Origin of the sequence: Curtobacterium sp. PhB25 (assembly GCF_004365375.1) — a bacterium.
Classification (GTDB): domain Bacteria; phylum Actinomycetota; class Actinomycetes; order Actinomycetales; family Microbacteriaceae; genus Curtobacterium.
Genome location: NZ_SODR01000007.1, coordinates 1 through 114,412 on the forward strand (window position 1 = coordinate 1; position 114,412 = coordinate 114,412).

The window sequence follows — 114,412 nt, forward strand, 5'->3', positions numbered from 1 at the left end:
GGCGAGCAGGGCAGCCGGGATGACGGCGAGGGTGGCGACACGGGCGATGGTGCGGTTCGGGCGACGCATGAGAGGAGATCCGTTCAGGTTGAGGCTTGACTCGAATTTCGAGCTATGTGAACCATACGCCTACAGATTCGTTCAAGTCAATTTTTGTCCCAAACGGATCTCGTCTAAGATGGGAGCATGAGCGCGAACCCTCCTTCGATGAGTGACGCCGACCAGGATCGTCTGCTGGACGAGGCGGTCGCCGCGTTCTACAGCGCTCAGGTCGAGCACGCGCACCTGATGCAGCACCTCGCCGTCACGCACGACCTGAACCCGGTCGACCTCCGCGCGCTGAAGTTCCTCGGCGCAGTCGACGACGACCGCACGCCGAAGGAACTCGGCGGGTACCTGGAGATGGGGACGGGAGCCGTCACCGCGTTGCTCGACCGTCTGACCAAGCGAGGCCTGCTCGATCGTGTCCGCAACCCGGACGACCGCCGGAGCGTGCGGATCGAGCTGAGCGCCGACGGGTTCGCGGTGGTCGGGACGCTCCGGGCCGCCTACCGCCGGGCACTCCGGCAGTCCTTGCCGCCGGAGAGCACGGATGTGTTCATCCACTTCACCGAACGCGTGTCGCACGCCTTCCGCGAAGCCAGCGTCGACTGAGGACGACCGACTCCGTCACGGGTCCTCCGCGTGACTCACGGAAGTGGAGCCCCACCGGCCCGGCGGCGCGACGTGACGATGTCGATCTCCTCCCGCCGGAGCTCCGCCTCGACGCGGTGTTCCTCCGTGACGGTGTGGGTCGTCAGGGTGACGCGCTCGACCGGGACGACTGCTGTCGAGACCGTGATCTGTTCCTCGCGGAGGACCACGACGATCGGTTCGTGGACGGTGCCCGTGGTGCCGGTCGACACCGGTACCGCGTCCCCGATCGGCTCACGGACGAGTCGGATCTCCTCGTGACTGACGTCCACTGTGATGGTCCGCTGCTCGGTGACGATGACCCGCTCGAGCCGGACACGTTCGATGGCGTGGCGTTCGGTGCCGATGACGAGTCGCTCGTCGCGTCGGACCACGTCGAACTGGTCCGTCCGTTCGTCACCACCCGGAGCGTCGCGCGGTGCGTGGCGAGAGGTCATGGTCTTCTCCGATGCTGGGGGCACGGTCCCGAGCGAACACGGGAGCGCGGGGATGGCCCTCGGCCCCGCCCATGGTGAGCGGGGCCGACACACAGGGCTCGCTCAGTTCGAGCGATGGGAACTGGTCGTCGGCGAGGCAGCTCGCTTGGCCTTCCCGGCAGCCTCTTCTGCCTGCTCGACGACGGACGGCGCACGCTGGGCGTGCTGCTGGATCTTCGGGGCTTCTGCCTCGGCCTTCTCGAGGATCGCCTCCCAGCGGTGCTGCATCGGCTTGATGAGTCCGCCGCCGGCTCCGACGATGACGACGCCGGCGATGATCGCCAGGACCGCGATCAGGATCGGGGTGGTGACCGAGGTGGCCACGTCGATCTGGTTCAACGCCGCGGTCGCTCCGATGAAGACGATGAAGACCGCGACGATGTTGCCCAGCAGCTTGCCGTAGGAGAGACCACCGAGCGTGTTCTGGATCAGGCCCTTCGCTCCTGCCGCGATCGCCGCGGCGACCACGATGATGATGATCGCGACGATGATCTTCGGCAGGAACCCGATGATGCCGGCGAGGAGATCACTCACCGGGTTGGACCCGAAGACGCCGAACGCGAACTGGAGCACGAACAGCACCAGCGTGTAGTAGATGATCTTCGACACGATGTCGGAGGCGTCGAGTTTCGAGTTCGCGAGGGCCTTCTTGATGCCCCCACGTTCGACGGCACGGTCGAAGCCGACCTTGGTGAGGAGACGCGAGAGCCCCTTCTCGATGAGCTTCGCGACGATCAGGCCGACGACGAGGATGAGCAGGAAGAGCAACGCGAGCGGCACGAACGCGATGACCGCGGCCAGTCCGTTCTGCAGAGCGGCGGGGAAGTCCATGGGGTGAGCCTTTCGGGTGAGGGTCGGGTGGACAGGGCGCAGAGAAAGCGTCCTGTGCTGGCGACGGACGTCCGGCTGTCGCCGAGCGGCCGTCGCCCAGCACGATCAGGAACGGGCGTCGCGGTCCACGGTGGTCTCGTCGGTCACGGCCGTGTCGTCGAGGACGATCTCCTCGTGCGCGACGTCCTCGGTGACCTCCTGCTCGCCGGCGATGGTCTCGGTGCCGAGCCGGACGCGCTCGACCGGGACCGTCTCCTTGGCGGTGACGACGCGCTCCTCGGTGAGCACGACCTCGTGTTCTTCTTCACTCAGTGCGGGCCCGGACAAAGCATCGTCAGCGGTCGCATCGGTGATCGGCTCGCGGCTGAGGGTGACCTCCTCGTGGCTGACGGGTACGGTCTTGGTGACCTGCTCGGTGACGATGTGCTTGCGCAGACGGGCACGGCCGGACTCGATCCGCTCGGTACCCACGTGCAACCGCTCCTCGGAGCGGGTCATGGCGTCGTCCGTCGTCGGACCGGACGCGTCGTGTCCCTGGACGTCGGCGGAGTCCGTGCTCCGGTCGGCGTCCTGGTCGTACAGACCCGCATCCGCCGACGCGCTCGACGGGTTGCCGTAGAAGGAGTAGAGCGACTGCTCCTCGTCCGCGCTGAGCGCCCCGTCGGCGTCGACCCGCGGGGCGTCCTTCACGAAGGACTTCTCGTAGGCGACGTGGACGGCGCCGGCTTCGAACGTCGCGTCGTTCAAGGGTGCGAACGACTCCGAGGTGCCGAAGAGCCCGGTCCGCACCGTCACCCAGGTCGGAGCCTGGGTGTCGTTGTCGACGTAGACCTGGCCGACCGTGCCGATCTTGGCGTCGTCGCTCCCGTAGACGTCGGCGCCCGTGAGGTCGTTGATGCTGCTGCTGTCGATCATGGTGGTGCTCCTCTTCCCCGGCAGGTCGCCTGGGGTTCGATGCGGAGTGGATCCGAGGTGACGGCGGCGCACGGCCCGCTCGATCGGCGGAGACCACCACCTCGTGGACTTACGGCGTAAGCCCAGCGGGAGCTTACATCGTAAGTCGCGATAGCGTGGGTTTGTCGGCCGCGAACTCGGCGCAGCGCCCGTTGTCAGCCACGAACCGCGGATCGGCAGGGAGATCAGCCGTGGCAGCACGATCGAGGGCGAACCGTTCCGAGACGAACGCACCGAGGCTCAGCCGTGACCTCATCGTCGAGACCGCGTTGCACCAGATCGATCGGTCAGGTCCCCAGGGACTGTCCATGCGGTCACTCGCGCAGGAGCTCAGCGTGGAGGCGATGTCCCTGTACCGCTACGTGCACGGGAAGGAAGACCTGCTCGAAGGCGTCGTCGCCTCACTGATGCGGGATCTCACCTCGCAGCTCACCGAGGCCGAGGAAGCACACTGGCAAGGGTTCCTGCAAACGGTCGCCCATGCCGTCCGGCAGATCGCCACGGACCACCCGAAGGCGTTCCCGCTGGTGGCGACCCGCCACCCTGCAGCCCCTTGGCTCCGCCCGCCGCTGCGGAGCGTCGAGGTCGTCAACACGTTCCTGACCGCGCTGACGGGGAACGGCTTCACGGACGCCCAGGCGGTCAACGCGTACCGAGCGTTCAGCAGCTTCCTGCTCGGCCAGCTCCTCCTGCAGTCAGTGGTCAGCGGTGCCGAAGCAGGCCCAGCCGAGGAACCGCTCGACGAAGGAGGCGCCGCCATCCCCGAGGGCGACGGCAACACGTCCCTCGACGTCGCACCGGAGGTCCGCCGACTCCGCACGTTGTTGAGCGAGGACCGCAGCGACGAGGAGTTCGAGGTCTCCCTCGAGGCACTCCTCGACCGACTGGACCGCGAACTGTCGCAATGACCCGCGATCGCGGTCCGGCGACGCGGCCGTCAGGAGTCGGCGTCGAGGTGCCCACCCCACACCTTGTACGTGTCGCGGTACCGGTGCTCGTCCGACTCGGGCCGCCACACCGACCGCGTCAGCTCGTCCGGGAACCCGACTGCGCGCACCCGTGGACAGGCTTCGACGACGAGTCGAGTCCGCGCGTTGAGGCGACGACCGTGCACCCCGGCTGCGAGCCGAGCCGGCCGGGACAGACTCCCGGCGTTGTCGAGGGGTGGGATCTCACCGATGACGACCTCGGCATCCACGGGCACCACCTCGCGCAGGGCAGCGATCGTGTCACGGACGCGTTGTTCCCACACCCTCGTCGGCAGGACCCGGAGCGCATCCGTGATGCCGACCAACACGACGACGAGGTCGCACCGCCCCAGGTCCTCGCGGTGGGCGGCGATGACGGATGGGAGTTCCCGGACACTCGCCGACGGTGCGGGGAGCATCTTCCAGGAGACGCCGCGCGCGGTCCGTGCTGCCCGGTGCCGAGCGAAGAACGCGGGGAGCGAGAGCTCGTGGGTGCGGACGCCGAGCGACAGTTCGCCCCGCTCACCCATGAACACCACGCGATCCGGGTCCGGGCCAGGCACCGTGCCCTCCATCGCGTCGTGCGGGTAGAAGTCCCCGGTCGCGTCGAGGCGACGGAACACGAACTCGACGACGCGCGCACTGCGCGACGGGAACCTGAACGCAGCGCGGCGCAACGACTTCGTCCGTGACACTGCCCCACCTCTTCCGAGCACCTTCACCGACCGGGACCCGGTCGGTGTCCGGTTCCTCCAGCGTAGGCAGCGGCCCACCGCCAGGACACCGCGCCATCCACCTTGCGCGCCGGCCACTGGCCACAGACGACAGGCGGAGCGCGACGCGATCGGCACGCCTTGCCATCGGGGCAGGTGTGCGCCACTGTGTGGAACACAAGCTCGCTTCGAGGAACAGGGGCCACATGCTGTCGTTGGTGTACGTGAGCACGATGAGCCGACCGGTCACGGACGAGGAACTCGCCGAGATCCTGGTGGTCGGTCGCGAGAAGAACCTGCAGCTGGGCATCACGGGGATCCTCGCCCACCAGGGGAGCAACTGCATCGGCATCATCGAGGGCGACGACGAGGTCGTGCGGGAACGGTTCGAGGGCATCCGTCAGGACCCCCGTCACACCAACGTGCGCCAGGTCGCCGCGGACACCGTCACGACGCGGTCCTTCCCGGAGTGGTCGATGGCGTTCCAACCGGCGGACCCGTTGATCAAGGAGATCCCGGGGTTCCTCGACCTCTTCGCCGACGGGCACGCGCCCGACCCCGCCACAGGGACGTCCCGCGCGACGGCCCTGCTGGAGTGGTTCCGGAAGCACCCCCTGGCGCCGCTGACGAACCAGCACGGCGACGACGGCATCGAGCTGCGCACCCGGATCGTCAACGCGACGATCACGGCGCTGCACGACACCGGGGTCGAGCAGGTCGACGTCGACACCGTCGCCGCCCGGGCCGAGATGACCGTCGACGAGCTGCGCACCCACTTCCCCACCCGCGAGAGCCTGCTGACGGCAACGGTCGACCGGTGGTCGAGCTCCGTGTCACGGCCCCTGCGGCCGATCGCGGACACGCACGGCGCCGTCGCCTACCTGCACGCGCTGGTCGTGGCGTACTCGGAGGAACCGGCGCTGATGCGACTGCTCGCCTCGACGCTCGCCTCGAGCACCGACCCCGGGCACGAGGGCGCGGAGTACTACCGCACCCTGTACCTCCGGTTCCGTCGGACCGTCCGGGAAGCACTCGAGCGGGACATCCGGGTCGGTCGCGAACCGGCCACCATGGATCCCGCGCGTGCCACCGAGCAGCTCCTCGCGCTCTACGACGGTCTGCGGATCCAGTCGCTCCTCATCGAGGGGTTCGACATCATCGCGTCCTTCGACCGTGCGGCGTCACGGCTGCGGCGGGGGTGGGCCGAGGACTACCGGCACACGGACCTCTTCGAGATCCCGGTCGAGGGCACGGGCGATCACAACGCCCGCGAGAAGCAGACCGACTCAGGGTCGTCGCGGTAGGGCCCGAACGGCTGGATCCGCACGAACCCGTTCCGGCTGAACAGCGCGGCGGCGTGCGGCTGCAGCACGCCGAACTCGGCGACGACCGCCGGCGCCTGCAGCTCTTCGGCCTGCGCGAGCAGTTCGAGCACCAGCAGGTCGCCGACGCCCTGCCCGCGGGAGTCCGGTCGGACGAACAGCCGCCGGATCTCGAAGACCCCGTCTCCCGCGGCACTGAGCGACGCGCTACCGAGTGCCAGACCGGAGGGGTCGCGGGCGATGACGTGCACGGCGGCGGTCGCCTCGGTCAGCGGACGGCCACGGTCGGCCGGGCGGCCGTAGATCCGGTCGACCTCGATCCGCGCCGCGGCGCGAAGCCGGACGGCGTCCTCGTGGTCGAAGGGCTCGGCCGCGACCGAGAACGTCAGGTGCTGCATCGTGGTGTGTTCCTCGCCCGGCGCCGCGTCGTCGCGGGTGCCCCGTGGGTGATCGGTGTGCGTGCCGCCGCTCGAACCCGAATCGAGCGGCGGCACGTGCAGACGGCTGGCGTCTGCCCTCGGACGCCCTAGCGTCCGTGGTCTGTGGTCTGTGGTGGGTCCGGGTCAGCTCACCAGGTCGAGGTCCCACACGGGGGCGACGTACTCGCGGGACCATCCCTCGCGCAACCGGGTGACTGCCCGGTCGAACGCTTCGAGCAGGTCCATCTCGGGGCGCACCATGGATTGCAGCTGCAGTCCCTCGTAGGTCGCGAGCAGCTGCTCGGCGCCGCGCGACGGCTCCATGGTGCTCGGCTCGCGACCGAGCAGGCTGTCGCGCTGCAGGGAGTCCTGCACGAAGGCGTGGAAGCGGCGCCACCGCGCGTGCAACATCGGCGCGAGCGGGTGCTCCGGTGACGCCGCGATGTTCAGGGTGGCGGTGAGGAAGCGCATCAGGGACGGGTCGGCGATGTTCGCGGTCACGATCGCACGCAGGAACGGCACCGTCCCGAACCGTTCGGCGAGTGGCATGAGCGGTGCGGTGCGCTGCTCGTTCCAGTGGTCGATGGTGGCCAGGAGCAGACCGTCCCAGCTGGGGAACGTCCGCTCGACCACGTCGACGTCCTGGCCGGCGTGGTCCGCGACGACGGCCGGGGTCACCTCGTGGAGCGGACGTGTCCGCAGTGCCGTGATCATCCCGTCCACGACGGCCGATCGGAGGGCAGCATCGTCCGAGGTCCGGCGCGATGATTCGATGTGCATGCATACACCCCACCAGGCACACCGGTCCCACCCAAGCCCCCGAACGGGGATCGCGCGCAAAACGGACCAGCACGTTCCGGCCACGACACTTCCCACCAATCGACCTGCGAGCGATACTCATCCCATGCAGTGGGGACGGATCGTACCGGTCGTGGTGCTGGCCCTGGTGGTCACCGGCGGGCTCGCGGGGTGCGATGCGGAGGGCCGGATCCGGAGCATCGGGCCGGGGACCTCCGTGAGTTCCTGCGTCGACTACGTGCCCATGACCGCGGCCGAGCGCCGCGAATCCGCCGATCTCGTGGTCGAGGGTCAGGTCACCAAGACCGATCGCACCGTCGAGATCGGCGGCGTCTACGACGTCTACGACGCCGAGGTCACGACGACCTCGAAGGGGGACGACCCCGGCACCACCATCGAGGTCGTCAGCACGTCGGACCAGTGCACGACGAGCGGTGAACCCGTCGAGTACCTCGACGGCGACGTCCTCGCAGCGGAAGGAACGTTCCGCCTCTACCTGACGAAGGCCGACCCCGAGGACGACGACAGCGTCTGGCGCCTCGTCGTCCCCGGCGCCGCCGAGCCGCTCACCACCGGCTGACGCCCGGCACGCACCACGCGCGCCCTACGGCTCGGGGACCGCCACGATCCGGTTCTGGTACGCCCACACCACGGCCTGCAACCGCGACCGGACCCCGAGCTTCGGCAGCATCCGCGCCAGGTGCGACTTCACGGTCGAGACCTCGAGCACGAGTGCGACCGCGATCTCCTCGTTCGACATCCCCTGCGCGAGCAGCAGCAGGACCTCGCGTTCGCGGGCGGTGAGCACCCCGTCGGCCCGGTCCCCCGACACCGGCTGCAGGCTCCGTCGCGACACGAACTCGCGCAGCACCCGCCGCGTCAGGGCCTGGTCGAGCGTCCCGTTCCCCGCGGCGACCTGGCGCACGGCGTCGACGATGGTGTCCGGCTCGGCGTCCTTCAGCAGGAACCCGGAGGCACCGGCCTCGAGCGCCCCGAACACGTAGTCGTCCAGGTCGAACGTCGTGAGCATCAGCACCGGGATCGCCGGGTCGGCGTCGGGAGCGCAGAACAGCCGTGCGAGCTCGATGCCGTTCATCACCGGCATCCGGATGTCCAGGCAGGCCACGTCGGGTCGCAACGAGCGCGCCAGCGCGAGCGCCTCGCCGCCGTCGGCGGCCACGCCGACCACCTCGATGTCGGCCTCCGCGCCGAGCAGGGCGGACACCCCGGCACGGACCAGCGGCTGGTCGTCCGCCACCAGCACGCGGATCACGCGACCACCTCGCCACCGTCGGCGGCCTGCGCGGGTGCGGCAGGTGCCTCCCGTCCGAGCGCCAGCTCCACCAGCCATCCGCCGGTGGCGGTGGGGCCGGTCTGGAGGCTCGCCCCCACCAGTTCCGACCGCTCGCGCATCCCCCGCAGGCCGTTGCCGCCCGACGGTGAGGTCGGCGCTGCCGGAGCGGCGGCCGGTGCGTTCTCCACCCGGATCACCACCCGGGTCGGGTCGCGGTCGTCGACGGTGACCGTACACGGGGCGGACGGCGCGTGCAGGGCGGCGTTGGCCAGCGCCTCCTGCACCGTCCGGTAGGCGGCGAGCTGCGCGAGCGGGCCGACGCCGTCGGCCAGCGCCTGTGCTCCGCGCGCGTGGTCACCAGCGAGCACGTCGAGGCGTACGTCGCTGCGGAACCGGGCTCGCTCGACCAGGTCGACGATGCCGGCGACCGTCTCGACCGCACGTTCGGCGGGGACGTCCTCGCGCAGGAGCCCGACCAGGCGGCGCAGTTCGTCGAGGACGGCGGTGCTCTGCTCCCGCACCTGACGGGCACCCTCGTGCGCGCGCTCCGGGTCGCTGTCGATCTGCCGGTCGATCACGGCGGCCATCAGGGCGATGCCGGACAGGTGGTGGGCGGCGATGTCGTGGAGTTCGCGCGCCATGGCGGCCCGTTCACGGGAGACCGCGGCGTCGACCAGGGCGTCCTGCTCACGGAAGACCGCGCTCGCCTCGGCGGTGCGGGCGGCGCGGACCTCGCGGCGGGAGCGCACCAGCAGGGTGACCAGGAGCGGGAGCCCGACGGCGCCGACGGCCTGCAGGACGCCCTGGCCGAGTGCGCCGGACAGGACCGCGCTGCCCGCTGCCACCAGCGCGCCGGCGACCAGCAGGGTCGGCCACAGGCGTGCGAGCGGGACACGGAGGGCGGCGAGGACCACGGCGACGACCACCGGCAGGGCGGTGAGACCGAACAGGTCGAGCGACTGCGGAGCGAGCGCGGCGACCAGCGCCGGCAGCGCGGACACCGCGACGAGCACGGTGCGCGGTGCCCGACGGGCGGCGAGCAGGGCGGCGGACTGGACCAGCAGTCCGAGCGCCAGGACGGTCCACGCGGCGGTGAACGGCGCAGGCACCCGCAGGGCCAGGGCGGGGCCGTCCGGCTCGAGGGCGTCCAGCGGCGGCAGGCCGATCAGCAGGCCGAGGGCCACGACGGCCGTGCCGAGCGCGACGAACACGTCGACGCGGCGGTCGCGCGTGCGCGGGTCGCCGTCGCGCAGCGGACGGGTGCGCGGGTCAGCGGAGGCCATCGTGTGATCCTACGAGGCGGGTGCGGGCGGGGACCGGGGCGTCGATCGGCAGCGCGCGGCGAGCCGGGTCGTAGCCCAGGCGGCCGCGGGTCACGACGAGGAGCACCGCGGCGGCGACGGTCGAGGTGATGGTCAGGCCGAGCATCAGCGTGCCGGCGGTCATGCTCGGGTACATCTCCGGGAACAGCGTCGAGATCGTGTTGTTCACGCCGACGTGCAGCAGCAGGGCCAGGGGCAGACTCTCGCCGGTCTTGTTGAACACCTGGATCATCACGACGTTGAACGTGATCGTGAACAGGGCGAAGACCACGGGCTCGCTCCAGTGTGCGTTCGGCCACCCGCCCCAGTCGCTCAGGTAGAGCGGCATGTGCCAGAGCGCCCAGATCGGACCGAGGATCGCAGCGGCTCCGAGCCCTCCGAAGCGGTGCTGCAGCCGGGGCAGGGCGAAGTCGCGCCAGCCGGGCTCCTCGCTCAGGCCGGTCGAGAACAGCTGGATGAGCAGCCCGGGCACCAGGGCGGCGAACGCCAGCGCCGAGGGAGCACGCACGTCACCGCCGGCGAAGGGCAGCGCGGACGCGACGATCACGGCCGGCACGACGACGAGCGCCAGGGCGTACCAGTACCAGGCGACCCGCCAGCGGAACAGCCGACCGACCCAGCGACGCAGCCCCGGACGGCCGTCGGCGACCGCGGTGACGATGAACGCGCCGCCCAACGGGCCGAGCAGCGCTCCGGGCAGCACGCCGGTGAACTGCGCAGAGCCGAGGACCTCGGGGAAGTGCAGGTCCCACACGCCCAGGCCGTGCGGCGACAGGATGTACGGGATCCACGCCAGCCAGCTCAGGCCGAGCGCGAGGGTGAAGAAGGACGCGAGCGGGTGCCGGGCGATGACGCCGCTGACTCCCCCACGCTCCCGCGGAGTGGCGCCGGCGGTGGGCCGGACTTCGGTGGTGTTCGTCATGCACACGACGCTAGGAACTGCGGCGTCGCGGGACGACCGGCGCAGGGATGCACCTGCCGGACTTGCATCGAAAGGTGCAGGCGGTGGCGCGGTGCGGCGGCGGCTGCCGCCTGGCGCGAGGTTGATCACTCCGTGCGCGGACAGAGCCCTGCACCGAGTGGTCAACCTCGCACCAGGCGCAGCGCGGCGGCTGCCGCAGCGCGGTGTCAGGCGCAGCGCGGCGTCAGCGCAGCGCGGCCCGGAGGGCGTCGGCGATCAGCGCGAGCGCGGCGTCGATCTCGTCGGCGACGCGAGCGTGAGTCGCCTCGGACCGGCGGTAAGGGTCGTCGACGTCGTCGTCCGCGGGGTCGGTCGGCGGCGGGACGGTGCCGCGCAGGCGTGCGACCCGTTCGACCAGGGCCTCGGGCGAGTGCACGTCGGCCAGGTCACCGGGCTCGAGCCCCCCGAGGACCCGCGCGAACTGCTTGATGGTGAACGCCCGCTTCGTCGCCCGGGGTGCGAGCGACACCACGGCCGCGCGGTGCGACCGTTCGGCCGTCAGCACCAAGTCGGCCTCCTCGACGATCGCGGCCGTCAGGTACCGCGAGCCGTGCCCCGACGGGTCACCGCCGAGCCGGACGGACTGCGCTGCAGCGGCGCCGTCCATCGCGGCACCGTCGTCGGCGATGGTGCCGGCGGACTCGACCACGAACGCCGCAGCGTCCGGGCCGAGTCGCGCCGTCAGGACCTGCGCGCCGAGCGGCGAACGACAGATGTTGCCGCTGCAGACGAACAGGACCCGCATCGTCAGGCGCCGGCGCCGAGCAGGTCGTGCCGGACGACGATGGCGTCGCGGCCCGGACCGACACCGATCGCGGAGATCCGCGCGCCGGACATCGCCTCGACCGCGAGCACGTAGTCCTGCGCGTTCTTCGGCAGGTCGCCGAACGAGCGGGCACCGGTGATGTCCTCGGTCCAGCCGGGGAACTCTTCGTAGACGGGCTTCGCGTGGTGGAAGTCGGACTGGTTCACGGGGACCTCGTCCACGCGCACGCCGTCCACCTCGTACGCGACGCAGACGGGGATCGTCTCGAGCCCGGTCAGCACGTCGAGCTTGGTGAGCACGAAGTCGGTCACGCCGTTGATGCGCGCGGTGTACCGGGCGATCGGGGCGTCGTACCAACCACAGCGGCGCGGACGGCCCGTGGTGGTGCCGAACTCGAAGCCGTTGGCGCGCAGGAACTCGCCGGACTCGTCGAACAGCTCGGTCGGGAACGGACCGGCACCGACGCGGGTCGTGTACGCCTTCACGATGCCGATGATGCGCTCGAGCTTGCCCGGGCCGATGCCGGAACCGGTCGCTGCGCCACCGGCGGTCGCCGACGACGACGTCACGAACGGGTAGGTGCCGTGGTCGACGTCGAGCATGGTCGCCTGACCGGCCTCGAACAGGACGGTGTCGCCGCGCTCCAGTGCCCGGTGGATCTCGAGGGCGGTGTCCGCGACCATCGGGCGCAGGCGCTCGGCGTAGGACAGCAGCGACTCGACCACTTCTTCGGCGTCGATCGCGCGGCGGTTGAAGACCTTGACGAGCAGGTGGTTCTTCTGGTCGAGGGCCGCTTCGACCTTCTGCCGCAGGATGTTCTCGTCGAAGATGTCCTGGATGCGGATGCCGACGCGGTTGATCTTGTCGGCGTAGGACGGACCGATGCCGCGACCGGTCGTGCCGATCTGGCGCTTGCCGAGGAACCGCTCCGTCACCTTGTCGATGGTGCGGTGGTAGTGCGTGATGAGGTGGGCGTTCGCCGACACGAGCAGCTTCGAGGTGTCGACGCCGCGGGCCTTCAGCGCGTCGAGCTCCTGGAACAGCACCTCGAGGTCGACGACGACGCCGTTGCCGATGATCGGCGTGACGCCGGGCGTGAGGATGCCGGAGGGCAGCAGGTGCAGCGCGTACTTCTCGCCGCCGACGACGACGGTGTGGCCGGCGTTGTTGCCGCCGTTGAACTTCACGACGTAGTCGATGCGGGAGCCGAGGAGGTCGGTGGCCTTCCCCTTGCCCTCGTCGCCCCACTGGGCTCCGATGATGACTGCTGCGGGCATCTGGTTCTCCTCACGTTGGCGGAGGACCTCACGCGACCAGGCGGGCCGGTGGTCCACCCGAGTCTATCGGCTGGTCACTCGCGCGCCACCCATCGGACACGGTCGCCCGCACCGTCGCCGCGTCGGTGAATTGTCCTCATTACGCGTCGGTGCATGCCGAACGTCCCCACAAGGGGGGACAAATAGTTCCAGGCCGGAACATCTCGGGAAGCACGACGTATCGTGCACCGCGACGTCGGTTTCCCTGTCGGCGTCACGTCGGAGTCCAACCCACTCCGTTCAGCCAGCGCGAGATTCGCGTGAGCACCACCGGACGCTGCAACGCGCCCGGATGCATCAGAACAGTCGTGCCCTCATGCAGCACGGAAAGAAGAGTTCGACGATGAACAAGGCTCTCTGGAGCAAGAAGGCGCTCGCGCTCCCCGCGTGCGCCGCGATCGTGATCGGTGGCGTCACCTTCGCCGCCGCCCCCGCGATGGCCGACCCGGCCGACCTGTCCATCACCAGCCAGTCGGTCTCCGGCCGCGTGCTGACCGTGAGCGGCACCGGCACCCCCGGTGAGAACATCCAGCTCGACGAGGACTTCCGCAACACCCGCCAGGAGATCCCGGCGAGCGGCACCTGGACGATCTCGTACACGATCCCCGGTACGGACACGACTGCGCAGACGTACACGTTCGAGCAGCTCAAGGGCCTGAACCAGGACGGCTCGGTGACGGTCACCGCCGCCCCCGAGGCCACGGACAAGCCCTTCGCCGTCACGTCGCAGTCGGTCTCCGGCCGCACGCTGACGGTCTCCGGCACCGGCGCAGTCGGCAACACCGTCAACTTCGACGCGGGGTTCCCGGTGCAGCGCACCGCCATCAAGGACGACGGCACCTGGACCATCTCGTACGAGATCCCGGGCACCGACACCGACGAGCACACCTACACGATCAACGAGCAGCGCGCGAACCTGTCGACGGTCGAGTCGCTGACCGTGACCGCTCGTGCGGAAGCTGCCGTCCTGCCCTTCGCCGTCACGTCGCAGTCGGTCTCCGGCCGCACGCTGACGGTCTCCGGTACCGGCGCCGTCGGCAACACGGTGAACTTCGACGTGGGCTACCCCGTCCGCCGCAGCCCGATCTCCGACGACGGCACCTGGACGATCTCGTACGAGATCCCGGGCACCGACACCGACGAGCACACCTACACGATCAACGAGCAGCGCGCGAACCTGTCGACGGTCGACTCCGTCACCGTCACGGCTCGCGCCGAAGCCGCGGTTGCGGACTTCAACTTCTCGCTGACCAGCCCGACCGACGGCGACACCGTCGACTCGCGCACCGTGACTTTCACCGGGACCGGCGCCGTGGGCGACACCGTGAACGTGCTGGACACCGATGGCAACCGCGCTGCTCCGCAGACGATCGTGGACGCCGACGGCAACTGGTCCACCACGGGCACCTTCTCGGACTCGGCTGCTGTCGAGCAGGACCTGAGTGTCAACCAGGTCGGTGGCGGCCAGGGCCAGGGCAACATCGAGTTCTCGATCACGCTGCCCGCCGTGGCAGCGGCCCCCGGTGACGGTGGCGACGAGGGCACGACCCCGGGTGACGGCGGCGACGAGGGCACCACCCCCGTCGACGGCGGCGACCAGGGCGCGACCCCCGGCACCGGCACCGGCACCGGCACCGGCACCGAGACCGGCGCTGGCGCCGCTCCGGCCGTCGGCCGCACCCCGGCCGTGGGTGCACTCCCGGTCGTCAGCGGCTGACACCGGAACCATCCACCGAGCGGGGGCGCGACGGATCGTCGCGTCCCCGTTCGCCGTCCCGACCCGGAATCCGCACATGCACGCAACCCGCTCAGCTCGCCTCGTCCTCGCCGTCGCCGCCGGAGTGCTGCTCTCGCTCGGCCTGGCGTCCTGCCACGCTGATCCCGCCCCGACCGCTGCGAGCAGCACGGGTACCGCCACGGCGACCCCGACGGCGTCCGCCGAGCCCTACCGCGCACCGTCGACGAAGACGGTTGCAGCACTCCCCGAGGCCCGGTACGACGCGGTCATCGGCGGGCTCCTGCCCTCGTACGACCCTGACGTCCCGAAGGCCGCAGGACACGCGTACACGATCCAGCGCGACGCGCCGCTCTACGGCGACGACCGCACCGAGCCGGTCGCGAGACTCGCAGCCGAGAACTTCCTCGGTGACCCCACCGTCGTCGTCCCGCTGCGGTTCCAGGGCGACTGGGCCCTCGTCATGACCCCGAGCCGACAGGCACTGCCGTCAACTGCACCGGGCGGCGCTCCAGCGCAGACCGCCGGCTGGATGCGCCGCGACCTGCTGCACCAGGGCGACGCGCTCGACGACCACGTCGTCATCTCCGTCGGTGACCAGACCGTGTTGATCGTCGCTGCGAGCGGCAAGGTCGTGCACGAGTTCCCGGCCGGCGTCGGTGCCGGGGACACTCCGACCCCGACCGGTGTCGTCGGCTACATCCAGGCGAGGTACCTGGATCCCGCCCAGGACCAGACGGTGCACCAGATCAACCTGACGACGCTGCACTCCGCAGCGGCGGACGAGCCGTTCGGCGGTGACGACGGCGGGCTCATCGGCGTGCACTACGAATCCGTCGCCCGCGGAGCGGTGTCCCACGGGTGCGTCCGCCTCGACGGTGATGCCGTCGATGCGATCAACGCACTCCCGCTCGGCACCGTCGTGCAGATGGTCGCGTAGTCACCGGTACCGCGACCTCTCGTCCGGACCACACAGGCTGCGTGGACGCTCGGTGAGTCCGGAGCACCGTCGGACCCGTCAGATCCACCATCGGAAGGAGCACGACATGAGTGACCTCGGTGACAAGGCCAAGGACTTCGCGAACAGCGACAAGGGCGAGCAGGCGTCCGACGCCGGCCTCGACAAGGCAGGCGACGCGGCCGACAAGGCGACCGGCGGCGGCCACGGCGACCAGATCGACAAGGCCCAGCAGGCGGCTGACGACAAGGTCGGCGAGTAACGCCCGGTACGCACCCTGGTGACGGACGGAAGGCCCGGTGCCAGCTGGCACCGGGCCTCCCGTCCGCATGTGACGTGCGTTCCGCGATCAGGCGCGGAAGAAGTCCTGGTACGACGGGTCGCCGACGGGCTGCGAGTACCCGGGCTCGGCGAGACGCTGCTCGATCATCGCCTGGACGACGTCGGGCGGGGTGAGCCCCCGCCGGCGCCACTCGGTCGGGTTGGCCCGGAGCTGGCTCAGCGTGTTCTGCATGCTGCAACCCTGGCACCCAATAACTAGTTTGTCTAACTACCTGTCCCGATTCCGCGTTCCCGGGGTCCCGGTCCCCGGCCCCGGCCCTGCTTCGTGAGCAGAAGATGTCGGGTCCGAACGCGGGACCCGACATCTTCTGCTCACCATGTGCGGCGCGCGGACGCGCTCGCGGCGACTACTTCCGCGACACCTTCGCGGTCGACTTGGACGTCGCGGTGCCGTCCTTGTAGCCCGAGGCGTGCGCGGTCACCTTGACGGAGAACTTGTGCCCCGCGTCGGACGTGCCGAGCTTGTACGTCGCACCGGTGGCCTTCTTCACGACCTTGCCGTCGCGGAGCCACTGGTACTTGTACGTCGCCTTCGTCGTGCTCCACTTGCCGTGGTTCGCCGACAGCTTCGAGCCGACCTTCGCCGTCCCGCTGACCGTCACCTTGCTGCCCGCGGCGAGCGCGAGCGTGGGCGGGGTCACCGAGATGGTCGACGTGCCGGCCTGCTTGCCCGACGCGTTGCCGAGGTGCAGGAGCAGCACGGTGGCCTTCGTGACACCCGAGGCCCGGGTGACCCGGAGGGCGCCGGAGTCGGCGAACAGGACGCCGGTGCTGCGGCCCTGCGCGAAGGACAGTGCCGGCTTCGACGGGTCGAACGAGGCGCTCTTCGTCTCGTCCACCACGGAGGAACCCGTGGTCGCGGCACCCGGGGCGTACGCCGACTCGGTCAGGACCGAGTAGGTGAACTTGCCCTTCGCGCCGATCAGCGCACCCGTGGTCGTGAGCACCTTCACCGAGCTGTCGAAGGTGTTGACGTCCTGGCCGGGTGCCCCGCCGTTCAGCGGCTGGACGTCGACGACCGGGTCGACGTCCGGGTCGTCCGACGCGGCCTTGGCCAGGTCGATCGTCGTCGCGAACGTCGCGTCCACCGCGGCGGACTTGGCGTTGTAGACCAGGTAGTCGGGCTCGCCGTCACGGTTCGTGTCGATGAGCACCTCGACGTTGGTCACGGCGCCGGGGTTGGCGTCGGGACCGGCCGTCTGGATGCCGAACGCGATCGTGTCCGAGGCCTTGTCGTAGCTCGCGCCGTAGGAGCGGATGTCCGCTGCCTGCAGCGAGCGCTTCGCCGAGCCCGCCGGGAACGACTCGACCGGGTCGGTCCCGCCGAGTACGAACGGTGCGACGGCGGCGTGGTAGCCGGTCGTCAGGCCGCCCTGGTCGACCGTGCGCCCCTTGAGCGTCAGGTCGGCCGACTTGCCCGGGCCGGTGAAGGCGACGGTGGAGCGACCCTGCACGGAGCTGACGGGCTTCGGTGCGAGGTACGCACCGACGCGCAGCGGCACCGCGGTCGTGTCGGTCGGCGTGAACGCCACGATGCCCGAGGCGGCGGTGACGAACTCACGCTGGTAGCCCTGCTGCACCGACTCCTGGGTGGGGTCGATGACGCGGCGGAGCTTCGTCGGGTCGGCGATCGTGAAGGTGAGCTTCACCGTCGCGGTGCGGTTCGCCGGAACGGTGACCCGCTTCGTGTTGAGCGCGAACGTCACGCCGGGCTGCGACACCTGCGGCTGGTAGGCCACGTCGTAGGTGTGCGCGACGCCGTCGGTGTTCGCGATCTGGAGGGTGCGGCTCTCGGTCGTCGCGCTCGAGACCTCGACGACACCGAACGAGGCGGTGACGAGCAGGTCGTTCTCGACGCTCCGCACGGTGGTGCCGGCGGTCACGGCCTGCAGGGCGTCGACGCGGCCGGTGCCCTGCCGGAGCAGGGTCGCCGATCGCGAGCCGTCCTTGACGTCGTGCGTCGCCGTGTTCATGAGCGCCGCCTTGACCTGCGGTGCGCTCCACTCCGGGTGCGCCTGGAAGGTCAGCGCCGCGATGCCCGCGACGTCCGGCGTGGCCATCGAGGTGCCGCTCATCGACATGCGGCCGTCACCGGTGCCGTTGGCCGCCGAGATCACGTTGACCCCGGGGCCGGCGATGTCCGGCTTGACGATGTCGTTGAACGACCCGTGGACGCCCCGGCTGGTGAACCCGGCGAGCGTGTTCACGGCCTCCGGGTCGGTGGCGAGTTCGAAGCCCTTGAGCTCGTCCGCGAAGCGCACGTGCAGGGTCCCCGCCTTGGCAGCTGCCTGGAGGCTCGTGGCGGCGTCCAGCGTCAGCTCGGCTCCGGGGATGGTCGCGTTTCCGGCGATGCCCGAGTCGAAGGTGTTGATCGTGCCCGCGAGCAGGACGCCGATGCCGCCGGCGGCCTGGACGTTGTTGAAGCGCACGCCGGAGCCGCACTCGAGCGCCCCGTCCGTCCACTTCAGCCAGACGACCTTGCCCGCGATCTTCGCGGCGTCGGCGGCGCTGAACGCGGCGCAGCCGTCGATGTTGCTGGTCGGGACGACGACGTCACCCTCGACCGGCAGCGTGCCCGTGAAGTTCTGCGAGTACTGCGACCGGTAGGTCTTCGCGACGTTCGCGGGGGCCGTGGCCTGCACGCCGTCGTACAGCGACTGGCCGGTGGCGCTCGCGGCGACGGTGAGCGCGCCCTCGGCGTTGCCCGGCGAGCCACCGATGTCGGTGAAGTCGTCGGCGTTGCCCGAGGCGATCACGGGCAGGACCCCGCGTGCGGTCAGCGCGTCGATCTTGGCGTTGTCGGGGTCGTCCGGTGCGCCGTAGTCGGAGCCGAGCGACAGGTTCAGGACGTTGATGTCCTTGCCCTCGGTGAGCGCCTGGCCCACCCAGTCGAGCGCGGCGCCCGTGACGTCGGTCGAACCGCCGCCGTCACCGAACACCTTGAGGGCGTAGAGGCCGGCCTCGGGCGCGGTGCCCGGGCCTATCCACATGTCCTGCACCTGCTGCGTGGTGAGCTTGGTGTAGTCGCCGTCGAACTGCTGCTTGTCGGCGGTCAGGCCGTAGCCCGCGATCGAGCCGGACACGTGCGTGCCGTGGTCGCCGCCCTTGCCGTCGATGGGGTTGTCGTCCGGAGCCGGCACCGGGTCGTAGGCCGGGTCGGTCGGGTCGGCGTTGTAGGTCGCGCCGGCGAAGTCGTACCCGCCGAGGAACTTCGACGCGTCGTACAGGCTGGGGTCCGGGGCGCCGGAGCTCGCGTTCGCCAGGGCCTGCTGGTAGGCCGCGGTGGTGCCGGGGCCGCCGAAGTCGGCCTGCGTGTAGTCGAGGCCGGTGTCGAGGACGGCGACGTTGACGTCCTTGCCGGTGTGGCCGGTCTGCTGCCAGGCGTTGAGCGAGCGCGTGTAGACGTCGCTCGCGGCGTTCTTCGGCGAGACGCCGTCGGCGCCCGGCTTCACGAGGCTCGGGTCCACACCGGACGGTGCGGCGCTCGCGTCGGCGTTGACCGTCGGCTCGACGATCTTCTTCGGCGTGAGCGGGATGATGCTCTCGACGTCGGAACGCTTCGCGATGTCCTGCAGCGCGGAGACGTCGGCGACGACCGCGACACCGGGGACGGTGTACTCGGTCGAGTAGAGCTCGGTGGAGTCGGCGTCGGAGCGCTTCACGGCGGCGCGGACGGCCGCGGTCGTCGACTCGATCGCCTTGACGCGGCTCTTCGCTGCCGAGGACTGCGTCTTGGACTTGGTCAGGTCACCGCCCTTCGCGTTCGCGTCCACCTCGAGGGCACCCTGGCCGGTCGTGCGCACGAAGGCGGCGACGGTCTTGGTGGGCTTGGCGTCGCGCAGTGGTGCGGAGAGCTTCAGGTCGGCCACCGACACCCCGGCCGGAGCTGCGGAGGCCGCGCCCCCGACTGCGAGGCCGCCGCACGTCAGGGCCACGGCGGCGATGCCGGCGGTCAGGACGCGTGCGATGCGATGGGAGTTCGGGGTCGGGTTCGGGTCGTGGTTCGGTGTTGCACGGTTCAAAGAGGGCACTCCAGGCTCAGTCCGTGGTTCGCATGAGATTGCTGTGAAGTTATGCGCTTACATTCAGAAAGGGCAGTCCGCACTTTGGGGGACACCCCCGTTCGAGGGCCGGTCTTCCTGTTAAGTTGCACACACGTGTGCACGTTATTACGATGGGGTTCGTGACCACTGCTTCCCACCCCGCACGCGCACCCCGCCGCGACGCGACCGAGAACCGGGCAGCCCTCCTCGACGCAGCACGGACCTGCCTGCAGCGCGATCCGGACGCCTCCATCGAGACGATCGCCGCGGCCGCCGGACTCTCGCGCCGCGCGGTGTACGGACATTTCCCGTCACGTGACGACCTCGTGCGCGAGGTCGTGACCTCCGGCGCCGCTCGCATCGCCGCGGCCATGCCGACCACCTCGGACCTGCAGGAGCTGCCGCCGGCCGCCCGGCTCGCCGCGATCGCCGTGACCCTCTGGACCGAGGTCTCGCACGTCCGGTCCATGGCCCGGGTCGCCGTGCGCAGCCCGTTCGCCGAGCCCGTCGCCGAGGTGTTCGCACCCCTGCGCGCCCAGGTCCGTCAGGCGTGCACGCTCGGGATCGCCGAGGGCGCCATGCGCGACGACGTCGACCCGGCCACCCTCGGGCGTCTGGTCGAGGGTGCGTGCATCGCCGTCCTCGACGAGGCGACCCGGTCGGGCACCCCGGACGAGGCCGGACGGCGCATGGTGGTGCTGTCGGCGCTCGGCATGGCCGGCATCGACTGGCGCACCGCACTGCTGTCCGAACCCGCGGCCCCGGCCACCGGCTCCGCTGTCTCCCCCGTGAAGGACCCCGCATGACGCTCGAACTCGACCACGTCGGCATCGGCGAGGAGCCCGGCGCGGCACTGCCCGTCGTCTCCGCCGTCGCCGCGCCCGGACACCCCGGGGTCGTCGCCGTCGAGACCGAGCAGGCCCCCGTGCTCGCCTCGCTCGTCGCCGGCGGCCGGATGCAGCCCGACACCGGGCGGCTGCTGCTCGACGGGCACGAGGACGCCGCCGCCGTGCGCCGCGCCTTCGCCCTCGTCGACACCCCGGGCGTCGCCGAGCCCTTCCCCGTGATGACCGTCAAGCAGATCGTGCGCGAGGAGCTCGCGTTCGCCGCCCAGCGCCCCTCGCGCGACCACGTCGACACCGTGCTCGAGGAGCTCGGCCTGGGGCACTACGCCGACACCCCGGTCCAGCGGGTGCCGACCGCCGTGCGCGTCCGACTGCTCGTCGAGCTCGCCCTGCTCCGCGACGGCGTGACCGGCCTCGTCGTCACCGCGCCCGAGCGGCACGGCGGCGCCGTCGAGGAGTGGTTCGCGGTCCTCCGCGACGTCGCTCGACGCGGCGTGACCGTCGTGCTCGTCACCTCGAAGGCCGCAGCCGCGACCGTCGAGACGCTGCTCGACACCGTCGACACGACCGGAACCATCGACACGACCGGAACCATCCGGACGACCGAAACCGAGGGTCCCGACGACGCGGCCCTGTCCGACGGAACCGAGCCGGGCCTCCCGTCCGGCCCTTCCGTCACCGCAGAATCCGCAACCGTCCCGACGGAGGCAACCCCGTGACCACCACCTCGCTCGTCCGCGCCGAACTGGCGCGACTCACCGCGACCCCGCTCGCACGACTGGCGTTCATCGCCCTGATGATCGTGCCGCTGCTGTACGGCGGCGCGTACCTGTGGGCGAACCGCGACCCGTACGCCAAGCTCGACCAGATCCCGGCGGCGATCGTGAACCTCGACGCCGGGGCCGCCCTCGACGGCGACCAGGTCGACTACGGCACCGACGTCACGAAGGAGGCGCTCGACGGCGCCGACTTCAAGTGGACGAAGACCAGCGCCGCCGACGCGCGCTCCGGCGTGCGGAACGGCACCTACGACTTCGTCGTCACGATCCCGCACGACTTCTCCGAGCGCCTGGTGTCCGCGCAGTCCGACGACCCGACGCAGGCGAAGCTCGTCATGACGACGGCCGACACGAACTCGTACCTGGCCTCGACCATCGCGGAGCAGGCAGGCAAGACCATGCGCACCGCCGTCGCCGAGCGCGTCGGCAAGCAGGCGGCGAAGACCCTGCTCGTCGGGCTCGCCGACGTCCGCGACAGCCTGGGCGACGCCGTCGACGGGGCCGACCAGCTCGCCTCCGGCACCGCGAAGGCGGACTCGGGGGCTCGCAAGCTGGCGGACGGCACCGGCAAGCTGTCGTCCGGTGCGGCGGAGCTCGCGTCCGGCACGGCGTCGTTGCCGTCCCAGACCCAGCAGCTGGACAGCGGGGCACAGCAGGTGGCGTCGGGTGCTTCCACGCTCGCCTCAGGGCTGGCGCGTGCGCAGCAGCAGACGGCGGCGCTGCCGTCGCAGACGCAGCAGCTGAACAGTGGGGCGCAGCAGCTGCAGACCGGGCTGCACCAGCTCCGCGACCAGACGTCGACCCTGCCTGCGGACTCGGCGACGCTCGCGTCCGGTGCATCGAAGGTCGCCAGCGGCAACGCCGAGCTCGCCGACAAGGCCGCGCCGTTCATCGCGGGTGTCCAGCAGCTCTCTGCGCAGTCGCCGGAACTCGTCGCGTCGCTGAAGCCCGTCGTACAGGCGTCCACGGTGCTCAACGCTGACCAGAAGACCGAGCTGCTCGCCGGGCTCGACAACCTGCAGACCGGCAGTGCCGATCTCGGCACCGGTGCCGGAGCGCTGTCCGGCAACCTGCAGAAGCTCAAGACCGGCAGCGCGCAGGTGTCCGCCGGAGCATCGCAGCTCGCCGAGGAGGCTCCGGCGCTGACGAGTGGCATCCAGCAGCTCTCCGACGGCTCCGACACGCTCGCCGCCGGGACGTCGAAGCTTGCCGCAGCGGCGCCGACACTGACCTCGGGCATCTCGTCGGCGGCGGACGGGGCGTCGACGCTCTCGACGGGTGCCTCGAAGGTCGCAGACGGTACGTCTGCGCTCGCGACCGCCGCACCCACGCTGTCGTCAGGTGCTTCGTCGCTCGCCACGGGCGCAGCGTCCGCCGACAAGGGTGCTTCGTCGCTCGTCTCCGGCTTGGACAAGCTGAAGACCGGGTCGTCGAAGCTCGCTGCGTCGCTCGACGAGGGCCGCACGAAGATCCCCGCGTCGAACGCCTCGGAGCGGGAGTCGCAGGCATCGGTCATCTCCGACCCGGTGAAGGTCGGGGACGACAACGTCGCCGCCGCGTCGAACTACGGCGCCGGCCTCGCGCCGTTCTTCATCTCGCTCGCAGCCTGGATCGGCATGTACGCGCTGTTCCTCATCCTCAAGCCGATCTCGAAGCGGGCGATCACCGCGGTGCGGAAGCCCCTCGCGGTGGTGTTCGGCGGCTGGCTGACCCCGGCGCTGCTCGGCCTGGTGCAGATGGTCGCGCTGTTCTTCATCGTGCGGTTCGCCCTCGACCTCAACGTGGTGCACGTCGGCGGCACGATCGGGATCATGGTGCTCGCCTCGGCGACGTTCGCGGCGGTCATCATGGCGCTCAACGTGCTGCTCGGGTCGGTGGGACAGTTCCTCGGCCTGGTGCTCATGCTCGTGCAGCTCGTCACCGCCGGCGGCACGTTCCCGTGGCAGACGCTGCCGGGGCCGTTGGCGGCGCTGCACTTCGCGCTGCCGATGACGTACTCGGTCGACGCGATCCGGCAGACGATGTACGGCGGGAACCTCGGCGCCGCGTGGTCCGACGCGGGCGTGTTGCTCTGCTGGCTGCTCGGCGCGCTGCTCGTGTCCTTCGTGGTCACGGCGCGGCAGACCCGCTCCCGCACGCTGCGCGACCTGCGCCCGAGCCTGATCGGGTAGCGGGGGCGCGGGGGCGCGGCAGCGTCGCGTCGCGGGTCGGGCGTTCGCATGGTGAGCAGAAATGGTCGGGTGGCGTCAGGCCACCCGACCATTTCTGCTCACGAAGTACTGCGCCCGAGGGGCAACGACACCATCTCGCCGCCGAGGAACCGCAGGTCCTCCGGCGGCAGGTCCGCCCGAGCGTCGGGGTCGAGCGCCCGGGACGCGTCGTCGCGCGGGACGAAGCCGATGCGCTCCCCGGCGGTCAGGTCGGCGGGCGAGCCGGTGTTCCGCGACAGCGCCCACACGACGTGGTGCCCCGGTTCGCGCAGGTCGACGGTCGCGAGCACCAGGCGCGCCAGGTCGTCGGACGAGCTCCACATCAGGAGCGCTCGCGACGACGACGGGTGCTCCCCGAACGCCCCGATGCGCGCCGAGACGATCGACATGTCGTACCGGTCGGCGAACAGGCTGCCGAGCAGTTCCATCGCCGCCTTCGTCACGCCGTAGTAGGTGTCCGGCCGCGGCAGTCGGTCGCCCGGCACGCTGCCCGGTTCGTCGAGCGGCTCGGGAACCCGGCCGACCGCGTGGATCGAGCTCGCGAGCAGCACCCGGAGCACACCGTTCGCTGCCGCACGCTCGAGCACGTTCTTCGTGCCGGTCAGGTTCGCCTCGAGCAGGTCGTCCCACGCGGCCTCGGTCGGGATACCGGCCAGGTGCACCACGGTGTCGACCCCGGCGAGCGCGTCGTCCAGCGCAGCGGGGTCGTTCACCGAGCCGGAGACGAACCGCTCCCCGGCGACGACCGGGTCGTCGGGCGTCCGTTCGTCGAGCAGGACGAGGTCGTGTCCGGCCGCCAGGAGCCTGGACCGGAGAGCCGCCCCGATGCGTCCTGCGGCCCCGGTGATGAGCAGCGTCGCCATGCGGCGGACGCTACCCCCGGCGCGCGAGCAGTTCCCTCAGGTGGTCCACGGCGCCCGCCGCGTGCACGCCCAGGTCGGACTTCGTCCACCGCACGACCGCCCAGCCGAGCTGTTCGAGATCGCGGTAGCGCCGCAGATCACGACCCCATTGCTCGGCGTCGGTCCGGTGCTGGTCCCCCTCGTACTCGATGACGATGCGCTGCTCCGGGTACGCCATGTCGACGCGCCCCACGAAGCGCCCGGCCTCGTCGAGCACGTCGACCTGCAGCTCCGGCTCGGGCAATCCGGCGCGCACGATCGTCAGTCGCGCCAGGGTCTCCCGCGGCGAGCCCGCACCGACCCGCACGAGCTCGAGCACCACCCGCAGCTTCCGGACTCCTGCGCGCGCCCCGGCCCGGTCGAGCGCTCCGCGCAGGTCGTCGATCGTCGTGGCACACCGCCGGATCGTGACGATCGCATCGCCCAGTGCAACGAGCTGGTCGATGCTCAGGAGCGCACCGCAGTCGACCCACAGCGCCGCCGGGGTGCTCACGGGCATCCCCCAGCGCTCGGCGACGGCAGCCCGGTCGGCGGTGATGCGGTGTCCGACGACCCCGGTCCGGCGCGGTTGGGCGGCAGGGATGGGACTCGTGATGTGCACCGGCCCTGTGGCACCGACGGGCACCGGCAGCTCCCACAACACAGCTGCCGAGAGGTGGCTGACGAACTGTCCGGGCAGCAGGATCGAGCGGAATGCCCGGATCCGTTCGACGCCGTCGGGTGGGCGTCCCCGCGCCCAGCGGATCGATCGGGTCGGCCGGACCAGGTCTCGCCGTCGGAGTCGTTGGCGGCTGACACCCGCACGGTCGGCGGCCCTGACGTCGAACGATCGGTACCGGAGCCGGGGTGGAAGTGGGCGTGCTCGCATGCCGTCCACACTCGCGCCCCGGCGCAAGGTCCACACGCGCGAACGCACCTTCCGTGCACAACGTGCCCCGGGCCTCCCGTGTGGAGGAGTGACCACGCGCACATCGTGAGCAGAAATGGTCGAGTCAGCACCACGGACCCGACCATTTCTGCTCACGAAGCGCACCGACCCCCGCGCCCCACCCCCCACCCCGCGCATGTCACGTCAACCGCTACGATCGACGGACGAACCAACGGAGGTCGAAGCGCATCATGGGAGACGGCAAACCCGCGACCATCTACGACGTCGCCGCGCGCGCCGGGGTCTCGAAGTCCCTCGTCTCCCTGGTGCTGCAGCGCTCCCCCCGGGTGAGTGACCAGCGCCGGGCCGCCGTGCTCACGGCGATCCAGGAGCTCGACTACCGGCCCTCCACTGCCGCGGTGTCCCTCGCCGGCACCCGGAGCCGCACCGTCGGCGTGGTCCTCGACGACTTCCGGAACCAGTGGTTCGTCGACCTGCTCACCGGGCTGCGCGAGGCCCTGCAGGACCAGGGTCACCGTCTCGTCGTCGCGGACCGGTTCCTGAACACGGGGCTCGACGCCTCGCCGGTCGAGGGCTTCCTGTCCATGCGCGTCGAGGGCATCGTCATCGCCGGCGAACCCGACACCGACCTGGCGATCCCGGCCTCGATGCCGGTCGTCATCGCCGGCGGGCGCGTGTCGATCCCCCGCGCGGACACCGTGGCGAACGACGACCGGGCCGGCGGCGGCATGGCCGCGGAGCACCTGCTCGCGCTGGGCCACACGCGGCTCGGCTTCGTGGGGGCGAGCTCGGCGGCGTCGAAGGAACGCCGCGCAGGGTTCGAGGCAACCGTCGCGGCCAGTGCGGGTGCAAGTCCCGCCGTCGTGGTCCTGCCCGGCGAACCCACCGAAGAGGCCGGCTCCCGCGCCCTCGGCGCCCTGCTCGACGAGCACCCCGACGTCACCGCGGTGTTCGCCGCCAACGACGTGATGGCCCTCGGAGCACTGTCCGAACTCGCCGAACGCGGACTCCGGGTCCCCGAGGACGTCTCCGTCATCGGCTACGACGACACCCCCGTCGCAGCCACGCGCTACGTCGGCCTGACGAGCATCGACGACCGCAGCGTCGAGATCGGCCGCGGCGCCGGCGAGCGCCTGCTCGCCCGCATCGCCGACCCGGGGCTGGCCGCCACCGAGTCCCTGGTCGAGCCCCGCCTGGTCGCTCGCCGCACGACCGCCCCGCGCTGACGCGGCTGCCGGGAGGCCCGTCCCGCGTCCGTCACGCCCGCTTCGTGAGCAGAAATGGTCGGGTCCAGGGCCCGTACCCGACCATTTCTGCTCACGAAGTCGCGTCGGCAGGCGCCGCGTGCTGCACGATCCAGCTGTGCATGACGATCGCAGCCGCCGCCGAGGCGTTGATGCTCCGCGTCGACCCGAACTGCGTGATCTCCAGGTGCCCGGACGCCCCGGCCACCGCGTCGTCGGTGAGCCCCGGGCCCTCCTGGCCGAACAGGAACACGCACCGCTCCGGGATCGCCGCGGTCTCGATGCGATCGGCGCCGGGGGTGTTGTCGATCGCGATCACCGGGCGCTGCTCCTCGGCCATCGCGGCCAGGAACGCCTGCACGTCGGGGTGGTACCGGACGTGCTGGTACCGGTCGGTCACCATCGCGCCGCGCTTGTTCCAGCGCCGCCGCCCGATGATGTGCACCGTGCCGGCCAGGAACGCGTTGGCGCTCCGCACGATCGACCCGATGTTCAGGTCGTGCTGCCAGTTCTCGATCGCCACGTCGAACGCGTGCCGGCGGGTGTCGAGCTCGGCGACGATGGCGTCCATCGACCAGTACCGGAAGTGGTCGAGCACGTTCCGCGAGTCCCCCGCCGCCAGCAGCTCCGGGTCGAGCCGCGGGTCGTCGGGCCAGGGTTCCGGGTGCGGGCCGACGCCGTTCGTCGTCAGTTCGTGCGTCGGGGCGGGCTCGTCGGTCACGCCTCCAGGGTAGAGCCGCGGCGAACCGGGCCGGTCGGCGCGAGTCCGACGAACGTGGTCCAGCCGAACGCCCGCCGCGTCACGGTGTCACTGCGTACCCGGGCGGAGGAAGTCCTCCGGCACGGCACCGGCGTTCGTCGCCGCGAAGATGCGCTTCCGATCACTCGGACGGGTCGGGTCGAACACGACGACGACGGTCGCTCCGAGCACCGGGCCGGTTCCGTCGCCGAACCCCTCGGTCCGGTCGACCCAGCGCTGTTGTCCCTGGAGGTCCGTGAACGTGAAGGTCCAGCGCAGCAGCGTGAAGGAGGCGTCGTGGGCGGTCGAGCCGCTGACCGCGGTGACGATCCCGTCGACCCGGCGCCCCGCACGCAGCAGCTGTTCGAGCCGACCGCGTCGGCCGCCCTGCCCGCGGCGTGCAACCGTCCCGCCGATCAGGGCGACCAGCGCCAGCGCGGTGACCAGTGCGGGGATCCACCACGCAGCGGCGTACCAGATCCAGCCGCCGATGCCCCAGACTTCGTCGCGGCCGAACGCCGGGTCGACGGTGGTCCCGACGCGGTCGACGGGCGCCCACTGCGTCGCGGTCGTCCACCAGAGCCCGGCTGCGGCGCCGACGAGCCAGATGCTCACCGGTCCCACCCCGACGAACTCCGACGCCCGGCCTGCGAAGCGGTGGTTCCACTTCGAGTACATGCCCAGCGTGACGATCGACCCCGTGACCGCGACGGGCATCGCCCACCACGGGTACTCCGGGTCCGGCGTGTCCGAGAACACGCTGTTGACGGTCATGTCCCGGATGGTGCCGAGGACGGACCCGAGCGCGTACCCGACGACGACGCCGACGGCGAGCAGGAGCGCCGCCCACACGATCGTCATGACCAGTGCACGGGCGCTGCCCTGCTGCGCGGCGGCCTTCGCACGGAGGGCGGCGGCCGGATCGGTGGTGCTCATGATCGACGTGCGTGGTCGGTCAGTACGAGTACGTCGGATCGGGGGCGTTCGCCGCGAGGACCGCGATCGTCACGAACAGCCCGATGTACAGCAGCGTGACCACCCCACCGACGATGACCGCGGCGAGCGCGAGGCCGCGGCCCCCCTCGGATCGTCTGCGCGCCTGCGACATCGCGACGAGACCGAGGATGAACCCGATCAGCGGTGCGACGAACGCCGCGACGAGCGAGATGATCGCGAGGGTGTTCGTGCGGTGCGGGACGGAACCGTAGGGCTGCGGAACGGAAGACTGTGGGGATTGGTACTGAGTGGACATCGTGAAAGACGGTATCTCACATCTTTTTTTGTTGGGAAGCGTACCGAAATTCAGCGGACGCGCGATTCGATCCCGGCGATGAGGACGTCGAGCCCGAGCGTGAAGCGTGCGTCGTACGAGTGCTCCCCCAGGAGCTCTCCGACGAGCGCGTGCCGCTCGGGACGCCCGGCCTCGGCATCTCCACGCCCGATCTCCACCGAGGTGTGCCCCACCACGAAGTCGTACACGACGAAGAACGCGTACATCGCCTCGGCATCGGCCAGCCCGGCGGAGCGGAGCGCCCCGACGACCTTCGCCACGACGGCGTCGGACTCGGTGGACACCAGGGCCCCGCGCCGGCTGTGCGACTCGAGCACCAGGGGGTGGGTGCGCATCAGGTCGCGGAACGTCGTGGCGAAGGTGCGCACCACGGCGTGCCACTCGTCCGGCCAGACGAAGGTGGCGGTGAACTCGTCGACCGTGCGGCGCACGAGTTCACCGTGCAGGTCGTCGAGGCCGCCGATGGTCCGGTGCACGGTCATCGGCGCGACGCCGAGCCGCACCCCGAGCGCACGGAACGACAGGCGGTCGAGGCCGTCCTCGTTCGCGATCGCCGTCGCGGCGTCGATCACCTGCTCGCGGCTCAGGACGTTGGGCCGGCCCCGACGTCGTCGCGGTGTCGCCTCGACCAGATCGGGAGCCGCTTCCAGGTCCGGCACCGCAGCGGGGCGGGGCGTGGCGGTCGGGGATCCGGGTTCGACGAGCACGGCGGGTTCTCCTTGATTCGGTACGTGTCCCGAAAAGCCTAGGGCAAAGCCGAGTGGCGTTCGGTGACTCGACCATCTCGGGTCCGGAGCCGACGCGCAAGAGCCGATCCGCGCCTCCCGGCCCCTTCGAAGGAACCCGGCCGACGGGCCGGCCCGTCGGCCGTGCGCAGTAGGGTGAGCCCATGGCGACCCGCGACGACGTCGAGTGCTGGCTGACCGACATGGACGGCGTGCTCGTCCACGAGAACCAGGCCCTCCCCGGTGCCCCCGAGCTCATCCAGCAGTGGCTCGACGAGGGCACCGAGTTCCTCGTCCTGACGAACAACTCGATCTTCACGCCGCGTGACCTCAGCGCCCGGCTCCGGAGCTCGGGCCTGCACGTCCCCGAGGAGCGCATCTGGACGAGCGCCCTCGCCACCGCCGACTTCTGCAAGTCCCAGATGCCCGGCGGCTCCGCGTTCGTCATCGGCGAGGCCGGCATGACCACCGCCCTGCACGAAGCCGGGTTCATCATGACCGAGACCGCCCCCGACTACGTCGTCGTCGGCGAGACCCGCAACTACTCGTTCGAGGCGATCACCAAGGCCGTCCGTCTGATCCGCGACGGCGCCCGCTTCATCGTCACCAACCCCGACGCCACCGGCCCGTCGGCCGAGGGCGTCCTGCCCGCCACGGGTGCGATCGCCGCGATGATCGAGAAGGCCACCGGCAAGCAGCCGTACGTGGTCGGCAAGCCGAACCCGATGATGTTCCGCTCGGCGATGAACCGCATCGGCGCGCACTCCGAGAACACCGGCATGATCGGCGACCGGATGGACACCGACGTGCAGGCCGGCATCGAGGCGGGGCTGCACACCGTCCTCGTGATGACGGGCATCAGCGACCAGGCCGAGATCGACCGCTACCCGTTCCGTCCGAGCGAGGTCATCTCGGGCGTGCACGAACTCGTGCGCACCGCCCCCTTCGAGGTCGAGCTGTAGCGATGCGCTGGGACCCGTCGCGGTACGCCGCGTTCGCGGACGACCGCGGGCGTCCGTTCCACGACCTGGTCGCGCAGGTCGCGTGGCCAGCGGACGATGGACGGGAGGCCCCGCGTCGCGTCGTCGACCTGGGCTGCGGTCCCGGGTCCCTCACCGCCACGCTGGCAGCGCGGTGGCGTTCGTCGCCGGTGGTCGGGATCGACAGCTCGGCGGAGATGCTCGCGTCGGCTGCGGCCGACCCCGCTCTGGCGGGCCTGCCGAACCTGTCGTTCGAGCTCGGTGCGATCGAGGACTGGACGCCCGGGCCGACCGACGACGTCGTGGTGACGAACGCGGCGCTGCAGTGGGTGCCGTCGCACGTGGAGCTGCTGCCGCGGTGGCTCGACGCGATGCCGTCCGGATCGTGGTTCGCGATGCAGGTGCCGGGCAACTTCGGGTCCCCGTCGCACGCCTTGATGCGGTCGATCGGGGCCTCCGGGCCGTGGGCGTCAGCGCTCGACGGCGTCCTGCGCGAGGACCCGGTGCTCGACCCCGCCGGCTACCTCGGCATCATGCTCGACGCCGGGTTCGCGGCGCGCGCGTGGGAGACGACCTACGCGCAGCTGCTGCCGGGCGAGGACCCGGTGCTCGACTGGGTGCGCGGCACCGGGCTGCGACCGGCTCTGGCTGCCCTCGACGCCGCCGACCCCTCCGGTGCGCTGACGGCGGAGTACGTCGAGCGGTACCGGGCGGCGCTGCGCGAGGCGTACCCGGCGAGCACCCACGGCACGGTGTACCCGTTCCGTCGGGTCTTCGCCGTCGGTCGCAAGCCCTGACGGACGGCTCCCCACCGGGCGCTGCTGCGGACGCCGGACCGGGCGCGGAAGCGCGCGGGGCTCTGGAGCCGGGCGGCTACCGGGCCGGGGTCGGCGCTGCCAGGTCGCCACGGGCCTCCAGGGCGAAGGCCGCCATCGGCGGCACGGAACGCCACCGCTTCGCCAGGCGACGCGGCCGGTCGTCACGCCACGCGACCATGCCGCCCGCGACGATCCCGAAGCCCAGGACGGCGAACGAGAACAGCCCGATCAGGCCGAGCACCACGACGCGACCCGTGTCCGAGGGATCAGCGGTCGCGGAGTACCCGATCGACCCGAAGTCCCAGAACGCGTGCAGCAGCACCGGGACGAGCAGCGAACCGGTCACTCGGCGAGCGACGTACAGCGTGGAGCCGAACGACGCCGCGAACACGACCTGGATCACCGTCGGTCCGATCCCGGCCCCGGCGAGGGCGTTGAGCAGGTGCAGCAGCCCGAACAGCACGCACGACAGCGCCCACACGCCGAACTCGGGCACCCGGCGACGGAGGCCGACCAGGAGCATGCCCCGGGCCATCAGCTCCTCGAACACCCCGACGAACAGCACCCCGACGGTGAGCAGCAGGAAGTAGTGCGCGGGCAGCGCCGTCCAGTCGATCAGGGGCAGCCGCACCAGGCACACCACGAGCACCAGCGCCGGTGCGAGCGCCGACCAGCGCAGCGGCGTCCGGGTGCGGTCGACGGTCGCGATCCGCCACCACCCGAGTCCGGTGACGACCACGGCGAGCGCGACGGCGGCGATGCCCTCGGGGATCACCAGGGCGCGGACGACGCTGTCGACGGTCTGGCCGAGCGTCGGGTAGTCGTCGCTCGGCCGTGACCGCCACGCGCTGATCGCCGCGAAGACCACGAGGGGCGCGAGGCCGATGAGCAGCGAGGGCGGGACCGGCCAGCGGCGACGACGGGGTTGGTGCACGTCCCGGTTGTACCAGTGCAGCCGTACGATTGGCGGTATGCGCCTGCCCTCGTTGTCGACCATGGCCGAGGACTACGTCAAGCTCATCTGGAAGGCCGGGGAGCGCGGCGGCACCGGACTGGCCACGCGGGACATCGCGGCGACGCTGAAGGTGTCGGCCTCGACGGTGTCGGGCAACCTCAAGAAGCTCGACCGCGACGGCCTCATCGAGCACACCCCGTACTACGGCGTCGTGCTCACCCCGCTCGGGCAGCAGGTCGCGGTCGCGATGGTCCGACGGCACCGGCTGATCGAGTCGTTCCTGGTGTCCCGCCTCGGCTACACGTGGGACGAGGTCCACACCGAGGCCGAGGCGCTCGAGCACGCGGTGTCGGAGCGGTTCCTCGACCGGGTCGACGCCGACCTGGGGCACCCGACCCACGACCCGCACGGCGACCCGATCCCTGCCGCGGACGGCACCGTCCCCGCCACACTCGGCACCCTGCTCGGTGCGATCGAGCCCGGCGCGTGCGGCACCGTCGACCGGGTGTCCGACGACGACCCCTCGCTGCTGCGGTACTTCGACGAGCTCGGGGTCGGCCTCGGCACCCACCTGCGGGTCGAGCGGGTGCGGGACTACGCCGGCGTCATCGCGGTCTCCCGACGTGGGGCGGACGGCGCCGAGGCGCTCGTCGACCTGCCCGCCGCCGCCGCGAGCGCGATCTGGCTGGCTCCCGACGCCGACTGAGCGGGCCCGCCCGCGCCACCCCGCTCACGTCCGCCGAGCGGTCACCATCTGTCGCCCGGCAGCCCCGCAACCGACGGTTCACGACCACTCGGCACCCAGGGCACGGGGCGTCGCGACCGCACCGCGGCCCGCGAACGCGCGTGGTGTCGGACGGGAGGCCCGGTGCGCGGCCGCCACGCGCCTCCTGTCCGTCGCCCCCACTGGTCACGACACCCCGCTCACGTCCGCCGAGCGGCCAGGGACCGCCGCCCGACAGCCCCGCGACCGACGGTTCACGACCACTCGGCGCCCAGGGCACGGGGTTTCGTGACCGCGCGACGCGCCCGCCCCACCACCGCGACGACGACGGTTCTCGACCACTCGACGCGCCCAGCCGGGCGCGCCCACCGGCCCTAGCCCTTCACGGACCGGGTGCGGCCGAGCGCCACCTCGCGCCGAGCCCGCTCGAGGGCGAGCGCGGACGCAGCGTCCGGGTCGTGCAACAGCCGCTCGGTGTCGGCGACGTGGTCCCGCACGGCGTCGGAGCCCCGGGCGGCAGCCGCTGCGAGCACCGGCGCCACCGTCTCCTCGCCCAACCCGACCAGTGCCCGCGACAGGCTGAGCCGCCGTTCGCGCGGGCCGACCCCGAGCTGCACCGCGAACGTCCGGGCCAGCTCGCCCCGCTCGTCGCCGGGCACGAGTGCGACGGCGGTCCGCCAGGCGGCGCGGAGCACTTCGTCGTCGTGGTCCGCCAGCAACGGGCGCACCGACGGCCACGCCGACGGGTCGCCGACCTTCGACAGGGTGTGCAACGCCTGACTGCGGGCCTGCGGCTCGGAACGGGTGAGCGACGGGACCACCCGCGCGACGACGTCGGCCGACGGGTGCCTGGTCAGCGCCCAGGTGAGCATGTCGCGGACGAAGAAGTCCGGCTCGACGGCGCACTGCTCGACGAGCACGTCGAGGTCGGCGGCGTCCGGGGTGGTCCCGGCGGCCATCACGGCCTGCAGCCGCACCGAGGAGCGGGGGTCGGCGAGGGCGTCGGTGAGTGCGGTCATGGGTCCATGCAACCCGCAGCCACCGGGGCCGTGTCAAGCCTCGGGGCATAGCGTCGGCCGAGGAGCGGTTCGCATCGAGGACCGCTCGCCCGACCACGAAAGGACCCCCGTATGCCCCGCATCGGCACCAGCGACCTCCACGTGTTCCCCCTCGCCCTCGGCGGCAACGTCTTCGGGTGGACGGCGGACGAGTCGACCTCACACCAGGTCCTCGACGCCTACACCGCGGCGGGCGGCGACTTCATCGACACCGCCGACGTGTACTCCGCGTGGGCCCCCGGCAACGAGGGCGGCGAGTCCGAGCGGGTCATCGGTTCGTGGCTCGCGGCCTCGGGCAAGCGTGACGACGTCGTCATCGCCACGAAGGGCTCGCAGCACCCGCAGTTCCAGGGCCTCGGCGCGGACACCGTCGCCGCTGCCGCCCGTGCCAGCCTGCAGCGCCTCGGCACCGACCGGATCGACCTGTACTACGCGCACTTCGACGACCAGTCGACCCCGCTCGAGGAGACCGTCCGCGCCTTCGACCAGCTCGTCACGGACGGCATCGTCCGCTACACCGCGATCTCGAACTACTCGAAGGACCGCGCCGAGGAGTGGATCCGCATCGCGACCGAGAACGGCCTCGCGCAGCCGGTCGCGATCCAGCCGCACTACAACCTCGTCACCCGCGAGCCGTACGAGTCCGAGATCGCCCCACTCGCCCACGCGCACGGCCTCGGCGTCGTGCCGTACTTCGCTCTCGCCGCCGGGTTCCTGACCGGCAAGTACCGCTCGAAGGAGGACTTCGCCGGCAAGGACCGCGAGGGGCAGGTCTCGGGCTACTTCAACGACGAGGGACTCGCCGTGGTCGACGCCCTGTCCACCATCGCCGAGGACCGCGACACTGAGCTCGCGACCGTCGCCCTGGCGTGGCTGCAGGCGCAGCCGGACGTCGTCGCGCCGATCGCCAGCGCCCGCAACACCGAGCAGCTGCCCGCGCTGCTCGCCTCGGCCGAGCTCGAGCTCAGCGCCGACGAGCTGCAGACCCTGTCCGACGTGTCGGCGAAGGTCCCCGCGGCCGCCTGACCCGGCGACCACCGACCGCGGCCTGGCTCGCGCGCCACGGATGCGTGTGCATGTTCCGACGATCCACCAGACGATCAACTCGTGGAACGTCGCTCATTGCACACGCATCCGATGCGTGCGCATGTGCCGACAGAACACGCGTCGATCACGTCGTGGATCGTCGGAGGATGCGCCCGCACGCACCCCGTCCAGCCGGCCGCAGCCGCCCTACGCCCCCGGCGCCAACGACGCCGTGAGCTCCTGCCCCGACGACCGCGTCACGAAGCACGAGATGAACCGGTCGCCCTGGTCCCACGTCGCCTGGTCCGGCGCGTACGACCCCTGCACCTGCACGTCCCCGACGGCCGCAGCCGCCGAAGCGTTCAGCGCCGCGTCCGACTGGCACTGGTCGGCCGCCTGCGTCGCGAGGGCCTCGGCCCCCGGGTAGGCGTCCCCGTCGACGGCGATCCGTGCGGTGAGCTGCCCGATGTGCGGCGTCGCGCAGTCGACCACCGTGAAGCTCTGCGCCCAGGCGTTGGTGAACGGCGACAGGCACTCCCCGCCGGCCAGGTCGGTCCAGGCGTGCTCGCCCGGCAGCGCGGGCGTGGTGGCGAACTGGAGCGTCGCAGCCGGAGCAGCGGCCTCGTCCGAGGGAGCGGCAGACGCCGCAGTCGAAGGAGTCGCCGGAGCCGATGACGCTGCCGCCGGGGACTTCGTCGGCGCGATCTCCTGGTCGGAGATGTTGTTGCCGAGGATCCACTTCGACATCAGGAACACCAGGACGATGAGCACGACGATCAGGGCGATCGAGCCGTAGACGAGCAGCTGCTTGCCGCGCTTGCCCTCGCTCCGCAGGCGCGCCGCACCCTGGTTGATGAAGTTGTCGCGCTCGACCGGCGGGCTGGATGACACGGGCGCAGGCGACGACGCCCCGGCACCGGCAGCGGCAGCAGCCGACGGCATCGCGGCCGCCGGCATCATCCGCGTCCCGGTGTCCTCCGGGTCGTACCCCGTGCCACCGAGCTGCCCGACGGCCTCGGTGCCGAACAGGTCCTTGATCGCACTCGTGTCGCTGGTCTCGCGGCCGTCCCACTCGGACTGGTCCAGCTCGTCCGGCGCCGCGGCCGGCAACGCCGTGGGCTGCGCCCCCGTGTCGTCCCGGCGCGGGCCGAGCACGGCGTCCAGGTCCTGGCCCACCGCGGGCGGCAGGTGCGCCGGGTAGGCGGGCGACGCAGCGGGCTCGACGAGGGGCGGCGCAGCGGTCGGCGGCACGGTCGCGTCGGGTTCGGACCACCAGGGCGTCCCCGCGACCGGCAGCGCGGTGGTCGCGGCGTCCGGGAGGCCCGTGGCCGCGTCCGCCCCGTCACCCTCGGCAGCGGAGCGGGTCGCGTCCGGGGCCTCGGTCGGCTCCGCGGGAGCCACCGGCCCGGCACCGGGAACCGCCGGCGGCACAGCAGCAGGCGGCACGGAAGCCCCCGGTGGCACAGCCGCAGGCGGCACGGCAGCAGCCGCAGCAGCCGCAGCAGTCGGCACCGCCGGGGGCACCGGGAACGTCCGAAGCGCCTGCGGCACCCCGCCGACCGGGGTGTCGACCTCGCCGGAGACGACCTCGTCCTCGGCGTCGGTCTCGTCCGCCAACGACCACGAGCCGCCGCCACCGAACGCCGTCGTGTCGAAGGAGTCGCCGGTCAGGGTCGTCGGGACCTCGCCGGTCTCGTCGTCGCGGATGGCCCAGTCGAACGGCCGGTCCGGTCCGGCGCCCTGCGTGGGCACGGACCCCGTGCCGGCGATCCGGAGCAGGTCGGTGAAGCTCGGCGGCTCCTCGGACGGGGGCAGCACGTTCTCGACGCCGAGCGGCTGGTGCGCGACGGGCCCGGTGGGCGGGACGGGTGCGCCGGAACCGGTCGCACGGCCGAGCCAGTCGACGTCGGCACGGCCCTCGCCGAACGGGTCGACGCGGCGACGTTCGTCCTCGATGGCCTGCGACGCCGCGGCGCGCTCGTCGCGGTGGGTCTGCGCGGTCGGGAGCACGATCGACGAGGGGTGCGGCGCGGTGGGGTTCGGCGGCACGACGGCGGCCGGCGGGATGCGGTCGTGCAGGGTGGAGCGCTCGTGCTCGGCGGCGGCGTCCGGGCTCTCGGACGGCGCCGACAGCTGCTCGGGCATCGAGATGGCCTGCGTCGCGCCGTCGTCCAGCACCGGAGCAGCAGGCGCGGCGGGCGCCTCGGGCGCCGGCGCCTCGGGGGCCGAGGCCTCAGGGGTCGCAGCCTCGAACGGCTCCGGCAACGGTGCGCCCGTCTCGCGCGCGGTGCGCTCGGCCTCGCGGCGCTCCCGTCGCGAGGGCCAGTCCTCCTCGCCCCGCGGGGCGCCGAAGATGTCCGCGGCGCTGCGGAGACCGTGGAACGGAGCGTCCGGGTCGGACGCGCGCCGGGCCTCCTGGCCGTCCACCCCGTCGGCACCGTCGGCCGCCGCTGCGGGGCCGGCCGTGTCCTCGGGGTCGCGCGCGTCGTCCGGACGCTCCCCGCTCACGCGGTCAGCCCCAGATCAGCCAACCCGATGGCCGCGAAGTAGGGGTACCCGGCTGCCTCGATGGTCTCCTTGGCGCCGGTGTCGCGGTCGACGACGACCGCGACGGCGGCGATGATCGCGCCCTCACGCTCGAGCGCTTCGGCCGCCTTGAGCGGCGAGCCGCCCGTGGTGGAGGTGTCCTCGAGCACGACGACGCGCTTGCCCTTGAGGTCCGGGCCCTCGACCTGCTTGCCGCGGCCGTGGTCCTTGGGCTCCTTGCGGACGACGAAGGCGTCGTAGGTCAGGCCCTGTGCGGCAGCCTGGTGCAGCACGGCGCTGGCGATGGGGTCGGCGCCCATGGTGAGTCCGCCGACGGCCGAGACGTCCGGCACCTGCTGCACGAGCTCGGTCATGACCTGGCCGATCAGCGGCGCGACCCGGTGGTCCAGGCTGACCTTCCGCAGGTCGATGTAGTACGTCGCCTTCTTCCCGCTGGTCAGGGTGAAGTCGCCGTGGAACACCGCTTCGGAGGAGATGTACTGGATCAACTGTTCGCGCGCGTCGGTCACAGCGCACAAGGGTAGCCGGTCGGACTCGCAGCGCGCTCCCCCGTCCTGTGGGGTCGTCCCGAGCAGCCCTCGGTACGCTCCGGGACATGCCCCGAGCACCGCGTCGCTCCGCCGTGGCGCCGGCTCCGTCCGGCGGCCGTCGGTCCGGCGGTGTGGCCGGGGCGATCGGACGGGAGGCCCTGGGCGCCCTGGTCGCGCTGGCTCTGTCCGTCATCGCCCTCCGCCACGTCGTCGCCACGGAACGGGTCGCCTTGCTCTGGTACGACGGCGACTCGGTGCTGCTGCCCCTGGTGCACCGGTCGATGCAGCTCGGGCAGCCGTTCGAGTGGGCGATGTCCCCGGCGCTGTTCTTCTTCCCCGAGTTGCCGGTCTACCTGCTCTGCGCCCTCGTCACGGGTACCCCGCAGCAGGCCCTGGCGCTGAACGGGGTGCTCGTCCTGCTGGCCGTGTACGCGCTGGTCCGGGCTGCCGCGAACGAGCTCATGCCGTCGGCCGGACGAGCGGCCCGCATCACGGTGTCGGCGGTGAGCGTGGCGTTCGTGACCCTGCTGGTGCTGACGGAGTCGTCGGGCACCGCGACGTCGCTCGAGCTGGCGTCCCTGCTGCTGACCACGACGTACTACTACGGCGTGGTGCTGGCGATGCTCGGCACCGCGGTGCTCGTGCTCCGCGCCGTGCGGGTCGGGCGGGCGTCGGTCGTCGTGCTCGTGGTGCTCGGACTGGTGGCGCTCTGCACGACCGCGTCGAACCCGCTGTACGTGCCGTGGTCCGCCGCACCCGTGGTGGTCACGCTCCTGCTGCTGGCGGCGGTGCGCCGGGTGCCGTGGCGTCCCGCGCTGCTGCTGTCCGGCACCGTGACGGTCGGGTCGCTGCTCGGGTACCTGGTGCGGATCCCGCTGCAGCCCTTCGTGTCGCTCGACCCGTCCACCTACGTCCGGCCGTCGCGCGCGGTGGAGACCCTGCAGTTCTTCGCGGCGCTGACCGACGTGCGAGCCGGCACGGCGGCGGGCGACGCCGGGCTGTTCCTGATGTTCGTCGGGGTGCTCGTCACCGTCGGCGGCACGGTGTGGGCCTGGCGGGTCCGGACCGCGCGCACCGTGCTCGTCGCGACCGCGTTGCCCCTGGTGACCGTCGTCGCGGCGTCGATCGGGGTCGTCCTCGTCGGGTCGGAGACGCCGCGGTACCTCGAGCCCGTCGTCACCGCACCGCTGCTGGCCCTCGTCGCGGTGGCCGAGCTCACCCGCACCGCAGTCCGCCGCACCCGCGTGCACCGGCCGTTCCGCGGGGTCCGCGCCACCGTCGCGATCGCCGCCGTCGCCGTCCTCGCCGCCGGAGTCGCCACCGCCCCGAGCACCGCGCACGCCGTCGCCACCGCCCGGTACACGCCGTCGTCCTGCCTGGACCGCTGGGCCGACGGACGATCGGTCACCGGGGTCGGCCAGTTCTGGACCGTGCGGCCACTCGCCACGTACTCCGCGACGAACGTGCAGCTGCTGCAGGTCCGCGACACCTTCGACACGTACCCGTGGCTCGTCGACCTCGGGGCCTACCGGGACGCCGACCCGACGTTCGTGGTGGTCGGGTCCCACGACCTGTGGACCACCGCGGTCGAGGACTCCCTCGGTGCCCCGGCGACGATCACGCACTGCACGGGGTTCGACGTCTACGACTACGCGGGGACCTCCGGCGCGGACGTCCTCCGGCGCGACGTGGTCGGCAGTGCGGACGAGATCCGTCAGGAGCGCGGGTTCTAGGAGTTGTCCACAGCGGCGCGTCGGCGTCCGATCTTCTCTGTACGGATGTATAGGCTCGTGGTCGATGTCTCGCCCCACCAGCCACCGCACCCCTCGTGCCTCCGTGCGCCTCCGCCTCGCCGTCACCGGACTGGCACTCGCGGGCCTCGTCGGCACGGTCGTCGTCGATGCACCCACTGCCCAGGCGGTGACCTACCCCACGTGGGACGAGGTCAAGAACGCCCGCGGCAAGGAATCCGCGAAGCAGGGGCAGATCACCGAGATCAAGGGCATCATCAGCGACCTCGACGCCAAGGTCGAGGCCGCACAGGCGAAGGCGAAGGAGCTCGGCGACGTCTTCTTCGACGCGCAGTCCGACGCGCAGGAAGCCGCCGAGAAGGAGCAGAAGCTCCGCGCCGACGCCGACGAACACGCGAAGGTCGCCGACCAGAGCGCCGCGCAGGCCGGCCAGTTCGCCGCGCAGATGGCCCGCTCGGGCGGTGCCGACGTCACGACCTCGGTGCTCACCAAGGGCGAGGACGCCCGCGACCTGCTCTACGACCTCGGCGCGCTGAGCAAGCTGTCCGAACAGGCCGAGCGCGTGCAGGCCGCCGCCAGCGTCGACGCCGGCGTCGCCCGCTCGCTCGAAGCCCAGGCCGACCGCGCTTCCGAAGAACTCGACAGCCTCGCCGCGAAGGCCGAGGCCCGCATGCAAGAGGCGCAGGCCGCCTCCGACGCCGTGCAGACCGCGTACGACGAACAGCAGTCGAACAAGGCCCGTCTCGACGCCCAGCTCGCGACCCTGGTCTCCGGCCGTGTCCGGACCGAGGCCGAGTTCGCCAAGGGTGAGCGCGTCCGCAAGGCAGCCGAGGCGAAGGCCGCGCGCGAGGCCGAAGCCCGTGCCGCCCGAGAACTGGCCGCGGCGGCAGCGGCAGCAGCGAACGCCGGCGGCGGATCGTCCGGCGGCGGTGGCGGCTCCGGCAGCAGCGGCTCGGGCAGTGGCGGCTCCGCCGGCTCGGGTGGCGGTCAGGGCTGGGTCCGTCCGGCCAGCGGCTACGTCATCAGCCCGTACGGCTACCGCGTGCACCCGATCTACGGCACCGTCATCAAGCACGACGGCACCGACCTGGCCAGCGGCTGCTCGACGCCCATCGTCGCCGCGTCGGCCGGCACCGTCGACTACGTCGGCTGGTACGGCGGCTACGGCAACTACGTCCGCATCAACCACGGCAACGGCGTGCAGACGGCCTACGGTCACATCGTCAACGGCGGCTTCCGGGTCGGTATCGGCCAGCAGGTCTCCGCGGGGCAGCTCATCGCGCTCGTCGGGTCGACCGGCCAGTCGACCGGGTGCCACAGCCACATCGAGGTGCACATCAACGGCGCCACGACCGACCCGGTGCCGTTCATGTCCGCGCGGGGCGTCGCCTTCTAGTCCCCGAGGTCGTCCACGTCGGCGTTCCACAGCGCGCGGTACCAGGCCGTCCGCTCCGGGTCGTCGGGCACCCCGTACGCCTCGTGGAACAACGACTCCCATCCGGGCCCGTAGTTCCACCCGAGCGCCATCGTCGCCACCCCCAGGTCCGCCCAGCGGTCGGCGACACCCGTGGCATCCAGGTCGACGTGCCCGCTCCACCGGCCGTCAGCGCCGATGAGCGTGTTCGGCGTGCACGGGTCTCCATGGCACACCACCGTCAGGTCGCGGGGAGGCTCCGGCCCGAGACGATCCGTGTCGGCACCCGCCGCGCGGGCCCGGTCGAGCCGCGCCACGGTCGACCACACGAAGGGGCAGTCGTCCACCGGCAGGGTGTCGTGGAACGCGCGGAGGCCCTCGCCCACCGCGACCACCGCGGTCCGGGGTTCGTCGTGCCACCGCGGGTCGACGGCACTCCACCCGGGGACGGCACGGGTGTGCAGCCACACGCCGTCGTCGTCCGCACCGTGGTCGAGCACCTCGGGCACCCGCACGTACCGTGACGCCCACTCCAGTCGCGCGGCCTCGTTGCCGATCCACCGGCCGTAGGCGTGCGGCAGGACCTTGACGAACTCGTCGGCGTGCTCGTCGGGGCCGATCCGGAACGTCGTGCCGCCGATCTCGTTGTGCCAGACCAGGGCGACCTCGCGGCCCCGGGCGGCCTCCGCGACCACCCGCGGCACGGGGACGACGGAGTCCGGCCCCGGCAGCCCGCCGATCGACCGCACCACGACCGACCTAGTGCACGCGGTCCGGGCGCGAGGACCCGGCCCCACCGCGTGCGATCTCGAGCAGGACCGGCAGGCGTTCGCCGAGCAGGGCGTCCAGGTCGGCCACGACGGCCTCGACCCGTTCGGTGACCTCGCGCGGTGAGGCACCCCGGCGCGGACGGACCCGCACCCGGATCGCCCGGCCGCCGCGGACGCGGTAGACGTCGACCGCGAGCGAGGCCACCTGCGGCAGCTCCCCGATCGCCGACGACAGCGCGTGCTGCACGGCCGTGGACTCGACGCGCACCGAACCGGCGACGCCGTCGGCTGATCCGTCGCTCTCGACGACGGTGCCCTCGCGGCCACCGCCGAGCGTCGTCAGCACCACGATCGCCAGGATGCCGACGACGACCCCGCCGCCGAGCACCCACGTCCACGACAGCAGGGAGTCATCGCGCGACGTGTCCGTGCCGAGGCCCGCGAGTGCGTCGCCGGCCGTGCGCCACCAGGACGCCACGAGCGGCAGGCCCTGGGCCGTCTGCACCAGGATCGCACCGACCCCGGCGACGAACAGGACGAGCCCGACGACGACGAGTGCCGTCCGGCCGAGCCCACGGTTGGTCGCGTTCATCCGTCCACCCGTCCGGTCGGCTGGACGCGCACCCGTGCAGCGAGGGCGGGCAGCGCGTCGATCCCCGCGAACTCGTGCTCGACGGCCTCGGTCGCGGCCACTGCGGGAACGTCGACGCCGGCGGCGGGACGCAGCACCACCTCGACGGTCCGGCGGCCCACGGTGCCGACGGCGGCATCCGGCCCGAGCCGCGTGACGGAACGGGCGGCACGTGCCGCGGCGGAGGCGAGCACCTCGTCGTCGACCACGACGGCGAGCCGGTCGGATGCCATCGCGTGGCGCGGACGCCGCTGCGGCAGGAACCCTTGCAGCAGGAGCACCAGGCCGACGAGGGCGACGATCGCCGCGATCCCGACGACGAGCGTGGTGTCGAGGCCGTCCGGCGCGGCGAGGGCGGCGTCCACCACGGCGCGCGGGTCGACGCCGAGGACGTTCTGGTCGAGCAGCACGAGGGCACCGGCGAAGACGGCAGCGGCTGCGAGCACGAGGGTGATGAGCATCGCGATGACGACGGCGCCCGACCGGGACACGTGGGTCTCGCGGCGGAGCAGACGGCGGTACGTGGCGGCGTGCTCGGTGGACGGTGCGGGGCCGGCCTCGGGAACCGATGCGGTCCGGCCGTCCACGGCGGTCACCGGACTCTCCGCGGGACGTCGACGACCGACGACGCGAACGTCACGGTCACCCGGGACACCTGTCGGCCGGTGATGGTCCGGAGGCGCTCGGCGATCGTGCCGCGGGCCCGGTGCGCGCTCGTGACGACGGGTTCGTCGGGGACCGCGTGGGTCCCCAGCACGGGCAGGGTGAGCGGGGCGGTGATCTCGACCGCCAGCGCGCCGCGGCCGTCGTCGGAGACCCGGGCACGGACCTCCCGGAAGGCCACGCGCAGCGCTTCGGCGGCGACCGCCTGGGCGGTGTGCACGAGCGCCGACGTGCCGATGCGGTCGGAGCCGCGGAGCCGGACGCCGCTGTCGCCGACCGTGGCGACGGCGGCGTCGGTCACGACGAGCTCCGGCGTCCGCGCAGCACGTCGACCAGGCGACGCACGTCGACGTCACCGGCGACGATGCGGGCGACCAGGCCGCCGACGGCCATGCAGACGGCGACGACCACGAACGCCCAGAACCCGAGGGTCACCGCGACGATCGCGAGGAGGGCGCCGACGCCCATCCCGACGACGGTGGCGTTCACCGGACCCGGCCCTCGCGGACGTCGCCGTCGAGGTCGTCGGCGGTGCCGTTCAGTGCCGGGATGTTCACGTCGTTGATCGCGATGTTGACCTCGGTGACCTCGAGCCCGACGAGCTCGGTGACGGCGCTCGTGACGGCGGCGCGCACGGCGGACGCGACGTCCATCATCGGGATCGGGTAGTCCACGACGATCGTCAGGTCGACGGCGACCTGGGTCTCGCCGACCTCGACGCGGACGCCCTGGCCGAGCGCGCTCGAGCCGATCGCGTCGCGGATGGCGCCGAAGGCCCGCGAGGCGTTCCCGCCGAGGGCGTAGACGCCGGGGACGTCACGCGCGGCGATGCCCGCGACCTTGGCGACGACGGTGTCGTCGATGATCGTCTTGCCCTTGGCCGTGACCTGCGTGGTGGTGGTGCCGGTCGTGGTGCCGGTCGTCGCGGTCCCGTCGACGCGGTTCGTCGTCGATGCCATCAGTGCCTCCTGCGCTCGCTTGCTGGACTTCCAGCGAACACCATCGTGCCGCGCTCCGCCCGAGAGCGGCAGGCGGCGCGCTGCACGGCGGGGTCGGTCGTCCCCGGTAGGTTCGATCCCATGCGCGTGGCGACCTGGAACGTGAACTCCGTCCGCACCCGAGTGGGGCGGATCGTCGACTGGCTGGTGCGCGAGGACGTCGACGTCCTCGGCATGCAGGAGATCAAGTGCAAGCCGGAGCAGTTCCCGGTGCAGGCGTTCGAGGACGCCGGCTACCACGTCGAGGCGCACGGCCTGAACCAGTGGAACGGTGTCGCGTTCGCCAGCCGGCTGCCGATGGAGGACGTGACCCGCGACTTCCCCGGCCAGCCCGGCTTCCTCAAGGGGCACGAGGGGCCGGACCTGCCCGTCGAGGCCCGGGCCATCGGCGTCACCGTCGACGGCGTGCGGCTCTGGAGCCTGTACGTGCCGAACGGGCGCGAGGTCGGCGACCCGCACTACACGTACAAGCTCGACTGGCTCGCGCAGCTGGCCGACCGGACCGCCGAGTGGATCGCCGCGTCGCCGGAGACCCCGCTCGCGCTGATGGGCGACTGGAACGTCGCACCGCTCGACACGGACGTGTGGGACGTCCGCGTGTTCGAGGGCCACACCCACGTCAGCGAACCGGAGCGCGCCGCGTTCCGGGCGTTCGAGGCGAAGGGGCTGCAGGACGTCGTCCGGCCGATCGTCCCCGACGGCTACACCTACTGGGACTACAAGCAGCTGCGGTTCCCGCGCAACGAGGGCATGCGCATCGACTTCGTGATGGGCTCGCAGGCCTTCGCCGACGTCGTCACCGATGCCTCGATCCACCGCAACGAGCGCAAGGGCGACGCCCCGAGCGACCACGTCCCCGTGGTGGTCGACCTCGACCTGGACACGTCGCTCGACGACGACCGCCCGATGATCTTCTGAGCGGTCACGCGGTCGTGACGCGTTCTGTTACGCCCGGCGTCCGCCCTCGTTGAGCACGTGACGGCGCCGACGTAGATTTCCTGCACCGAACCCCTTCGAGAGCAGGTGAAGCCATGTCCCGCACGACGATCCTTCCCATCCAGCGCGTCATGGCGAACGCGGCCCCCGGCGCCTGGCGCGACGGCATCGTCGTCGAGACCCGTCCCGCAGACGCCGTCGTGGTGTTCCTGGACGGCGGCGTGACCCAGCTCCGGGTGGCGGACGCCGACGGCTTCCTGTCGGTCGGCGACCCGGTCGCCCACCACCCGGTGGCGGAGATCCTCAGCGCCGGCGGTCGTCAGACCACGGCACGCAGCGCGTAGCGCAGACGGTCGGCCTGGTTCAGGCGGACATCGAGGCGAGCATCGCCTCGCACTTCGCGACCATCTCGTCGCAGGCCATGGCGCAGTAGCGGCACGACTCGTCCATGTCCATGTGCTTCCGGCACTCGGCAGCACACATCGTGCCCATCGTCATCACGGCCATGAGCATCGCCTGCATGCTCGGCAGGTCCATGCCGGCCGGACGCATCATCATCCGCATACCGGTGTCGGCCATCATCGCCGTGTTGGAGCACATCGCGGCGCACGTGGCCATCTCGCCGCCCATGCGCATGTCGCTCGCGGAGCACATCGTGGCGGCCATCGACGCGGCGTTCATCGCCATCATCGTGTCCTGCATCACGTCCATGTCCATCGCTGCGGGCATGTCCGTCATCGACATGTTCTTCATCATCGCCATCGTGTCCATCGGAGGTCTCCGTCCGTCGTGGTCCCGAGGCGGGTCCGCCCCGTGGGTGTCAGCGTACGCGCGCCCCCGATGCGCTTCGTGAGCAGCAATGGTCGGGTCGGTGACCGCGACCCGACCATTGCTGCTCACCATCCGCGGTGCACGCGACCCCACGGCGGACGGGAGGCACGGGGCGGCCCCGCCACGGGCCTCCCGTCCGCCTCGCGGTGCGTCCAGGGCGCGCTACGGGTGCAGCAGCGCGGCGATCGCGACCAGGACGGGGACCGAGCCGATCGTCGAGATGAGCACCACGTCGCGGGCGACCGGGACCGCCGCGTCGTAGCGCTGCGCGTAGTTGAACACGTTCTGCGCCGCCGGCAACGCCGCCAGGGTGGTGAGCACGAACACGTCCTGGTCGCCGAGCCCGAACACGAACCGTGCGAACACGTACGCGACCGCCGGCATCACCACGAGCTTGATCGACGACGCCACGATGACGTCCGTCCGGATCGCCGGGTCCCGCAACGGCGCGGCACCGTGCAGGCTCATCCCGAACGACAGCAGGACGACGGGCACGGCTGCCGCACCGACCAGCGAGAACGGCTCGAGCACCGGGTCGGGCAGCGTGGTGCCGGTCGCCGAGAACACGAGGCCGACCAGCGAGGCGATGATGATCGGGTTCCGGAACGGCCCGGAGATCCGGCGTCCCCAGCCGCCGGCGCCCGAGGTCGCGGTGTCGAGGATCGTCAACGCGACCGGCGCGATGACGATGAGCTGCAACAGGATCACCGGCACCACCGCGGTCGCCTGCCCGAGCACGTACACGGCGACCGGCAGACCGATGTTGTTCGCGTTGACGTAGCTCGCGGCCAGGGCCCCGACCGTCGTGGTGGTGACGGGACGCCGCAGCACGAACCGGAAGACGGCCGCCGCCCCGAGTGCGACGACGGCCGCGCTCAGCAGCGAGACCCAGAGCATCGGGGACAGCAGCGACTCGATGTCGGCCGAGGCGATGGTGTGGAAGAGCAGGCAGGGCATGAGCACGAAGAACGCGAGGCGACTCATCACGAACTGTGCGTGCGGGCCGAGCAGTCCGATGCGCCCGACGACGTACCCACCGGCGATGATCGCGCCGATGATCGCGAAGCCGGTCAACACGCCACCCATCGCGTCCATCCTTGCACCATGTGACGTCGCTCAGGTCGGAAATGCGTTCGCATCGAATACCGTTGCAGGCACCATGACCTCGACGAACGCCGACACCCTCACCCGGTCCACCGACTCCAGCCAGCCCCTCGTACCCCTGCTCGAAGAGCGCTGGAGCCCCCGTTCCTACGACGAGACCGCGACGATCTCGGACGAGCAGTTCGACGCCGTCCTCGAGGCCGCCCGCTGGGCCGCATCGGCCATGAACTTCCAGCCCCGCCGCTTCATCGCGGGCCGTCGTGGCACCGAGACGTTCCGCAAGATCAACGAGAACCTGCTCGGCTTCAACGCCGCCTGGGCCTTCCGTGCCAGCGCCCTCGTCGTCGGCGTGCTCGAGACCGTGACCGAGGACGGCGACGAGCGCCCCTTCGCGCAGTACGACCTCGGCCAGTCGCTCGCCGCCCTGACCGTCCAGGCGCACGCCGAGGGCCTGCACGTGCACCAGATGGCGGGCATCGACGCCGCCGGCCTGCGTGCCGCGTTCGACCTGCCGGAGCGCTTCCTGCCCTTCACCGTGACCGCCATCGGCACCGTCGCGCACCCGTCGCAGCTCGACGAGAAGGCGGCCGAGCGCGAGGTCGCACCGCGCACCCGCCTGCCCCTCGACGAGGTCGTGCTCGTCAAGGAGTAGTCATCGGTACCAGCACGCGGCCGCGTCCCCGCCGGGGCGCGGCCGCTGCCGTACCCGCTGCCGCGTAGAATGTCGTGACATGCAGCCCGAGATGAACTTCTACACCCGCAAGTGGGTCCGCCCCGAGGACCTCAACGCCAACGGCACCCTGTTCGGCGGCAGCCTGCTCCGCTGGATCGACGAAGAGGCCGCGGTCTACGCGATCATCCAGCTCGGCAACGGCAAGGTCGTCACGAAGTACATGTCGGAGATCGAGTTCGTGTCCTCGGCGAAGGAGGGCGACATCGTCGAGATCGGCCTCGTCGCCACCCGCTTCGGCCGCAGCTCGCTCACGATGCGGGCCGAGGCGCGGAACCTCTTCACGCACCGCAGCATCCTCACCATCGACGAGGTCGTGTTCGTGAACCTCGACGACGACGGCAACCCGGCGCCGCACGGCTACACGGACATCACGTACGACCGCGACCGGGTCCCCGCGACGCACCGCGCCTGACCCGCGTGACCGCGCGTGACCCCGCAGACATCGCGCACGTGCCGGGCGCTGTGAGCACCGCACCCGGCACGTGATCGGTGGCCTCTGGCAGGATCGGGGCATGACCACGCCCCGCCTCGTCGCCTTCGACCTGGACGACACCCTCGCCCCGTCGAAGTCCTCCCTCGACCCCCGCATGCTCGAGACCTTCGCGTCCCTGCTCGAGGTCGTGCCGGTCGCGGTCATCTCCGGCGGCAACTTCACGCAGTTCGAGCAGCAACTCGTCACCCCGCTCCGCCACCGCGACGGCCTGACCCTCGACGACCTGCACCTGCTGCCGACGTGCGGCACGCGGTACTACCGCTGGTCCGACGACGACTGGGCCCTGCAGTACGCCGAGGACCTCACCGACGACCAGAAGGCGCGCGCCCTCGCAGCGGTCGAGTCCGTCGCGAAGGACGCCGGCTACTGGGAGTCCGAGACCTGGGGCGACATCCTCGAGGACCGCGGCTCGCAGATCACGTTCTCCGCGCTCGGCCAGGCCGCTCCGGTCGACGTCAAGAAGCAGTGGGACCCGACCGGCGCGAAGAAGGACGACCTCCGTCGCCGGGTGCAGGCGGAGCTCCCCGACCTCGAGGTGCGATCCGGCGGCTCGACCAGCGTCGACATCACCCGCAAGGGCATCGACAAGGCGTACGGCATGCAGCGTCTCGCCGAGATCACCGGCATCGCGCTCGACGACATGCTCTTCGTCGGCGACCGGCTCGATCCCGAGGGCAACGACTACCCGGTGAAGGCCCTCGGTGTGCCGTGCCACGCGGTCGAGGGCTGGGAGGACACCGACGCCTTCCTGACCGAGCTCATCCCGACCCTGCGCTGACCGCGCGGCAGCCGACGGCGCGGCAGCCGACCCCGCGTCAGCCCAGGCTGCGGACGGCCTCGACGAAGGCGCGGATCTTCGCCGGGTCCTTGACCCCGCGCTCGGACTCGACGCCGCTCGACACGTCGACACCGTCGGGGTCGAGCGCCTCGACCGCGGCGACGACGTTGGCGGGGGTGAGGCCGCCCGCGAGGATCCAGGCCTCGTCGATCCCGCCCTCGATCACAGCGGGGTCGATCAGCCGACCGCTGCCCGGCACGGCGGCGTCGAGCAACAGCAGGTCGTGGTCGTACGAGGCGCGCTGCTCGGCGGTCTCACGCAGGTAGTCCTCGGCCGCGAGGGCTCGGATGGTGAAGAAGCCGGCGTCGCGGGCTCGGGCGAAGTCGGTCGCGGCTTCGCCACCGTGCAGCTGCAGGGTGGTGAGCCCGACCTCGGACGCGATGCCGACGATCTCGTCGATCTTCTGGTCGCGGAAGACCCCCACGGCGTCGATGCCGTCCGGCAGCCGTTCGACGAGTTCCTTCGCCAGGTCGGCCGTCACGGTGCGGGGGCTGTTCGCGGCGAAGACGAACCCGACCGCGTCGGCGCCCGCGTCGACGGCGGCGTCCACGGTGTCGGGCGTCGACAGGCCGCAGATCTTGATCCAGCGCTGGTCGGTCATGCTGTCCATCCTGCCAGGGACCACGGACGAACGGGACGCGCGGGCGACGTCAGTGCAGCATGCCCGCGACGTAGGCGGAGCCGCACGCGACCAGCACGCCGAACGCCGCGAACGAGCCGACGAGCACGTTCCGCCGACGCCAGCGGCGGACGGCCGAGAACGTGCCGCGCTTCGCGTGCCGGTGGGCCGCCCGGTGCATCCGGTGATCGCGCTGGTGCTTGACCCGCTCGGGTCCGAGCGGCACCGGGCCGGTGACCTGTGTGGAGCCGCCTCGCAGGGCGTTCGCGATCGCGACCGCGGTCGGACGACGCTCCGGGTCGCGGGCGGTCATCCGGCTGAGCAGTTCGCGCCACTCCGAGGCGACGTCGTCGGGGATCTCGGGGTCGTGCCGCAGGCGGGCCAGTGCCGCCTCGATCAGGGTGCCGGAGTACTCCTGCTTGCCGGTCAGGGACTCGAGCAGCACCAGTCCGAGCGAGTACACGTCGGTGGCGAAGCTGATCGGCTCACCGGCGACCTGCTCGGGGCTCAGGTACGCCGCCGTGCCGATGATCGTGCCGTCGTTCGTCAGGCGCGAGCCGTCGACGAAGTGCGCGACGCCGAAGTCGGTGAGCTTCACGGTCCGGGCGAAGCCGGACGAGCCCTCGTCGCTGATCAGGATGTTGGCGGGCTTGACGTCCCGGTGCACGATGCCGCGCGAGTGCACGTAGGCCAGGGCATCGGCGAGCTGGGCGCCGAGGTCGGCCACCTCGTAGTTGTGCAGGGCCCCCTCGGACAGTCGGCGCAGCAACGTCGTGTCGGCGATGAGCTCCATCACGATGAACCGGTGCGGGCCGTCGGGGAAGTCGTGCGTGCCGGCGTCGTAGAGCGGGATGAGCCCGGGGTGCGACAGCATGCTGAGGAGCCGGATCTCGCGCTCCTGCCGGACGCGGTCGGCCGTCGTCATCTTGTCCGGCGTCGCGAAGAGCTTCACGGCGACGGCGCGGTAGGTGTGCTCGTCGCGGGCCTCGTAGACGGTCCCCATGCCACCCGTGCCGATGAGCTTCACCAGTCGGTACCGGCCCGACAGGACCGTCTCCGTCCGCAAGCCGTCGAGCAGGGTCATGGTGTCCGTCGTTCCGTCGGGAGCCGCAGGTTCCGCGGCTGCTGCCGGCGTGTTGGCTCACGAGAAACGGTACGCGTCCGACTCCCGTTTTGGGCGGGTGTTATGACATCGTGATCGGCGTACTTCCCTGTGTTCATGCGGATGCATCAGGGTACCGTTCGACCTCCGACCAGGGTGAGCGATCACGCAAGGAGGACAGCGATGGCACTGACGAAGGGTGACGAGGTGCACTGGAACACCTCGCAAGGGAAGACGACCGGGAAACTCGTGCGGAAGCGCACGAGCGACTTCGAGTTCGACGGTCAGACGTTCAAGCCGACCGACGACGATCCGTACTGGATCGTCGAGTCGGAGAAGAGCGGCAAGCAGGCCGCGCACAAGGAGTCGGCGCTGACCAAGGCCTGACGACGACCGGCTCAGTCGCGGGCGGGCTCGGCGCGACGACGACCTCGTGCGCCCCCGCTCGCGGCACCGTCACCGTTGCCGCCTCCGTCCGCACGACGGTCTGCCCGCCACCGTCGCACCCGCCGGACCACGAACGTCACCACGACGACCGCGATCGCGACGTAGAGCACCCGGTCGATCCACTCGGTGTACTGCTCGACGCGGTCGTACTGCGAGCCGAACGCGGCACCGAGCAGCACGAGTGCGCTGTTCCAGATCCCGCTCGCGATGATCGTGAACACCGAGAACGTGCCGAGGTGCATGCGGTCAGCGCCCGCGGGCAGGGAGATGAGGCTGCGCACGATCGGGACGAAACGGCCGAAGAACACCGCGCTCTTGCCGTGCCGGTGGAACCACGCGGCGGCCTTGCGGAAGTCGTCCTCGTCGACCAGGGGGAGCTTGCCGAACCACCGCGTGGTGCGCTCGAACCCGATCTTCGCGCCGAGCCAGTAGAGCACCAGCGCCCCGAGGTAGGACCCGAGCGTCGCCAGCACGAGGACGAGGACGAGGTTCATCTGCCCGGCGCCCGCCAGGAACCCGGCCAGCGGCAGGATGAGCTCGGACGGGATCGGCGGGAACACCGTCTCGATGAAGAGCATGAGCGCGACGCCCCACTCCCCCAGGGCGTCGATGATCTGGAGCACGAGGCCGGAGAGTCCGCCCAGGTCCGAGGGAGCGGTGGAGTCGCCGGTGGCGACGGTCATGGCACGGGCGGTCACGGCAGTCGTCATGCCCCCAGCATCCCTGAGCGCCCTGTCAGGACCCGGCGCGGTACCTGAACGTCAGCCGAGTCCCATGTGCGAGGTCCGCACGTGCGTCAGCGACCGCGCGAGGGCACCGCGGGCGACGGCGTCGCGACCCACCGTCGACGGCACGACCTCGACGGGGTGCCGGAGCTGGGGCATGACCACCGCGGCGAGCGCCTCGGCGAACACCGACGCCGCCGGCAGGACCTCGCCCCCGACGACCACGATCTCGGGGTCGATCGTCGTGACGAGCTGCACGACGCCCGGTGCCACGTCGTCCGCGAAGGCGCGGACGACGTCGACCGCCGCCGGGTCCGGACCGTCCTCGCCGACGCGACCCGGCGCTGCGCCCCCGCGCCCGGCTGCGGCGAAGACCGACTCGAGGTCCGTGTCGGACGTGATCCGGGCCTCCAGGCGGGCGGGCGCACCGGGCCACCCGGTCGAGGCCAGGCCGCCCATCTCGCCAGCCGCACCGCGCGCCCCGCGCGCCAACGCCCCGTCGATGACGTAGGCCGCACCGATCTGCCGACCCATCACCAGGTACAGGCCATCCTGGACGCCCCGGAAGCGCCCCCACATCGCCTCGGCGGTGGCGGCGAGCTTGGCGTCGTTGTCGAAGAACGTCGCGATGCCGGGGAAGAGGTCCTGGATCCGGCCGGGCACGCGGCGCTCGACCCACTCGGGCACCGCGACCGTGTAGTCGATCTCGCCGGCGCGGTCGACGACGGCGGGGACGCCGAACGTGGCGGCGAGGACCGGGGACGCCTCCGAGTCGGCCGTCAGGCGGCGGACGACGTCCTGCACGCTCGTCCAGGCCTGCTCCGCGTCGGCGAGGTCGGCGTAGCGCTCCTCGACCCGGGTGAGGGTGTTCCCGCGCAGGTCGGCGCGGATGCCGACGATGCCGTGCAGTCCGAGGTCGACGCCGAGCACGGAACCGGCGGTGGCGTCCGCGGCGAAGCGCTTGGCCCGGCGGCCGGCCTTGTTCGGGGTGGCGATCGCCTCGGCCTCGGTCACCCAGCCCTCGTCGACCAGGTCTGCGAGCGCCGCCTCGACCGTGGGGCGGGAGAGCCCGACGGTGCGGCTGAGCTCGGTCACGGTGCGCGACGCGTCGTCGCGCAGGAGCTCGTCGAGGATGGCCCGGGAGTTCATGAGTCGGAGCACACCCGGCGTCGTCCCCACGACACTCGGGATCGTTGACACGGTCTCGTCCACGGCCATAGCCTCCACATTACGAAAGATCATTGAGGAATGGTGGACTCCGACATGCTCATCCCACGACCGCGCCGCGCCGTCCCCGGCACCGGCGCCTTCGAGATCACCCCGTCGACCCGCATCGCAGCGGACGCAGCGAGCGGATCGGTCCGACTGTACCTGCAGCAGACGCTCCGGGCGTCGACCGGCCAGCCGGTCCGCGACGCAGCGGAGGACGTGGCCGTCGACGGGGCGGCCTCCGCCGACGGGTCGGTGCGGACGAGCGTCATCTCGCTACGCGTCACCGACGACCCCTCCCTGCCCGCCGGTCCGCCGTCGCCCGAGGGCGAGCGCGCCGAGTCCTTCCGCCTGACCGTCACACCCGACGGTGTCGACGTCGCGGGCGGCTCGGCCGCCGGCGTGTTCTACGGCGTCCAGGCGCTCCTCCAACTGCTGCCCGCCGACGTGTACCGGAGCGGCCGCGTCGGCACCGGGCCGTGGTCCGTCCCGTCCACCATCGTCGAGGACGCCCCCGCCTTCGCCTGGCGCGGCGTCATGCTCGACGTCGCGCGGCACTTCCGCACCAAGCACGAGGTCATGCGCGTCGTCGACCAGCTCGCGGCGCACCGGATCAACCGGCTGCACTTCCACCTGACGGAGGACCAGGGCTGGCGCATCGAGATCCGGAAGTACCCGCGCCTGACCGAGGTCGGGTCGTGGCGCCGCGAGTCCCAGGTGGGCGCACACGTCCCCGACGCCGACGGCGTGCTGCGCCCGGCATCGTTCGACGGCCGCCCGCACGGCGGCTACTACACGCAGGACGACATCCGCGAGATCGTCGCCTACGCGGCAGACCGGTTCGTCACCGTCGTCCCCGAGATCGAGACCCCCGGACACGTCCGTGCCGCGCTGGCCGCCTACCCGTCGCTCGGCGTGCACCCCGAGACGCCGGTGGAGGTCTGGACCGAGTGGGGCATCACCGACGACGTCCTGAACGCCGACGACAGCACCGTCGACTTCTTCAAGGACGTCCTCGACGAGGTCATCGCGCTCTTCCCCTCGCGCTACATCGGCATCGGCGGCGACGAGTGCCCGAAGGTGCAGTGGGTCGAGGACCCCCGCACGCAGGAGCGCATGCGTTCACTCGGGCTCGAGGACGAAGAGCAGCTGCAGGCCTGGATCATCGGGCAGCTCGCGGCACACGTCGCCTCGCACGGGCGGCAGGCGTTCGGCTGGGACGAGATCCTCGAGGGCGGCACGCTCGACCCCTCGGCGACCATCGTGTCGTGGCGCGGTCTGACCGGCGCCCGGACGGCGGCGAAGCGCGGGCACGACGTGATCTCGTCGCCCGACGACCAGGCCTACCTCGACTACCGCCAGAGCGACCTGGCGACCGAACCGATCCCGGTGTCCATCGTGCTGACGGTCGACGACGTCTTCGGGTTCGACCCGGTGCCGTCCGGCCTGACCGAGTCCGAGCGCGCCCACGTCATCGGCGGCCAGGGCAACATGTGGACGGAGCACGTCGACACCGCCCGGAAGCTCGACTACCAGCTGTTCCCGCGGGTGGCGGCGTTGGCCGAGGCGCTCTGGTCGGCGGACGTCACCGGACCGCGCGACGTCGCCGAGTTCCGCGGGCGGTTGGCCGAGCACACCGCGCGGCTCGAGGCGATGGGGATCGAGTACCGGCACGAGGCCGGGCCGTTCCCGTGGGAGCAGCGTCCGGGCGTCCCGGGGCGGCCGCACTCGCGCGAGGACCGCGCCGCCTACATCGACGCGATCACCGCGAACATCGCCGAGTAGGGAGCGCTCACCCAGCGCGCGGGCGTGCTCACGCGCTCACGCCTGCCCCTTCTCGCCGCGCCGAGGTTCCACGACCCGCCGCTCACTTCCGCCGAGGTTCCACGAACGGCCGCGCATGCCCCCAAGGTTCCGAGATCTCGGAACCTCACGGGGTGGGTGCGACCGCGGACGGACGGGAGGCCCGGTGCCAGCTGGCACCCCTCCCTCGCAAGCTCGGTCGGCGCGCCCCGCGCAACGCTTCGCGTTGCCGCTGAGCGGGGCGCGCCCGTCCGTCACGCGGTGACGTCGACTACACGGCGACGGCCACGCGGTCGTCTGCAGTCTCGGACACGGCGGCGTCCGTCGCCGGGGCCCGACGCACGAACTTCTTCAGCCCGACGAGCACCAGCGCGGACACGATCGTGCCGGCCAGGATCGCGACGATGAACATCGCGACGTCCCCGATGGCGAAGAACACGAAGATCCCACCGTGCGGCGCCCGCGAGGTCACACCGGCAGCCATCGAGATCGCACCCGTGACCGCGGCACCGACCATCGATGCCGGGATCACGCGCAGCGGGTCGGCGGCCGCGAACGGGATCGCGCCCTCGGAGATGAAGGACGCCCCGAGCAGCCAGGCGGCCTTGCCGTTCTCGCGCTCGGGCTTCGTGAAGCCCTTGCGGTACAAGACGGTCGACGCGAGTGCCAGGGCGAGCGGCGGCACCATGCCGGCAGCCATCACGGCGGCCATGATCTCGAACGGCACGACGTTGGTGGCGGTCCCGGCGCCGAGCCCGGCGACGGCGAACGCGTAGGCGACCTTGTTGACCGGGCCGCCGAGGTCGAAGGCCATCATCAGGCCGAGGATGATGCCGAGCAGGATCGCCGAGGCGCCGGACAGCGAGTTGAGGAACTCGGTCAGCTGGGTCATGAGCCAGGCGATCGGTCCACCGAGCACGAGCAGCATGAGGCCGGAGGCGATGATCGACGCGAACAGCGGGATGATCACGACGGGCATCAGGCCACGCAGCCAGCGCCAGGTCGGGATGCGACCGATCCAGTACGCGGCGGCACCGGCGATGAGGCCACCGATCAGGCCACCGAGGAACCCGGCGTTCATGAAGACGGCGATGGAACCGGCGACGAAGCCGGGCGCGATGCCGGGTCGGTCGGCCATGGCGTAGGCGATGTACCCGGCGAGTGCCGCGACGAGGAAGCCGAGCGACACGGAGCCGATCTGGAACGCGGCGGCACCGAGGTAGTAGCGCAGCCCCTCCGGCGGCAGGTCGACCAGGTTGTAGTGCTGGAGCGCGAAGACCGCGTTGTTCACGCCGTCGTCACCGTGGGTGAGCGCGATGCCGTAGCCGGCGAGCAGGAAGCCGAGCGCGATGAGCAGCCCGCCGCCCGCGACGAACGGGATCATGTAGCTGACGCCGGTGAGCAGCCAGCGCTTGAGCGCTTGGCCGAAGTGCTCGTTCTTGGCGGTGGACGCACCGTCGACGGCTGCACCGCCCTGGACGCGTGCGGCGTTCGGGTCGTCCGAGGCACGGATGGCCTCGGCGATCATCTTGTCGGGCTCGTCGACGCCGCGCTTGACGGGGCCCGAGACGAGCGGCTTGCCGGCGAAGCGACCGCGGTCGCGGACGTCGACGTCGACCGCGAACACGACGGCGTCGGCGCGGGCGATGAGGGCAGGGTCGAGGGGCTCGACCTGCGAGGACCCCTGGGTCTCGACGTGCATCTCGGCACCGGCGCGCTGCGCCGCGGCGACGAGGGCGTCGGCCGCCATGTAGGTGTGCGCGATGCCGGTCGGGCAGGCGGTGACGCCGACGAAGACCTTGCGGCCCGGCGCGGGTGCGGCGGTCGGACTGGAGGCGCTGCTCGCCTTCCCGACGCCGGCTTCGGACACCTCGCCGCTCACCTCGCGGTCGACGAGCTGGACGATCTCGTCCGGGGTGGCTGCGGCGCGCAGGGCGGCGGTGAAGTCGTCACGGATGAGCGCACGGGCCAGGGTCGAGAGGACCGTCAGGTGGTCCTTATCGGCCCCTTCGGGTACGGCGATCATGAACACGATGTCGGCGTCGCCGTCCGGGGCGCCGAACGACACCTTCCGGGCGAGACGCGCGAACGCCAGGGTCGGCTCGGACACCGACGCCGATCGGGCGTGCGGGATCGCGATGCCGCCGGGAACCCCGGTGCCGACGCTGGCCTCACGCTTGATGGCGTCCTCGGCCAGGACCCGGCCGTCGGCGGCGCGGCCGGTCGCGGCGACGCGGTCGGCGAGGACGCGGATGACGTCGGCCGAGGTGGCACCGAGGTCCTCGTCGAGGCCGACGAGCTGGGCGCTGATGAGGCGCGGACTCGAGTCTGCGGACATGTGCTTGCTCCTTCGCAATGGCGCTGATCGCGCGGGTCGTGCAGGTGTTCGGGGAGTGGGGGTGTTCGAGCTGGGGCGGGGGTCAGGCGGGCTCGGGTGCCGGGTGCGTCGTGAGCACCCGGACCGAGATCGCCGTCGGGTCGGTGTGGTCGAGGGCGGGCACGTCGCTGCCGGGCAGGGCTGCTGCGGCGGCTCCGGTCGCGACGGCCTGGGCGAGGCGCTGCTCGGGCGACGCTCCGGCCACCTCGGCGAGCAGGTAGCCCGCGAGCGAGGAGTCCCCCGCGCCGACGGTGGAGCGGGCGACGATCCGCGGTGCTGCGGCGGCGAAGGCGCCCTCGTCCGACACCAGCACGGCGCCGGCGCTGCCGAGGGTCAGCAGGACCGAGCCGACGTTCCGGTCGCGTAACCGCTCGGCAGCGGCCACGGCGGCGTCGAGGTCCTGCTCGTAGGTGTCGGGGTCGCCGCCGACGACCTCGGCGAGCTCCTCGGCGTTCGGCTTGACCAGGTCGATCCGCTCGCCGGACTGCAGCAGTGCGGTGAACGGGACGCCGGACGAGTCGACCGCGATCCGGACGTCCTCACCGTGGCGTGCGCGGACGGCGCGGACGAGCACGGCGAGCGCGTCGTCGGGGAGTCCGGGCGGGAGCGACCCGGCGAAGACCACCCAGCGGGCGGCGGGTCCGGTGGCGGTCGCCGCGGCCGTGTCGGCGACCAGGTCGGCCAGGTCGTCCAGCCGGCCGGCGAACGAGGGACCGGGCTCGTTGAGCTTCGTGGTGGTGCCGGTCGGCTCGGTCACGGTGACGTTCGAGCGGAGCGGCGCACCGATCGACAGTGCCGCGGCGGGGATGCCGCGCGTGGCGAGACCGAGCAGCACGGGGTCGAGCTCGTCGCCGGGCAGCACGGCGATGGTGTCCCCACCGCTCGCGACGACGACGCGGGACACGTTGACGCCCTTGCCGCCGGGCTCCGCGGTGGAGCGGATGGCACGCTGGACGGCGCCGCGCTGCAGTTCGCCGGAGAGCTCGATGGTGCGGTCGAGGCTCGGGTTCGGCGTGACGGTGACGATGCGGCGGCTCATGCGACGACGACCTCGACGTCGGCGTCGGTCAGGGCGCCGGCGAGGTCGGCCGGCGGCTCCTGGTCGGTGACCACGGTGTCGATCTCGTCGAGCCGGGCGAAGCGCATCAGGGCCTCGACCCCGTGCTTCGCGGCGTCGGCGAGCACGACGGCTCGGCGGGCGGCGAGGACGTAGGCGCCCTTGACCGCGGCCTCGTACTCGTCCGGGGTGCTCAGCCCGAAGCCGGCGGACAGGCCGTTCGTGCCGACGAAGGCGATGTCGGGCCGCAGGGCGCTGATCTGCTCGACGGTGGCGGTCCCGACGGCGGCGCTCGTGACCCCGCGCACCCGGCCACCGAGCAGGTGCAGCTCGACGTGCTCGCTGTGCTGCAGGGTCGCGGCGATCGGGACGGAGTTCGTGATGACGGTGAGGGTCGCGCCAGCGGTGGCGGGTTCCCACCGTGCGAGTTCGGCGGCGACGGCGGCGCAGGTGGTGCCGGCGTCGATCGCGATCGAGCCCGTGAATGTCGAGGGCACCAGGCGCATCGCGGCGCGGGCGATGTCGGACTTCGCGGAACCGTGCTGCCCTTCGCGCTCGGCGACGGAGAGTTCGACGACGCTCGAGCGACCGATCGGCACCGCTCCCCCGTGCACGCGGCGTAGGACCCCGGCGGACTCGAGGGTGTCGAGGTCACGGCGCACGGTCTCGGTGGTGACGTCGAAGTGCTCGGCCAGATCGGCGACGGAGACCCGGCCGGCGTCCTGCAGCGCTGCTGCGATCGCGTCGTGCCGCTCGGTTGCGTACATGCCCGAACTCCTTCGTTCCCGTGGGTTTCAGGAACCATAAGCCACAAACCCACACAAACACAACCACCCCGCCCCGCGTCCCTCCCCGCCCCCTCCCGCTCCCTCCCCCAAGGTTCCGAAATCTCGGCATCTCGCGCGAACCGCAGCCTTTCCGTGGAACCTCGGCGTCCAGCACGCGGCATGTCGTGGAACCTCGACGGACGGCACACGCACGAACACCCCACACGCACGAACACCCCGCCGCGTGTGTGCGACGGGGTGTTCGGTCGAGCGGGTCAGCCCTTGACGGCTCCCGCGGTCATACCACTGACCAGCCGACGCTGGACGATGAGGAAGAAGACGACCACGGGGATCGAGAACAGCACGCTCGCCGCCATCAGCCCACCGAAGTCCGTGCCCTTGTTCGTCGAGAAGCCGGCGAGCCAGACCGGCAGCGTGTACATCCCCTGGTCCTTGAGCATCACGTACGCGATCAGGTAGTCGTTCCACGCCGCGATGAACGCGAACACGCTCGTGGCGATGACCCCGGGCATCACGAGCGGGAACAGCACGCTCCACAGGATCCGGAAGGTGCCGGCCCCGTCGACCTTCGCGGCCTCTTCGATCTCGACGGGCACGGCCACGAAGAACCCGCGCATCACCCAGATCGAGAACGGCAGCACGCTCGCGACGTACGCCAGGATCAGCCCGACGTAGCTGTTGAGCAGACCGAGCGTCTGGAACGACAGGAACAGCGGGATGAGCAGTGCGCCCGACGGGATCATCTGCACGAACAGGATGCCGACCAGGATCGCCCGCCGCCCGCGGAACCGGAACCGCGACAGCGCCGCCGACGCCAGGAACCCGACCACGATCGACAGCAGCACGGCGGCCACCACGACGATGGTCGAGTTCCGCAGGTAGACCAGGAAGCCCTCTTGCGTGAGCGCGCGGGTGAAGTTGTCGAGCGTGGGGTGCAGTGGTGCCCAGATCGGGGTCATGGTGGTGACCTCGTCCGCCGGCTTGAAGGCGGTGTTCACCATCCAGTAGATCGGGAACACCCACACCAAGCAGAACACCACCGCGATGGTGTTCGCCACCACGCGCGGCTTCCGCTTCCGCGCCCGCACCGGCGCAGCATTCGAGACGGTCACAGGTCCTCCTCCCCGCTGCGGACGAGCCGGCGGATGTAGTAGCTGGTGAGCGCGCCGAGGATCACGGTCGAGATGACGGCGATCGCGGCGCCCTGGCCGTAGGCGTTGGAGACGAACGACTTCACGAACGTCCAGATGCCCAGCGTCAGGGTGGCCTCTTCCGGACCGCCCCTCGTGAGCAACCAGATCTGGTTGAAGACGTTGAAGTCCCAGATCACCGACAGGATCGACACGAGCAGCAGCGTCGGGGCGAGTGCCGGCAGCGTGATCGCGCGGTACATCGTCCACGTCGAGGCACCGTCGAGCGCCCCGGCCTCGTAGTACTCCGGCGCGATCTGCGACTGTGCGGCGTACAGCGTCAGGGCGACGAACGGCACGGCCTGCCAGATCACGAGCGTGAGCACGATCGTGTACGCCTGCCCGGGGTGCGACGCCCAGTTGTCCTGCGTGTGGTCGCCGAACACCCGCAGCTGCGTGATGAGCCAGTTGAGCACCCCGTAGAAGGGCTGGAACAGCCACTGCCACACCAGGCTCGATGCGACGTTCGGCATCGCCCAGGCCAGCACGAGCACGACGCTGACCACGGTGCGCATGGCGACGCCCAACCGGGTGAGCAGCTGCGCGACGCCCATCCCGATGACGATCGTGCCGAGCACCATCGCCCCGGTGACCAGGACGGTGCGCAGGATGACCGGCCAGAACGACGCGTCGGTCAGAACGTTCGTGTAGTTCGAGACCCCGGCGAACCCGGCTTCCCCGGTGAAGATCGCCCGGAGCCCGTAGTCCTGGAACGAGATGACGACGAGCCGGACGAGCGGGTAGACGACGAGCGCGAGCAGCAGGATCGCCGCGGGCGCCAGCAGGACGAGCGGTGCGCGCGACGCCACCGCCGACAGACGACGCGCCCCGCGGCCGGGACGAACCGGCCGCCCGAACCCGGCACCGCCGCTGCCCCCGGTGCCCCCGGCGCCCGCGCCCCTGGTCCCCCCGCCGCCGGCGACCGGCTCGGACTGCTCCGAACCGGTCGCCTGCTCTGCAGTGGAGGTCATCGACTACTGCTGCGCGTTCAGCGCGGTCGTGAGGTGCTTCGAGAAGCCCTCGGCGGCCTGCTCCGGCGACTTCCGCCCGGTGGCGATGTCCGCGAACATCGACTGGAACGACGCGTCGCCCTCGATGGTCGCCCAGCCCGGTGTCGCCGGGGTCGGACGGCTCGTGCCCGCTGCCGCGAAGTACGGCTTGTGCAGGGTGTCGACGTCGTCGGCCACGGCGTCGAGCAGCTCGGTCGAGTTCGGCTCCCAGCCGTCCACACCGAACACCTGGTCCTGCTGGAACTCCTTCGAGGTCAGGATCTTCAGGTAGTACAGCGCGAGGTCCTGGTTGGCGGCCTTCGCCGGGATCCCGAGGTCGGAGCCACCGAGGAACACCGGCTGCGTCTTGCCGTCGGTCTGCGAGGGCATCGGGAACGTACCGATCTGGTCGGCGAGCGCCGGCTTCGCCGTGGTGATCGAACCGATCTCCCACGCCGAGCCGAGGAACGCCGAGGTGTTGCCCTGCGCGAAGACGTCGCTCTGCGAGGGCTTGTCGGTGTTGATGTCCTGCGTCGACTTCGCGGAGTAGTCGTTCTGGAACGTCTTCCACGCCGTCAGGCCCTGCACGGCGTCGTCGGAGTCGAGCTTCCCGGTCCACTTGCCGTCCTTGTCGGAGGCGATCTCGCCGCCGGCGTCCCAGACCCACTGCAGCCCGCCGTACCAGTACTGGCCGGGCATGTAGAAGGCGGAGAAGTCGCTTGCCGTGTTGGCGGCCTTGACCTTGTCCAGGTCGGCGGTGAGCTCGTCGTAGGTGGTCGGCACGTCGGTGACGCCGGCGTCCTTCCAGACCTTCTTGTTGTAGACGACGGCACGGTTGCCGGCGAACAGCGGAGCACCGTAGAGCTTGTCGTCCACCGTGGCCGGCCCCTCGAGCCCGGTGAGCCAGGTCTGGCCATCCTTGAGTTCGTTGCGGTACGGCGTGAGGTCCATGAGACCGCCGGCCGCTGCGTAGACCGGCACCTGGGTGTTGCCGAGGTCGACCACGTCCGGGGCGTCGTCCTGGGCGAGCGCCGTGGTGAGCTTCGTGGTGATCCCGTCCCACTGCTGGGTCTGGATCTTCACCTTCGCCCCGGTGTCCTTCGTGAACTGCTTCTGAGCTGCGTCGAGGACCTTGTCGCTCAGGTCGCCGTTCATCATCCAGACGGTGATGGTCTTGCCCTTGCCATCGGGTGTGCCGATGGCCTTCGTGCCGCCGTCGGAAGCTCCGTTGCTTCCGGCGGAGCACCCGGTGAGGGCGAGCGCGGCCGCCAGGCCGAGCGCACCGAGTGCGGCGAAACGCGTGCGTGTCACGTTGACTCCCTTGGTCCGGCCTTTATGAAAGGTCGTTGCGTATTCGCAATAGAAGACCTTCCGAGAGCCCTTGTCAACCATTGGATCGGTCCCTGTGAGCGGGTTCGATCCGCGTGTTTCCGGGGGATCACGGATGGCGAACAGATCGTCGCCAACGCTTGACGCGACTGGTCATGACCAGGCATGATCTGCGCCACGCGTCGACGGGGTGGACGGAACGACCGGGAGGCGCGGTGCCGGTCCCGCAGACCGGCACCGGGCCTCCCGGATCACCACCACGGCCTCAGACGGCCGCCAGGGCGGACGTCGGTGGGATGCGCGCTGCGCGCGCGGCCGGGTACCACCCGGACACTCCGCCGATCACGACGGTCGCGCCGAGCCCGCCGCCGACGGCCCACAGCGGGATCGCCACCGGCCACCCCTGCGCCAGGGCGAAGGCGACCGTCACCCCGACCCCGATCACCACACCGGCCACCCCGCCCAGGAACGACAGCAGCAACGACTCGACCAGGAACTGGTCGCGGATGTTCCGCCGCCGCGCTCCGAGGGCTCTCCGCACCCCGACCTCGGCACGACGTTCCAGCACGGTGATCACCATCGTGTTCGCGACGCCGATGCCGCCGACGAGCAGCGCCACGCCGCCGATGCCGACCAGCAACCCGGTGAACGAGTCGTCGGTGGCGTCCTTCGCGGCGAGCGCGTCGGACGGTCGGGTCACGCCGACGTCCTGCGGGGACCCCGGGCTGATCGCATTCGCCAGGATGTCCCGTGCCGGTGCGACTCGCGACGGGTCGACGCGGGTGTAGACGGCGGTCGGCGCCCCGTCGAACCCGAGCTGCCGGGCGAGGCCGCGGGGGACGAACACCTGGCTGTCCAGGTCGTCGGCGAGCGCGATCGGCTCCAGGATCCCGACCACCTGCACCCACTGCCCGCCGATCCAGACGCGGCTGTCGGCACGGACCCGGTCGATGCCGAGTGCCGACGCGGCGGCCGCACCGAGCACCACCTGCGGCGGAGCCACGACCGAGTCATCGATCCAGCGCCCGGACCCGAGCTCGCCGCCGAGCACGCGCGGCACGTCGCCCCAAGCCGCCATCACGCCGATGCCCTTCGTCTCCGGCGGCGGGATGAACTCGTTGCGGTATACGGCCGCGTCGACCACGGTGCCGACCGCGGCAGCCGACTGCACGTCGTCCTGGCGGAGTGCCGACTCGAGTGCGGTGGACGGCAACGGCGGCACGTCACCGAACCCCTGGGCCTGCGTGGCGGTGAGCACGTTCGTGCCGAGGGCGTCGAGCACCTGGTCGAGCTTCGCCTTGCTCGACGACGAGATCCCGACGACGGCGATCATCGCGGCGATGCCGATCGCGATGCCGAGCGCCGACAGGACGACACGGCCGGGTCTGGTGCGCAGCCCGAACACCCCGAGCCGGAGCAGGTCAGCGGCACCCAACCGTGCTCGCACGCCGGTCACCGGCCGCCACCGATGGCAGCGGCGATGTCCCCAGCCGGCCCGACCGCCGAGTCGTGCTCCACCAGACCGTCACGCATCCGGACCTGCCGCGGCAACGAGGCTGCGAGGCCCAGGTCGTGCGTGATGACGAGGACCGTGGTGCCGGTGGCGTTCAACGCACGCAGGAGCGTCACGATCGCCGCACCGGAGGCGGAGTCCAGCGCGCCGGTCGGCTCGTCGGCGAGCAGGATCGTGGGGTTCCCGACGATCGCGCGGGCGATGGCCACGCGCTGCTTCTCACCCCCGGAGAGCTGGGTCGGGCGGTGGTCGGTGCGGTGCCCGAGGCCGACTCGTTCCAGGGCCTCGTGGGCGCGTCGGCGCCGTTCACGTCGCCCGGTCGCCGAGTACAGGAGCCCGTCGGCGACGTTCTCCGCCGCGGTGGCACCGGCCTGCAGGTGGAACTGCTGGAACACGAAGCCGACGTGCTCAGCTCGCAGCGCGGACAAGGCGTTGTCGGACATGGTCGCGACGTCGTTCCCGGCGATCGACACCGAGCCCTGCGTGGGACGGTCGAGGGTCCCGACGATGTTGAGCATCGTGGACTTGCCGGACCCGGACGGACCGACGACCGCGACGAGCTCCCCGGCGGCGACGTCGAGCGTCACCCCGCGGAGCGCGCCGACGTCGCCGTAGGTCTTCGTGACCTCGCGCAGGGCGAGGACCGGCCCCGTGCCGCTCATCCCGGCACCACCACGCGGTCGCCTTCCGCGACGTTCCCGGTGATCGCGATCCGGCCGTCGGCGATGAACCCGGGGGTCACGGGAACCCGCTTCGTCGTGCCGTCGCGCCGCACCACGTCCACCGCGTACGCGCCGTTCCCCGTCGTCACGAGTGCCGCGACCGGCACGGAGAGGACGTCCTTCTCGGTGGCTCCCGCGGCGTCGATCTGCGCGGACGCCGCAGCGGGCAGCCGTCGCGAGCCGGGGTCGAACGCGACGGACACGTCGACCTTGGACCCGGCGTCGTCTCCCGAGCTCGGTTGGACGTCGGTGACCTCGCCCGTCATCGGTGCCCCGGCGCCGTTGATCCGGACCCGCACCTCCGTGCCGACCGCGAGCCGTTCGGCGTCGCGCTGGGAGACGGTGGCGACGACGATGCGCTTCGTGCTCGTGACGGAGAGCACGTCGCCGCTCCCTCCCTCCGCCGGCTGGCCGAGCTTCCCGTCGACGGTCGCGACACGCACGTCCCCGTCGACGAACGCGATGTCCGCCGAGGTCAGCACGCCGGTGACCTCCTGCCCCCGGTCCTCCTGCCACTGCCGCACGGCGCGCTGCGTCCGCGGGCCGAAGGAGTCGTCCTGCGCGACGTCGTACCCGAGCGCGGCGAGGTTGTCGTTGAGCTGCTGCACATCGGTGCCCGTCAGCCCGCGTTCGAGCGAGCGCCACATCGGCACCGTGCCGTGCATCGCCCGCACCCCGCGCTCGTCGACCGCGTACAGGAACTCGTCGCTCCTGATGACCTGCCCGGGCGCGGGGAGCCAGGTCAGCGTGCCCGAGGCGGCGCCGGGGACCCCGGTGGCCGTGCCGTACCCGAGGGTCCCGGCGAACACCTTCGAGTCCGTCAGGTCGCCCTTCGTGACCGCGGCGGTCGGGTGCTGCTGATTGCCGGAATCGGCTGCTGCCGAGGACGGCGCGGCCTGCAGGTCGATGAACGCCCACGTGCCAGCACCTGCGGCGAGCACCGCGACGAGGCACGCGCTCGTGACGAGCGCTCGACGCCTGGTCAGGACGGTGGTCACGGCTGCACCGTCGTGTTCGAACCGGAGCTGCCGCCCTTGCCCAGGACCTCGTCGAAGCACGTCGACGACGCGTCCTGGAACGCGTCCTGGTCGTCGGGCCGGTACGTGGACATCGCATCGTCACCGTCGGGGTAGTCGGCGAACCCGTTCTCACGGATGCACTCCGCGATCTGCTTCCGCTGTTCCGGCGTCCCGGCGGGCTTCGCCGCCTGGAACCCCTCACCGGCTCCGGCGTCGCCCATGCACTCCTGCAGGTCCGCCTTCCACTGTTCGTCGTCGATGCCGTCGGGAGCCGACAGGGACAGGGTGCTCCCATCCGACGACGGATCCGGCATGTCGTACCCGTGGTCACGCATGCAGGACGCGAGCGAGGCCCCGGCCCCCTTGCCGCCGCCCGAGGCCGTGTCGGTCGAGTCGGTCGACGGCGCTCCGGAACAGCCGGCGAGGAGGCCGGGCAGGAGCACGACGGCTGCGGCGACGGCGACGATGGTGGTGGTGGTGGTGGTGGTGGTGGTGGTGGTGGTGGAGTGTTTCGTGGATGGCTTCATGGGACCAGCACAGCGGACCCGGTGTTTCGTCCCCGGTACGCGTGGGGTCACACCGACGAAACGTCGATGCGCAGGCCGCCCTCACGGCGCGCGGTGACGACGAGTCGCCACCCGTGCGCGTGCACGATGGACGCGACGATCGACAGGCCGAGGCCGCTGTGCCGACCGCCGGATGCGACCTCGGGGCAGCGTCGGAACGGTTCGACGAGCAGTGGCGCGACCTCGTCCGGCACGACCGGCCCGGAGTTCTCCACGACGAGGCCGTCACCGCGCGTGGTGACGCGGACGAAGCCGCCGGCTTCGTTGTACTCGACGGCGTTGCCGACGAGGTTGACGAGCAACTGCCGGACGAGCATCGGCTCACCCGTGATGGTGGGTCTGCCAGGAGGCGCGGCTCGGCCCTCGTGGGTGATGGTCACGCCCGCCTCGTGCGCACTCCCGGCGGCTCCCGCGACGACCTCGTCGGCGATGGCCACGAGGTCGATCGACGTCCCGACGCCTGCGAGCCCTCGATCGGCCTCCGCGAGCACGAGCAAGGACTCGACGAGGTGCTCGGTGCGCCGGTTCTGCTCGAGCAGTTCCTCGCGCACCACTCGGACGTCATCGGCGCCGGCACCGTCGTGCAACCCGATCTGCATCGCGGCACGCTGGACCGCGAGCGGGGTCCGGAGTTCGTGCGACGCCTGCGCGACGAACCGTCGCTGGCTCTCGAACGCGGTCTGCAGCCGGTCGAGCAGGTCGTCGACGGTGCCGGACAACCGTCGGAGTTCGTCGTCCGGGCCCTCGAGTGCGATGCGTTCGTGCAGGTTCGACGCCGTGATCCGGTTCGCCGTCGCGGTGATCCGGTCGATCGGTCGGAGCATGCGCCTGCTCACCAGCCACCCGACGCCACCGGCGACGAGGCCCGCCCCGGCGATGCCGATCGCGGACCACTGCCACTGCTGCACGGCGACGAGCCGGACCACCGCGACCGTGGTGGAGGGTGGTGCGTCGTTCGCTGCCGAGCGCTCGCCGATCGGCACCGGCGAGGCGGTCACGAACGTCTCCGCCGGGGAGGCACCGCGGATCGCCGTCGTGTCGAGACCCGCACCGACCCCGGCCAGGGACATCACGTTCGAGAACACCACCACCCCGGTGGCGAGCGCCATCGCCGCGAGCGCGAACGTCAGCGCCGTGCGGGCCCGGATGCTCCAGGTCCGCCGGACCCGTCTCACAGCGCGTAGCCCTCGCCCGGGACCGTCCGGATCGGATCGGGGCGGCCGAGCTTCTTGCGGAGCTTCGACATCGTCACCCGTACGGCAGCGGTGAACGGGTCGATGTTCATGTCCCAGACCTTCTCGAGCAGTTCCTCGGCGGAGACGATGCGACCGTCGGCTCGCAGGAGCGCCTCGAGCACCCCGAGTTCCTTCGAGGTCAGGTCGAGCGGTCGGCCGTCACGGGTGACCATCCGACGGTTCGTGTCGAGGACGATCCCGACGCGTTCGAGCACGGGCGCGACCGGGGCCACGCTGCGCCGACCGAGCGCGCGCACCCGGGCGACCAGTTCCGGGTACTCGAAGGGCTTCGCGAGGTAGTCGTCCGCGCCGAGTTCGAGCCCGTTGACGCGGTCGGTCAGGGTCGCCGCCGCGGTGAGCATGAGGATGCGGGTCAGGCTGCCGCGCGATGCCAGCCGACGTGCGACCTCGTCGCCGTGCACCCCTGGGACGTCACGGTCGAGCACCACGACGTCGTAGTCGTTCACCGCCAGCAGTTCGTCGGCGTCGTCGCCGCGGTAGGCGACGTCGACGGCCATGTCCTGCCGCGACAGGCCCTTCGCGACGAGGTCGGCGAGGGCTGCTTCGTCATCGACGACCAGGACCCGCACGGCTGGTCACGCGGCGGTGAGGTCGAGTGACACGACCCCCGCCGCCTCGTCGATGTGGACGATGAACTCGAGGCCGCCGCGGGCGGGAAGGCCGGTCAGGGGAACGGTGTCGGTGCTGAGTCGATCCATGGGTCGAGCATTTCACGTACCGCGTTTCGTCCACATAACGTTTCCGTATCAGTGGTCACGCGTCGAACGGCACCTCACCGTGGTCGCTCACGCCAGCGCGCTGGCGGTAGGCCAGGTGTCCGCCGAGGTACCCGCCCACCCCCACGACGCCGAGCGCGGCGAACCCGAGCAGCTTGCCGGCGCCGTGGTTGCCGTTCTTGCGCTGCCACCACGACAGGCCGTACAGCGAGATGCCGACCCAGTTGACGGCCTGGTGCACCCATCCCGTGCGCAGCTGCTCGCGGTCGAGTTCGGACCAGTCCCCGTACCCGGCGAGGCTCGCACTGCCGGAGGACACGAGCCCGACGCCGACGAGGGTCTTCGCGGCCTTCGCGTTGCCCTTCCCGCCGAACACGTCGAGCACGGCGGCCGAGATCCAGGCCCCGAGCGGTACCTGCACCATGAGCGGGTGCAGCGGGTGCCCGAACGGCACACCGTGCAGCAGTTGCCGCAGGGCCTTCGGCCGGGCGAGGGCGTTCACGACCGAACGGTCGATGTCGACGGCCTTGTCGAGCACGCTCGCGTGCTCGACGGTGTCGGTGAGGCGACGGATCGCGCGGATCTCAGGCATGCCCTGCAGCCAACCCGGGAGGCCCGTGCCGGGTCCCAGGAACCGGCACCGGGCCTCCCGTCGGTCACCCCACCCACCGCGGCCGCCGCCTACTCCTCGACGACCTCCGCCAACTGGAACGGCTCGACGGTCAGACCGTCGCCGTCCTCGGCGACGTCCACCCGGACGGTGTCGCCGTCGCGGACGTCACCGGACAGGATCGCGCGCGCCAGCTTGTCGTCGATCTGCCGCTGCATCAGCCGGCGGAGCGGCCGCGCACCGTAGAGCGGGTCGTACCCGCGCTCGGCCAGCCACCCGCGCGCCTCCGGCGTGACCGCGAGTTCGAGCCGGCGGTCGGTCAGGCGACGGGCGAGCCGGTCGACGTACAGCGACACGATCTGGCCGAGGTCGTCGGCCGTCAGGGCCTGGAACACCACGATGTCGTCGAGACGGTTGATGAACTCCGGCCGGAACGCCTGCTGCACGAGCTCGCGCACGGCGTCCTCGCGCTGCTCGTCCGTCAGCGTCAGGTCGGTCATGAACTGCGAGCCGAGGTTCGACGTCAGCACGAGGATCGTGTTCCGGAAGTCGACCGTGCGCCCCTGCCCGTCCGTCAGCCGGCCGTCGTCGAGCACCTGGAGCAGCACGTCGAACACCTCGGGGTGCGCCTTCTCGATCTCGTCGAGCAGGATGACGGAGTACGGGCGACGCCGGACGGCCTCGGTGAGCTGCCCGCCGGACTCGTAGCCGACGTACCCGGGCGGGGCGCCGATCAGCCGCGAGACCGAGTGCTTCTCGCCGTACTCGCTCATGTCGATGCGGACGAGGGCCTTCTCGTCGTCGAACAGGAACTCCGCGAGCGCCTTGGCCAGCTCGGTCTTGCCGACGCCGGTCGGTCCGAGGAACAGGAACGATCCGGTCGGACGGTCCGGGTCGGAGATGCCGGCGCGGGTGCGGCGAACGGCCTCGGACACGGTGTTCACGGCGGTGCGCTGCCCGATGATCCGGCGGCCGAGCTCGTTCTCCAGGTGCAGGAGCTTCTCGGTCTCGCCCTGCAGCAGTCGACCGAGGGGGATGCCCGTCCACTGCGCGATCACGGCGGCGATGTCCTCGTCGGTGACGCTGTCGTTCACCATGCGGTCGGCGGACTCGGCCTGCTCGGCGGCCGCGAGCTCCGCTGCGATCCGGGGCTTCTCGGCGTACTCCAGGCGCGACACCGTCGCGTAGTCGGCTTCGCGCTGGGCACGCTGGCTGCGCATGTTCAGGTCGTCGAGCTGCTGCTTCAGCTCACCGATCCGGTTCAGGCTCGCCCGCTCGGCCTGCCAGCGCTGCTCGAGCTCGCCCAGTCGTTCCTCGCGCGTGCGGAGTTCGTTCCGCAGGGTCTCCAGCCGGGCCTTCGAGGCGTCGTCCTTCTCCTGCTTGAGCGCGAACTCCTCGACACGCAGCCGGTCGACGTTGCGCTTCAGTTCGTCGATCTCGACCGGGCTGGAGTCGATCTCCATGCGGAGCCGGCTGGCGGCCTCGTCGATCAGGTCGATCGCCTTGTCGGGCAGCTGGCGGCCGGAGATGTACCGGTTCGACAGGCTGGCCGCAGCGACGAGCGCCGAGTCGTTGATCGTCACCTTGTGGTGTGCCTCGTAGCGTTCCTTGAGCCCGCGGAGGATCGCCACGGCGTCCTCGACGCTGGGCTCGCCCACGTAGACCTGCTGGAAGCGTCGCTCGAGGGCGGCGTCCTTCTCGATGTACTCGCGGTACTCGTCGAGCGTCGTCGCCCCGATGAGCCGCAGTTCGCCGCGCGCGAGCATCGGCTTGAGCATGTTCGAGGCCGCGACGGACCCTTCGCCGCCGCCGGCGCCCATCAGGGTGTGCAACTCGTCGATGAACGTGATGACCTGGCCGTCGGAGTCGTTGATCTCCTTGAGCACGGCCTTGAGGCGCTCCTCGAACTCGCCGCGGTACTTCGCGCCCGCGATGAGCGAGGAGATGTCGAGCGAGACGAGCCGCTTGTCCTTCAGTGAGTCGGCGACGTCACCGGCGACGATGCGCTGCGCGAGCCCCTCGACGACGGCGGTCTTGCCGACCCCGGGCTCGCCGATGAGCACGGGGTTGTTCTTGGTGCGGCGGGTGAGCACCTGGCTGACGCGTCGGATCTCGGAGTCGCGTCCGATGACCGGGTCGAGCTTGCCGCTGCGAGCGATCGCCGTCAGGTCGACGCCGTACTGCTCGAGGGCGGTCTTCTGTCGCTCTTGCGAGTCAGGAGCACCCTGGAGGTTCGCCATGCGTTCCGTCCTTTCGTTGCGGTGGTGTTGTACTTGAGTCTACTGCACTCAACTTACGTCGGCGCCGGGAGATTCCGGATCCCGACGGCGCTGACGACCGCGCCGGCCAGCAGGAGGACGGCCATCACGACGACCGCCCGGTGCAGGCCGGCGACGCTCATCTCGCCGCCGAGGACCACGCCCGCGAGCGCCACCATCACCAGGCCGGCGATCCGCGCGATCGCGTTGTTCACCGCCGACCCGACGCCGGCCTCGGACTGCGGCACCGACCCGAGCACGGCGCTGGTCAGCGGTGTCACCATGAGCGCGATCCCGAACCCGATGAGCACGAGCCCGGGGAACACCGCGATCCAGTACCCGTCCGGCTGCGCACCGACCAGCAGCATCAGGAGCGCACCGACCGCTGCCACCGCCGGGCCCGCGGCCATGAACCAGCGCGGCCCGAACCGTCCCGCCAGCCCGCCCACGGCCGAGGACACCAGCAGCAGGACCACCGTCGGGGGCAGCGTCGCCAGGCCGGCGAGCCAGGCCGGGAACCCCCAGACCTCCTGCAGGAACAGGGTGACCACGAAGAAGACCATGCTCAGGGCGCCGTAGATCGACAGGGTGGCGAGGTTGCCCACCGCGAAGTTGCGGGCCCGGAACAGCGCGAGCGGCACCAGCGGCGAACCGGTCGTCCGGATCACGTGGAGTTCCCACGGCACGAAGGCCCCGAGTGCCAGGGCACCGAGCACGAGCGCGGTGACCACCACGGGCGCGCCCCACCCGAGCCGCTCCTGCTCGATGAGCCCGAGCACCGCCCCACCGACCCCGACGACCGCCAGCACGGCGCCGACCACGTCGATGCGCGGTCGGATCGCGGGGTGTACGTCACCGGTGATCCGCAGCACGAGCGGGATCGTCACGGCGATCGGGACGGCGGTCAGCACGAAGATCCACCGCCAGCCGATGCTGTCGACCACCATCCCGCCGAACACGGGTCCGAGGATCGTCGACGCGCTCGACCAGGCGGTCCACGTGCCGATCGCCTTCGACTGCGCGGCCCCGCGGAACGCCGCCACGATGAGGGCGAGCGCGCTCGGGGTCACCAGGGCGCCGCCGACACCCTGGAACGCCCGCGAGACGATCAGGAACTCCCCCGTCGGGGCGATCGCACACGCAACCGAGGCGATCCCGAACACGACGAGCCCCCACGTGATGATGCGCACCCGGCCGAACACGTCCGACAGTGATCCGGCGACGAGGATGAGCGAGCCGAGCGTCACCAGGTACGCGTCCACGGTCCACTGCTGCACGACGAGTCCGCCGCCGAGCTCCTGTCGGATCGCGGGGAGCGCCACGTTGACGACGCTCGAGTCGAGCCCGACGACGAACGACGACAGGATCGCCACCACGAGCACGGTGCGCCGGTCGTCCCGGAGCGGCGCGGTCGCGCGGGGTGCGGCAGTGGTCATGTGCTCATCCTGCGCCCCCTCGGACCGCTGCGCGCCCCGCACGACGAAGCCCCCGCGACCGATGTGGTCGCGGGGGCTGCCGACAGGACGGGGCTGGGTGTCCTGAGCTGGTGTTCTAGCGCCGGGAGTCGGTGTTCGGCTGCGCGCTCGGGCCGGGGTTCAGGATCGGACCGGCGGCGGGCTCGGCGGGAGCGTTCGGCACGGTGCTGGTCGGGGCCGCGGTGTTCTGCACCGTGGTGTCGCCTGCCTGAGCCTTCTTCTCGTCGTCGGTCATCTCCTTCTTGAAGATGTTGATCGACTGCCCGAGGCCCTTGGCGAGCGCCGGGAGCTTCGTCGCGCCGAACAGCAGGATGACGATCCCGAGGATGATCAGCAGGTGTACGCCGCCGAGGTTTCCGAGCATCATGACTCCTTGATCTGGAACTGGTCGCCGTTCGCAGGTCTTCTTCGACCCACGCGGCGGAAGTCCGTGTTCTCCCCATCGTAACTCTCCCGCTCCCCGATGCCCAGGCCGAGGACCGGAACGGACACCGTTCGCACAGGGAAGGCGCCGGGCCGATCCGCCGCAGCACCCTCAGTAAGCGCCGCGCGACCGGAGCACCGACGGCACCGTCCGGGCGAGGATCACCAGGTCGTGCAGGAACGACCAGTTCTCGACGTAGTGCAGGTCGAGCCGCACACCCTCGGCCCAGTCCAGATCCGATCGGCCGCTGACCTGCCACAGGCCGGTGATCCCCGGGGTGACCAGGAGTCGGCGGTCGGCGAAGTCCTGGTACAGGGCGACCTCGCGCGGGAGCGCCGGGCGGGGTCCGACCAGGCTCATCGAACCGGTGAGCACGTTCCACAACTGCGGCAGCTCGTCGAGCGACGTCTTCCGCAAGAACGCCCCGACGCGGGTGACGCGGGGGTCGTCCTTCACCTTGAAGAGCGGGCCCGCACCCTCGTTCACTGCCTGGAGTGCGGCCATCCGCGCTTCGGCGTCGACGCACATCGTGCGGAACTTCAGGATCGAGAACTCCGCGCCCCCACGGCCCACACGGGTCTGGCGGAAGAACACCGGACCGCGGTCGTCGAGCCGGATGACGAGCGCGATCACCGCGAGCACGGGCGCAAGCAGCAGGAGACCGAAGCCGGCTCCGACGACGTCGAGCAGACGCTTGCCCGTGCGACGGCGGTAGTCGGGGGTCTCCACGTGCATCAAGGGCAGGCCGTCGACGGGACGCTCGTGCACGCGACCTGCGGCGATGTCCGCGAGGGGCGACGACACGACGAGCTCGACGCCGTGCTCCTCGAGTTGCCACCCGAGGCGGCGCAGTCGCTCGTGCCCGCCGCGTACGGCGCCGGCGACGACGACCGCCGAGACTCCCTCGGAACGAGCCAGCGCGAGGACGTCGTCGATCCCGCTGACCACCGGGACGGACGCCGAACCGAGGTCGATCGTCGCGCCCACCGGCTCGCAGTCGGTCACGACCGCGCGGACCCGGTACCCGGCGCTGGGCGTCGCGGCGATCCGTCGCCCGACGTAGCGGACGTCCTCGGTGTCACCGACGATCAGGACGTCCTGCAACCGTTGCCCGCGAGCACGACTGCGCGCCAGGACGGTGCGGACGGCCTTCCGCCCGACGGCGAGGAAGAGGAGCCCGAGCGGGAAGGCGATGGCCACGTACCCCCTGGCCAGGTCGAGCTGCGCGGCGTACGCCACGACCGCCACCACGGCGACGGCGACCAGACTCGCGGTGACGAGGCGGCGGTACTCGTCACTGCCGATGCCGGCGATGCGTGGGTCGCGGGTGCGGAACATCGACAGCAGGGCCATCCAGACCAGGATGATCACCGGAGCCGTCGCGAACTCGATCCAGCCGGCCTGGGGTCGCACGGCCGACAGCTCCCAGGGGAAGCGCACGACGTGGGCGACCGCGAACGCCAGGACCAGCAGTCCGACGTCCAGCAGGGCAACGGCGGGGGCGAAGCCTCGGCGACCACCCGCGGGTGCCGACGGCGGCGCGGTGGTCGGTGCGGCGGCGGGGGGAACGGTGATGGCAGCGGTGGGTGGGCGCATCGCGAGCGACATGGTGGGGTCCTCCTGTCGACCGGGCCGACGGGAGGTCGACCGGACGCCGGAGTCGTCGGGTCACGACAGCGAGCGGCGCACCACCAAATATATCACTGTGTCGTTCTGTATATCAATGTTCGAGCGCGCGGTCCAGGCTCCACAGGACGGGTTCGGCACGGAGCGCCGGGATGTCGGCCTCGGTCACGCCGGTGAGCCGGAAGGTCACCCGCTCCCCGGGCAGCAGGGTCATGAACCCACGGTCCACCGCACCGGCCGCGGTCACCCGGTCGGGCTGCACGAGCAGGTCGCGGACGAGCGTCTCGGCTTCGACGGTCAGGTCGAGCCCGCCGTCGACGGGTGTGAACGAGGTGCGGTACCGCGCGGGTTCCCACCGCACGTCGACGTCGGGGCCCGGTGTCCAGACCGCCCGACGCCAGTCCATGTCCGCCACGATGAGCTCCCGCGCGGGGTCGTCGACCACGCCGACGGACTCGGGCAGGGCGACGACGGCGACCCCGGCGGACGACAAGCGCACGGGCAACGACGCCTCGGCCAGGATCGTGCCGGCCGTGGTGACCCGTCGCACGCGCACCACGCTGTCGTGGCCGCCGCGCGTGGACCGGACGGCGACCTCGACGGGCGAGGACCCGAACGCACCGGGCGAGACGCCGAGGGACAGGGTGTCCGCCACGTCGCCCAGATCAGCCGTCTCGCCTGCGGAGGCCGAGTGGCCGGGGTGATCTGGGCCTCCCGTCCGATCCGCACCAGACGCGACCGGTGAGACGGGCGACGACGCCGGCGAAGCAGCCGGCCCGGAGACGGCGGACGGCGCGACCGCCACCCGCGACACGGGACGGATCGTCAGCAGGACGTCGTCGTACAACCGACGCAGCTCGTGCGCGAGCGGCTTCAGCCGCCCCGCCGAGTCGATCGCCGACCACGACGACACCGGCCACAGGTCGTTGAGCTGCCACATCACCACGCCCGTGTTGCGCGGCCAGTGGGTGCGCCAGTGCTCGACGCCCGTCGCGATGGCCCGAGCCTGCTGCAGCTGCGTCAGGTAGTGCCACGCATCGAACGAGAAGGGCTCCGTGCCGAACCGGGGCTCGATGCCGCGGGCCAGCTTGCCCATCCCGTCGGCAGCCTTCTGGTGGTGCACGACCCCGGGTGCGTCCTGCGACAGCACCTCGTCCGCGACCCCGTCCCGCAGCGTCCGCCAGGCGGGCGGCGCCTGCCAGCCGAACTCGGACACGAACCGCGGCACGGATCCGCGGTAGGCGGTGTCGGGCAGGCGGTTCCAGGCGTCCCACGAGTGGTGCGTCTCGTGGTCGACGTCGTTCGCGGGCAGCGACTCGGCGCCCGACCACGGCGAGGCCACGGTGTAGAAGCGCGACGGGTCGACCGCGTCGACGATCGTCGGCAGCAGGTCGAGGTAGTAGTCGAGGCCCCAGCCGCGGTCACCGAGCGAGTCCGCCCAGCCGTCCACGTCGTGCAGCCAGATGTTCTCGTTGTTGCCGTTCCACAGCACCAGCGAGGGGTGCCGCGCGAGGCGGGCGACGTTGTCGCGGGCCTCGGCGATGACCTCGCTGCGGATCGGTTCGACCTCCGGGTACGCCGAGCACGCGAACGGGAAGTCCTGCCAGACGAGCAGGCCGAGCTCGTCGCAGACCTCGTAGAAGTCGCGCGACTCGTACACACCGCCGCCCCACACGCGCACGAGGTTCGTGCCGAGCGAGGCCGCCGCGGTCAGACGGGACTGCAGGCGCGCGCGGTCGACGCGCGAGATGATCACGTCGTCGGGGATCCAGTTCACCCCGCGCACGTCGATCAGCGTCCCGTTGACGTGGATGCCGAAGGGACGACCCATGTCGTCCACCTGCGTGTCGATCCGCGTCGACCGGAAGCCGGTGCGGAACGTGTCGCGGTCGAGCACCTCGCCGTCCACCGTCTGCAGCTCGACGACCACGTCGTACTGCGCCTGCGCGCCGTAGCCGCGGGGCCACCAGCGCAGCGCCTCGGGCACGCGCACGGTGACGACGGTCTCGTCGTCCTTCGGTGTCAGCTGCGCCCGCGACCGCTGCCGCGTCGGCGTGCCGTCCTCCTTCAGGCCGCTCACGGTCACGACGAGCACCAGGTCGTCGTCCTCGCCGTCCTGGTCCAGGTCGTTGAGGCCGGAGCGCTCGACGGTGATGTGGGCGTCGAGCACGCCCTCGCCGGCCTCGACGTCGACGAGCGGGCGGACCTCGCGCAGCCGCGCGGTCGACCACCGCTCGATCGCGACCGGTCGCCAGGGACCGCTCGTGACGGCGGTGAGCCCCCAGTCCCAGCCGAAGTTCGAGGCGTTCTTGCGGATGTACGGGAACGGCTCGTCGTACGGGCCCGGCATGCTGCCGGCCTTCGCGGCGACCCGGCCGGCCTCGCGGTACGGCGACTCGAACAGGATCTCGAGGTCCTTCGTCGTCGCGCCGGACCCGGTCTGCACGCGCGCGTCGAAGCGGTAGCGGCGGTGCATGTTCCGGGTCGTGCCCACGACGACGCCGTCCAGGCTCAGTTCGGACACCGTGTCCAGGCCGTCGCAGACCAGGTCGACACGCTCGTGGCCGCGCGGGTCGACGTCGACCGCGGTCCGGTAGGCCCAGTCGGCCCGGCCGACCCACTTCGCCGCCTGCTCGTTCAGGTGGAAGGTCGGGTCCGGCAGCAGGCCCTCCCGCTCCAGGTCGGTGTGCACCTGCCCCGGCACCGTCGCCGGGATGCTGCGTCCCGCGACGCCGTCCGGCGCGCCGGTTCCTCCGGCCATGGTCACGGTCCAGCCGTCGCGGAGTTCCTCGCGTTCGAGGGTCATGCAGGTCCTTCTCTTCGGCGGACGGGGTGTCCGTCGCCTCGGTCGGGACGCCGGCCGGTGGCCCGCCCCGTGGCCGGTTGGTCGGCCTGGAGGCGCGGCACCGGTTGCCCGGGCGTCGTCACGTCGCGCGCGCGATCGGGTGGCGCTCGCGCGTGGGGGTGCTCGGCGATGCTAGTACGGGATGCTTTCGGCAACCTACGTGGTGACAGCGCGACTTCGTGGTGACAGCGCGGTCTCGCGCGTGCAGGGTGGGGAGGTGATCACCGTTGCACTCGCCAGGACCCTCCGCGACGCCGGCCTGCGCTGGCACCCCGAGACGGGCGACCGCTTCGTCATCGACAAGCCCGAGGTGGACGAGGACGTCTACACCGTGTCCGAGATGACCGTCGAACGACACGACTCCCCCACCGGCACGATCCTCGGCTTCAACGGGACGACCGAGTGGGCGCTCGACTCCGTGACCGCGTCGGAGTCGCTCTGGCTGCCGCGTGAGGACCAGTTGCGCGAGCTCCTCGGTCCGTCGTTCATCGGGTTGACCCGGGTGTCGGTGAACGGCCGGATCGTCTACACGGTCACCGCGACGATCGGCGGTGCTGACCGCAGCTTCGCGTCCGAGGTCCCCGCGATCGCCTACGGCCAGGCGCTGCAGGCGTACATCGCCGCTGCGCTGGAGTGACGGACCGCCCCTGTCCCTGGGCTGGGACAGGGGGCGGTCCGTGTTGGCTGCGCTGTGTCGTGCCGGCGCCGCTGCGCGTCAGACCTGGCGGTCGTCCGGGCGGCGCTGGCGGCGCCAGAGCAGCAGGACCGCTCCGGCGAGCAGGAGCACGATCGTCGCGGGGACGCCCATCGCGAGGACGGTCGATCCGGTGAACGCGAGTTCCACCGGCGCGGCGGAGGGCTTCTCGGCGGCGGGCACGGGCTGCGGCTCGGCGTGCAGCTTCGTGTGCACCTCGAGCGAGAACACCCAGACCGGCTTCGTCGACGCCGCGGCGGTGGTCACGCCGAACGTCGCTGGCGTCGCGGTCTGCCCCGTGCTCGCAGCACCCGGCTCCTCGGTCGTGGCACCGTCGGCGCGCGTGACCTGGCCGGCCACCTGACCGGTGATCGCGGCCTCGCCGGTCGCTGCTTCTTCCTCGGTCACGACGTGCGCGTCGCTCTCGCACGTGGCACGCTGCCCCGGCTCGACCGTGGACTCCTCGCAGGTCACCGCGGGCATGCCCTCGGCCTGCTGCAGGTCGTGCACCGCGAGGTTGCCGGTGTTGAGCACCTCGTAGCGGACAGACACGCGGTCGCCCGGGCGCAGCACGTGGTCATCGGCGACGACCTTCGTGCTGCCGTCGGTTCCGTGCAGCACCGGCTCGGCGGACAGGTCGAGGGCGCTCTTCGCCGTCAGGCCGACCTGGACCTCGTCGCGCGAGGTGACGGAGTCTCCGGCGGGACCGGTCGCGTCGAGCACCGCTGCGACCGTCACTGTGCCGTGGTCGACGTCCGCCTGGGTGAGCACGTACTGCGGGGTCGTGCAGTCGATCGACGCACCCGGTGCGACACCCTCGCCGACGCACTCGACCGGTAGACCGGCGAGTTCGACGACCTCGGCGCGGGTCCCCGTCAGCGTGACGTTCCCCGCGTTGGTGGCGCGGATGCCCACGCTCACGTGGTCACCGGCGCGCGGCGCCTCGTGCTCGGACTCCGCCAGGTGCGCGGTGACCTGGACCTGCACGCCCGGGGCGCGCTCGATCGCAGTGCCGGCCTTCGCGCCGGCAGTCACGGTCTGGTCGTCCGGGCCGACGGCCGCTGCGGTGAGGGCGAACTGCACCTTGCCCGCGTCGACGTCGCCCTGGGTGAGCGCGTACTCCGCCGCTGCGCAGTCCGCCGAAGCACCGGGAGCGACCCGCTCGGCGGGGCAGGCGACCGTCGTGCCGGCCCGCTCGTCGACGATGCCGCTCAGGTCGTGCACCGTGACGTTGCCCGTGTTCGTGATCGACATGCGGACCGATGCCGTGTCGCCCGCGGTCGGGGCTCCGTGGTCGGTGTCGTCGAGCGCAGCCGTGGCCGTCGTCGTGATCGACGGCGCTCGCACGATCGAGAGTGTCGTGTCGGCACGGGCCTCGACGCGCTGACGGTCGGCACCGGTCGCTGCGCTCGACAGCACGAACCGGACGGCACCGCTGTCGACGTCGCTCTGGGTGAGGGTGTACTCGGACACCTCGCACGTCACCGCGGCGCCCGGGGCGAGATCGTCGTCCGGGCAGTCGACCTCGAGGCCCGCACGGTCTTCGACCTTGCCGCGGATGCCCGTGACCGTGACGTTGCCGGTGTTCCGGATCGTCATCGTGACCGTCGCGGTGTCGCCGGCCAGGGGGACCTCGTGCTCGTTCGCACCGAGGACGCTCGTCGCCGACACGGCGATGGCCGGCGCGCTGACGAGCTCGACCGCCACGGTGTCCGATGCCTGGGCACGCGAACCGCCGGGGCCGTTCGCGTTGACCGTGAGCGCGAAGTCGACGGTGCCGGCGTCGATCTCGTCCTGCGTCAGGACGTGGTCGCCGACGGAGCAGGTCGCCGCGGCGCCGGGGGCGAGCGCACCCTCGGCGCACTCCACGTCCAGGTCGAGGCCGTCCACCTCGGCAGCGAGGCCCCGCAGGGTGGTGTTGCCGGAATTGCGCGCCGAGACGGACAGCTCGACGTGGTCACCGGCCTTCGGCGCGCGGGACTCGTCGGCCAGGCCGGCGGTCGCGGTCGCGACGATGCCGTGCTGGCGGTCGACGGTCACCGACGCAGAGTCCGAAGCAGTCACGCGACGGTCGTCGGGTGCGGTGGCGGTCGAGGTCAGGGCGAACCCGACCGTGCCGGCGTCGATCTCCCGCTGGCTCAGGGTGTGGTCCGGAACGGTGCAGTCGACGCTCGCGCCGGGTGCGAGCGGGGAGGTCGGGCAGGAGACGGGCATGCCGTCGCGGTCCTCGACCTCGGCGGCGACGTCGCGGAGCGTGACGTTCCCGGTGTTGCGTACGGCGACGCTCAGCGTGACCTCGTCACCGGGAGCGGGGGTCTTGCCGGCGGTGTCGAGCGCCGGGGTGACGGTCGTGGCGAGCGCGGGGGCCTGGGCGACCGTGGTCTGTGCGGTCCGGGCGTCACCACGGACCGGCTGACCGGCGGCGTCGACTGCGGTCATCGTGGCGACGAACGTGACGGTGCCGCGGTCGACGTCGTGCTGCGAGACGGGGTGCGAGCCCTCGACGGCGCACTCGATGGACGCGCCGGGCGCGAGGCGGGTCGGCGGGCACGCGACGGTCATGCCGGGCTCGTCGGCCACGGTCACCGCGAGGTCGCGGATCGAGACGTTGCCCTCGTTGGTCACCGTCACCGTGAGCCCGATGTCGTCACCGACCGCGGGGGCACCGCCCCGCGCGACGGGCGTGATGGCGAGCAAGGCGCGCGAGGTGGTGCTCGAGGTGGGGACGGTGGCGGTTGCGCTGGCCGTCACGGCCTGGCCGGCGCGCGATCGTGCAGAGACCGTGGCGGTGTCGTCGATCGAGCCGTGGTCCAGGTCGTCCTGCGTGACCGGCCGGGGAGCGGTCGCGCACGCGGCGGATGCTCCGGGGGCGAGCTGCCGCACGTCGCAGTCCGCGTCGCCGTTCGGGCTGGTCAGCGTGACGTCCCGCACCAGGACGTTGCCGGTGTTGTCGACGGTCGTGCGGAACGAGACGGTCTCGCCGAGGTCGGCGACGGCGTCACCGTTGCCGCCGGACAAGACGGCCTGGTCGGTGACGCGCAGCTCGTTCACCTCGGGGGCGAAGGTGATGCTCGCCGAGCCGGTCGGCAGGTCGACGCCGGTGCGCTCGGTCACGGCGTCTGCACCGATCGTGTACGTGCCGGGAGCCGAGGCGCTGACGTCGAACGTCACCGTGCAGTCCGGTGCGTCGATGTCCAGGTCGCCCGACGCACCGATGGTCGTGGCATCTGCCTCGACGTCGAGGTCCGCCGCGGCGCAGGTGGTCGCGACCTTCGGGTCGGACGCGACGCTGAGGCCTTCGGGCAGCGCCTCGGCGAAGGACCAACCGGGCTTCGAACCGTGCTCGCTCGTGTTCACGACGCGCGCCGTCATGCGCGCGGTGTCCCCGACGATCGGGGCGCCGGAGAACTCGTTCGCCAGGGTCGGGGTCGAGTCGACGATCGTCACTCGGTCGATCGCGCCGTCGTTGCCGCTGTAGGACGACTGGGCGTTGCGGAGACGCCATCGCAGGGTGTCGCCGGAGAAGAGCACGCCGCCGTTCGAGACGAACTCGCCGCCCTTGTACGTGTTGCCGCCCGCGGTGAAGGTGCTCGAGCGAGGGTCGTTGCAAGGGTCGAGGGGACGCTCGGACACCGGGTGCTCGGCAGATCCGTCCACCAGCAGGAAGTCGAGCAGCGGGTGGTCGAACCCGACACAGCTTCCGGCGGCGGCGCTGACACCGAACGACACGAAGCGTCCGGTCTGCCCGAGCGAGAAGTCATCGCGCGACTCGATCTGAACGGCGTTCCGCGGCAGGTTGCGCGACGCGGTCCAAGCACTCACGACGTGGTTGGTCTCCGGGTCCTCGCCGGTGATCTGCCCGAGGACCGACCCGAGCTGCTTGAGCTGGGGGTTGGCGTCGCAGGATGCCATGTCGGAGCTGCTGGCGCTCGTGACGATGCCGTTGCACTCAGCGGCGTTGATCCACGCCGGGTCGGCCGTGTAGGTCTCACCGTTCGCGCCCTTGTACGCGTTCAACAGCACCGGCGTCGTCGTGACGCCGTTCTCGAAGTCCTCGACGAACAGGATCGTGGAGTCGGCGGCAGAGTCGGTCCGTGCGGATCCGGCGTCGGCCGCGGGGGCCGGGACTGCCGTGGCGGCGAGCGGGGTGGCGAGCGCGGCGACCAGGCCGGCCGCGGTCGCTACGGCGGCGACGCGCGGCGCGGTGCGCGCACGAGGGCGTCGTGAAGCGTGTCGGTTCATCACGCCAGAATACCAATATTCTGCATTTGACTTGAACGGTCCTGGGAGCGAGCGGAATGCCTGGGAGCTGGTCGGGTGTTGTCTGGACTCATGACCGTTCCGAACATCACCCTGAACGACGGCAAGACCATCCCGCAGCTCGGCTTCGGCGTCTTCCAGATCGACCCCGCGTCGACCAAGGAAGCGACGCTCACAGCGCTCGAGGTCGGCTACCGCCACATCGACACCGCCGAGATGTACGGCAACGAGAAGGAGGTCGGCGAGGCCATCGCGTCGTCCGGCATCCCGCGTGACGAGATCTTCGTCACCTCGAAGCTCAACAACGGCTTCCACGACCCTTCGGCAGCTGCCGAGAACGGCAAGAAGTCAGCTGACCTGCTCGGCGGCTACACCGACCTGTTCCTCATCCACTGGCCGCTGCCCACCGTCTCGGACTTCGTGCCGACGTGGAAGGCGCTCGAGGAGCTCTACGCCGCTGGCACCTCCCGCTCGATCGGCGTCAGCAACTTCCAGGCCCACCACCTGCGCCGCCTGCGTGCCGAGACGGACGTCCCGCCGGCCGTGAACCAGATCGAGGTGCACCCGTACCTGACCCAGGACGAGCTCCGCGCCGTGAACAACGAGCTCGGCATCGCGACCGAGGCCTGGTCCCCGATCGCCCAGGGCCTCGTGCTCGACGACGAGACCATCACCCGCATCGCCGGCGCCACGGGCAAGAGCCCGGCGCAGGTCGTGCTCCGCTGGCACATCCAACGCGGCGACATCGTGTTCCCGAAGTCGGTCACGCGTGCCCGCGTCGAGGAGAACTTCGCGATCTTCGACTTCGAGCTCTCCGACGAGGACATGACGGACATCACGACTCTCGACAAGGGCCACCGAACGGGTCCGGACCCGGACACGTTCGACTACGTCCCGGCCTGATCGCTCGGAACACACGACGAAGCCGCCCGGGGAGACCCGGGCGGCTTCGTCGTCTCCGTCGCGTCCGGAGTCGTACCGGTGTGGATCAGGCGTCGGCGTCCGGGCCCACCTCGAGTCGGCGACGTCGAAGCGTCAGGAGCACGCCACCGGCGGCCGCGAGCCCCAGGCCGAGGACCGCTGCGACGAGCACCCCGTCGGAGCCCGTCCACGCGAGCCGGTCCGGTCCGCCGGACGACGGTCCGCCGACGGTCGACGCGTTCTGGGGACCGTCCCCGGGCCCAGCGGCGGAACCGGCACCCGGTACCGCGGTCGGATCGGCCGTCGGCCCCGCGGTCGGCGCCGTGGTCGGATCCGGCGTGGGTTCCGCCGTCGGCTCCGGCGTGGGCCCCGGCGTCGGGTCGACCGCACCGGCCTCGATCTCCACCCGGAGCTCGGCGGACGCGACCTGCCCGGCGTTCGACGTGATCTCATACCGCACCGGCGACGCGACCCCGCTGAAGCCGCCCTCGGGCGTGAACGTCACCCGCCCGGCGTCGTCCACGACGTACGTGCCCTCGCCCGGAACGCGCAGCTGTTTGCCGTCGTCGGACAGCTCCGCACCGTCGAATCCCTCGTCGGTGAGCCGCAGCGAGCCGAGGTCGGCACCGCTGCCGTCGAGCGCGTCGTTCCCCACGACGTCCACGACCACTGGTTCACCCTGCTGTCCGGTCGCAGCGTCATCCGAGGCGACGGCGTCCGGCAGCACGACGTCGAACGCGATCGTGTCCGTGTTGTTCGTCAGGTCGACGTCGCTCACCGAGCCGTCCCGCGCGACCGCGGCCCGCCCTTCGTCGAACCGGCCGGTGGTGAAGTCGGTGACACTCTCCACCGGCGCCGAGTACGTCCCGCTCCTCGTGGTCGCCGGCACGGTCCCGCGGGCCAGCAACTCGATCTGCCCTCCGGGCGGCGCCGTCCAGTCGGTCGCCACGACTCCTGCGCCCTGATCGGCACCGCACGACGCGCCGCCCGTGGCCTCGCACGACCAGGTGACGTCCTCGAGCGGGAGCGCATCGATCAGTGCCGTCGTCCGCGCCACTGCGTCGGTGGGCCCACCGATCGTGGCCGGCCCGTCGTTGACCGATCGGACGCGGAACGACACGTCGTCGCCTGAGGTCACCGGCCCCTCGGTGTCCACTGACGCCGTGGTCACGACGTCGGTCGGCTGTGTGGCCCGCACGTTGCGGATCTCGTGGAACTCGGCCCGCCCGCCGGTCGACGCGCTGAACCCGAAGCGCATCTGGCCAGGCAACGCCGTCGCCGGCAGGTCGGTCGAGATCAGGTGGTGCAGCTCCGCCGGCTCCGAGCCGACGGGGGTGGCGTCCGACATCGTGACGATGGCCGTGATGCCACCGGCGTCCCGGGGCACGACGTCGACCTTCACGTGCCGGTAGGTCGCCGTCTCGGCGTCGACGCCGCGGTCCTCGAGGAACCCGTCGCCGCGGTTGCCCGTCGTCGCCAGCACGGGGTAGCACTCAGCCTCGGCCCCGCGGACGGTGACGGCGTTCTGGATGAACTCCGGCAGCGCGAAGTTGCCGAACCGGTCGAACCCGACGCCGACGACACCGCCGTCCAGTCCTGCCGAGCAGGCGGACTTGCCGTCGAAGTAGCCGAGTCCGCCGCCCACGGGGCCGATGGAGTCGAGCGGCATCGCGGCGTCCTGCAGGAAGAACCCGATGCCGTCGGCGTACCCGGTGTCGGTGGGGCTCCACATCCGCTGGTCGAACTCGACGGTCAGTCCGTTGCTCGAGTCGTACGGCACCTCGTTGTACACCGCCGAGGCCATGTACTTGGCGTTGTCGGTCATCCGCAGCCACTTGCCCGCCGAGCCGTTCTCGACGATCGCGGCCTGCTGGTCGTTCGAGGCGATGCGAGCCCAACCCGACGGCATCGTGGTGCCGACGGGCAGGTCCACGAACGGATCGTGGACCGGGAACGGGTCGACGGCGTGGGCCGGTGGTGCATCTGCGACGACGCCCGCGCCGGCGACGAGCGCGCCCAGGGCGACCATCGGGACCAGCGCGACGGTGACGGCCGCGCGGGACGGACGGGCACGAGGCGGACGGGCCGGCGGTGGAAGAGCACGGGTGGAGCGAGTGTGCATGGGAGTCCTCTCTGACGGTGCAGGAGACGACTGTGCACGGGTCGCGGAGTGGTCCGCAAGTATTATCCGTACGATATTCCGCGTTCGGTATGGCGGGCCTCAGTGCGGGGCAGCGACCGACGCCGTGACCGTGAACTTCGGGGTGCGCAGGACTTGCCGCGTCGGCCCGACCAGGCGCTCCAGTACCGGCCGGTAGCGCAGGTGCCCGTTCCACACGCACCACAGTTCGCCGCCGGGCTGCAGGACGGTGGCCGCGTTCCGGAACATCGCCTCGGCCGCGTCGGTGGTCACCGTGGTGTCCGCGTGGAACGGGGGGTTGCAGAGCACGAGCTGGGCGGACCCGACGGCGAGCTCGTCCCCGGCGTCGGTGCGCAGTGCCGTCACCCGGTCAGCGACGCCGTTCGCCTCGGCGGTCGCCCGTGTGGACGCCACCGCGATCCGGGACACATCGGTCGCGATCACCTTGACGTTCGGCCGCCGCAGTGCGATCGCCGCGGCGATGACACCGTTGCCGGACCCGAGGTCGACGACGGTCCGCGCGGTCGGCACCGCGGCGTCCATCGCCTCGAGCAGCACCCGGGTGCCCTGGTCGAGCGAGGTACCGGCGAACACCCCGCCGTGCGCGACGAGCGTCATGCCGAGGTCGTCGACGTGCACCGATCTGGGCCAGGGATTGGTCGCGGCCGCACGGTTCGCCTGGGCACGCAACGGGTCTTGCGCGATGAGCAGGCGCGACTTCCCCCGCCCCCGCGAAGCCGTGACCTCGCCGAACGAGCGGCGCAGCACGTCGTTCTGCGACAGGTTCATGTACTTGACGTTGCCGCCGCACAGCAGCACGACGTCGGGAGCGGCGAACCGCGCGACGGCCCGGGCGATCTCGTCGAGGCGGTCGTGTGACTTCGACAGCCGCAGCACGACGAGCCGGACGTCGCGGAAGGCGTCTTCGAGCGAGTCCGGGTGGTGGAATCCGCGCAGACCGAACGTGCCAGCGTTGGCCTCGAGCGCGCGTTCCCCGACGAGCGAGTCCTGCACTACGCGGATGTCCGATGCGCCGTACTGCGTGATGAGCCCGAGGGTCAGGACTCCAAGACGGTCATCGACGACCGCCACCTCGCCGGGCTGCCGCAGGGCGTCCCCGTGCACGTGCGGCGCCTCGTCGATCAGGAACCGGTCGGTGCCGTCGATCGCGATGAGGTCCGGGGCGGTGTCGTCGCGGCGGCGGAAGAGGTCGGCGAAGTCTGGCACCGCGTCAGCGTACCCATCCCTCGACGGCGGACCTCGCAGCGGCGCGGACGACCGCGTCCAGTTCACGCGGACCAGCGTGCGACTGCACGTCGCCGCCCGAGCTCCACGACGGCAGGTCGGTCCGGGGGCGCTCCTCGTTGCAGAGGACTCAGCCGGTGGTGCCCTCCGCACGCAGCTCCAGCGACGAGTCGCCCGCGACCGCGTCGGCCGGGACACGGACGACCGGCTTCCAGCGAAGCGTCGAACCCGGGGGCATCGAGAACCCCGAACCCGTCTGCAGCGTGAACCGCATCGTCGTGCCGCCGTCGGCGAGCGTCCCGCCCCGCAGCACGAGGTTCGCGCTCGTCCGCCAGTCCTCGCCCGGCTTCCGGTACATGCCGGCGAGCGTCGACTGCCCGGGTGCGAAGGTCGTGCCGTCCGGACTGGTCAGCGTGATCGCCCCGGTGATCGTCGAGATCTGGGCGTGGACCTGCAACCCGGCCTCGACCTCGACGTCGGCGCCGCGGGTCAGGGCGGTCTTCGGGCCCTGCAGTCCGGACAGGGACTGCCACCCCGGGATCGCCTCGGGCGCGGTCAGGTGCAGTTTGCCGTCCGCGATCCGGAACGCCTGGGGCGCGCTCGAGTCCGAGATGAGCGAGTCGGAACGGTACGCGGCGAGGAGCGTCGGTTGCGCGTGCAGGACGAGCACGAACTCGCCGTCCGCGTACGGGCGGTCCCGGAAGGTCTCGTCGAGGACCTTGCCCGTCTGGTTGCCCTGCACCGTGCCCGTGGCGAGTACCGTGCCGTCCGCCGCGAAGTGCGTGACGGTCAGGTAGGCGTTCGATCCCCAGGACCAGTGCGCGTCGTAGGACGTGACCGCCCGCCACCGGAGTTCCTCGTTCCGCTGATCGAGCCACAGGTCGCCGACGACGCGGTTCGACGCCCCGCGCAGCACGATCGAGTCCCCGCCGACGGCCGCAGTCCTGACGACGATCGTGTCCTCGGCGCCGGTGTCGCTCCGGAGCCGCACGAGGAGCCGTCCGGTGTCGGTACCGACGGCATCGGCGACCGCTGCGGCGTCCACGGCGGTCGCGCTCCCTCGGCCGCTCGCGGTCCCGAGCCCGGTGACCGTCGGCGCGGCGACCACGTGCTCGCCGACTGGCACGGGCGACACTGCTCCGGTGACCACGCCGACCGGCGGGTCGTAGTCGGGGACGAGTCGTTCCACGATGCGGTGTCGTGAGTCGACGTTGTCCCAGATGGGCTCCCGCAGGTCGGGGAGCGCACCGATGACGGCGCGGGTCGCGTCCGACATCGGGAACCCGAGCTGGTCGTAGAACGGCGCGAGGTCACGGTCGGCCACCCGCGAGGCGACCTCGACGAAGATCGCATGCTTGTCGTCGATGGTCAGGGCGTTCACGTTCGTCTTCGCCGCCTCGGCACGCAGCGCCGCGAAGAACCTCGGCAGGTAGCCGTCGCCGAACGCGCGGCGCAGCTGTTCCCATGCCAGGAGCCGGACCCGGTCGTGGGCGCCTTCCCAGTCCCGGTCCGCGATCGGTGTGGTGAAGTACCGCTCGAGGAGCGGGATGCTCTCGTCCCACCGGCTCCCGAACCCGAGTCCGTCCTGCACGGCGAGCGCGGACAGGTTGGTGATGGTCTCCGCGGTACCCGGGAAGATGTTGATCGGTGCTTCGTAGGTGTGGCCGATCTCGTGCCACAGCCCCCACAGCCCACTCAACGGAAGCCGGAAGAGATCGGCGGCAGCACCGGTGCCGGTCTGGAACATGATGCGCGCGTTGCTCGCGTTGGCGTACCCGGCACCGGAGTCGGGTGAAGCGATGTGGATCCGGTGCGGGTACTTGTGCGAGGTCCCGACGGCACGCTCGTCGAGGCCGTACGTCTCGTTCGTGAGCTCGATCACCCGGTCCCAGTTCGCGGTGCGCTCCGCGAGGTCGGCACCGGCGATGGCCGTGCCGGTCTTCGGCTTCTGGAAGTCGCCGAACATCCGGTCCGACACCACCTCGACGAACGGTGCATCGGCGAACCGCCGGAGGTCCGCTGCGAACGAGTCGGCGGTCGACTGGCCCCGGACGTAGGTCGGGACGGCAACACCGCCGGCGATCGTGACCGTCGCTTCCCCGGTGTCCGCCGCGCTGACCATCGAGACCATCCCGTCGTGCGGAGCCGTGACACGGTTCACGCCAGCGGTCAGTCGCGTCTGCTGGTACCCGACATCGGCGCCCGAGTTGTGCGCCGCGTACGGGCCGATCAGCCCGATGGCGACGTCCATCGCCGGCGCACCGGTCGGTACCGACACGGTGACGACGTCGCCGGCGGCGACGAACCGTCCGGCAGGCTGCAGATCACTGTGCCGGAACCGCCGCCCCTCTGCTGTGGCCGCGGCCGCCGCATCACCGATGCCGTGCACCAGGACGCTCGTCGCGTCGCCGTTCGCCGAGTGCTCGATCACCGTCTCGTGGACGTCGACTCCGCCGGTTGCCGCTGCGGCGACCCCGCCACCGATGGCGAGTGCCGTGACGATGAGGACAGCAGGGAGGGCAGGAAACAATCGCATACAGATATTTTACATGCGGTATGGCGATTCGGGAAGGGTCAGCGCGGCCCGCGGTACAACACGATCTGCGTGTTCCGCTGCGGCCGCGCACCGGCCCGCAGCGACACCGCGGCACCCGTCGTCGTCGCCGCGAACACGCGCGCGCCCGGCCGGTTGATGAGCTGGTCGGCCAACGCGGTCTCGAGCTCGCGCACCCGGTCGCGCAGGTCCTTGTTCTCGTTCTCCAGGTCGAGCACGCGCCGGATCCCCTCCAGCGACACCCCCTCGGAGCCGAGGCGCGCGATCTCGCGCAGCTGCGCGACGTCGCGCATCGAGTAGCGGCGGGAACCGCCGCGGGTCCGGCCGGGCACGACCAGGCCGAGCCGGTCGTACTGCCGCAGCGTCTGCGGGTGCATCTCGGACAGCTCCGCGGCGACCGCGATCGCGAAGACGGGCGAGTTCTCGTCCATGTCGGTCATGGCGTGTTCCTTCCGTCGTTCGCGTGGTGGTGAAAACCAGCCTGGAGGCCCGGCGAGCGTCCGTCAGGAAGCCGCACCCCGCCTCCAGGCCGGTTTACTGCTGTGGTTGCGTGACGCTAGTCACGCGCCTTGGCGAGGAGGTCCTCGCGCGGGTTCTCGTCGGGAAGCGCCTCGGCGAGTGCCTCGACGGCCTCACGCTGCTTGTCCGACAGGTGCGACGGCACCGCGACCTGGACGGTCGCGAGCAGGTCGCCCGTGCCGTTCTTCGTCGCGACGCCACGGCCCTTGACGCGCAGGACGCGACCCGACGGCGTGCCGGGAGCGACCTTCAGCTTGACGGGCGAACCGCCGAGCGTCGGGACCTCGATCGTCGCGCCGAGGGCTGCCTCGACGAACGTCACGGGGACGTCCACCCGCAGGTTCAGACCATCGCGCTCGAAGACCGGGTGCTTGCGGACCGAGACGGCGACCACCAGGTCACCGGCCTCGCCGCCGTCGGGCGAGGGTTCGCCCCGACCGCGGAGCCGGATCTTCTGGCCGTCCGCGACCCCCGCGGGGATGCGGACGTTCACCGGTCGACCGTTGCCCTGCGACAGCTTGACGGTGTCGCCGGCGATCGCCGTGGTGAAGTCGAGCGTGGTCGACGCCGTGACGTCGCGACCCTTCGTCGGTCCACCGAAGCCGCGGTAGCCGCCGGAGGTCTGGCCGAAGCCACCACCGCCGCCGAACATCCCGCCGAGGATGTCCTCGAAGCCGCCCGCACCGCCCGGGCCGCCCTGGCCGAAGCGGACGCGCTGTCCGCCCCCGCCCTGCTGCTGCCCGAACATCCCGCCGAAGACGTCCTCGAAGCCGCCGCCCTGGCCCCCGCCGCCCGCCGTGAAGCGGGCGCCGGAGCCCATGGCGCGGACCTGGTCGTACTCCTGGCGCTGCTCCTTGTCGGAGAGCACCGAGTAGGCCTCGCTGATCTCCTTGAAGCGGTTCTCCGCCGCGGCGTCACCCGGGTTGGAGTCCGGGTGGAACTGCCGCGCGAGCTTCCGGTAGGTCTTCTTCAGCTCGGCCTCCGACGCGTCCTTCGACACTCCGAGGACCTTGTAGAAGTCCTTGTCGAACCAGTCCTGACTGGCCACTGGTACCTACCTTCCGTTCCGGCTCAGGCCGGGACCGCCACCGCGACCTTGGCCGCACGCAGGACGCGCTCGCCGAGCTTGTAGCCCGGCTCGACGACGTCCGCCACGGTCTGGCCGGTGGCACCCGGGGTCGGGAGCTGGACGATCGCCTCGTGGATGTTCGGGTCGAAGGCTTCACCCTTCTCGCCGATCTGCACGAGCTTGAACTTGTCGAAGCCCCCGCGGATCTTCTGGCCGATGACCTGCATCGGACCCTCGGCGAGGTCACCGTGGGCCTCGGCCCGGGTGAGGTCGTCGAGCGCCGGCAGCAGGGCCCGCACCACCTCGGCGATGGCGACCTCGCGGTTCGCCTCACGGTCACGCTCGACGCGCTTCCGGAAGTTCACCAGCTCGGCCTGCGCACGGAGCATGTCCGCACGCATCTCGGCGACGAGGTCGCGGTCCGTGTCGGACAGCTTGTCCTCTTGGATACCGCGGGCTGCGTCGTCGAGCAGGGCCTGGTCCTCCGGGGAGAGGTCGTTCGCCGCGTCCGTTGCCGGGCCGCCGGCGGCGGGGCCGTCGGTCGGTACTTCGACGTCGGGCCCCTCCGCCTCGATGAGGTCCTCGGGCTCGGCCGCGTTCGTGGCGTCGCCCTCGACCTGAGGGTCTTCCTCGTTCGGCACGTTGTCCTTGGGATCCGTCATCGTTACTTCTTGTCCTTGTCGTCCTCGTCGTCCACGACCTCGGCGTCGACGATGTCCTCGTCGTCCGCCGGCTGCTCACCCGCGGGCTGCTCGCCACCGGCTGCACCGGCTGCTGCATCCTGCTGGCTGTAGATGGCCTGGCCGAGCTTGCCCTGCGACTCGTTGAGCTTGTCGAAGGCCGTCTTCACGGCGTCCTCGTCCTCGCCCGCGAGCGCCGACTTGAGCGCGTCGACGTCGGCCTGCACCTCGGACTTGACGTCCTCGGGGAGCTTGTCGTCGTTCTCCTTGATGAGCTTCTCGATCGAGTAGACGAGCTGCTCGGCCTGGTTGCGACGCTCGTTGGCCTCACGACGGGCCTTGTCCTCGGCCGCGTGCTCCTCGGCTTCGCGGACCATGCGCTCGATGTCCTCCTTCGGCAGCGACGAGCCGCCGGAGATGACCATCGACTGCTCCTTGCCGGTGCCCTTGTCCTTGGCGGACACGTGCACGATGCCGTTGGCGTCGATGTCGAAGGTGACCTCGACCTGCGGGACGCCACGGGGAGCCGGCGCGATGCCGGTGAGCTCGAACGTGCCGAGCGGCTTGTTGTCGCGGGTGAACTCGCGCTCGCCCTGGAAGACCTGGATCGCGACCGACGGCTGGTTGTCGTCAGCGGTCGTGAAGGTCTCGCTCCGCTTGGTCGGGATCGCGGTGTTGCGGTCGATGAGCTTCGTCATCAGGCCGCCCTTGGTCTCGATGCCGAGCGACAGCGGCGTGACGTCGATGAGCAGGACGTCCTTGCGCTCGCCCTTCAGCACACCGGCCTGCAGTGCGGCGCCGACGGCGACGACCTCGTCCGGGTTGACGCCCTGGTTCGGGGACTTGCCACCGGTGAGCTGCTTGACGACCTCGGCCACGGCGGGCATGCGGGTCGAGCCACCGACGAGCACCACGTGCGCGATGTCGTTGACCGAGACACCGGCTTCCTTGATCACGTCGTTGAACGGCTTCTTGGTGCGGTCGAGCAGGTCGGAGGTCATCTGCTCGAACTGTGCGCGCGAGATGGTCTCGTCGAGGTTGAGCGGGCCCTCGGCCGTGAGCGTCAGGTACGGCAGCTGGATGTTCGCCGACATCTGCGACGACAGTTCCTTCTTGGCCTGCTCAGCGGCTTCCTTCAGGCGCTGCTTGGCGATCTTGTCCGTGGACAGGTCGACGCCGTGCTCGTCCTTGAACTTCTTGATCAGGTAATCGACGATGCGCTGGTCCCAGTCGTCGCCACCGAGGCGGTTGTCACCGGAGGTCGCGCGGACCTGGATCGTCGAGAAGTCGTCGTCCTTGCCCACCTCGAGCAGGGAGACGTCGAACGTGCCGCCACCGAGGTCGAAGACCAGGATGAGCTCGTCTTCCTTGCCCTTGTCGAGGCCGTAGGCCAGAGCGGCCGCGGTCGGCTCGTTGATGATGCGGAGGACGTTGAGGCCGGCGATCTCACCGGCGTCCTTCGTGGCCTGGCGCTCGGCGTCGTTGAAGTACGCCGGCACGGTGATGACCGCGTCGGTGACGTCTTCACCGAGGTACTGCTCGGCGTCGCGCTTGAGCTTGCCGAGGGTGCGGGCCGAGATCTCCTGCGGCGTGTACTTCTTGCCGTCGATCTCGGTGGTCCAGTCGGTGCCGACGTGACGCTTGACCGACGCGATGGTGCGGTCGACGTTCGTCACGGCCTGGCGCTTGGCGGTCTCGCCGACCAGGACCTCGCCGTCCTTGGTGAAGGCGACGATCGACGGCGTGGTGCGGAGGCCCTCGGCGTTCGCGATGACGGTGGGCTCGCCACCCTCGAGAACGCTGACGACCGAGTTGGTGGTTCCGAGGTCGATGCCTACTGCACGTCCCATGTGTGGTGCTCCTTCTTGCTCGAGGTAAGTCGTTGGACTTGCGTCCGATGGACTCAACTCTACTCAGGACCCGGCTCGCGTCAACTCAGGGCGGCCGAAGTTGCGTCGATCCCACTCAACTCCCAGCCAACAGCGCGCCATGCAATGTTTCGCATGTCATATTCCATGTGATATTCTGGGCTTGCAGGCTGGCCGAGAGGTCCTGGACTGCGATCCCCCACCGTGCCGCGGATTTACGGCGGCCCTCCCCGAAAGAACGTCACATGTCTCGAAAGAAGAGGGCAACGGCCCTCAAGTCCTTCGGCGCGGCAGGTCTCGCCGCAGCCACGCTCGTCTCCGGCTTGTCCTTCGGTCCGGCCGCCTCCGCCGCTTCCGCGGCCCCGTCCCCCACCGCATCGGGTGATCGCCTGACCGGCAAGATCGTCTTCAAATACCCTTTCAACGAGCAGTACGCCGCTGTTGATAAGAACTTCGGCTCCAAGTGGTATTCGACGTACGAAGCGGCACTGCAGAACGCCGCTCCAGGATGGGAGATCCCCGCCAAGGGATCAACAGGCATCATCAAGAACAGCGACGGTCGCTGCGTACAGAATCCTGGCTGGGACTTCGGCGGACGGCTGTTCTTCATGGGAGCCTGCGACTCGGTTCAAGCTCAGAGTGGCACTTACTACTCCACCGGTCAGCTGGCGATGGCCCCGTGGGCGATGTGGCACAACGGTTCAGGCTTGTCGACTGGCAACCAGTCGAGCCTTGAACTTGCGAGCGGCAAGGACATGCGCCCCGCGCAGTCCCCACTCGTTGCGAAGGTCGACTCCGTGGACAACGTCGCGAAGACTGCCGTCGTCTCCGGCACCGCCACCCCCGGCGCCGCGATCACTGTCAGCGGCACCTCGTTCGCGACCACCGCGGACGGCACCGGCAAGTGGTCCCTCACCGTCCGCGACCTCCCCGTCGGTGCGAACGGCCGCACCATCATCCAGAAGGTGAACGGCACCGAGGTCGACCGCGTCAACGTCACGATCACCATCGGCGCGCCCTCGACGACGCTCGGGACGTACAACCTCACCGGGAAACCCAACACCGGCGACGCCTTCGCCAACGGCACCCAGGGCACTGTCTCCTGGAACGCACGAGCCAAGACCGGCGAGACCGGCGTCGACATGGAGAGCGGAACCTCGTACTCCTGGCTGTTCACCATGCCCCGCGGCTACGAGGTCTACGACCTCCCCGCCGGGACGAACAACGGCGTGTGGAAGGACGAGTGGATCACCGGAACCAACTCGAACGGCCTCCAGACGCTGACCTACAAGGCCACCAACGTCTCCGCGGTCACGCAGAAGAACGTCGCCAAGGGCGTCGCCACCCGCACCTTCAAGATCCGTGCGACCACGCAGCCGACAGCCGACGCCACCCTGTTCACCGTGTTCACGGCACCTCCGGGATACACCTCCACCACGCCCGTCGCGATCACGACGCTCAAGGCAGCCGAGATCCCGGCCGACCCAGCACCGCTCGTCGTCCAGACTCCGGCCAACGGCTCGGTCGTGGACACCAAGCGTCCGACGTTCTCCGGTACCGGTGACGAAGGCGCGACCATCGAGGTCAAGGGCAACTCCGGCCGTGTCGTCGCCTCGGCGACGGTCAAGGACGGCAAGTGGTCCGCTCCGGCGGACTTCGACCTCGGCGAGGGCTTCTACGACCTCGGCGTGACCCAGACCCCACTCACGGGCTCCGCCGAGACGAAGCGCGTGAACTTCACGATCCGCACCGAGGCCCCGGCGAACCCGGCCCCGCTCGTCGTCCAGACCCCGGCGAACGGCTCCACGGTCGACCAGAAGCGTCCGGTGTTCTCCGGTACGGGTGACAAGGGCGCACGTGTCGAGGTCAAGGGCACGTCCGGCCGCGTCGTGGCCGCTGCAGTGGTCGATGACAACGGCAACTGGTCCGCCCCGGCGACGTTCGACCTCGGCAACGGTGTCTACGACCTCACCGCGACGCAGACCCCGGTCCGTGGCAACGCCGACTCGAAGCCCGTCTCGTTCACGATCAACGCCTCGGAGTTCTCCACGGCGCTGACCGCCACGGGCGCCTTCGACCAGGACGTCACCAAGCCCGCGACGATCTCGGGCGCGGCGACCACCGGCGCGACCGTCGTCGTCAAGGACAGCCTCGGCAACGAGATCGGCCGCCTCGTCGCAAGCGACGGCCGCTACACGATCCCGGTCCCGGCGAACCGCGCACAGTTCGGCGTGAACGAGTTCAGCGTCACCCAGACGCTGAACGGCAAGACCTCCGCAGCCGTGAACGTCTCGCTCGACTACGGCACGCCGACGCCGATCAACATCACCTCGCCGGCGAACGGCGCGACCGTCAACAAGGAGGGCCTGACCTTCACCGGCACCGGTCAGACCGGCGCGAAGGTCACCGTCCGTGGCACCGTGAACGCGATCGCCAGCGGCGACGTCGTGAACGGCGAGTGGACCGCCAAGGTCGACTTCCCGCTGACGAGCAACCTCTACAACTTGTGGGCGGTGCAGACCACCAAGGGCGGTCTGACCACCCAGCAGGCGATCACCGTGACGGTCACGGACGAGCAGGCGGTCACCCCGCTCACCGCGACGGCGGCGTTCAACACCACCGACGAGAACCTGCCGGCGACGATCTCCGGCGCGGCCCAGATGGACGCCACGGTCACCGTGAAGGCTGCTGACGGCTCGATCGTCGGTACCGCGAAGGCGACCGGCGGTCGGTACACGATCACGATCCCGCCGGCCAAGGCGAAGTTCGGTGTCAACACGTTCACGGTCACCCAGACCGTCAACGGCGCCGTGTCCGCCCCGTTGAACCGCTCGCTCGACTACGGCAACCCCGTCGCCCCGGTGATCTCCACCCCGGCGAACGGCGCCACCGTGACGAACGGCCAGATCCGCTTCACGGGCACCGGCGCCACCGGCGCCAAGCTCGACATGCGCGGCAAGACCTCGTCGATCGGTGACACGAAGGTCGCCAACGGTGCCTGGACGGTCGATGTCTCCCGGCAGCTCACCCCCAACCTCTACGAGCTGCACGCGCTCCAGACGAGCAAGGGCGGGCTGACGAAGCAGGCCGAGATCACCGTCACGGTGCAGGACAAGCAGGTCACGGAGCTCACCGCGGCCGGCTCGTTCCAGGCCGACGTCGAGAAGCAGGCCACGATCAGCGGCAACGCTCAGACCGGCGCGACCGTCGTGGTCCGCGAGGGCAGCACCGTCATCGGCACCACCACCGGCGCCGACGGCAAGTACTCGCTCTCGATCCCGGCCACCGTCGCGGGCGTCCGCACCTTCACCGTCACCCAGACGGTCGACGGTGAGGTCTCCCCCGCCAAGACGGCGACGCTCGACTACGGCACGGCGACCCAGGTCGTCGTGAACACCCCGGCCGAGGGCGCACAGGTCCCCGGAACCGGCATCACGTTCACCGGTACCGGCCAGGCTGGCTCGAAGGTCGTCCTCGGCGGCACCACGAGCCGACTCGGCGAGGCCACGGTCAACTCCGAAGGCGAGTGGTCCATCACGATCAGCCGCACGCTGACCCCGCAGGTCTACGTGCTCTACACGAAGCAGATCACGAAGGGCAACCTGATCGGCGACGCGGTGGTCACGACCATCAACGTCACCCAGTAACACCCCAGCAGGACCCGACGGCCCGACCCCACCCAGGGGTCGGGCCGTTCGGCGTCCCCGGCACCTGCGCAACGCGCAACGCCAGCGGCACCGGCACCGGCACCGGCACCGGCACGACAACCCAGCAACCGCAACCGCACCGGCCCACCACCCACCGCCGACCGCCGACCGCCGACCGCCCTGCCACAGCCCACAGCCCACAGCCCACAGCTCACGTTCACCAACGACGAAGGCCGCCGCCCGTCGTGACGACGGGCGGCGGCCTGGCCGCTCAGCGGCGGACTGCGATCAGAAGGCGGCGATGCGGTGCCGCACGGAGCCTGCGAACCGGCCACAGGTAGCGCCGACGCGCGAGGCGGCGGTGATCCGGGCCTCCTGGCCGGTGCCGGCGAGCAGAACGGCTTTGACCGTCGATGCGAGCTCACGGACCCCGTCGACCGCGCGCCACCGTGCACCGGCGGCGCGGTGTGCCCGCAGGAGGCGCGCATCGTCGACGCCGTAGCGGTACGCCTGGCGGAACGCACCGCGGGCCGCGCTGCGCAAGCGGTACTGGACGACCGCCTGCGGGACGAAGACGATGGGCGAACCAGCCGCAGCCACCCGCCAGCAGAAGTCGATGTCCTCGCCGCAGTGCAAGGACTCGTCGAAGCCGTCGACGGCCTCGAGCAGCGCGCGGGTCACGCCGAGCGCACAGCTCGGCGTGTAGGGCAGGTGCCGGAACTTGACGGGCAGCTCCGTCGTCGACGCGGTCACCCGGGCCGCGAGCGCGGGTGCGTTGAGCAGGTCGTACGCCAGTCGGCCGCCGCCGATGCCGTCTTGCTGCACGGCCACAGCCATCGCCGAGATCCATCCGGGTTCGAGCACGTCGTCCGCGTCGCAGAACAGCACGATGTCGTGTCGTGCGGCGCGCCAGCCGACGTTGCGAGCGTGGCTCGGCCCACGGACGTCCGTCGCGTCGACGACGCGCACGGCCCAGCCGGATGGCCACTCCGTGGCGTCGACGAACGGGCGCAGGACGCTGGGCCTGACGCCGTTGGCAGCGAGGACGACTTCGACGTCGCCCTCGTGCTGTTGCACGGCGATCGCCCCGAGCTGCGCGCTCAGGGCGGTGTCGGGTCGACCGACCGGGACGACGACGGAGACGGGCACGGCGGAGACGGGCACGGCGGACTCGCTCTCTCAGGGTGTGGTTGCGGTGGTGCGCCCGAACTGGGCGGGCACGACGTGGCGCGCCATCGCGATGACGTCGCGGCGGATGCCCGGCAGCACGACGGCAAGGGCGAGCACGACGAGCGCAGAAGCGCCGCCGACCGTGATCGCGAGCCAGGGGCCGAGGTCGAGCAGCCGGGTCAGGAGCGTGACACCACCCACCGCCACGGCCACGATGCCGGGGCGGACGATCGGCGCGACGAGGTCACGGAGCCCGAGCCCTGGGCGTCGACCAGCGACCACGAAGCCGGGGACGACGAGGACGAGCGAGCTGACGGAGAACGCCCACGCCATCCCGGTGACGCCCCACGGCAGGCCGACGAAGAACGAGGCGAGGACGAGTGGACGGCTGACGAGCGCCCAGATGGTCTGACGAGCGCCCTGGCCGGTCGCGACGAACACCCAGACGGTGACGTAGCCGAGAGTCTGCGCGATGCCAGCGAGCACCAGCACGCGGAAGATCGGTACCGAGCCCGCCCACGCGGGGCCGAACAGCACGGTGACGACGGCGTCGGCGAGCACTGCCAGCACCGCGAAGGTCGGCCACAGCACGTACCCGGTCAGGGCTGTGAGGTGCCGGTAGTAGCGCCGGAAGCGCTCGCGGTCGTCGGCGACCTTGGCGAGCACGGGGACCGCGACGCGCTGGAGCGGCCCGTTGACCTGCTCCAGCGGGATCGTGAGCAGCTGCCCGGCCTGTGCGTACAAGCCGGCGGCGAGCGGGCCGAACGACGCCCCGACGATCACCTTGTCGAGGTTGCGGGCCGCGAAGTTGAGGACCTGGACCGCGGTGACGTTCGCTGCGAAGCCGAGTTCCGGCCGGACGGCGGACCACCGCGCGGGGCGGGTCGGGCGCCAGGGACACACGGCGATCGAACCGATGCCGAGCACGAGCGAGAAGAGGAGCGCCTGGGCGACGAGCGCCGACGAGCCCGCACCGGCGATCGCGAGCACGAGCGCCAGGGCGGCGCCGGAGACCATCGACGCGACCTCGAGCAGGGCGAGGGCACGGAAGCGGAGGTTGCGGGCGAGCAGCGCCGTGGGGACCGCGCTGGCCCCGGCCACCACGAAGGGAACCGCGAGCAGCATCACGGACCTGCCGGACGCTGGGAAGCCGAGGACGACCGCGAGTGCCGGCGCCGACAGGGCCAGCGCAGCGCCGACAGCGAGTCCGGCTGCGGCGCTGAGGAGGTGGAGCGAGGAGGCGACGCCGGCGGACAGGCGCGGCGCACGGATGACGAGGGCTCCGATGCCACCGATGCGGAGGAGCTCGGCGAGACCGCTGAGCAGGAGCACGACGACCGCGAACCCGTACTCGGCGGGGCCGAGGATCCTGGCGATCACCACGACGGTGACGAGCTGCACGAGGAACCGGGTCGCGGTGCCGGCGGCGGTGACGATGCCGCCACGGGCTGCCGCGGTCGCGAGCGGAGCGGAGGACTGCCAGTCCGGCAGGGTCGTGCGGGTCATGGCAGTCCTCCGTTCGGGTCGGGTCGGACTCAGCGGGTGACGAACAGGTTCTCGGCGCCCTTGTCCGTGACCTTCGGCTTGCCGTCCGTGGTGACCCGGTTGCCGTTGCCGCTGACCGTGACCTTGCCGATCTCCTTGGCGTCGACGTCGTTGATGGTGCCGCTCATGACGAGCGCGTCGACCTTGCCGAGGTGGACGACCGCGTTGCTCGCGGTGATCTCGACCGAGGCGCAGTCGCCCACGGTGACGTCCTTGTTGCTCTGGTCGATGACGACCTTGCCGTCGGCGCACTCCGCCGTCGCCTTCTGGATGTCGGCCGGCGGCGTCGAGAAGCGGTCGTCTGCCTTGGCGCTCGAGCTGGCCGTCGGCTTCTTGGTGGGCTCGTCGCCGCCGGTGCCGGAGCACGCCGTGACGACGGTGAGGATCCCGATCGCAGCCAGGGTCGTGGCGGCGATGCGGGCGGTGCGGGAGGTGTGACGCATGTCGGGTTCCGTTCTGGGATCGCGGCGAGGCGGATGACGCTTGGCACTGTCGCCCCGGTGACGTTTCAATGTCACGCTCTATAGAATACTGGTATTCTAGATGCATGACAACCCGGAACCTCCCGCTCGTCGCCATGCTCACCCACAGCGCAGCACTGTCCGGGGCGGAGCTCCTCGTGGCGCGGGTGGCCGCCGCCCGGGTCGAGACCGAGGTGATCGTCGTCCTCGGTGAACACGGGCCACTCGAGTCCCTGCTCTCCGGGCTCGGCGTCGAGCACGAGGTCGTCGCGCTCGACCCGTCCGTGACCGAGCACGCAGCCGATGCGGCCGGGGGCCTCCTCGCGAAGGGAGTGTCGACACTCCGCTCCACGCGGGCCCTCGCGCGACGGCTCCGCGACCTCGGCGCCGACGTGGTCGTCACACACTCGGCGAAAGCGCACGTGTACGGCGGACTGGCCGGCCGGCTCGCACGCATCCCCGTCGTGGCGTACGTCCACGACGTCGTCGGAGCGGCCGGTGCCTCCCGCGCGAACACCCTGGTACTCCGCGCGGCGCTGACGACGCTCCCCGCAGCCAGAATCGCCAACTCACGGACGACGGCCCGCTCCCTCGGCCGGTCCGGTCCGGCACCCGCGGTGATCGGCTGCCCCGTGGACCTCCCGGACCAGGCCGCCCCGTCGGCACCCGGCCCGTTCACCATCGGCATGGTCGGGCGGCTCACCCGTTGGAAGGGGCAGGACATCGCTGTCCGCGCCTTCGCCGCGGCCCGCGCGCTCGGTCTCGACCCCGATGCGCGGCTCCGGCTGATCGGCGCGGCGCACTTCGGGACCGACGACCACCACGCCGCCGAGTTGCACACCCTGGTCACGGAGCTGGACCTGACGGCGGTGGTCGAGTTCCGGGGACACCGGCAGGACGTCGATGCCGAGATCAGCGCGTGCGATCTGCTCGTGCACGCCAGCCGCCGCCCGGAGCCGTTCGGGCAGGTGGTCACCGAGGCGATGGCGCTCGGTCGACCGGTCATCGCCGCGGACGCTGGCGGCCCTGCCGAGGTGCTCACGCACGGCGAGGACGGGCTCCTCGTCCGTCCCGGCGACGTCGATGCCCTCGCGCACGCGATCCTCCGGTTGGCCGGTGACGAGCAGGAACGGAACCGACTCGCCCGCAACGGGCGCCACTCCGCCGCGCGCTACGCGACGCCGCACATCGTGGCGCAGATCGAGCGCGTCCTGCTGAGCGCAGCCAGCTAGCGACCGACTGGAGGCCCGGTGCAGGTCCGACGGACCGGCACCGGGCCTCCAGGCGGTCCGGTCCACCCCCGCGGACCCTCAGCCGGTCCGGCCCCCCACCGGGATGCCGGTCCACTCCGCGATCTCGCGCTGGAACCGCTCGGTCGAGAACGCGGCGGCGCGCGCACGACAGGCCGCTGGGTCGAGTCGCACGGCACCGTCGACCGCTGCGGCCAGGGTCGAATCCGCGAGGTCGTGGAGGAGCGTGCCGCTCGTTCCTTCCTGCACCGAGTCGCGAGCCCCGCCCTCGGCGTTCGCGACCACCGGCGTGCCGAGGGCCAGCGCCTCGACGGGCAGGATCCCGAAGTCCTCGACGGGAGGGAACACGTAGACCGCGGCACGCTGCAGGAGCGCCGCGAGCATCGCGTCGGAGGGCGTGCAGACGAAGTGCACCTCGACCCTCGACTCGGCAGCCAGCGCGCGCAGCCGCTCGGCATCCGGACCGTCGCCGGCGAGCACCACCGGACGCCCGGACGCCCGACCGGCATCGATGACGACGTCGAGGCGCTTGTACGGAACGAACCGCGAGGCACCGAGGACGAAGTCGGCAGGCAGCGCCTCGAGGACAGCGCGGTCGCGCTCGTCGAGCACGGACGCCCAGTCGGCGACCGCAGCGAGCCGCTCCACGCCGACCGGCGGGTTGATCACCTGAGCGTCGATGCCCCAGGTGTCGCGGATGCGCTGCTGCACGAAACGACTGTTCGCGGCGACGTGACGGAGCCCCTGGGCGCGACGGCGGTCGACGGAGCGGAGTACCGGCGAACCCGCGCGGGCGAGCATGGTCGATCCGCGGGCATCGAGTTCCGGGTTCCAGAGGTACCGGGCCGGCGTGTGCACGTAGGTGAACTGCCGGTCCGGGGCGACCCCGGTCACACGGGCCTGGTGGGCGAACAGGTGCGAGCTCACGATCGCCCAGTCGTACTCGCCGACGGTGCGCAGGCCGTGACTCCACAGGGCCGGGAGGAACGGCATCGACAGCGCCTTCCTGCCGCGGAGGGGCGACCGCGCCAGGACACTCTCGACCACCCGCCGGTCCGCGTAGCGCCCGGGGGCGTCGTTCCACAGCCCGAACACGTCGGCGGCAGGGTAGGCATCGGCGAATGCGTCGACGACGCGCTCGGCGCCGCCCACCGCCTCGATCCACTCATGGACGAGCAGTCCGCGCACGGTCGGCTCCGTTCTGGTCGGCGGCGGCGCGTTCCGCGCACGCCGCGATGGTCGCGATGGCGGAGATCGCCCGCTCGCGCATGGTCAGGAAGTCGTGCTCGTCGCCGCGTACCGGGTCGGCGACGTCGTCGAGCGCCGGGTCGGTCGGGGCCGTCGCGACCCGGAAGCGGGACACGAGGCGCGGGAGTTCCGCCCAGAACCGCTCGTCGACGGCATCGGCGTCCAGCAGGGGGCGGACGAGACGGTCGAACTCCGCCATCGTGAAGGTCCACCGCAGGAGGTGCGGCGCGAGGTCGAGGACCTGCGCTCGGTGCGCGCGCTCAAGCGTGAGCACGAGGTCCCTGTCGCGCAGCACCGCGGCGGTCAGCGGCGTCGAGACGAAGGCGTCCGGGTCGCCGCCGTCCTGTCCGACAGCGGTGGCGGAACGCGGGAACATCGGCGTACCCGCTGTCGCAGCGGTGCCGGCGCTGTCCACGCGGAAGACTCCGGGCAGCACTGCGTCGAGGCGCGCCCGGAGGACGCGTTCGACGTACGGCGAACGGCAGATGTTGCCCTCGCAGACGATGAGGATCGAGATCACTGATGGGCTCCTGTCAGGGTGACGGGTCGTGCACGGGCGGCGTCCGGTCCCGGTTCCGGCGGCTCGGCGACGGGGCGCCAGACGCTCGAGGCACATGCGGCGAGGAGCAGCCAGAGGATCGGCGTCGAGAGGTCCGGGGTGCCGACGAGCTTCGCGACGAGCACCGCGGCGAGCGCGACCGAGGCCGGGACGGTCGCCGGTGACCGCGCCGCGCGCACGAGCACGCCGAGCGCGAAGACGGCGAACGCGATCGTGCCCGGGATCCCGACGCAGGTCAGCAGCGTCATCCCGAAGGACGACGGCCGGTTCGCGCCGAGCCCGGCGCCGATGCCGAGGGTGTCGGCGAGGACCCCCCAGCTGAAGCCGTCCGCGCCGGTCCGGGAGTCGTACGACTGACTGCCGACCTTGTCGTCCACGATCGCCTCGACCGGTGCGGCGAGCTGCGGGCCGGCCGCGAGCAGCACGATCGCGATCGTCAGCCCCCCGAGGACGAACCAGACGGTGCCGCGTCCACCCCGGACGACGTACCGCACGGCGACCACGAGCAGGCCGACGGCGATCACGACGGCGGAGGCGACGACAGCGGTGCCGGACGCCGCCTGCAGGAGGTTCGCGCACGACAACGCACTCGCCGCGGCCCAGATCATCCGCTGCCCGCCGGACGACCGCAGTGCCGTGACGGCGAAGTACGCGGCGGCCGGGAGGGCGAACGCTGCGAGCTCGCTCGGTTCGCTGAAGACCCCCCGCAACCGCTCCCCCGGGAGCGCCCACGCGTAGGCGACCCCCGGCAGCGTGTCCATCAGGGGTGCCAGCACGTCCGCACCTGCCTGCACGAGCACCCCGCGCACGGTGGTCACGACCGTGCCGACGACCAGCGCGATCCGGAGCGCGGTCTCTGCCGCCCCGACGCGGACGAGGTACAGCAACGCGCACACCGCGAGCAACAGGTACCCGAGCTGCGCGAGGTTGCTGATCGAGTAGGTGAGGTACCCGGGGTCCAGCACCTGACCGTCCACACCGCCACGTGGGACGAGGACACGGACGCCGGCGAACATCCAGGGGGCGACGGCGGTGGCGATGGTCGCCCACGCGACGAAGGCTGCGAGCGCGTTCGCCGACCAGTGCGTGGTGCGCAGCGGGCGGGTCCCGAGGAGCGCGATGCCCGACGCGAGCGCCGCAGTCGAGAACAGGGGCACGCCGTTCCCTCCGGCGACGACGGCAGCCGTGTACGGCAGGCCGCCGGCGACGCCGATCACCGCGGGGAGCCACGTCCGACGGGCGATCAGCGCAACGGCGAGCACAGCCGTGAAGACGGCTCCGAGGACCGGCATGATCCCCCTCCATTCCACTGTCGCTTGCGGTGGTATTTCATATCATCTACGATAAGTATCACACATCCGATCGCCTCCCGGAAGGCCCCCAGTGACGCTCTCGCAGTTCCTCGAAGTGATCAGACGGCGATGGATCTCCGCGCTCGCGCTGGTCCTCCTCGCCACGTCGGCTGCCGTCGGCGTCACCCTCGTGCAGGCGCCGGAGTACCGCGCCTCGAGCGAGGTCTTCGTCTCGGTCGCCGCCGGCTCGTCGGTCACCGACCTCAGTCAGGGCAACAACTTCTCGGCGGCGCGCGTGAAGTCGTACACGGCGCTGGCACTGACCCCGCGCGTCCTCGGCGCCGCGGCGAAGCAGCTCGGACTCCCGGCCGGCACCGACCTCTCGAAGGTCGTGACGGCGTCCTCCACTGACGAGACCGTGATCATCTCGCTCAGCGCGACGTCAACGTCGCCGGCCCGTGCGGCGGCGATCGCCAACGCGGTCACCACGCAGCTCGTCGCCGTCGTGGACGAGGTCGAGCGCTCATCGCAGCAGAGCGACCTCGTCCACCTCAGCGTGTTCCAGCAGGCGAAGGCACCGACGATGCCGTTCGCTCCGCGGATCCCGGTCAACCTCGCGATCGGCGTCCTCGCGGGCCTCGCACTCGGTGTTGCGCAGGCAGTCCTCCGCGAGGTCCTCGACACCCGGCTGCGGTCGTTCGACGCGCTCCGGCGCCTCACCACGGCGAGTGTGCTCGGCGAGTTCGGGGTGGACGACACCATCGCGAAACACCCCCTCGTCGCCGTCGACAACCGCTACAGCACCCGGGCCGAGAGCTTCCGGCAGCTGCGGACGCACCTGACGTACACGAACCTCGACGGCGGTCCGCAGAGCATCGTCGTGACGAGCGCGACCCCGGGCGAGGGCAAGTCCTCGACCGCCGTGAACCTCGCGCTCATGCTGGCGCAGAACGGGTCGCGGGTCCTGCTCGTCGACGCCGACCTGCGACGCCCGACGACCGGGACGTACTTGGGGATCGAGAGCCGCGTCGGCCTGTCCACCGTGCTCACCCGACAGGTCGCGCTCGACGATGCCATCCAGGAGGTCGGTGGGGACAACCCCCTGCACGTCCTCGCTGCGGGGCGGGTGCCGCCGAACCCGAGCGAACTCCTGAGCTCCAGCCGGATGGCGGACCTCGTCCGCGAGCTCGAATCCCGCTACGACGTCGTGATCGTCGACGCCCCGCCGCTCCTCCCGGTGACCGACCCCGCCGTCCTCGGCGCCATCTGCTCCGGGGTCCTGCTCGTCGTGAGCGTCAACGGACAGACACGGCGCGCCGACTTCGTCGCGGCCGAGCAGACCCTGCGGCAGGTGGGCGCACGACTGCTCGGGCTCGTGGTGAACCGCCTCCCAGCCCAGCGACGCATGAAGACCTACTACAACTACGAGCCCTCGGCGCCGGTGAGCGAGAGCCCTCGCCGCTCGTCACGCGCACGCAACGACTCGACCGCCACCACCGAACAGAAGGAAGCCCGATGACCCGCAGCACACCGCCCCGATCGTTCGTCTACCTCGGCTGGCAGGGGTACGGCAACTTCGGCGACGACCTCCTGCACGAGACCTGGCGTGCCGCGCTCCGTCACCCCTTGGACGTCGAGGCGCCCCTGACCCGGCGGGACTACGCTCGCCGCTCACCGCGCTTCGTTCGCGACCGCGCCCGGCTGATCGGTCGCGAGCGGCTCGTGCTGCTCGGTGGCGGCACGACCGTCGGGTTCGCGTCCTGGGCCGGACACGTCGACCGTGCGACCCGGTACTTCGGCGCGACCGGCACCATCGGACTCGGTCTCGGGGCAGCTGCCGCCGACGACAGCTACTCGCTCGGGACACAACCGCAGCAGTGGGACGCCTGGCGTTCGCTCGACCGGTTCGCGCTGCACGGTGTCCGTGGGCCGCTCACCGAACACGAGGTCACCACGAACCTGTGCCCGGTCGACGTCGTGGGCGATCCGGCGCTGCTCTACCCCGAGCTCGTCCACGTCCAACGCACCGTCCGGCCCGACGGCCGGATCGGCGTCAGCATCGGATCTGATCCGACCACGAGGTTCGACGTCGACACGATCGCCGAGGCGGTCGACCGGCACGCGGCCGCGACCGGCACCACCGAGGTCGTCGCGTTCGCGCTGTCCGGGGCCGACCGCATGGCGGCGCACGGGTTGGCCGCCCGCCTGCGCACACCGGCGGTCGTGCACGAGTACATCGACGTCCCGACGACGATGGCCGCCATCGCGGGATGCGACCTGGTCGTGTCCGAACGACTCCACGGCGCCATCGCGGCGGTTTCGCTCGACGTGCCCACTGTCCCGCTGTCGTACGCGTCGAAGTGTGACGACTTCTGGCGCAGTGTCACGGACGGCCCCGCGCCGCTCACGGTGGGCCACGACGTCGACGAGCTCGTCCACGAGATGCAGATCGCCACCCGACACCGTGACGGGATCCGCGCCCGGACGGCCGAGCTCCGGGAGCGGCTGGGCTCCGTCCAGCAGCGCCTCCTCGACTGGCACACCGCAGGCTCGCCGACAGCCGAGCTCTTCGCCCGCACGAAGGCCCACGCGTGAACGCCGACCACCGCTTCCACCTCGTCGTCTCGACGATCCGGACGCCGGACCACCTCGCCCGCTGCCTCGAGACGATCGAGCGCGCCGGGGTGTCGGTGTTCGTCACCGTCGTCGAGCAGCGACCGACTCCGGATGCACTGGCCGTGCTGCAGCCGCTCATCGACGCCGGGCACGCCGAACACGTGCACCAGCCGGACGTCCGTGGCGTCAGCCGGGGCAGGAACGCCGGGATGACTCGACTCCGCGGTGAGGTGATCGCGTTCCCGGACGACGACTGCTGGTACCCCGACGGCGTCCTGGCGACGATCTCGCACCGGTTCGCGACGCAGGGGCTCGACGCGGCCTCGATCCCCTCCCGCGGAAGCGACGAGCAGGGCACGATGCTCCGCTGGCGCCGGCGCCCGGGTGACGTCACGAGTTGGCGGGTGCCGCGGACCGTCGTGAGCTCGGGGATCTTCATGCGTCGCGACGTCCTCGAACGCCTCGGCGATTTCGACGAAGACCTCGGTACGGGCTCCGGAACGCCCTTCGGGGCCGGCGAGGAGACCGACATGGTCCTCCGCGCCCTCGCCTCCGGTGCGCGGATGCGCTACATGCCGGACCTTTCGGTGCGGCACCCGGACTTCCGTGACGCCGGTATGACGACCGAGACCCTCGCGAAGGTCCGCCGGTACAACCGCGGCTTCGGTCGGGTCCTCCGCAAGCACGGTCTGTACGGGCAGGCCGCGTACTGGATCGGTCGCGGCCTGGTCGGGACCGTCGTCCGGACCGTCCGTGGCGACCGCGACGGAGCGCGCTTCCAGCACACGCAGATGAGCGCTCGGTTGCAGGGATGGCGGGGCCGGGACGACGAGGGCCGGGTGTACCCGGCCTGTGGAACCGTGGTATTTCGTCCACAACATACCGAGAAGTAGGATCCCGACGAGATGCGCCACGACACTGGCCCGATGCACCATCGATTCCACTTGATCATCGCCACGAACCGGCCGCCCGAGTACCTCGACCGAGCGATCCGGTCGATCCAAGCCGAGCCGTACCGGGTCTTCCTCTCGGTCGTCGCGCAGCGCCCGGTCCCCGAAGTACCCGACCGGCTCGCGGCGATGATCCGGGACGGCGACGGTGAGTACATCCACCAGCCCGGCGCCAGCGGTGTGAGTACCGCCCGGAACGCTGGGATGCGAACGCTCCGCGCTGACCTCGTCGGGTTCCCGGACGACGACTGCTGGTACCCGACCGGCGTGCTGTCCGCGATCGATGCCCGGTTCAGCAGGGTGGACGAAGAACCCCGGCTCGGCGGTTTGTGCATCCCGACGAAGGACGCGACCGGCCGAGGCACCATGCTCCGGTGGCTCGGGCGATCCCGACGGATCCGGGTGCGGGACGTCCCGCGCACCGTCATCTGCTCCGGGGTGTTCTTCCGGCGAGAGGTCCTCGACGACATCGGGGACTTCGACGACACGCTCGGGTCGGGTGTGGAGCCCTTCGGCTCCGGCGAGGAGAACGACCTGGTCATGCGCGCGGTCGAGGCCGGGGTGCGGGTCGACTTCGACGCGGACCTGCACGTGCACCACGGCGACTTCCGCGACGACGGACCCACCACCGCGGTCCTCGCAAAGGTCAGGCGGTACAACCGCGGGTTCGGGCGAGTGCTCCGGAAGCACGGTTGCTGGGGGCAGGCGAGCTACTGGGTCAGCCGATCGGTGGTCGCGCTCGTGATCGCTCGCGTCCGGCGCGACGCCGCCGCGGTCGAGCAACAGCACGCCCAGCTCGCCGGGCGGTGGCAGGGGTGGTTCGGCCGCGATGACGCCGGGCACCGTCACCCCGTGCACCCACGCACGCGCTGAGGTGCGCCGGCCGCGGGACGGGTCGTGGGGTGTCTGCCCCACGACCGTGTCGCGCGGAGCACCGGCCGCTCGAGCAGGTACCACGATGCCGAGGCCACACCGATGCCCACCAGAGCGAGCCCCAGGCGCACCACACCGGTGGACGGGTCACCCCCGGGCTCGATTCGGAGCAGCGGGTAGTGCCACAAGTAGAGCCCGTACGAGATGGTCCCGAACCAGCGAGCGATCGCCAGGTCGAGCGCGGGAGCACCACCGAGCGCCCCTGCGACGACGACGAGCGCTGCGACCGCCACCGCTGCCGTCTCGACCCAGCGAGCCGCACCGGGCAGGGACCCGACCGTGATCGGCAGCGTGCACGCCGACAGCACCACGAGCAGTGTCGCGCCCACGCCGCCGACCCCGAGCACGACGGCGCTCGGACGTCCGGTCCGCAAGTCGATCTGACCGAGACCGCGGAGACTGCCCGTGCGCACGGCGAACGCGGCGAGCGCACCCACGAGCAGGGCGGCGGCGCTCGTGTCGAGCCCGTACGCCAGGCGGTCGTACGGCAGCACGACCGTGCCGACGACCCGCCAGGTGACCGCAGCACCGACGAGTCCGCAGAGCGCGACCACGGCAACGCGGGGCCGAGTGCGGGCGAGGACGCCGAGCAGGATGAGGACGAGGGGCCAGACGAGGTAGAACTGCTCTTCGACGGCGAGCGACCAGGTGTGCTCGAACGGTCCGAGCTCGACGCCGAGCACCCGGGCGTGGTTGCCCGTGTAGGACCCGACGGTGGCGAGGACGCGGGGCAGATCACCGCGGATCGGGTCTGCCAGCACGATCACCGCGACGGTCACCACCACCAGGACGGCCGTCCACGCCGGGAGCAGCCGTGCCGCGCGGCGGAGCCAGAACCGGCCGAGGTGGATCTGCCCGGCACGCTCGGCCTCGTCGAGGAGCGCCCGGGTGATCACGAAGCCGGAGAGCACGAAGAAGGTCGTCACCCCGACGACCCCGCCGTAGGGGACGACCGACTCTGCGGTGTGCGACGCGACGACGAGCAGGACCGCGAGGCCGCGGAGCCCGTCGAGTTGCGTGAGGCGGTCCGCCGGTTCACCCATTCCAGACCACGAACCGGGGCTTCCACGTCGCCGACATCGCGAGCTTGCCACCGGTTCCCCGGACGGCTTTCGTGCCCCCGTAGGCGTCGACGATGGTGCCGTCGCCGGGCAGACCCACACTGATGGGCAGTTCGTCGAACCGGTCAGCGGTCTGCCACACGACCCGCACCGAGCGTGTGCCGTCGGCCGAGACGAACCGGGCTTCGCGCACGGCACCCGTCACGAACTGACCGGCGAACCGCATGCCGGCGAGCTGGCGCTGCATCGTCGCGTACGCAGCGGCAGCGGGCTTCGGCTCGTACGCGCGGCTCGGCGCGTCGACGAGCCCGAAGGTCCTGGCACTGCCGTCCGGATCAGGTTGGTCCGGGGCGGCCATCTCGAACGAGAACACCCGCTCGACGCCGTACTGCGCGGCGAGCACGTGGGTCCGGACCAGGAACGCCGCCTGGTCGTCCTCGGAGACCCAGCCTGGCCTGCCGTTCGGGGTCGGCCATCCGACCTCGGTGATCCAGATCGGCAACGGTTCGCCGTTCGCACGGGGGTACTTCGCCGCTTTGTCCCGGAGCCAACGAAGCGCGTTCTCGATGCACGGGTTCGTCGCGACACAGTGCTCCGGCGCGTACGGCTGGTTGTACGGGTGCACGCTGATCGCATCGATGTGGTCGGCACCACCGAGCCGGAACCACTCGTCGAGCCAGCGGAGTTCGCCCGACGACACGGCGTTCTCGGCCGGCCCGACGATCCGTGCATCCGGGTCGACGCTCCTGATCGTCGCGGCCGTGACCCGTGACAGCGCGATGTACGCGGCAGGGTCGGCGGAACGGGTGCCGTGGGTGTTCGTCCACTCGTTCCAGATCTCGAACGAGCGGTCGGCGTCCGGGTACCGGTCGCGCATGTGCGTCACCGCCTCGGACACGAACCGGCGCCAGGCTGCTGTCTGCGCCGGGTCCGAGACGTCCGGCGGGGTCATCGCGCCGCCGGTGTACGCCATGTGACCGTAGTCGAGGACGAACAGCGGAGCGACGCCACGGTCGCGCACGATGGGGTCCACTCGCGCATCAGTGCTGCGGAAGTCGAACACGCCCGGCACCTTCTCGACGGTGGACCACTGCAGGTCCTGGCGGAAGCCCGCGGCGCCCAGCCCGTCGAGTGTCGGGAGCGCCGCGGCGACCGGCCCGGGCGAGCCGTTCATCGTGACGTTGAAGAAGGCGTCACGGTGCTCGACGCCCGGCGTCCGGACGAACCGGAAGGACGTCTCGGGCAGAGCGGGGCCGTGCGCCGTCACGCGGTACGTGCCCGCGTTGAGACGTCGAGTCGGACGGATCTCCGCTCGTCCGGAGGAACCGACGACGGCGTCGCCGGCTTCGACGAGCACGCCTCTGGCGTCGGTGATCCGCCAGCCCACGTCCGCGAGCGCCGGTGTCCCCGCGGCACCGACTGCGAACGTGACCGGTTGATCCGGTGCGAAGAGACCGTTGGCCGACATCGGCTGGATCGTCGGTCGAGCGGTCGCCGTCGATGCTCCGGCGGCGTGGGCCGGCTGCCGCACAGTCGCTTCGGCGAACAGCAGCAGGGTCGTCGCCGCGGCGAGGACGACGACGCCGGAGGCTCTCCTGCGGGGACGGGTCGCGGGAGGTCGAGAGTCGGACGGGACGTGGGTCGATGGCATCCCACCACGCTCGCCCGGTGCCGGTGCTGACGCCAAACATGTTGAATGACGCCGAGTTCGGAAGTGGCGTCAACTAGTGTCGGGCCGTGCGATGGAGTCGAGTGAACTGGCCGTCCGTGGGCTACGTCTCCCTCGAGGACTTCGACGGGCAGCGGGAACACGTCGCCCGCGTGCTCGAGGACGCTCCCCCGGCCGTCGCCGCACTCCTGACCGTCAAGTGGACGGACTCCCGCATCGCACGATGGGACGTCGAGCACCCGGATCTCGCGCACCCGGACCTCGCGCACCCGGACGACGAGGACGACGACGACACCGCGACGACGGTCGACCTGCCCGGGCACGGTGTCCCCGACCCGGTCGTCGTGCACACCGAGGTCATCGTCCGCAACGACGAGGTGCTCGACACCCCCGACGGCCTGTGGCGCCGGTGGAACCACGCCAGGGTCACGCTCCGACTCCGCGACGCCGTGGTGGACCCACCCCACACCGACCCCGCAGCACTGCTCGCCGGGGACGCCCACGTCGTGCGCGGTGAGCTCGAGTACCTGCACGAGCTCGACCAGTGGGAGCTCCGCCTGCTCGTCTCCCCCGTCGGCGAGGTGGCGATCCGCTTCCGGGGCGTCCGGGTCGCGATCCGCAGCGTGCCCGAGTCCGTCTACACGGAGCTCGACGCACGGCCAGCGCGCGGCTGGCACGGTCCGGTGCCGGACGGCTGGGTCGAGTACGCCACCGAGGTGGTGCGTGCCGCCGCGTACGGCGACCTGGGCGGACTGCACCTGGCCGACGACGCGAGTGACGTCGACGACGTCGACCCGCGCTGGGGCTTCGCCCCGCTGCACGCCGCCGCGTGGTTCGACCGGCCCGAGATGCTCGAGGAGCTCCTGCGTCGCGGCGCGTCGCTGCAGCTCACCGACACCGAGGGGCGGACGCCGCTGACGCTGGCGATCGACCGCGATGCACGTCGGGCGATCGACGTGCTCGTGGCTGCGGGCGCCGACCTGGAGGCCCGGGACACCGACGGCAACACCCCGATCGTCCGCGCCGCGTGGGGTGGCCACGGTGCGATCGTGCGGTCGCTCGCCGCCGCGGGTGCGGACACCAGGGCGCTCGGCTCACGGGGCGCGTCCCTGCTGATCGCCGCGGTCGACTCCGGTGACCTGGACACGGTGCGGTCCGTGCTCGCCCTGGACGTCGACGTGAACGCCGAGGACGACGAGGGCTCGACCGCCACCGCTCGCGCAGAACTGCTCCGCGACCGAGCGGTCGCGGAGCAGTTGGCGCACTACTACTCGGGGAGCTGATCGAGCCGGCGGGCTACTCCGCCGTCTCGATGGCGTTCGCCTGGGCGACCTTCCCGTACCAGTGCGCGGACGGCTTCGGCGTGCGCTCGAACGTCTCCGGGTCCCACGACACCAGGCCGAAGGTCGGACGGAAGCCGGACGCCCACTCGTAGTTGTCCAGGAGCGACCAGTGCTGGTAGCCGAGGACCTCGATGCCGTCGTCGATGCAGCGGTGGATGCCCTCGAGCGCGCCCTGCGTGTAGGCCTGGCGACGGGTGTCGTCGGCGGTGGCGATGCCGTTCTCGGTGATCATCAGCGGGACACCGCCGGACAGCTCCCACGCGCTGCGCAGCCCGTCGGCCGAGGCCTCCGGGTAGAACTCCCAGCCGGTCAGGGTCGTCTCGACGTCGTCCGCCACGGGCAACGGACCGGAAGCGCCGATGAACGTCCGGGTGTACGCCTGCACGCCGAGGAAGTCGTCGCCGGCGGCGTTCTCGAGGTACCAGTCGTCGCGCGGGTACCCGTACTCGCGGAGCATCGCGTCCGCGCCGAGCTCACCGTTGGACTTGAACGCCTGCGTCGCGACGGTCCAGCCGCTCTGGATGCCATCCACCTGGGAGAGCACCTCCCGCGAACGCTTGTGGGACTCGAGCAGGGCGTCGGCGACGCCCAGGTCCGGGTTCGGCAGGCCGTACGCCACCAGGTTCGACGCGTCCTCGCCGCCGGCGAGCATCGCGGCGATGTTCGGCTCGTTGATCGTGCAGACGTACCGGACACCATCGGACACCACGGGCAGCGC

104 protein-coding genes (1 of these 104 cut by a window edge) are annotated in these 114,412 nt (G+C 71.3%); 33 read left to right on the top strand and 71 right to left on the bottom strand.

What is annotated here, in order from left to right:
* Positions 1-207: 207 nt before the first annotated feature.
* Positions 208-654 carry a MarR family transcriptional regulator gene (locus EDF51_RS13850; RefSeq protein ID WP_131847084.1) on the top strand — a complete coding sequence of 149 codons (447 nt, stop codon included), beginning with the start codon at positions 208-210 and terminating at the stop codon, positions 652-654.
* A gap of 35 nt (positions 655-689) precedes the next feature.
* Here the strand turns inward: EDF51_RS13850 and EDF51_RS13855 are convergent, their stop codons facing one another.
* The 3 genes from EDF51_RS13855 to EDF51_RS13865 all read right to left on the bottom strand — a co-directional run bounded on the left by EDF51_RS13855 (position 690) and on the right by EDF51_RS13865 (position 2,915).
* Positions 690-1,130, bottom strand: coding sequence for a YsnF/AvaK domain-containing protein (locus tag EDF51_RS13855; protein WP_134195350.1), 441 nt, complete (start codon positions 1,128-1,130; stop codon positions 690-692).
* Positions 1,131-1,232: 102 nt separating this feature from the next.
* Positions 1,233-2,000 (bottom strand): hypothetical protein, encoded by a 768-nt coding sequence (locus tag EDF51_RS13860; RefSeq protein WP_111086141.1) that lies wholly within the window; start codon positions 1,998-2,000, stop codon positions 1,233-1,235.
* A 105-nt stretch (positions 2,001-2,105) separates the two neighbouring features.
* Positions 2,106-2,915, bottom strand: a complete 810-nt coding sequence (locus tag EDF51_RS13865) for a PRC and DUF2382 domain-containing protein (RefSeq protein WP_134195352.1) — start codon at positions 2,913-2,915, stop codon at positions 2,106-2,108.
* A gap of 230 nt (positions 2,916-3,145) precedes the next feature.
* On the opposite strand from EDF51_RS13865, the gene EDF51_RS13870 reads away from it, so the two are divergent.
* Positions 3,146-3,862, top strand: coding sequence for a TetR/AcrR family transcriptional regulator C-terminal domain-containing protein (locus EDF51_RS13870; RefSeq protein WP_111086143.1), 717 nt, complete (start codon positions 3,146-3,148; stop codon positions 3,860-3,862).
* Positions 3,863-3,891: 29 nt separating this feature from the next.
* On the opposite strand, the gene EDF51_RS13875 is transcribed toward EDF51_RS13870, so the two are convergent.
* Positions 3,892-4,617: a hypothetical protein gene (locus tag EDF51_RS13875; RefSeq protein WP_134195354.1), complete on the bottom strand. Its 726-nt coding sequence runs from the start codon at positions 4,615-4,617 to the stop codon at positions 3,892-3,894.
* 224 nt (positions 4,618-4,841) lie between these two features.
* On the opposite strand from EDF51_RS13875, the gene EDF51_RS13880 reads away from it, so the two are divergent.
* On the top strand, positions 4,842-5,939 hold the full coding sequence (locus EDF51_RS13880; protein WP_132100678.1) for a BLUF domain-containing protein: 1,098 nt from the start codon (positions 4,842-4,844) through the stop codon (positions 5,937-5,939).
* Here EDF51_RS13880 and EDF51_RS13885 read toward each other — a convergent pair.
* Positions 5,894-6,355, bottom strand: coding sequence for a GNAT family N-acetyltransferase (locus EDF51_RS13885; protein WP_131881139.1), 462 nt, complete (start codon positions 6,353-6,355; stop codon positions 5,894-5,896). The two genes, EDF51_RS13880 and EDF51_RS13885, sit on opposite strands and share 46 nt — an antisense overlap.
* A 165-nt stretch (positions 6,356-6,520) precedes the next feature.
* Positions 6,521-7,156 carry a hypothetical protein gene (locus tag EDF51_RS13890; RefSeq protein ID WP_131881141.1) on the bottom strand — a complete coding sequence of 212 codons (636 nt, stop codon included), beginning with the start codon at positions 7,154-7,156 and terminating at the stop codon, positions 6,521-6,523.
* A gap of 124 nt (positions 7,157-7,280) precedes the next feature.
* On the opposite strand from EDF51_RS13890, the gene EDF51_RS13895 reads away from it, so the two are divergent.
* Positions 7,281-7,754, top strand: a complete 474-nt coding sequence (locus EDF51_RS13895) for a hypothetical protein (protein ID WP_134195356.1) — start codon at positions 7,281-7,283, stop codon at positions 7,752-7,754.
* A gap of 24 nt (positions 7,755-7,778) precedes the next feature.
* On the opposite strand, the gene EDF51_RS13900 is transcribed toward EDF51_RS13895, so the two are convergent.
* The 5 genes from EDF51_RS13900 to EDF51_RS13920 form a co-directional block, all read right to left on the bottom strand.
* Entirely contained in the window at positions 7,779-8,447 is a 669-nt protein-coding gene (locus EDF51_RS13900; RefSeq protein ID WP_123293595.1) for a response regulator transcription factor, read from the bottom strand.
* Positions 8,444-9,751, bottom strand: a complete 1,308-nt coding sequence (locus EDF51_RS13905) for a histidine kinase (protein ID WP_134195358.1) — start codon at positions 9,749-9,751, stop codon at positions 8,444-8,446. Before EDF51_RS13905 ends, EDF51_RS13900 begins: the two co-directional genes overlap by 4 nt.
* Positions 9,738-10,712 (bottom strand): CPBP family intramembrane glutamic endopeptidase, encoded by a 975-nt coding sequence (locus tag EDF51_RS13910; RefSeq protein ID WP_134195360.1) that lies wholly within the window; start codon positions 10,710-10,712, stop codon positions 9,738-9,740. The genes EDF51_RS13905 and EDF51_RS13910 overlap by 14 nt, the downstream gene beginning before the upstream one ends.
* Positions 10,713-10,935: 223 nt before the next feature.
* Positions 10,936-11,496: a low molecular weight phosphatase family protein gene (locus tag EDF51_RS13915; protein WP_134195362.1), complete on the bottom strand. Its 561-nt coding sequence runs from the start codon at positions 11,494-11,496 to the stop codon at positions 10,936-10,938.
* A 2-nt stretch (positions 11,497-11,498) separates the two neighbouring features.
* Positions 11,499-12,794: an adenylosuccinate synthase gene (locus tag EDF51_RS13920; RefSeq protein ID WP_134195364.1), complete on the bottom strand. Its 1,296-nt coding sequence runs from the start codon at positions 12,792-12,794 to the stop codon at positions 11,499-11,501.
* 382 nt (positions 12,795-13,176) lie between these two features.
* On the opposite strand from EDF51_RS13920, the gene EDF51_RS13925 reads away from it, so the two are divergent.
* The 3 genes from EDF51_RS13925 to EDF51_RS13935 all read left to right on the top strand — a co-directional run bounded on the left by EDF51_RS13925 (position 13,177) and on the right by EDF51_RS13935 (position 15,788).
* On the top strand, positions 13,177-14,550 hold the full coding sequence (locus EDF51_RS13925; RefSeq protein WP_134195366.1) for a hypothetical protein: 1,374 nt from the start codon (positions 13,177-13,179) through the stop codon (positions 14,548-14,550).
* Between the two features lie 76 nt (positions 14,551-14,626).
* Positions 14,627-15,508 (top strand): L,D-transpeptidase, encoded by an 882-nt coding sequence (locus EDF51_RS13930; RefSeq protein WP_131881158.1) that lies wholly within the window; start codon positions 14,627-14,629, stop codon positions 15,506-15,508.
* A 106-nt stretch (positions 15,509-15,614) separates the two neighbouring features.
* Positions 15,615-15,788: an antitoxin gene (locus EDF51_RS13935; RefSeq protein WP_123293590.1), complete on the top strand. Its 174-nt coding sequence runs from the start codon at positions 15,615-15,617 to the stop codon at positions 15,786-15,788.
* 87 nt (positions 15,789-15,875) lie between these two features.
* Here the strand turns inward: EDF51_RS13935 and EDF51_RS19965 are convergent, their stop codons facing one another.
* Positions 15,876-16,040 carry a hypothetical protein gene (locus tag EDF51_RS19965; protein ID WP_159573348.1) on the bottom strand — a complete coding sequence of 55 codons (165 nt, stop codon included), beginning with the start codon at positions 16,038-16,040 and terminating at the stop codon, positions 15,876-15,878.
* Positions 16,041-16,215: 175 nt separating this feature from the next.
* Positions 16,216-19,890 carry a S8 family serine peptidase gene (locus tag EDF51_RS13940; protein ID WP_166673559.1) on the bottom strand — a complete coding sequence of 1,225 codons (3,675 nt, stop codon included), beginning with the start codon at positions 19,888-19,890 and terminating at the stop codon, positions 16,216-16,218.
* A 161-nt stretch (positions 19,891-20,051) separates the two neighbouring features.
* On the opposite strand from EDF51_RS13940, the gene EDF51_RS13945 reads away from it, so the two are divergent.
* From EDF51_RS13945 to EDF51_RS13955, 3 genes are read left to right on the top strand one after another with little or no spacing between them, the layout of a single operon-like run.
* A complete protein-coding gene (locus EDF51_RS13945) occupies positions 20,052-20,717 on the top strand; it encodes a TetR/AcrR family transcriptional regulator (RefSeq protein ID WP_123293842.1) in 666 nt (221 codons plus the stop codon).
* Entirely contained in the window at positions 20,714-21,475 is a 762-nt protein-coding gene (locus EDF51_RS19970) for a hypothetical protein (protein ID WP_166673560.1), read from the top strand. The genes EDF51_RS13945 and EDF51_RS19970 overlap by 4 nt, the downstream gene beginning before the upstream one ends.
* Positions 21,472-23,706, top strand: a complete 2,235-nt coding sequence (locus EDF51_RS13955; RefSeq protein WP_134195369.1) for a YhgE/Pip domain-containing protein — start codon at positions 21,472-21,474, stop codon at positions 23,704-23,706. The genes EDF51_RS19970 and EDF51_RS13955 overlap by 4 nt, the downstream gene beginning before the upstream one ends.
* A gap of 98 nt (positions 23,707-23,804) precedes the next feature.
* Here the strand turns inward: EDF51_RS13955 and EDF51_RS13960 are convergent, their stop codons facing one another.
* Together EDF51_RS13960 and EDF51_RS13965 are read right to left on the bottom strand one after the other, a co-directional pair.
* Complete coding sequence (locus tag EDF51_RS13960; protein ID WP_207906718.1) at positions 23,805-24,608, bottom strand: NAD(P)-dependent oxidoreductase; 804 nt, start codon at positions 24,606-24,608, stop codon at positions 23,805-23,807.
* 10 nt (positions 24,609-24,618) lie between these two features.
* Positions 24,619-25,272, bottom strand: coding sequence for a DUF559 domain-containing protein (locus EDF51_RS13965; RefSeq protein ID WP_131881169.1), 654 nt, complete (start codon positions 25,270-25,272; stop codon positions 24,619-24,621).
* Positions 25,273-25,766: 494 nt separating this feature from the next.
* Here EDF51_RS13965 and EDF51_RS13970 point away from each other — a divergent pair, with 494 nt between their 5' ends.
* Entirely contained in the window at positions 25,767-26,762 is a 996-nt protein-coding gene (locus EDF51_RS13970; RefSeq protein WP_123937463.1) for a LacI family DNA-binding transcriptional regulator, read from the top strand.
* A 91-nt stretch (positions 26,763-26,853) separates the two neighbouring features.
* On the opposite strand, the gene EDF51_RS13975 is transcribed toward EDF51_RS13970, so the two are convergent.
* The 4 genes from EDF51_RS13975 to EDF51_RS13990 all read right to left on the bottom strand — a co-directional run bounded on the left by EDF51_RS13975 (position 26,854) and on the right by EDF51_RS13990 (position 29,517).
* A complete protein-coding gene (locus tag EDF51_RS13975) occupies positions 26,854-27,501 on the bottom strand; it encodes a TrmH family RNA methyltransferase (RefSeq protein WP_134195371.1) in 648 nt (215 codons plus the stop codon).
* An 87-nt stretch (positions 27,502-27,588) separates the two neighbouring features.
* Positions 27,589-28,455 (bottom strand): hypothetical protein, encoded by an 867-nt coding sequence (locus EDF51_RS13980; RefSeq protein ID WP_123672029.1) that lies wholly within the window; start codon positions 28,453-28,455, stop codon positions 27,589-27,591.
* Between the two features lie 19 nt (positions 28,456-28,474).
* A complete protein-coding gene (locus EDF51_RS13985; protein WP_123937459.1) occupies positions 28,475-28,771 on the bottom strand; it encodes a DUF4190 domain-containing protein in 297 nt (98 codons plus the stop codon).
* Positions 28,772-28,821: 50 nt separating this feature from the next.
* A complete protein-coding gene (locus EDF51_RS13990; RefSeq protein ID WP_134195373.1) occupies positions 28,822-29,517 on the bottom strand; it encodes a TetR/AcrR family transcriptional regulator C-terminal domain-containing protein in 696 nt (231 codons plus the stop codon).
* 182 nt (positions 29,518-29,699) lie between these two features.
* Between EDF51_RS13990 and EDF51_RS13995 the strand changes: the two genes are divergently transcribed.
* Both EDF51_RS13995 and EDF51_RS14000 read left to right on the top strand, forming a co-directional pair.
* Positions 29,700-30,497, top strand: a complete 798-nt coding sequence (locus EDF51_RS13995; RefSeq protein WP_111086157.1) for an HAD-IIA family hydrolase — start codon at positions 29,700-29,702, stop codon at positions 30,495-30,497.
* 2 nt (positions 30,498-30,499) lie between these two features.
* The gene (locus tag EDF51_RS14000) at positions 30,500-31,312 is read left to right on the top strand and encodes a methyltransferase domain-containing protein (RefSeq protein WP_134195375.1); all 813 of its coding nucleotides are present in this window, start codon (positions 30,500-30,502) and stop codon (positions 31,310-31,312) included.
* 76 nt (positions 31,313-31,388) lie between these two features.
* Here EDF51_RS14000 and EDF51_RS14005 read toward each other — a convergent pair whose 3' ends face one another.
* On the bottom strand, positions 31,389-32,267 hold the full coding sequence (locus EDF51_RS14005) for a CPBP family intramembrane glutamic endopeptidase (protein ID WP_166673561.1): 879 nt from the start codon (positions 32,265-32,267) through the stop codon (positions 31,389-31,391).
* Positions 32,268-32,304: 37 nt separating this feature from the next.
* Here EDF51_RS14005 and EDF51_RS14010 point away from each other — a divergent pair, with 37 nt between their 5' ends.
* Positions 32,305-32,994: a metal-dependent transcriptional regulator gene (locus EDF51_RS14010; protein WP_134195379.1), complete on the top strand. Its 690-nt coding sequence runs from the start codon at positions 32,305-32,307 to the stop codon at positions 32,992-32,994.
* 392 nt (positions 32,995-33,386) lie between these two features.
* Here the strand turns inward: EDF51_RS14010 and EDF51_RS14015 are convergent, their stop codons facing one another.
* Complete coding sequence (locus EDF51_RS14015) at positions 33,387-34,031, bottom strand: HEAT repeat domain-containing protein (RefSeq protein ID WP_134195380.1); 645 nt, start codon at positions 34,029-34,031, stop codon at positions 33,387-33,389.
* A gap of 111 nt (positions 34,032-34,142) precedes the next feature.
* Here EDF51_RS14015 and EDF51_RS14020 point away from each other — a divergent pair, with 111 nt between their 5' ends.
* Positions 34,143-35,096, top strand: a complete 954-nt coding sequence (locus EDF51_RS14020) for an aldo/keto reductase (RefSeq protein ID WP_134195382.1) — start codon at positions 34,143-34,145, stop codon at positions 35,094-35,096.
* A gap of 207 nt (positions 35,097-35,303) precedes the next feature.
* Here the strand turns inward: EDF51_RS14020 and EDF51_RS14025 are convergent, their stop codons facing one another.
* Entirely contained in the window at positions 35,304-37,604 is a 2,301-nt protein-coding gene (locus tag EDF51_RS14025; protein ID WP_134195384.1) for a septum formation family protein, read from the bottom strand.
* A complete protein-coding gene (gene pyrE, locus EDF51_RS14030; RefSeq protein WP_071404348.1) occupies positions 37,601-38,152 on the bottom strand; it encodes an orotate phosphoribosyltransferase in 552 nt (183 codons plus the stop codon). The genes EDF51_RS14025 and pyrE overlap by 4 nt, the downstream gene beginning before the upstream one ends.
* An 86-nt stretch (positions 38,153-38,238) precedes the next feature.
* Between pyrE and EDF51_RS14035 the strand changes: the two genes are divergently transcribed.
* Entirely contained in the window at positions 38,239-39,906 is a 1,668-nt protein-coding gene (locus EDF51_RS14035; RefSeq protein ID WP_133937454.1) for a hypothetical protein, read from the top strand.
* 64 nt (positions 39,907-39,970) lie between these two features.
* On the top strand, positions 39,971-41,320 hold the full coding sequence (locus EDF51_RS14040) for a M23 family metallopeptidase (protein WP_123937450.1): 1,350 nt from the start codon (positions 39,971-39,973) through the stop codon (positions 41,318-41,320).
* Here the strand turns inward: EDF51_RS14040 and EDF51_RS14045 are convergent.
* The 6 genes from EDF51_RS14045 to EDF51_RS14070 are packed head-to-tail and all read right to left on the bottom strand — an operon-like array spanning position 41,317 to position 44,361.
* On the bottom strand, positions 41,317-42,090 hold the full coding sequence (locus tag EDF51_RS14045) for an aminoglycoside 3'-phosphotransferase (protein WP_134195386.1): 774 nt from the start codon (positions 42,088-42,090) through the stop codon (positions 41,317-41,319). The genes EDF51_RS14040 and EDF51_RS14045 overlap by 4 nt on opposite strands.
* Positions 42,091-42,097: 7 nt before the next feature.
* Positions 42,098-42,700, bottom strand: a complete 603-nt coding sequence (locus EDF51_RS14050; RefSeq protein ID WP_134195387.1) for a hypothetical protein — start codon at positions 42,698-42,700, stop codon at positions 42,098-42,100.
* Complete coding sequence (locus tag EDF51_RS14055) at positions 42,697-43,335, bottom strand: hypothetical protein (protein ID WP_131921330.1); 639 nt, start codon at positions 43,333-43,335, stop codon at positions 42,697-42,699. Before EDF51_RS14055 ends, EDF51_RS14050 begins: the two co-directional genes overlap by 4 nt.
* The gene (locus EDF51_RS14060) at positions 43,332-43,703 is read right to left on the bottom strand and encodes a hypothetical protein (RefSeq protein ID WP_131847060.1); all 372 of its coding nucleotides are present in this window, start codon (positions 43,701-43,703) and stop codon (positions 43,332-43,334) included. The genes EDF51_RS14055 and EDF51_RS14060 overlap by 4 nt, the downstream gene beginning before the upstream one ends.
* The gene (locus EDF51_RS14065) at positions 43,700-43,891 is read right to left on the bottom strand and encodes a DUF2273 domain-containing protein (RefSeq protein ID WP_111086173.1); all 192 of its coding nucleotides are present in this window, start codon (positions 43,889-43,891) and stop codon (positions 43,700-43,702) included. Before EDF51_RS14065 ends, EDF51_RS14060 begins: the two co-directional genes overlap by 4 nt.
* Positions 43,888-44,361 carry an Asp23/Gls24 family envelope stress response protein gene (locus EDF51_RS14070; protein WP_123293563.1) on the bottom strand — a complete coding sequence of 158 codons (474 nt, stop codon included), beginning with the start codon at positions 44,359-44,361 and terminating at the stop codon, positions 43,888-43,890. The genes EDF51_RS14065 and EDF51_RS14070 overlap by 4 nt, the downstream gene beginning before the upstream one ends.
* A 120-nt stretch (positions 44,362-44,481) precedes the next feature.
* Here EDF51_RS14070 and EDF51_RS14075 point away from each other — a divergent pair, with 120 nt between their 5' ends.
* Positions 44,482-45,318 carry an exodeoxyribonuclease III gene (locus tag EDF51_RS14075; protein ID WP_134195389.1) on the top strand — a complete coding sequence of 279 codons (837 nt, stop codon included), beginning with the start codon at positions 44,482-44,484 and terminating at the stop codon, positions 45,316-45,318.
* 113 nt (positions 45,319-45,431) lie between these two features.
* Positions 45,432-45,680 (top strand): nuclease, encoded by a 249-nt coding sequence (locus EDF51_RS14080; protein ID WP_131921332.1) that lies wholly within the window; start codon positions 45,432-45,434, stop codon positions 45,678-45,680.
* Positions 45,681-45,699: 19 nt separating this feature from the next.
* On the opposite strand, the gene EDF51_RS14085 is transcribed toward EDF51_RS14080, so the two are convergent.
* Entirely contained in the window at positions 45,700-46,107 is a 408-nt protein-coding gene (locus EDF51_RS14085; protein ID WP_134195391.1) for an aldehyde dehydrogenase, read from the bottom strand.
* Positions 46,108-46,329: 222 nt separating this feature from the next.
* Positions 46,330-47,253 carry an AEC family transporter gene (locus tag EDF51_RS14090; RefSeq protein WP_134195392.1) on the bottom strand — a complete coding sequence of 308 codons (924 nt, stop codon included), beginning with the start codon at positions 47,251-47,253 and terminating at the stop codon, positions 46,330-46,332.
* A 73-nt stretch (positions 47,254-47,326) separates the two neighbouring features.
* Between EDF51_RS14090 and EDF51_RS14095 the strand changes: the two genes are divergently transcribed.
* The 3 genes from EDF51_RS14095 (at position 47,327) to EDF51_RS14105 (ending at position 49,275) form a co-directional block, all read left to right on the top strand.
* Positions 47,327-47,923, top strand: a complete 597-nt coding sequence (locus EDF51_RS14095) for a nitroreductase family protein (protein WP_111086179.1) — start codon at positions 47,327-47,329, stop codon at positions 47,921-47,923.
* A 79-nt stretch (positions 47,924-48,002) separates the two neighbouring features.
* On the top strand, positions 48,003-48,416 hold the full coding sequence (locus EDF51_RS14100) for a hotdog domain-containing protein (protein WP_111086180.1): 414 nt from the start codon (positions 48,003-48,005) through the stop codon (positions 48,414-48,416).
* A 100-nt stretch (positions 48,417-48,516) separates the two neighbouring features.
* Positions 48,517-49,275, top strand: coding sequence for an HAD-IIB family hydrolase (locus EDF51_RS14105; protein ID WP_111086181.1), 759 nt, complete (start codon positions 48,517-48,519; stop codon positions 49,273-49,275).
* A 37-nt stretch (positions 49,276-49,312) separates the two neighbouring features.
* Here EDF51_RS14105 and EDF51_RS14110 read toward each other — a convergent pair whose 3' ends face one another.
* Together EDF51_RS14110 and EDF51_RS14115 are read right to left on the bottom strand one after the other, a co-directional pair.
* Entirely contained in the window at positions 49,313-49,936 is a 624-nt protein-coding gene (locus EDF51_RS14110) for a phosphoribosylanthranilate isomerase (protein WP_123293557.1), read from the bottom strand.
* 49 nt (positions 49,937-49,985) lie between these two features.
* A complete protein-coding gene (locus EDF51_RS14115) occupies positions 49,986-51,038 on the bottom strand; it encodes a serine/threonine-protein kinase (protein WP_123293556.1) in 1,053 nt (350 codons plus the stop codon).
* A gap of 201 nt (positions 51,039-51,239) precedes the next feature.
* Between EDF51_RS14115 and EDF51_RS14120 the strand changes: the two genes are divergently transcribed.
* Positions 51,240-51,443 (top strand): DUF2945 domain-containing protein, encoded by a 204-nt coding sequence (locus EDF51_RS14120; RefSeq protein WP_123293555.1) that lies wholly within the window; start codon positions 51,240-51,242, stop codon positions 51,441-51,443.
* Positions 51,444-51,454: 11 nt separating this feature from the next.
* Here the strand turns inward: EDF51_RS14120 and EDF51_RS14125 are convergent, their stop codons facing one another.
* Together EDF51_RS14125 and EDF51_RS14130 are read right to left on the bottom strand one after the other, a co-directional pair.
* The gene (locus EDF51_RS14125; protein ID WP_228504475.1) at positions 51,455-52,213 is read right to left on the bottom strand and encodes a DedA family protein; all 759 of its coding nucleotides are present in this window, start codon (positions 52,211-52,213) and stop codon (positions 51,455-51,457) included.
* Between the two features lie 51 nt (positions 52,214-52,264).
* Positions 52,265-53,440 (bottom strand): ROK family transcriptional regulator, encoded by a 1,176-nt coding sequence (locus tag EDF51_RS14130; RefSeq protein ID WP_166673562.1) that lies wholly within the window; start codon positions 53,438-53,440, stop codon positions 52,265-52,267.
* 36 nt (positions 53,441-53,476) lie between these two features.
* Here EDF51_RS14130 and EDF51_RS14135 point away from each other — a divergent pair, with 36 nt between their 5' ends.
* Positions 53,477-55,222, top strand: coding sequence for a beta-N-acetylhexosaminidase (locus EDF51_RS14135; protein WP_134195396.1), 1,746 nt, complete (start codon positions 53,477-53,479; stop codon positions 55,220-55,222).
* A 289-nt stretch (positions 55,223-55,511) separates the two neighbouring features.
* On the opposite strand, the gene EDF51_RS14140 is transcribed toward EDF51_RS14135, so the two are convergent.
* From EDF51_RS14140 to EDF51_RS14225, 19 genes are all read right to left on the bottom strand, one after another.
* Positions 55,512-57,578 (bottom strand): fructose-specific PTS transporter subunit EIIC, encoded by a 2,067-nt coding sequence (locus tag EDF51_RS14140; RefSeq protein ID WP_134195398.1) that lies wholly within the window; start codon positions 57,576-57,578, stop codon positions 55,512-55,514.
* An 82-nt stretch (positions 57,579-57,660) separates the two neighbouring features.
* Entirely contained in the window at positions 57,661-58,656 is a 996-nt protein-coding gene (locus EDF51_RS14145) for a hexose kinase (protein WP_134195400.1), read from the bottom strand.
* A complete protein-coding gene (locus EDF51_RS14150; RefSeq protein ID WP_123293549.1) occupies positions 58,653-59,441 on the bottom strand; it encodes a DeoR/GlpR family DNA-binding transcription regulator in 789 nt (262 codons plus the stop codon). Before EDF51_RS14150 ends, EDF51_RS14145 begins: the two co-directional genes overlap by 4 nt.
* A 275-nt stretch (positions 59,442-59,716) precedes the next feature.
* Complete coding sequence (locus EDF51_RS14155) at positions 59,717-60,574, bottom strand: carbohydrate ABC transporter permease (protein WP_243650121.1); 858 nt, start codon at positions 60,572-60,574, stop codon at positions 59,717-59,719.
* On the bottom strand, positions 60,571-61,623 hold the full coding sequence (locus EDF51_RS14160; RefSeq protein WP_132100706.1) for a sugar ABC transporter permease: 1,053 nt from the start codon (positions 61,621-61,623) through the stop codon (positions 60,571-60,573). Before EDF51_RS14160 ends, EDF51_RS14155 begins: the two co-directional genes overlap by 4 nt.
* A 3-nt stretch (positions 61,624-61,626) precedes the next feature.
* Complete coding sequence (locus EDF51_RS14165; RefSeq protein ID WP_208321853.1) at positions 61,627-62,952, bottom strand: sugar ABC transporter substrate-binding protein; 1,326 nt, start codon at positions 62,950-62,952, stop codon at positions 61,627-61,629.
* Positions 62,953-63,235: 283 nt separating this feature from the next.
* The gene (locus EDF51_RS14170) at positions 63,236-64,426 is read right to left on the bottom strand and encodes an ABC transporter permease (protein WP_243692484.1); all 1,191 of its coding nucleotides are present in this window, start codon (positions 64,424-64,426) and stop codon (positions 63,236-63,238) included.
* Positions 64,423-65,145, bottom strand: coding sequence for an ABC transporter ATP-binding protein (locus EDF51_RS14175; RefSeq protein ID WP_131847068.1), 723 nt, complete (start codon positions 65,143-65,145; stop codon positions 64,423-64,425). The genes EDF51_RS14170 and EDF51_RS14175 overlap by 4 nt, the downstream gene beginning before the upstream one ends.
* Complete coding sequence (locus EDF51_RS14180) at positions 65,142-66,203, bottom strand: peptidoglycan-binding protein (protein ID WP_132100707.1); 1,062 nt, start codon at positions 66,201-66,203, stop codon at positions 65,142-65,144. The genes EDF51_RS14175 and EDF51_RS14180 overlap by 4 nt, the downstream gene beginning before the upstream one ends.
* Positions 66,200-66,751 carry a hypothetical protein gene (locus EDF51_RS14185; protein ID WP_134195404.1) on the bottom strand — a complete coding sequence of 184 codons (552 nt, stop codon included), beginning with the start codon at positions 66,749-66,751 and terminating at the stop codon, positions 66,200-66,202. Before EDF51_RS14185 ends, EDF51_RS14180 begins: the two co-directional genes overlap by 4 nt.
* Before the next feature lie 47 nt (positions 66,752-66,798).
* Entirely contained in the window at positions 66,799-67,965 is a 1,167-nt protein-coding gene (locus EDF51_RS14190) for an ATP-binding protein (protein ID WP_132100709.1), read from the bottom strand.
* Positions 67,962-68,615 (bottom strand): response regulator transcription factor, encoded by a 654-nt coding sequence (locus EDF51_RS14195; RefSeq protein ID WP_123937429.1) that lies wholly within the window; start codon positions 68,613-68,615, stop codon positions 67,962-67,964. Before EDF51_RS14195 ends, EDF51_RS14190 begins: the two co-directional genes overlap by 4 nt.
* A 6-nt stretch (positions 68,616-68,621) precedes the next feature.
* A complete protein-coding gene (locus EDF51_RS20455) occupies positions 68,622-68,744 on the bottom strand; it encodes a hypothetical protein (RefSeq protein ID WP_260154542.1) in 123 nt (40 codons plus the stop codon).
* Between the two features lie 55 nt (positions 68,745-68,799).
* Positions 68,800-69,354 (bottom strand): DUF2231 domain-containing protein, encoded by a 555-nt coding sequence (locus EDF51_RS14200; protein ID WP_132100710.1) that lies wholly within the window; start codon positions 69,352-69,354, stop codon positions 68,800-68,802.
* Positions 69,355-69,443: 89 nt separating this feature from the next.
* A complete protein-coding gene (locus tag EDF51_RS14205) occupies positions 69,444-71,612 on the bottom strand; it encodes an AAA family ATPase (protein WP_131921346.1) in 2,169 nt (722 codons plus the stop codon).
* Positions 71,613-71,665: 53 nt separating this feature from the next.
* Positions 71,666-73,066 (bottom strand): MFS transporter, encoded by a 1,401-nt coding sequence (locus EDF51_RS14210; protein ID WP_131881224.1) that lies wholly within the window; start codon positions 73,064-73,066, stop codon positions 71,666-71,668.
* 115 nt (positions 73,067-73,181) lie between these two features.
* Complete coding sequence (gene tatA, locus EDF51_RS14215) at positions 73,182-73,469, bottom strand: twin-arginine translocase TatA/TatE family subunit (RefSeq protein WP_123293839.1); 288 nt, start codon at positions 73,467-73,469, stop codon at positions 73,182-73,184.
* A 171-nt stretch (positions 73,470-73,640) separates the two neighbouring features.
* Complete coding sequence (locus EDF51_RS14220) at positions 73,641-75,137, bottom strand: sugar transferase (protein ID WP_132100711.1); 1,497 nt, start codon at positions 75,135-75,137, stop codon at positions 73,641-73,643.
* A gap of 112 nt (positions 75,138-75,249) precedes the next feature.
* Positions 75,250-77,961: a glycoside hydrolase family 2 protein gene (locus EDF51_RS14225; RefSeq protein WP_132100712.1), complete on the bottom strand. Its 2,712-nt coding sequence runs from the start codon at positions 77,959-77,961 to the stop codon at positions 75,250-75,252.
* A 256-nt stretch (positions 77,962-78,217) separates the two neighbouring features.
* Here EDF51_RS14225 and EDF51_RS14230 point away from each other — a divergent pair, with 256 nt between their 5' ends.
* Positions 78,218-78,637, top strand: coding sequence for a pilus assembly protein CpaE (locus EDF51_RS14230; protein WP_131847075.1), 420 nt, complete (start codon positions 78,218-78,220; stop codon positions 78,635-78,637).
* A 78-nt stretch (positions 78,638-78,715) separates the two neighbouring features.
* Here the strand turns inward: EDF51_RS14230 and EDF51_RS14235 are convergent, their stop codons facing one another.
* Complete coding sequence (locus EDF51_RS14235) at positions 78,716-82,936, bottom strand: hypothetical protein (RefSeq protein WP_132100713.1); 4,221 nt, start codon at positions 82,934-82,936, stop codon at positions 78,716-78,718.
* A 90-nt stretch (positions 82,937-83,026) separates the two neighbouring features.
* Here EDF51_RS14235 and EDF51_RS14240 point away from each other — a divergent pair, with 90 nt between their 5' ends.
* The gene (locus EDF51_RS14240) at positions 83,027-83,857 is read left to right on the top strand and encodes an aldo/keto reductase (protein WP_131847077.1); all 831 of its coding nucleotides are present in this window, start codon (positions 83,027-83,029) and stop codon (positions 83,855-83,857) included.
* Positions 83,858-83,942: 85 nt separating this feature from the next.
* Here the strand turns inward: EDF51_RS14240 and EDF51_RS14245 are convergent, their stop codons facing one another.
* The 7 genes from EDF51_RS14245 to dnaK all read right to left on the bottom strand — a co-directional run bounded on the left by EDF51_RS14245 (position 83,943) and on the right by dnaK (position 93,932).
* Positions 83,943-85,997, bottom strand: coding sequence for a hypothetical protein (locus EDF51_RS14245; RefSeq protein WP_132100714.1), 2,055 nt, complete (start codon positions 85,995-85,997; stop codon positions 83,943-83,945).
* A gap of 99 nt (positions 85,998-86,096) precedes the next feature.
* The gene (locus tag EDF51_RS14250) at positions 86,097-87,242 is read right to left on the bottom strand and encodes a class I SAM-dependent methyltransferase (RefSeq protein WP_131921352.1); all 1,146 of its coding nucleotides are present in this window, start codon (positions 87,240-87,242) and stop codon (positions 86,097-86,099) included.
* A gap of 148 nt (positions 87,243-87,390) precedes the next feature.
* Positions 87,391-89,796, bottom strand: coding sequence for a M60 family metallopeptidase (locus EDF51_RS14255; protein ID WP_134195406.1), 2,406 nt, complete (start codon positions 89,794-89,796; stop codon positions 87,391-87,393).
* A 38-nt stretch (positions 89,797-89,834) separates the two neighbouring features.
* Positions 89,835-90,245 carry a MerR family transcriptional regulator gene (locus EDF51_RS14260; RefSeq protein ID WP_123293837.1) on the bottom strand — a complete coding sequence of 137 codons (411 nt, stop codon included), beginning with the start codon at positions 90,243-90,245 and terminating at the stop codon, positions 89,835-89,837.
* A 125-nt stretch (positions 90,246-90,370) separates the two neighbouring features.
* The gene (locus tag EDF51_RS14265; protein ID WP_134195408.1) at positions 90,371-91,381 is read right to left on the bottom strand and encodes a DnaJ C-terminal domain-containing protein; all 1,011 of its coding nucleotides are present in this window, start codon (positions 91,379-91,381) and stop codon (positions 90,371-90,373) included.
* Positions 91,382-91,404: 23 nt separating this feature from the next.
* Positions 91,405-92,064: a nucleotide exchange factor GrpE gene (locus tag EDF51_RS14270; protein ID WP_123672067.1), complete on the bottom strand. Its 660-nt coding sequence runs from the start codon at positions 92,062-92,064 to the stop codon at positions 91,405-91,407.
* A 2-nt stretch (positions 92,065-92,066) separates the two neighbouring features.
* Positions 92,067-93,932, bottom strand: coding sequence for a molecular chaperone DnaK (dnaK, locus tag EDF51_RS14275; RefSeq protein ID WP_123293529.1), 1,866 nt, complete (start codon positions 93,930-93,932; stop codon positions 92,067-92,069).
* 263 nt (positions 93,933-94,195) lie between these two features.
* Here dnaK and EDF51_RS14280 point away from each other — a divergent pair, with 263 nt between their 5' ends.
* Positions 94,196-97,597, top strand: coding sequence for an Ig-like domain-containing protein (locus EDF51_RS14280; protein WP_166673404.1), 3,402 nt, complete (start codon positions 94,196-94,198; stop codon positions 97,595-97,597).
* A gap of 288 nt (positions 97,598-97,885) precedes the next feature.
* Here the strand turns inward: EDF51_RS14280 and EDF51_RS14285 are convergent, their stop codons facing one another.
* The 3 genes from EDF51_RS14285 to EDF51_RS14295 are packed head-to-tail and all read right to left on the bottom strand — an operon-like array spanning position 97,886 to position 100,755.
* Positions 97,886-98,761 (bottom strand): glycosyltransferase, encoded by an 876-nt coding sequence (locus EDF51_RS14285; protein ID WP_133937485.1) that lies wholly within the window; start codon positions 98,759-98,761, stop codon positions 97,886-97,888.
* A 15-nt stretch (positions 98,762-98,776) separates the two neighbouring features.
* The gene (locus tag EDF51_RS14290; RefSeq protein WP_134195410.1) at positions 98,777-100,273 is read right to left on the bottom strand and encodes a lipopolysaccharide biosynthesis protein; all 1,497 of its coding nucleotides are present in this window, start codon (positions 100,271-100,273) and stop codon (positions 98,777-98,779) included.
* 29 nt (positions 100,274-100,302) lie between these two features.
* Complete coding sequence (locus EDF51_RS14295) at positions 100,303-100,755, bottom strand: DUF3060 domain-containing protein (protein ID WP_123937414.1); 453 nt, start codon at positions 100,753-100,755, stop codon at positions 100,303-100,305.
* A gap of 104 nt (positions 100,756-100,859) precedes the next feature.
* Between EDF51_RS14295 and EDF51_RS14300 the strand changes: the two genes are divergently transcribed.
* Positions 100,860-102,005 carry a glycosyltransferase gene (locus EDF51_RS14300; protein ID WP_166673563.1) on the top strand — a complete coding sequence of 382 codons (1,146 nt, stop codon included), beginning with the start codon at positions 100,860-100,862 and terminating at the stop codon, positions 102,003-102,005.
* A 78-nt stretch (positions 102,006-102,083) separates the two neighbouring features.
* On the opposite strand, the gene EDF51_RS14305 is transcribed toward EDF51_RS14300, so the two are convergent.
* The 3 genes from EDF51_RS14305 to EDF51_RS14310 are packed head-to-tail and all read right to left on the bottom strand — an operon-like array spanning position 102,084 to position 105,122.
* Positions 102,084-103,211, bottom strand: a complete 1,128-nt coding sequence (locus EDF51_RS14305; protein ID WP_131847612.1) for a glycosyltransferase — start codon at positions 103,209-103,211, stop codon at positions 102,084-102,086.
* Positions 103,189-103,791 carry a low molecular weight phosphatase family protein gene (locus EDF51_RS19975; RefSeq protein ID WP_165932426.1) on the bottom strand — a complete coding sequence of 201 codons (603 nt, stop codon included), beginning with the start codon at positions 103,789-103,791 and terminating at the stop codon, positions 103,189-103,191. Before EDF51_RS19975 ends, EDF51_RS14305 begins: the two co-directional genes overlap by 23 nt.
* Positions 103,788-105,122 carry a hypothetical protein gene (locus EDF51_RS14310; RefSeq protein WP_165932427.1) on the bottom strand — a complete coding sequence of 445 codons (1,335 nt, stop codon included), beginning with the start codon at positions 105,120-105,122 and terminating at the stop codon, positions 103,788-103,790. The genes EDF51_RS19975 and EDF51_RS14310 overlap by 4 nt, the downstream gene beginning before the upstream one ends.
* A 91-nt stretch (positions 105,123-105,213) precedes the next feature.
* Here EDF51_RS14310 and EDF51_RS14315 point away from each other — a divergent pair, with 91 nt between their 5' ends.
* The 4 genes from EDF51_RS14315 to EDF51_RS14330 are packed head-to-tail and all read left to right on the top strand — an operon-like array spanning position 105,214 to position 109,561.
* Complete coding sequence (locus tag EDF51_RS14315; RefSeq protein ID WP_134195413.1) at positions 105,214-106,641, top strand: polysaccharide biosynthesis tyrosine autokinase; 1,428 nt, start codon at positions 105,214-105,216, stop codon at positions 106,639-106,641.
* Positions 106,638-107,717: a polysaccharide pyruvyl transferase family protein gene (locus tag EDF51_RS14320; protein WP_123937410.1), complete on the top strand. Its 1,080-nt coding sequence runs from the start codon at positions 106,638-106,640 to the stop codon at positions 107,715-107,717. The genes EDF51_RS14315 and EDF51_RS14320 overlap by 4 nt, the downstream gene beginning before the upstream one ends.
* Positions 107,714-108,631 carry a glycosyltransferase gene (locus tag EDF51_RS14325; RefSeq protein WP_159571017.1) on the top strand — a complete coding sequence of 306 codons (918 nt, stop codon included), beginning with the start codon at positions 107,714-107,716 and terminating at the stop codon, positions 108,629-108,631. The genes EDF51_RS14320 and EDF51_RS14325 overlap by 4 nt, the downstream gene beginning before the upstream one ends.
* 33 nt (positions 108,632-108,664) lie before the next feature.
* Entirely contained in the window at positions 108,665-109,561 is an 897-nt protein-coding gene (locus tag EDF51_RS14330) for a glycosyltransferase (protein ID WP_165932429.1), read from the top strand.
* On the opposite strand, the gene EDF51_RS14335 is transcribed toward EDF51_RS14330, so the two are convergent.
* Positions 109,534-110,664 (bottom strand): acyltransferase, encoded by a 1,131-nt coding sequence (locus EDF51_RS14335; protein WP_131881258.1) that lies wholly within the window; start codon positions 110,662-110,664, stop codon positions 109,534-109,536. The two genes, EDF51_RS14330 and EDF51_RS14335, sit on opposite strands and share 28 nt — an antisense overlap.
* Positions 110,657-112,333: a glycosyl hydrolase gene (locus tag EDF51_RS14340; RefSeq protein WP_123937406.1), complete on the bottom strand. Its 1,677-nt coding sequence runs from the start codon at positions 112,331-112,333 to the stop codon at positions 110,657-110,659. Before EDF51_RS14340 ends, EDF51_RS14335 begins: the two co-directional genes overlap by 8 nt.
* A gap of 86 nt (positions 112,334-112,419) precedes the next feature.
* Here EDF51_RS14340 and EDF51_RS14345 point away from each other — a divergent pair, with 86 nt between their 5' ends.
* Complete coding sequence (locus EDF51_RS14345; protein ID WP_131881261.1) at positions 112,420-113,634, top strand: ankyrin repeat domain-containing protein; 1,215 nt, start codon at positions 112,420-112,422, stop codon at positions 113,632-113,634.
* A 13-nt stretch (positions 113,635-113,647) separates the two neighbouring features.
* Here EDF51_RS14345 and EDF51_RS14350 read toward each other — a convergent pair whose 3' ends face one another.
* Positions 113,648-114,412, bottom strand: partial view of a family 1 glycosylhydrolase gene (locus tag EDF51_RS14350; RefSeq protein WP_131881262.1) — the 3' portion only. The gene runs 426 nt beyond the window's last position; 765 of the gene's 1,191 nt are visible here — the last part of the coding sequence; its start codon lies off the right edge, out of view — the gene reads right to left on this strand; its stop codon occupies positions 113,648-113,650.

What these genes read in the sequence shown, in the direction of transcription:
- EDF51_RS13850 (WP_131847084.1), top strand. Translation starts at nt 208, where the DNA reads ATGAGTGACGCCGACCAGGATCGTCTGCTGGACGAGGCGGTCGCCGCG.
- EDF51_RS13855 (WP_134195350.1), bottom strand. Translation starts at nt 1,130, where the DNA reads ATGACCTCTCGCCACGCACCGCGCGACGCTCCGGGTGGTGACGAACGG.
- EDF51_RS13860 (WP_111086141.1), bottom strand. Translation starts at nt 2,000, where the DNA reads ATGGACTTCCCCGCCGCTCTGCAGAACGGACTGGCCGCGGTCATCGCG.
- EDF51_RS13865 (WP_134195352.1), bottom strand. Translation starts at nt 2,915, where the DNA reads ATGATCGACAGCAGCAGCATCAACGACCTCACGGGCGCCGACGTCTAC.
- EDF51_RS13880 (WP_132100678.1), top strand. Translation starts at nt 4,842, where the DNA reads ATGCTGTCGTTGGTGTACGTGAGCACGATGAGCCGACCGGTCACGGAC.
- EDF51_RS13885 (WP_131881139.1), bottom strand. Translation starts at nt 6,355, where the DNA reads ATGCAGCACCTGACGTTCTCGGTCGCGGCCGAGCCCTTCGACCACGAG.
- EDF51_RS13890 (WP_131881141.1), bottom strand. Translation starts at nt 7,156, where the DNA reads ATGCACATCGAATCATCGCGCCGGACCTCGGACGATGCTGCCCTCCGA.
- EDF51_RS13895 (WP_134195356.1), top strand. Translation starts at nt 7,281, where the DNA reads ATGCAGTGGGGACGGATCGTACCGGTCGTGGTGCTGGCCCTGGTGGTC.
- EDF51_RS13905 (WP_134195358.1), bottom strand. Translation starts at nt 9,751, where the DNA reads ATGGCCTCCGCTGACCCGCGCACCCGTCCGCTGCGCGACGGCGACCCG.
- EDF51_RS13910 (WP_134195360.1), bottom strand. Translation starts at nt 10,712, where the DNA reads ATGACGAACACCACCGAAGTCCGGCCCACCGCCGGCGCCACTCCGCGG.
- EDF51_RS13915 (WP_134195362.1), bottom strand. Translation starts at nt 11,496, where the DNA reads ATGCGGGTCCTGTTCGTCTGCAGCGGCAACATCTGTCGTTCGCCGCTC.
- EDF51_RS13920 (WP_134195364.1), bottom strand. Translation starts at nt 12,794, where the DNA reads ATGCCCGCAGCAGTCATCATCGGAGCCCAGTGGGGCGACGAGGGCAAG.
- EDF51_RS13925 (WP_134195366.1), top strand. Translation starts at nt 13,177, where the DNA reads ATGAACAAGGCTCTCTGGAGCAAGAAGGCGCTCGCGCTCCCCGCGTGC.
- EDF51_RS13930 (WP_131881158.1), top strand. Translation starts at nt 14,627, where the DNA reads ATGCACGCAACCCGCTCAGCTCGCCTCGTCCTCGCCGTCGCCGCCGGA.
- EDF51_RS13935 (WP_123293590.1), top strand. Translation starts at nt 15,615, where the DNA reads ATGAGTGACCTCGGTGACAAGGCCAAGGACTTCGCGAACAGCGACAAG.
- EDF51_RS19965 (WP_159573348.1), bottom strand. Translation starts at nt 16,040, where the DNA reads ATGCAGAACACGCTGAGCCAGCTCCGGGCCAACCCGACCGAGTGGCGC.
- EDF51_RS19970 (WP_166673560.1), top strand. Translation starts at nt 20,714, where the DNA reads ATGACGCTCGAACTCGACCACGTCGGCATCGGCGAGGAGCCCGGCGCG.
- EDF51_RS13960 (WP_207906718.1), bottom strand. Translation starts at nt 24,608, where the DNA reads ATGGCGACGCTGCTCATCACCGGGGCCGCAGGACGCATCGGGGCGGCT.
- EDF51_RS13970 (WP_123937463.1), top strand. Translation starts at nt 25,767, where the DNA reads ATGGGAGACGGCAAACCCGCGACCATCTACGACGTCGCCGCGCGCGCC.
- EDF51_RS13980 (WP_123672029.1), bottom strand. Translation starts at nt 28,455, where the DNA reads ATGAGCACCACCGATCCGGCCGCCGCCCTCCGTGCGAAGGCCGCCGCG.
- EDF51_RS13985 (WP_123937459.1), bottom strand. Translation starts at nt 28,771, where the DNA reads ATGTCCACTCAGTACCAATCCCCACAGTCTTCCGTTCCGCAGCCCTAC.
- EDF51_RS13995 (WP_111086157.1), top strand. Translation starts at nt 29,700, where the DNA reads ATGGCGACCCGCGACGACGTCGAGTGCTGGCTGACCGACATGGACGGC.
- EDF51_RS14000 (WP_134195375.1), top strand. Translation starts at nt 30,500, where the DNA reads ATGCGCTGGGACCCGTCGCGGTACGCCGCGTTCGCGGACGACCGCGGG.
- EDF51_RS14010 (WP_134195379.1), top strand. Translation starts at nt 32,305, where the DNA reads ATGCGCCTGCCCTCGTTGTCGACCATGGCCGAGGACTACGTCAAGCTC.
- EDF51_RS14015 (WP_134195380.1), bottom strand. Translation starts at nt 34,031, where the DNA reads ATGACCGCACTCACCGACGCCCTCGCCGACCCCCGCTCCTCGGTGCGG.
- EDF51_RS14020 (WP_134195382.1), top strand. Translation starts at nt 34,143, where the DNA reads ATGCCCCGCATCGGCACCAGCGACCTCCACGTGTTCCCCCTCGCCCTC.
- EDF51_RS14035 (WP_133937454.1), top strand. Translation starts at nt 38,239, where the DNA reads ATGCCCCGAGCACCGCGTCGCTCCGCCGTGGCGCCGGCTCCGTCCGGC.
- EDF51_RS14040 (WP_123937450.1), top strand. Translation starts at nt 39,971, where the DNA reads ATGTCTCGCCCCACCAGCCACCGCACCCCTCGTGCCTCCGTGCGCCTC.
- EDF51_RS14050 (WP_134195387.1), bottom strand. Translation starts at nt 42,700, where the DNA reads ATGAACGCGACCAACCGTGGGCTCGGCCGGACGGCACTCGTCGTCGTC.
- EDF51_RS14070 (WP_123293563.1), bottom strand. Translation starts at nt 44,361, where the DNA reads ATGGCATCGACGACGAACCGCGTCGACGGGACCGCGACGACCGGCACC.
- EDF51_RS14075 (WP_134195389.1), top strand. Translation starts at nt 44,482, where the DNA reads ATGCGCGTGGCGACCTGGAACGTGAACTCCGTCCGCACCCGAGTGGGG.
- EDF51_RS14080 (WP_131921332.1), top strand. Translation starts at nt 45,432, where the DNA reads ATGTCCCGCACGACGATCCTTCCCATCCAGCGCGTCATGGCGAACGCG.
- EDF51_RS14085 (WP_134195391.1), bottom strand. Translation starts at nt 46,107, where the DNA reads ATGGACACGATGGCGATGATGAAGAACATGTCGATGACGGACATGCCC.
- EDF51_RS14090 (WP_134195392.1), bottom strand. Translation starts at nt 47,253, where the DNA reads ATGGGTGGCGTGTTGACCGGCTTCGCGATCATCGGCGCGATCATCGCC.
- EDF51_RS14095 (WP_111086179.1), top strand. Translation starts at nt 47,327, where the DNA reads ATGACCTCGACGAACGCCGACACCCTCACCCGGTCCACCGACTCCAGC.
- EDF51_RS14100 (WP_111086180.1), top strand. Translation starts at nt 48,003, where the DNA reads ATGCAGCCCGAGATGAACTTCTACACCCGCAAGTGGGTCCGCCCCGAG.
- EDF51_RS14105 (WP_111086181.1), top strand. Translation starts at nt 48,517, where the DNA reads ATGACCACGCCCCGCCTCGTCGCCTTCGACCTGGACGACACCCTCGCC.
- EDF51_RS14110 (WP_123293557.1), bottom strand. Translation starts at nt 49,936, where the DNA reads ATGACCGACCAGCGCTGGATCAAGATCTGCGGCCTGTCGACGCCCGAC.
- EDF51_RS14115 (WP_123293556.1), bottom strand. Translation starts at nt 51,038, where the DNA reads ATGACCCTGCTCGACGGCTTGCGGACGGAGACGGTCCTGTCGGGCCGG.
- EDF51_RS14120 (WP_123293555.1), top strand. Translation starts at nt 51,240, where the DNA reads ATGGCACTGACGAAGGGTGACGAGGTGCACTGGAACACCTCGCAAGGG.
- EDF51_RS14125 (WP_228504475.1), bottom strand. Translation starts at nt 52,213, where the DNA reads ATGACGACTGCCGTGACCGCCCGTGCCATGACCGTCGCCACCGGCGAC.
- EDF51_RS14135 (WP_134195396.1), top strand. Translation starts at nt 53,477, where the DNA reads ATGGTGGACTCCGACATGCTCATCCCACGACCGCGCCGCGCCGTCCCC.
- EDF51_RS14140 (WP_134195398.1), bottom strand. Translation starts at nt 57,578, where the DNA reads ATGTCCGCAGACTCGAGTCCGCGCCTCATCAGCGCCCAGCTCGTCGGC.
- EDF51_RS14145 (WP_134195400.1), bottom strand. Translation starts at nt 58,656, where the DNA reads ATGAGCCGCCGCATCGTCACCGTCACGCCGAACCCGAGCCTCGACCGC.
- EDF51_RS14150 (WP_123293549.1), bottom strand. Translation starts at nt 59,441, where the DNA reads ATGTACGCAACCGAGCGGCACGACGCGATCGCAGCAGCGCTGCAGGAC.
- EDF51_RS14160 (WP_132100706.1), bottom strand. Translation starts at nt 61,623, where the DNA reads ATGACCTCCACTGCAGAGCAGGCGACCGGTTCGGAGCAGTCCGAGCCG.
- EDF51_RS14175 (WP_131847068.1), bottom strand. Translation starts at nt 65,145, where the DNA reads ATGAGCGGCACGGGGCCGGTCCTCGCCCTGCGCGAGGTCACGAAGACC.
- EDF51_RS14185 (WP_134195404.1), bottom strand. Translation starts at nt 66,751, where the DNA reads ATGAAGCCATCCACGAAACACTCCACCACCACCACCACCACCACCACC.
- EDF51_RS20455 (WP_260154542.1), bottom strand. Translation starts at nt 68,744, where the DNA reads ATGGATCGACTCAGCACCGACACCGTTCCCCTGACCGGCCTTCCCGCC.
- EDF51_RS14200 (WP_132100710.1), bottom strand. Translation starts at nt 69,354, where the DNA reads ATGCCTGAGATCCGCGCGATCCGTCGCCTCACCGACACCGTCGAGCAC.
- EDF51_RS14205 (WP_131921346.1), bottom strand. Translation starts at nt 71,612, where the DNA reads ATGGCGAACCTCCAGGGTGCTCCTGACTCGCAAGAGCGACAGAAGACC.
- EDF51_RS14210 (WP_131881224.1), bottom strand. Translation starts at nt 73,066, where the DNA reads ATGACCACTGCCGCACCCCGCGCGACCGCGCCGCTCCGGGACGACCGG.
- tatA (WP_123293839.1), bottom strand. Translation starts at nt 73,469, where the DNA reads ATGCTCGGAAACCTCGGCGGCGTACACCTGCTGATCATCCTCGGGATC.
- EDF51_RS14220 (WP_132100711.1), bottom strand. Translation starts at nt 75,137, where the DNA reads ATGTCGCTCGCGATGCGCCCACCCACCGCTGCCATCACCGTTCCCCCC.
- EDF51_RS14225 (WP_132100712.1), bottom strand. Translation starts at nt 77,961, where the DNA reads ATGACCCTCGAACGCGAGGAACTCCGCGACGGCTGGACCGTGACCATG.
- EDF51_RS14235 (WP_132100713.1), bottom strand. Translation starts at nt 82,936, where the DNA reads ATGAACCGACACGCTTCACGACGCCCTCGTGCGCGCACCGCGCCGCGC.
- EDF51_RS14240 (WP_131847077.1), top strand. Translation starts at nt 83,027, where the DNA reads ATGACCGTTCCGAACATCACCCTGAACGACGGCAAGACCATCCCGCAG.
- EDF51_RS14245 (WP_132100714.1), bottom strand. Translation starts at nt 85,997, where the DNA reads ATGCACACTCGCTCCACCCGTGCTCTTCCACCGCCGGCCCGTCCGCCT.
- EDF51_RS14255 (WP_134195406.1), bottom strand. Translation starts at nt 89,796, where the DNA reads ATGCGATTGTTTCCTGCCCTCCCTGCTGTCCTCATCGTCACGGCACTC.
- EDF51_RS14260 (WP_123293837.1), bottom strand. Translation starts at nt 90,245, where the DNA reads ATGGACGAGAACTCGCCCGTCTTCGCGATCGCGGTCGCCGCGGAGCTG.
- EDF51_RS14270 (WP_123672067.1), bottom strand. Translation starts at nt 92,064, where the DNA reads ATGACGGATCCCAAGGACAACGTGCCGAACGAGGAAGACCCTCAGGTC.
- dnaK (WP_123293529.1), bottom strand. Translation starts at nt 93,932, where the DNA reads ATGGGACGTGCAGTAGGCATCGACCTCGGAACCACCAACTCGGTCGTC.
- EDF51_RS14280 (WP_166673404.1), top strand. Translation starts at nt 94,196, where the DNA reads ATGTCTCGAAAGAAGAGGGCAACGGCCCTCAAGTCCTTCGGCGCGGCA.
- EDF51_RS14290 (WP_134195410.1), bottom strand. Translation starts at nt 100,273, where the DNA reads ATGACCCGCACGACCCTGCCGGACTGGCAGTCCTCCGCTCCGCTCGCG.
- EDF51_RS14295 (WP_123937414.1), bottom strand. Translation starts at nt 100,755, where the DNA reads ATGCGTCACACCTCCCGCACCGCCCGCATCGCCGCCACGACCCTGGCT.
- EDF51_RS14300 (WP_166673563.1), top strand. Translation starts at nt 100,860, where the DNA reads ATGACAACCCGGAACCTCCCGCTCGTCGCCATGCTCACCCACAGCGCA.
- EDF51_RS14310 (WP_165932427.1), bottom strand. Translation starts at nt 105,122, where the DNA reads ATGCCGGTCCTCGGAGCCGTCTTCACGGCTGTGCTCGCCGTTGCGCTG.
- EDF51_RS14320 (WP_123937410.1), top strand. Translation starts at nt 106,638, where the DNA reads ATGACCCGCAGCACACCGCCCCGATCGTTCGTCTACCTCGGCTGGCAG.
- EDF51_RS14330 (WP_165932429.1), top strand. Translation starts at nt 108,665, where the DNA reads ATGCACCATCGATTCCACTTGATCATCGCCACGAACCGGCCGCCCGAG.
- EDF51_RS14335 (WP_131881258.1), bottom strand. Translation starts at nt 110,664, where the DNA reads ATGGGTGAACCGGCGGACCGCCTCACGCAACTCGACGGGCTCCGCGGC.
- EDF51_RS14340 (WP_123937406.1), bottom strand. Translation starts at nt 112,333, where the DNA reads ATGCCATCGACCCACGTCCCGTCCGACTCTCGACCTCCCGCGACCCGT.